This window comes from Pseudomonas sp. GL_091 (assembly GCF_057837725.1).
This window is the reverse complement of the sequence record NZ_CM174451.1, coordinates 5919021-6032220: the sequence shown is the minus strand read 5'-3', so window position 1 is coordinate 6032220 and position 113200 is coordinate 5919021. Positions and strand designations below refer to the sequence as shown.

Sequence of the window (113200 nt, the reverse complement as noted above, 5' to 3'; positions counted from 1 at the left end):
CCTGACAAGATCACCGGAATCATGTTGTTACTCCTTGAATATCGATTGGTTAGAGCTACTGCGTTCTGTCGTTTCACTCTTGTTTTTGTTTCGTGTCCGGGCTGGCCTTTGTAGGAGCGAGCTTGCTCGCGATGGAGGCTAACGATGATGTTGGGCACCAGAAGAAACGCGGTGCCCTTGAGTTCATCGCGAGCAAGCTCGCTCCTACAGGGGACATGGGTCAGTCCGGAAAATTGTTAGCGCGTCGATACCGGGCGTTTCACCCAGACCGGCGACAGGCTGCTGCCGCTGCCGGTGACGTACAGCACCGCGGCTTCACCGCGTTCCAGGGCGACCGGTTTCACGTCGCCGACTTTGGTGGTGCCGTCGTACAAGGCCAGGCTGACTTTCACCGGGTTGATTTCACGCTCGCCGCGACCCTTGGGCGCAACGTTCGGCACCACGTCGGTCTTGCCATCGGCGGTCTTCAGGGTCAGCGCCTTGTCGCTGAGGTTTTGCACGCGTACCAGGGACTTCTGCTTGTTCTTGAACGGCGGCTCCTCGATCAGTTGCGGTGCGCCGCTGGCGTTGTTGACCAGGGTGTAATAGTGGTCGCCGGCCAGTTTCACCGGCAGGCTCTGGCTACCGACCTTGGCGCTGTAGTCGCCGCCCGGCATGAAGCTGAAGTCACTGCTCGACAGTGGCGCGACATCGCTCAGGTTGGTGCTGCCGACGGTGGCGCTGACTTCGGAGTTGCTCGCGTTGTAGATACGCACGAAGGTCGAGCCTTTCGGTGCGGTCGGGCCGTACAGGGCGGCGTCGCCACCGGCGAATGCCTGTACCGACAGCACGCTGAGGCCGGCAACCAGGGCAAAGCTTTTAGCGAGACGACGAGGAGTTGTAGTGAAAGTCATGGTGTACCTCTCTTTCAGTTTTGCGCCCGGTCGGGCGTCTCGGATTTGTTGTTGATGGCTACGTTTTGTTGGCGCGCGCCGGCTTGTTTAAGCTCTGCGACCCACTGCGGGTCGGCGTCGCCGATTTCGTTGTTCACAGGCAGATATCGTTCAGGGAACTCCCAGATCAGCACCTGCGGCGGGCTGTTCTTGAAGGCATCGCTCTTGAGGTAGCTGAGCATCGGCAGAATCGGGCCGTGGCCGTCTTCGGCGTAATTGACCACGTCGCTGTTCAGCGCTTGCTTGAGCGCACCGACGAAGTTCCAGTTGGGGTTGGCGCTATAGCTGGTGCCGATCAGGGCCACCGGCACTTCGGCGTTGGCGAACAGCGCGTCGTCGCCGGCGGGCTGATCTTCAGCCGCGACCGTATTGCGCTTCTGCAAGGTTTCTTGCTTGGGCATCAGGTTTTCGAACAGCGGGTCCAGTGGCAGGAACAGACGCAGGTCGCCCTTGTGCGTAATGGTCTCCGCAGGTTCGGTGACGAAACGCTGCGGCTCGCCGCTCAGCGGGTACTTGTCGGCGATGGTTTTGGCCAGACGGTTGGCGGCGATCTCGGCGCCTTGTGGCGTCCAGTGGGTGTCGGTGCGCAGGAACACTTGTTGGCCATCCTGCTTGGCCTGTTGCAGCGGGCCGAGCAGGTCAGGGGCCGGAATCCGGTCGGCGGCCAGGCGCTGGTGGAAGTCCTTGTAGAGGTTGGCGTGGATGCTCGCCGGTTTCACTTCACCGAGGTGTTCCGGGTACAGGCGCACCTTGGCCGGCACCACCGCCATCACCAGTTGCACGCCTTTTTCCTTCAAGGTCTGGCGTACGCCTTCGACCAGCGCGTAGTTGCCTTGCAGGTTCAGCTCTTCGTTGACCACCGGGTGGAACTCTTCATCGCTGTACAACCATTGGTCGCGACCGAGCACCACGCCCGGACGACCTTCGTTGAACAGTTTGAAATCCAGCGCGGCCCAGAGGTTGGTGCCCAGGCGCTTGATCGGGAACTCGTCGTCGTAGTGCGTTTCCACGGCCTTGGTCCAGCGACCGTTGAGCACCGTCGCATCGGCGTTGGTGCTGAAGCCGAAGAAGCTGCGCACCGACCACAGACCGAGCACCAGCAGGGTCACCAGGAACAGCGCGATGTAGAAGATGCGTAATGAGCGGGTCATGGTCAGATCCCTCAGAACTGGAAGTAAAGGAACGGCGAGAAGCTTTGCGCCGAGAGTTTGAGAATCGAGGCGATGAACAGCAGCAGCACCAGCGCACGCATCACGTAGCGCGACCAGTTAGCGGTCCAGTAGGCCGGTTGCACCTGGGCTTCGACGCCGACGGTGTAGCCAGGCTGGTGGATGCTCGCCGGGTTATCCCCAGGCACCGCCTTGATCGTTCCCGGTGTCGCAGCAGCCGGACCATCAGAATCGACGTTCACTGCAGGCTTGGTCTTGACCGGAGGCTGATTGGTGTAGAAATCCCGCAGGCCGAAGAACGCCAGGGTCACGTAGGCCACGATCAGGGTCGCCACTTGCAGGCCGGTGAGGTTGGCCTGGTTGAGTTCCGACAGCGACCAGTCGCCGAAGCTGAACATCGCGCCGTACATGCGCCCGGCGACGTGCAGGTTTTCCGCACGGAAGATCACCCAGCCCATCACCACCAGCAGGAAGGTCAGTGCCCAGCGGATCGGGTTGAAGCTACGTGGAGAAGTGTTCAGGCCAATGGCTTTTTCAATCGCCAGCCACATGCCGTGCCACGCACCCCAGACGATGTAGGTGATGTTCGCGCCGTGCCACAGACCACCGAGCAGCATGGTCAGGAACAGGTTGCGATAGGTCATCAGCGTGCCCTTACGGTTACCGCCGAGGGTGATGTACAGATAGTCACGCAGCCAGGTCGACAGGCTGATGTGCCAGCGCCGCCAGAACTCGGTGATCGACTGGCTGACATACGGCTGCTTGAAGTTTTCCATAAAGCGGAAACCCATCATCAGGCCCAGGCCGATGGCCATGTCGCTGTAACCGGAGAAGTCGAAATACAGCTGCGCGGTGTACGCCAGCGCGCCAAGCCAGGCATCGCCCGTGGTCGGGTTTTGCAGGGCGAAGCAGTGGTCGGCCACCACCGCCAGGGTGTCGGCGATGAAGACTTTCTTGATGAAACCCTGCATGAACCGCGTGCAGCCCTCGGAGAACTTGTCGAGGGTGTGGGTGCGGTTGTTGAACTGGTCGGCCAGGTCGCGGAAACGCAACACGGGGCCGGCGATCAAGTGCGGGAAGATCGCCACGAACGCCGCGAAGTCGATCAGGTTGCGGGTCGCCGGCGTGTCGCCACGGTAGACGTCGATGATGTAGCTGATGGACTCGAAGACGTAGAACGAGATCCCGATCGGCAGCAGCACGTGAGTCAGGATGAATGGCGAAAGACCCACCGACGTCATCATCGCGTTGATGCTGTCGACACCGAAGTTGGCGTACTTGAAGTAGCCGAGGATGCACAGGTCGACGGCCACGCCGAGCAGCAGCCAGCGCTGCGCCGGTTTGGTCTTGACCCCGGCGGCACCGACTTTCAGGCCGATCCAGTAGTTCCACAGCGTGACGCCGGCGAACAGCGCGAGGAAGTCCACACGCCACCAGGCGTAGAACACGTAACTGGCAATCAGCAGCAGCAAATTGCGATAGCGTTGCCCGCTCAGGTAGTACAAGCCGAGGAAGATCGGCAAGAACAAAAACAGGAACACGTTGGACGAAAAAACCATCCCGATCTCTCCTTGTTTGAACCAACAGTCAAGGGCCAACGGCCCCCCCAAACCCCCCACAGAAAATCCGGAGGATGTATTGCATGCTGCGCACTTACCTGTGGCGAGGGAGCTTGCTCCCGCTGGGGTGCGAAGCGCCCCTAAAACCTGATGACGCGGTGTATCAGTCAATCCGCGTTCACTGGGTTACGACTGCTTCGCAGCCGAGCGGGAGCAAGCTCCCTCGCCACAAGGGAATACAGCCAGCCTCAAGAACCCTTGCTGCCCTTCTCGTTCGCCGGGTCGTAAACCTTGGTCAGGTCACCGCCAAGGCGGAAGGTCTTGAACGGTTGCATCTTGTGCTTCTTCGCCAGCACCTCGGGCGAGCAGGTGTAGAGCGAGCAGAACGGTTCGAGCCAGGCGAATTTCATGTCCTCTTTCAGGTCGGTCATGTCCTGTTCCTTGCCGTTCTTTTCCTCGAACTCATCCGGGTCTTTCACCCCGGACAGCACCCGGTCACCCAGGCGTTTGAGTGCGCCATTGTTTTCCTGACGCAGATCCACACCATTGACCTGGGCGAAACTGGCGATCATCGCCAGCGGCGGCAGGGCGTAGTTGTGGTAGGCCAGTGCCCGTTGCTGACGCTTGAGTTCGTTGGGCAGGTAGCCGTCGGCGTCGACCTGATTGGCGCCGACCTTGTATTCCTTCACTGCCCAGTCGAACAGGTCGCGGCGGTTGGTGGCGACGGAGGTGGCCATCACTGACCAGGCGGCCCAGTACGAGTGGTTGTTGGTCTGGTCGAGCGGCAGGTTGTCCCAATCGCTGACCACCTGGTCGGCCATCTTGCTGAACCAGGCTTCGATCACTTGCGCTTCCTGTTGATGGGTGGCCAGCGGGTGAGAGTCGGAAAATTTCAGGCGGATGTACGCCGAAGCCATACTGCCCAGCGCCCATTTGCGCATCGACTTGCCGGTGTGGTTGAAGTCCTTGGACATCAGCGCGTCAGCCTGGGCCCAGGCCGTCAGCCAGCTCAATGTGCATTCCAGCTGTTCCGGACGACCGTCACGCATGAATTGCATCACGCGCTTGCTGGTGCCGCGCTCGATCTTGGTGATGTCGGCGGTGCTTTCGCGGAAGGCTTTTTCCGACTGCACATTCAGGGTCGCGCGGGCCTTGTCCGAACCTTCGTACTTGCTGCGAAATTGCAACGAGCCGGTGTACGGCGTCGGCATCGCATCGCAGCCTTCGCTGTTGTCGCCCGTCTTGAATTTATCCACAGGCGCAAAATAGCCCTGGGGTGGACGCAGTGGCGCAGCCGCTTGCGTGGCTCCGGCGAACATCGCCAAGCTCATGAGCGTCGGTGCCAACAGTGTTGAAAATTTCGGATAGCGCATAGCAGACCTCATTGCCCGACCGAAGCAGTACGCTGTTCGGCGCCCGGGAATACGTTGCGTTTGCAGATTTTCGCTTCGACTTTCTGTGGCGCGGCACCGGCTTCAGGGCCCTGGACTTCAACGGCCAGCAGGTTCTGCGAGGCCCAGTCTTCGTCCGTGCGCAACTCGAAAGCGAAACGCCCGTCAGTCTCGGAGGTTTCCGGTTTGTCGATCTTGATGTCCTCGTGGCGACCGTTCATGTACCAGAGGGTGGCTTGCAGGGTTTTCACCGAGGTGTCGGCGAAACGGATGTCGACCTGGTGGCTACCATTGCGCAGGTCCATGTTCTTGCTGTTGACCATCAACTCGTTTTTGCCCGGCTTGAGTGTGGCGCTGCCGGACATCTGTGCATCCTTGCCTTCGCAACCGTTGTCCAGCAGCGCCATCATCTGGCGGTAGATGGTTTCCTGGTCGAGGCGGTACAGCGGCGAGAATTCCCAGATGAGAATCTTCGGCGGGTTCTTCTGGAACTCGTCGCTGCCCAGGTACTGCAGCATCGAACCTTCCAGGCCGCCGCCGGGGAACGCCACGTTGAGAATGTCGGCGCCGATGGCCTCTTCGAGGAAGCCGGCGAAGTTGTAGTTCTTGCCGCTGTGGGAGGTACCCACGAGGGTGATTTGCGGGTTGCCGGAGTCGCCGAACAGATCGCCGTCGCCCGCTTCGCCCTTCGGCTCGGTGGTGAACTGATCCATGTACTGGATTGCGTAGCTGGTGCCACAGAGTTGACCGGCCATGTTGTGCAAGGTTCCGGTCTTGCCCATGCGACCCGACTTTTTGGTCTCGAATTCGCGCTTGGGAATGTCGGCGAATTCAGGCAGCTGCTTGACCTTCTCGGCGACGATTTTCGCCGTGCGCTGGGCACCGTACGGGGTCCAGTGCTGGTCGCCACGGAAGTAGAAATCGTGGGCGGGCAGGGTGTCGGGCAACGACTCGTTGGTCAGTGGCGACAGGTCCGGAACGACGTAGCCCATCTGCGCGAAACGACCGAGCATGGATTTGTAGTTCTGCAGCGCCTTGTCGAAGTCGAAGCTGGCTTTCTCCGCCGGGTTGAGCTTGTTGCGGTTCACCAGGCCACGGGTCGGCTGGTACACGACAACCAGTTCCACGCCTTTGCTCTTGAACGCATCGTGCAGTTGTTTCATGCGTTTGTAGCCGGCGGGCGTGGTGTCGAATTCGGTGCGCAGGTCTTCCTGGGTCCGGAACAGCCAGTCGCCCTGGGCCTGCACCAGCGTGGTGAAGTTCTGCTGATAACGGGTGGTGTAGTTCTTCGGATCGTGAGCAGCCGGGCACAGGCTGCAGCACGGTTCTGCGGTGAAGTTCGGCGCTTTGATTTCGTCGGCGCGAACACCGCCGCTGGCCGCGAGAATGCCGGCGGTCAGGGCCGACAGGCTGAGTAATTTGATCAAGTGTGGGTGCATAAGATTATCCTCAGTCCCGCATTTCGGTCTGGCGTTCGACGGGGTCGATCAGCACGGCTTTCTGCTGGCGTACCAGCAGGTCGAGAATTTCATCCTGGCGCTCGCCGAGGATGCCGGTGAAGCTGATGCCGCTGGCCTTGGCTGGCGCGAGCATCGACACGCGATACAGCTCGACACTCAGCGGCGAGTCGATGGACAGCGGCCCGCTGCCGTTGGCCGCCAATTCACCGCCGACCACGATCAGCGATACCTGGGCGTCGAACGGGTCGAGCTTGATGTCACGGTCGGTGTTGCTCAGGTCCTTGATGTGCCCGTAGACACCGGTCAGGCCGTTGGCCATGGCGACGTTTTCGTACAGGCGAATGTTCACGCTGTTACGAATGCGGATGCCGTGGCGCTTGTTGCTCAACACGCGGTTGCCCCACAGCAGGTTGTCGGCACTCTCGTAGAGGGTGATGCCGTCGGTGTGGTTCTGGTAGATCTCGTTGTGGGCAATCAGGTTGTTGACGCTGTTACGGTCGATCACCAGCCCCGAGAGGTGGTTGTCGTAGCTGCGGTTGTTGAAGATGAAGCTGTCGTTGACCTCACGGGAAATAATGATCCCGTGCTTCTTCTTCGTACCAAACACCGTGTTGTCGGCAATGATCAGGCCGTGGGAGCGGTCGTGTGGGTCGATGCCGTAGACGATGTTGTCTTTGTAGGTGTTGCCCTTGACCACGAAGTCGCGGGTTTCATAGCAGTAGAAGCCGTACCACATGTCCGAGAATTCGGAGCCGACGATCCAGCCGGTCGGCTCAGGACGCTTGAGCACCTTGGCCATGTTCGGCGTGTATTGGGAAATACTCACGCCGTAGGACTTACTGTTGGCGTAGCCGAAACTGGCGATCTTGCTGTTGGCGATGTAGGTCTCGGTGCCGCCCCAGGACAGCAGGAACGGACGGAATTCCTTGGGCGAGGTGAACGTCGCCGGGCCATTGTCCTTCTCGCGCCAGCCGGTGATTTTGGTGTCGCGCACGAACAACTGGCCGTCGTTGACCAGGAACGCACCGGCCTCCTGGGACAGGCGCAGTTCCTGGGTCTGCTTGTCGATTTCCAGAATGCCGTGACGACCGACCACGATCGGCAACCGGGAGAGGAACACACCCGGCGAGGTTTCGCTGAAGTACTGCTTGGGCAGCTTCTTCGCCAGGTCCTTGAGGTTCATGTAGCCGTCGTCGACGAAGATCGCCTGGGGGATGCCGTGCTGACGCACCACCCACTCGGCCATCTTGTTATCGCCACCGATGAAGTCCTTCAGGGCGTCTTCCTGCATCATCCGGCGCAGGCTGATCTTGCCCGGTTTGCTGCGCACGATTTTTGCGGCGATGGCTTCGGCTGTGTAGCCGGAAACGTCCGGCAGCTTCGGCGTGGCCAGTTCCAGCGGCGCGGTCGGTGCGCTGCTGACGGTGTAGGTCTTGGCCTGTTGCAGTTCCTTGGCCGTGGTTGCCGGCTTCGCCGGCTCCACGTTGGCGAAGGCAGTCATGCTGGCCAGCAGCATCGCGCCGGCCAACAGGCTGATCGAGCCTTTTCGGGCTGGATGATTCATCTGGGAGACTCCCTTCGCAATGTGCATCAGAAGCGCCAGATCACGTCGATGAACGCGCGGTGCATGTACGAATCGACCTGACTGCCATAGGCATCGCCCGGCTTGAACACGCCGCCACGGAAGCGCACCAGGGCCGAAGGCTCATCGATCGACTGGCTCAACGCCGCCGGCAACAGGCCTTGCTTGAAGTACTTGGTGACCACCAGGTCCATCTCCTGACCGAGGTCTTTTTCGCCATCGTTCAGCGGCAGGGACGTGGTGGAAAGAATGGCGCCGGTGGCGTCATCGGTGTTGTTTTCGACCGCGTTGATGCCATTGCTGCCGATCGGCTTGTTGCCGTCGACGCGCCAGAATTTGTGGTAGATCAGGCTGGCGTCGTATTCGTCGTTGAGCATCCACGAGCCGAACAAAGTCGCGGTCTGCATGTTTTGCATTTCGCCACGGAAGGCTTCGCCGAAACGGTGAACCCGCGAGCGCGTACCGGTGTAGTTCGAGCGGTTGCTTTCCAGGCCGTTCTGTTCGTACTCAGCGCTGGCTCGGGCATAGGCGGCACCGACTTGCCATTGCGGGTCGAGGCGCAGACGCACGCCGATATCGGTGGCCCAGCCGTTGAGGTTTTCACCGCGCTTGGCTTCGGCCGGCGACGTACCATCGGCGTTCAGCGGGTTGACCTTGTCGATGTCACCGCTCATGCCGGTGATGCTGCCCCAGTAATTGACCGTGTTGGTATTGCGCCAGTTATAGGCGTCGCTGTCGGCGGTCAGGCCGATCCAGCTGATGTCACCGTTCTGTTTCTTGTCCAGCGAATCGGCCGGCACGCCCGGTTCCGGGTAGTCGAGCTTGCCGTTGTCGTGGGTATGATGACCGCGAATACCGACCCAGTTGCCCGGTGTCCACTGATACGAAGCATCGGCGTAGGCGTGCAGGCGATCCTTGTCTTTCGGGGCGAGTTCCGTGAGGTCGGTGCGGTACTCGCTGAAACGTTCGGCGACCCCGACGTTGGCGCGCAAGAGGGTTGTGTCGAACGTCCAGTTCAGGGCTTCGATGTTGGTGTCGCGCCATTGGCCGTCGGCGTTGTGCAGACGTTGGCGACCGAGCTTCAACTGCTCGCCCGGATACGGCGTGAGTCCGCTGTAGCCGACCCAGAATTCGCGCATGGCCAGGTAGTTTTTCTTGGTCTTGCGATCACCGTTGTCGGTGGGCGTGGTGCCATCACTGGCGGTCCCTTGCAAGGTGTCCGTCTCGATGATGTCGGTGGCCGTCACGGCTTGCCCCATGGCATAGGCGCTCCACGCGCCGCTTTCGCCATAGATCCATGGACGCAAGTCGAGGCCGACGCCGTTGACGTCGCCACCGCTCTGGGTACCGAGGTCACTGTCGTCTTCGGATTGGCCGGTAACCTTCACTTCCAGGCCAAAGTTCTTGGTTTCTTCAGTCATCGCAGCAAGCGTCGGGCAAGACCAGATCAGCGCGAATGTCAGGCCAATGCCGGCCTTCATGAATGGATTCAACTTCATTGGGATTCCTCGCTGACTTCTTCTTGCAGGGTGTGCAATTCCGGCGTGTTCGGGCTCAGGGCACCGCGCACGGCCTGTTCTTGTTTCAACAGGCGTTGGGCTTCGGCCAACCGGTCGGGCGGCAATTGCGTTTGGATTGTTTGCGCAAGCTCGGTGGCTTGCGGAGTGTTCTGGGCCAGGGCCAGTTGGCTGAAGACGTAGGCGTTCAGCGGATCAGGCTTGGTGCCCTTGCCTTGGGAAAACAGTTGGGCAATGGCGAAGTCGGCGCTGTTCTGGCCGTTGCGCGCAGCGGTCAACAGATGGTCGAGGGCCTTCTGCGGATAGACCTTGCCCAAGTAGCCACGGCGATAGATCTGGCCGAGGTAGTAATCGGCAGCGACTTCGCGGCCGACGGCTTTCTGGAAATGCGCCTCGGCTACCTTGGCATCAGCCGGCACCAGTTTGCCTTCGAAGTAGAGCTTGCCCAGCAACAGTTCGGCGCGGGGCTGGTCGGCGGCGCGACCGTTGTCCAGGTACTTCATCATCTGGTCGACGTCGCCCAGTTCGGGGAAGTCGTAGAGCAATTGCGCGAGGGTGACCCACGACGCCGGATAGCCCGGTGCGATCGGTTCGAGCAGCGACTGCGCGGTTTTCTCGTCAGTCTTGCCCAGGGAGGCATCGGCAAGCACACGGGCGACGCTGTCGACGCGCTGCGCCGAAACGCTGCCGCGGGCGTGCGCCGCTTGCATCTGCTTGATCAGCTCGGCCTGTTGCTCTGGCTTGGCCTGTTTCTGATAGACCGTGGCCAGTTCGACGTAGCAGATGTCGCTGGTGTTGAGCGCGGCCTTGCAGATTTTTTCCACATCATCCAGATGCTGGTCGTAGGTGCCCTGGGTGCGATAGAGCAGCACCTGTGCCAAACCCGCTTCCGGTTTGTTCTCGGCACGCCATTGGCTGATCTGCTGCTGCGCATTCACGTTGGGAAAGCTGTGCGGGTATTGCAGGTACAGCATCGCCAACGGGATCAGCGTGTTGCCTTCGCCTGCGGCGGCGGCTTTTTTCAACAGGGTTTCGGCTTCGTGTTGTTCCGCTTCGGTGGAACCGGGCTTGGCCACCAGCAGGCGACCGAGGCGCGCCTGGGCGCGCGGCGAAACGCTGGCTGCGGCGCGGTAAGTCGCCTCGGCCTGTTTCATCTGCGCCGGGTCACGGCTGTCGACCTGGATATCGGCCAGACCGACCTGCGCTTCGCTGTAGCCCAGGTCTGCCAGTTGCCGGTAGTTCTGCGCTGCGGTGGCGGTATCGCCACGTTTGAGCGCTTCGTTGGCCAGGCGCTGGTCGGGCAGGCCGGCGCAACCGGCCAGGCTCACCGCCAATGCAACGGCACACAGCGGACCCATGTAGGAGCGAGCCTGCTCGCGATGCAGGCGACTCGGTGCATCAGACAGACCGCGTCGATCCCATCGCGAGCAAGCTCGCTCCCACAGGGTCGGCGGCGTGTTGAGGGTTGGAGTAGTCACAGGCATGTCCTCGACTTAAAGACCGACAGCCATGGCTTTGTCGATCAGCCAGTTCAGGTTCGGGCCACGGTCGCTGTTCACTTCCACCGGGCGGCCGGCGAGGGAGCTGTCCAGGGTTTCGTCCGGCTGGATCAGCACGCGGATGTCCGAAGACAGATCGGCGCTTTTCAGGCTGGTACTGCTGACGATCTTGCCGGTGCGGCTCTTGTCCTCGCCGGCGATCTGGAAGCGCACCGAAGTACCCGGGCGCACGTCGCCGAACTGGCGATAGGAGAAGCGCGCTTCAACATTGGCTTCGCTGTTGCGCGGCACCAGTTGGAAGATCACGTCGCCCTTGCTGGCGTACTGACCGTTGGCGACCATTTGCTGGGCCACGGTGCAGTCGCAAGGCGAGGTCAGGGTGCCGGTCATCTGCTTGCCGAACAGTTCTTCAACCTTGGCCGGTTGCAGTTGGTCTTCGTCCAGATGGCCCTTGAGCACGTCGAGCATGCTGGTACTGAAGGTTGCCAGCGGTGCGCCCTTGGCGGCCACGCCGTCGGCTTTCACCAGGCTCTGCACGGTGCCGTCGCGGGGCATGGTGATGTTCACGCCCGGCACGCTGACCAGACCGGCCTGGGCGTGGCTGACGAAGTACATGCCGTACACCGATTTGAAGACAAAGCCGAATGCAGCCACGCCGACAACGAAGATCCCCAGGCTGAAGGTCACGGCTTTCATGCGGCCGAACGCGGTCATGCCGTGGCCGCCGTCCTTCAACTTGCGCGCTTTGGTGAAGTTGTCGCGCTGCAGGGTCGCCAGCATTTCACCCACGCTGACGATGTCGCCAGCCAGGTGCGAAGTGATCAGGTGGCGCAGGGTCGAGATGTCCCGTGGTTCCAGGTTCTGGAACTGGCAGCCGGCGCGTCCGGTCTCGCGATCGAAGGAGCGGACCTGCAACTCGACGTCTATGGCCAGGCCGAGGTTGTCGATGAGGAATTGCAGGCGGGCCTTGTACACGTCACCGATCTTCAGCGGCAACTGACCGGCGTTGAACGCCAGGCCACCGGCGGACAGGTCGATCACCCGGGCTTCGACCGGTGTCCGGTCAGGGCCGAAGAAACGCAACTTGGCCGGGATTTTCACTCGGGCGTGTTGGCGCTGGGCTTCGGATTCATGCACTACGTTGGCGTTGACGGCGGTATTCATAGGGGGCGTTTTCCTAGTTAATTCAGGCGAGTTCGGTCAGACCATCAACAGCAGCACGGCGACAAAAATGCTGCCGGCAGAGAAGGTCATGGTCCGAGACGACCAGGTGTTGAACCAACGTTGAAAGCTGGCGAGATCACGGGTCAGAGACGTGGGTTGGCGAGTCCAGGACTGTTGGTCGAGGCGGAAGAACACGTAGATCTTCACCAGCGCGCCGACGATCTGGTTGTAATAGAGAATCGCCGGGTAGGCCGGGCCGATCCGGTGTCCGGAGCACGACAGCAACAAGGTCAGGATGAACCGGGTGATGCCGATCCACAGCAGGTACACCAGGATGAACGCGGTGCCGTACTTGAAGCTGGCGATCAACGCCACGGTCAGGCCCAGCAGCGAGGTCCACATCGATACGCGCTGGTCGAACAGCACCACCGAAGTGAACACGCCGAGGCGTTTGATCCCCAGGCCCAGGGCACGGGAGTTCTGCCGCAGGTTGTTGCCGTACCAGCGGAACATCAGTTTGCGGCTGGCCTTGATGAAGCTCTTTTCCGGCGGGTGTTCAACGGTGTTGATCGCCGCGTCGGGCACGTAGAACGTGTCGTAGCCCAGGCGCATCAGGCTGAACCAGCTCGACTTGTCATCGCCGGTAAGGAACTTGAAGCGACCCAGGCGCCAGTGTTGCAGCGAGTCGCTTTCCACGTCGGCGATGAAGTCCGGGTTGGTGACCACGGTGGCGCGGAACACCGACATGCGGCCGGTCATGGTCAGCACGCGCTTGGACAAGGCCATCGAACACATGTTGATGTGGCGCTGGGCGAAACGCAGCTTGTGCCATTCGCTCATGATGTAGCCGCCGCGCACTTCGCAGAACTCGTTGGTGGTCAGGCCACCGACGTTGCCGAACAGCTGGAACCACGGCACGGTCTTGAGCACCACGCCTTCGGCCAGCACGGTATCGCCATCGATCACCGCGACCACGGCGCGATCATCCGGCAGGTGCCGGGAGATTGCGCGGAAGCCGTAGGCCAGGCCATCGCGCTTGCCGGTGCCGGGAATGCGCACGAAGTCGAGCTTGACCCGGGACGGCGGGTTCATCCGTTTCCACAGGCTTTTCACCAGCAGCTCATCGGACATTTCCACGATGGAGCAAACCACGGTGGTCGGCAGGCCGCAGTCGATGGCTTCGCGGATCACCGAGCTGTAGACCTGCGCGGTGGTCAGGGCGTCGATGCGGAAACTGGTGACCATCAGGAACACGTGGGACGGGTCAGCCGCTTTGCCCAGCTTGCGCACTTTGCGCCGCAGGTGCGGGTAGACGATGTACAGAAAAATCATGCCGCGCACAAAGTGCGTGGCACCCATCGAGTAGCGCCAGATACCCACGGCGCCAATCAGGAAAATGAAGTCCTTCGACTCGGAGTCGAACGTGGACACGGGCAACGCCATGGCGAGGCCCATCAATAAACTCAGGTAGAACAGCCACCCGGCGGCCTGGAGTAGGCCGTGTTTTAGCCTGTGCATAATCGGAATCCTAAAGTCAGTTGCAAGCCCCAAGCTTCAAGCCCCAAGCGAGGAGCTTTGAACTTGCGGCTTGGAGCTTGAAGCTTGCGGCTGCTTTACCAGCAGATACCTTCGGCCCGGCTATTCGTGCTGGTGGCCTTGGACATGAAACCAACCAGGTCGATCACCTGCTTGCCGTGTGGAACGTCATGCACCAGGGCGCGGAATTTCTCGTCACGGTTGCCGAGGATGATCACGTCGGAGTTGTTGATCACCGCGTCGAAGTCGGAGTTGAGCAAGGACGAGACGTGAGGGATCTTCGACTCGATGTAGTCCTTGTTCGCACCGTGAACGCGGGCGTACTCGACGTTGCTGTCGTAGATGCTCAGGTCATAGCCCTTGCCGATCAACATTTCCGCCAGGTCAACCAGCGGGCTTTCGCGCAGGTCGTCGGTGCCGGCCTTGAAGCTCAAGCCCAGCAGGGCGACTTTGCGTTTGTCGTGGCTGGAAACGATGTCGAAAGCGTTCTGCACCTGGGATTCGTTGCTGCGCATCAGCGAGTTGAGCAACGGCGCTTCCACGTCCAGGGAACCGGCGCGGTAGGTCAGGGCACGCACGTCTTTTGGCAGGCACGAGCCGCCGAAGGCGAAGCCTGGGCGCATGTAGTACTGGGACAGGTTGAGGGTCTTGTCCTGGCAGACCACGTCCATCACTTCGCGACCGTCGACGCCGACCGCCTTGGCGATGTTGCCGATTTCGTTGGCGAAGGTGACCTTGGTGGCGTGCCACACGTTGCAGGTGTACTTGATCATCTCGGCGACGGCGATGTCCTTGCGGATGATCGGTGCGTCGAGCTCTTCGTACAGCGATTGCAGAACGTCGCCGGACGCCTTGTCGAATTCGCCGATGACGGTCATTGGTGGCTGGTCGTAGTCGGCGATTGCGGTGCTTTCGCGCAGGAACTCAGGGTTCACGGCCACGCCGAAATCAACGCCGGCCTTCTTGCCGGAGCAGTCTTCGAGAATCGGGATGACCACGTTGGCCACGGTGCCCGGCAGCACGGTGCTGCGCACCACGATGGTGTGGCGGGTGGTCTTGTCACGCAGGACAAAACCGATTTCGCGGCATACTGCCTCGATGTAGTTCAGTTCCAGATCGCCGTTCTTCTTGCTCGGCGTGCCCACGCAGATCATCGACAGGTCGGTGTCGCGAATCGCCTCGGCGAAGTTGGTGGTGCCACGCAGGCGACCGGTCTGGATGCCCTGTGCCAGAAGTTCGCCCAGGCCTGGTTCAACGATCGGCGATTTGCCGGCATTGATCATATCGATCTTGTCTTTGGCCACATCGACGCCAACGACGTCATGGCCCCGTGCAGACAGGCAACCGGCACATACTGCGCCAACGTAACCCAAACCAAAAATGCTGATGCGCATCGCAATTACCTCTGTATTGATCAAGCCATTAGATGGCCGGAGTTAATGGTGTTCAGCGTGTTTTAGTGCACTCGCAAGTGTGCCTTACAGGCGCAACAATGCCGTGTGCTGGCATATAAGTTACGAGTGTCTAAATAAATGCACTCAAGGTGTGCGCAACTAGGCCTTGTTGTTATGATTTGCCCTGTTATGCAGCCGATCCTCCTGTCAGAAGGATGCAGGTGCAACGGCCTTGCACGCTTGATGTCAGGCCGAAAGCCCGTGGATCAAGCGGTTGGGTGCTCGGGGGAGCACGTTTATAGGGGCGCTGTCGTGGCCTTGTAGGGGATAGTCATATTGCGTTATCTCCTGTCAGTCTGGTGTTGTCCAAATCAGCGATCAGGTCAGTGTTACAACTTCGCTACATGATTCACTTATCTGCGTAAGTTATCTCGTACACGCTCGGCGAGAATCGTTACCGGTGGTATGAGCGGCGCGTTTGGACATAGTTCCAGTCCGCTCATCGTCAAATCTGAAATTTCTTGAAATATTGAGAAAGATGGCACTGCTCTCAAATTGATAGCACTTGCCGTTTCGCCCTTTATATATAGGCGGATCATTGGGCGGGATATTTTTTTGCCACTACTGTTAAAAAAAGTCAGTGCCACTACGCAAAAAAATGTTCGAAGTCGAGTGAAACTAAAGTTAGAAAATCAGGTGATGTATTTTTGGCGCCATAAATATGGCGAAAAGGCGGGGAAGGCTGAAGTGAATCAAGGGTCGGCGCACGAGAGTTGTGGAGGTCGTGCGCCGACTGGGTGCATCACTCTGGTGCGTGATCGCGCAGAAACACCAGATTGTCCGGTTTGGATTGTTCGGTGCTGTAGCGATAGCCCTGAACGTCGAACTGCTTGAGGGTGGCCGGGTCGTTGATGCGTTCATCGATGACGAAGCGACTCATCAAGCCGCGGGCCTTTTTCGCGTAGAAGCTGATGATCTTGTACTGGCCGTTCTTCAGGTCCTTGAATTCGGTATTGATGATGCGCGCGTTCAAGGCGTTGCGCTTGACCGCCGAGAAGTACTCGTTGGACGCCAGGTTGAGCAGCACGTCATCGCCTTGATCGACCAGGGCTTCGTTCAGCCATTCGCTGATGCGCGTGCCCCAGAAGGCATACAAATCCTTGCCCCGGGCGTTGACCAGCTTGGTGCCCATTTCCAGGCGATAAGGTTGCATCAGATCCAGCGGGCGCAGCAGTCCGTACAGGCCGGACAACATGCGCAAATGCTGCTGGGCATAGTCGAAATCGGCTTCGCTGAGGGTTTGCGCATTCATGCCGGTGTACACGTCGCCCTTGAAGGCCAGCAGTGCCTGCTTGGCGTTTTCCGGGGTGAACGCGGGCGTCCAGCTGCCGAAACGCGCAGCGTTGAGCCCGCCGATCTTGTCGGAGACGTGCATCAACTCGCTGATTTGCGCGGGCGTCAGCTCGCGCAATTGCAGGATCAACTCCTGGGAGTGGTCGAGGTACTGCGGCTGGGTGAAGCGCTGGGTCGCCGGCGGTGTTTCATAGTCGAGGGTCTTGGCGGGTGAAATCACCATCAGCATGAAGTCGTCTCCTTTAATCGTGGCGGCGATTCTAGGGGGTTGTCGGCGTTGACTCCAGCTATGGCGTCCATAGGTGATGGCCGGTGGAATACGGTTTTTGATGGATCGGGCTTTTGTGGCGAGGGAGCTTGCTCCCGCTCGACCGCGAAGCGGTCGAAATCCTGTGCACCCGTTTACCCTGAAAGAATGCGATTGCTCATTTTGGGTCTGCTTCGCAGCCCAGCGGGACGGTGCGGCGGTCCGACAAGCTCCCTCGCCACAGAAAGCATTCATGCCTCAGGAGGAGTGGGTGCCTTATCAGCTATAGTGCCGCGCGGGTTTTGTTATGGAGACATCCCATTGCGTATCGCTTTTATCATCTCGATCTGGCTACTGAGCTTCGGCGCCATCGCGGCCCCGGGCGATGTGGCGACGCTCGATCGCAGCACCTGGCCGGAAAAGCTCGGTAGCCCGACGTTGTTCGACGTGGCGTCCAGAGCTGAGATCCTCATGTTTTCCAGCGTCCTGTTGGCCAGCGAGGCACTGGATGAGCCCGCCCTGGCCCAGCGTCTGGGCCTGCGCACGATCAATCTGGAGTCGGTCAACCGGGTTCGCCAGCGTATGTGGCAACGGCTGCTGGCCAACTACAACTTCGCCCAACAGAGCTGCGACCAGGATGCCTCCTTCTGTTTCCTGGTCGAAGACATGCCCACCTTGCGCGAGCAGGCTGCCAAGTTCCAGGTCGGCGCAGACAGCTACTACATCAAGTGGGCCGAGCCGAGCCGCGTGTTCCACACCCAGTACCTGGACGAGCAGTTGCGCAAGGCCGCGCTGTTCCCGCAAACCAGCAGCGAAGTCGATCATTTTGGCGACTATGAGCGCAGTGGCGAGGGGATGCATGACCGGCTGTTTCTGCTGACCTTCGACAGCGCCGCCAACGCCGCGCCGGATAACACCGCCTGGGTCACCGAGTACCTGCGCAAGTCGAACCTGAGCGGGACGTTCTTCGTCCTCGGCAAGGACATCCAGGCGCGTTTGGCCGAGCATTCGGTGAGTCACCTGCAAGCGACCTACTCGAGCCAGTGCATTGGCGTACAAGGCTGGGAGTTCCGTTCCCACAGCCACTGGCAGGACTGGCAGGACTCGGTGCGCCGCAGCGCTGAACTGGTCAAAAGCAAGCTGCCGGAGAACTACGTGCCCCTGTTCCGTCCGCCCGATGGCCAGCGCCGTTCCGATGCCGAAGGTTTCTTCAATACTCAGGGTCTGCAGGTAGCGTTGTGGGACATCGATGCCCAGGACGGTGCCGGCAAACTCAAGGGCAACCCAAGTGCGCAACGGGTGCTGACCCTGATGCTGCTGTGGCGGCACGGAGTGATCAATTTCAATGTGAAACAGGATGCAGTGAAAACGGCGTTGCCGTGGCTGGTCACGCAAACGGCGCCTGTCGGGATCGGCTGGGAGGATTGCCAGGATGCGTTTCGCTGAAAATGACAAAACCCCGTAAACATTGGGTTTTTGGCAATTTTGGAAGGGGAATCGTTGCAGGTTGACTTCCGACTGTAAACGGGTGATGGCAGTCCGCCAAGTGCTATTGGTCAATCTGCAAAATAAACTTCAAAAAAGCGTCAAAGTACTTTTTTCTGTCACACGTTTTGGAGTATTACGAAGACAGACCGCCGAAACCTGCAACACAGGTGGCGTCTTCCAAGACCCCGCATGTATGCAGAACACTTGAGTCCCCGCAGGTGTATTCGGTAGTCACTTCGAGGCGCAGCACCGTCAAGGTATTGCGTCGACTGGCTCCCACAAAGGTGACCGAGTATGGATGATCACGGACGTAGCTCTTCTTCCAACCAGCCAATCCTTTATGTACTCGATACCAACGTATTGATTCACGATCCAAACGCGCTGCTTAACTTCGAAGAACACCACGTCGCGATCCCGATGACCGTGCTTGAAGAGCTCGACAAGCTCAAGAGCGGGCATCACAGCGTTGCTGCCGAATGCCGCCAGGCCATCCGCCTGATCGACAAGACCCTGGGCGATGCCTCACCCGAGGACGTCGAGCAGGGTGTGCCGATCCAGCGTGGCAAAAGCGGACCCAAGGGTTTGCTGTCAATTCTGATGAGCAGGCATGCCGAGCCGAACCTGATTCTGCCCGAGCACCTGAACGACAACAAAATCATCAATCAACTGATCGACCTGCACGCGCGCGACCCTAAGAAGCCCGTGGTGCTGGTCACCAAAGACATCAACATGCGCCTCAAGGCGCGCGCCTGCGGGATCGCGGCCGAGGACTACAGCACCGACCAACTGGTCGATGACGTGTCCTTGCTGCCCAACGGCTACCACAACATGACCGGCTCTTTCTGGGACCGCGTGAGCAAGGTCGAAACCCGTCAGGACCACGGCCGCACCTGGCATCAGGTGCAATTGATCGACAACCTGCCAGCAGTGCACATCAACGAATTCATCATTGATGAACAGGGCTTTGTCGGCTGGATCAAGGAGATTGAAGAAGACCGCTTGCTGATCCTCGACCTGCACCAGGAACCGCTGCTGCACCAGGAAGCCTGGGGCCTTAAACCGCGTGATATCTATCAGAGCCTGGCGTTGTACGCCTTGCTCGATCCGGACATCCACCTGGTCAACCTGTCGGGTGCCGCGGGTTCGGGTAAAACCATCCTGGCGCTGGCCGCTGCGATCGAGCAGACCATGGTCAGCAAACGTTATCGCCGCATCATCGCCACCCGTAGCGTGCAGGGCCTGGACCAGGAAATCGGCTTCCTGCCTGGCACCGAAGCGGAAAAAATGGAGCCGTGGCTGGGCGCCATCACCGACAACCTCGAAGCCTTGCACATGGATGACGAAAGCACCCATGGCAGCGTCGACTACATCCTCAGCAAAGTGCCGTTGCAGTTCAAATCCCTCAACTACATCCGGGGCCGCAGCTTCCAGCAGAGCCTGATTTTGATCGACGAATGCCAGAACCTCACACCGCACCAGATGAAAACCATCATCACCCGTGCCGGCGCCGGTTCCAAAGTGGTGTGCCTGGGCAACCTGGCACAGATCGACACCCCTTACCTGTCCGCGACCAGCTCCGGGCTGACCTACCTCACTGAACGCTTCAAGGACTTCCCGAACGGGGTGCACATCACCCTGCAAGGGGTACCACGCTCGATCCTGGCCGAATACGCCGAATCGCATTTGTAACTGTCCACCGGAACCGGGCGGCCGCAAGGTCGCCCGGTTTTTTGTGCTCGACGTAAAGGCCGTGCCTCAGGGCAACAATCAGGCGTAATGATGCAGACCCAATACCGATGTATGTGTTTCTGCAAAGCCACGGGCGAAAACAGCCTTGTTTACAGAGATTGCGAAAAATAGCCCTTGAGGGTTTCCGTAAGAATTGATTGAGCGTTCAACACCTCTTGGGTTGGCTCAGGCTGTGAGCTACTAAACTTTTTTCGCGTCCAGCTGAAAAAGAAGGGGCCATCAATAATGCGTTCATTGTGTTCCGCCAAATATAATTTGGTCACGGAGGCATACCTGGGGAAAATATGAAAATGCAGCTCATGATTGAGCTCGGAAATACGCATTATGTATATTTTCTCAGGAGAAAATAGAGTGTTTAAGGCTCGCTCCGTAAATGCCAATCCTTTCATCAGTTCAGCACTTTCCGCCGAACTTAGTTCTGCGAGTCTTGATATGTCCCGCTTAAGAGAAATAATCATGTAGCCAGGGATGTCACAGTCCCGGCAATGAGAGATTATGATGTGTTTTCCTGAGTAAATTGTCCGCGCTGACATGACTAGCCTCCCATGTGCCAACCATGGTTACGTGTAGGGTCTGCCCCGTTGACCTGCTGCCGGAGGTCAGCAGGAAAGTGAGCGTATTCACCGTTTCTTCAAGAGATCCTGGCTGGTGACTGCCGGAAACTGCGCCGGGAGCAATAGCGTAGACCGGGATGTTGGATTTACTGAATTCGCGTGCCAAAGACCTTGTGTGATCCTCTGTACTTAAATTTGTATAGTCGTTAGGTTTATCGATAAGTTTTTCTTGAATGAGCAACTCGGTCAATCATTCAGTTGTAGGAGATTTCACTGCAGGTCATGGGGGCGGGCTTACGGAAAATTCTTACGTCGAGATTTATTATAAAATAATCAGTAAATTATCATTTGTTGCACAAATTCAAGTTGTTCGGTGATGTCAAAAAAACGCATTTCCAGTAGGGTTTTGTTACATATGTGGGTGAGTCATACCGGGCCCCACAGCCGCCCGGTTTTTTGTGGAAGTATGAAAAACCTGTGGGAGCGGGCTTGCTCGCGAAAGCGGTGGATCAGTCGATATATGTGGTGACTGGAATACCGCTTTCGTCGGAACGCCGCCCGGAGCAAGCCCGCTCCCACATTGGTTTGTGGTGGGCCGACAATCGTGCGTGCGGAAATCTGACCCGCAGGTTTACAATCGACGCTCCTGATCAGGAGTAATCCCGTGCTGACTCATCTCGATTCCCAAGGTCGCGCCAACATGGTCGACGTCACTGAAAAAGCCGTGACGTTCCGTGAGGCGACCGCTCAAGCGCTGGTGCGCATGCTGCCCGAAACCCTGCAGATGATCGTCAGCGGCGGCCACCCCAAGGGGGATGTGTTTGCCGTGGCGCGCATTGCCGGCATCCAGGCGGCGAAGAAAACCAGCGATCTGATTCCCTTGTGCCATCCGCTGATGCTGACCGGCGTCAAGGTCGAGCTCAGTGCCGAAGGCGACGATTCGGTGCGCATCGTGGCGCGCTGCAAGCTGTCCGGGCAGACCGGCGTCGAGATGGAGGCGCTGACCGCTGCCAGCGTCGCCGCGCTGACCATCTACGACATGTGCAAGGCCGTGGACCGCGGCATGACCATCGAAAGCGTACGTCTGCTGGAGAAGATCGGCGGCAAGAGTGGTCATTTCCAGGCTGAGCAGTCATGAACGTTACCGTGAAATTTTTCGCCCGTTATCGCGAGGCATTGGGTCTGGACTCGGTGAAAGTAGAAGGCAACTTCGCCACCGTTGACGACGTGCGCGCGCTGTTGGCCCAGCGCGACGGTGCCGAGGTATTGAGCGAGCAAAACTTGATGTGCGCCCGCAACGAAGACCTGTGCCAGCTCGACGAGCCGGTCAGCGAGGGCGATGAAGTGGCGTTCTTTCCGACTGTGACCGGAGGCTGAACCATGGCGATTCGCGTGCAGTCCACCGCGTTCGACCCGGGTGCCGAAGTCAATGCCATGCACGATGCCAATGTCGGCGTGGGTGCGGTGGTGAGTTTTGTCGGCTACGTGCGCGACTTCAATGACGGCCTCGACGTCGCCGGGATGTTCCTCGAACACTATCCCGGCATGACCGAAAAGGCCCTCGGCAAGATCGCCATCGAAGCCGAGCAGCGCTGGCCGCTGCTCAAGCTGGAAGTGTTGCACCGCATCGGCGCCCTGGAACCGGGTGAGCCGATTGTCTTCGTCGGCGCAGCCAGCGCCCATCGTCAGGCGGCATTCGACGCCTGCGCCTTTGTCATGGACTACCTGAAAACCCGTGCGCCGTTCTGGAAGAAAGAAAACACCAGTGACGGGCCGCGTTGGGTTGAGGGGCGTGACAGTGATCATGCGGCGGCGGATCGCTGGAAGCAGTAATTCCTGCGGCGTCTCTGATTAAGCCATCGCGAGCAGGCTCGCTCCTACAGTAGATCTGTGTTCACAGTTCAAATGTAGGAGCGAGCCTGCTCGCGATGGCGTCATCTGCACCACTAAAAATCTTGATGATTCGCCACCCGACCATCGGCCGGCTCGGGCTGCATTTGCCTCATTGACGACTTATACATAAAAGTCCAGTATGGAATTATAAGTACAAAAAAGTTTCCACCCGTTTCAGCTTTTTCTTCTCTCTTGCCAAACCAACAACAACCGCGAGAAAACGAACATGAAGAAGTTTCCCCTCATCACCGGTCTGGCCCTGAGCCTGTTGGCGTGCAGCTCTGTGTTCGCCGCCGAGAAAACCCTGCGCATCGGCATCGAAGCGGCGTATCCACCGTTCGCCTCGAAAACCGACAAAGGCGAAATCGTCGGTTTCGACTATGACATCGGCAACGCCCTGTGCGCGCAGATGAAGGCCAAGTGTGTGTGGGTCGAAGGCGAGTTCGACGGTCTGATTCCTTCCCTGAAGGTGAAGAAAATCGACATGGCGCTGTCGTCCATGACCATCAATGAAGACCGCAAGAAGTCGGTGGACTTCACCCACAAGTACTATTTCACTTCGTCGCGTCTGGTGATGAAGGATGGCGCGGTGGTGGATGACCAGTACGCCAGCCTCAAGGGCAAGACTGTCGGTGTGCAGCGCGCCACCACCACCGACCGTTACGCCACCGAGGTGTTCGAGCTCAAGGGCATCAACGTCAAGCGCTACAGCAACAACGAAGAAATCTACATGGACCTGGCCGCCGGTCGCCTCGACGCGATTTTTGCCGACACCATTCCACTGAATGACTTCCTGTCGATGCCGCGTGGCAAGGGTTACGCCTTTGCCGGGCCGGAGCTGAAAGATCCGAAATATGTGGGCGAGGGTGCGGGGATTGCGGTGCGCAAGGGCAACACCGAACTGGTCAGCGAGCTGAACACGGCCATTGATGGCATTCGCGTCAGTGGTGAGTACCAGAAGATTTCGGACAAGTATTTCAAGTCCGACATCTACGGCGACTGACCCTCATCATTTCAGCGAGACTATTTGATCAGGTGCGTTTCAGACACAGGGTTGAGTGCGTTGGAATAAGACAGTACATTCGCAATGCTCATAAAGGGGGACTGATGTCCCCCTTTGCTTTGGTATTGGCTAATCACTCAACTTGCCCATCAGTTGATATTTAGGCACTTGCATCTGAAATGCGACCAAGCATATGCATCGCCTCAGTTTCTCGATGATTCAAGCTTCTGTTTTTTTCCTGAGTCGCGAAGATTCAGCTTCAGGCGCCATGACGCGGGATACGAGTAAAAGGAGAAAGACTTAGTCATGAAAATTCGAGCTATACACACTCTGGAAGCCGGGCCCTTAGGAACGCAGGCGTTCAGTTTGGTTGACTCTTGGTCAGGCGATACGTCGCCAAGGGTTCTGTTGAGCGGGCCGAACGGTTGCGGAAAAACATCATTACTGCGCGCTGTCGCTACTCTTTGGTCGGCTTTTGGATACTGGCTGCATGCACGTAAAACCCTTTTGAAAGCGAATCCGGATCGTGAGTGGTTACAACGTTGGGGGGGCGTAGCAGTCATTTTGGAAGAGGTGCCTTTTGAGGCACCTCCATTGCTTTTAGCCTTCGGGGATCGCGAATGGATCGACCAATTGGCTCTCCAGTATCCAGATGTCTGTGTAGTCGGGGAATCGGTAGACCGTAATGGTAAGAGGGGAGCGCCAGCCCGCAAGCTTATTTGGCCGTTGGAAAGTGCATGGCTGGATGAGTGGAGTCGTGTTCAGCAATTGATGATTGCATCTCCCGACCCGAGTAAATCGCCAAACATGATTTTCCTGGACGCTGAAGAGCGCCGCTGGGTTACTCCAAAACGGCGGATCGGAGAGATGCGCTCTGAAAATTTGCAACAGCGATGGTTGTCCCGTTATGCAGTAACGGACGATTGGGAGGGGCAGCTTGAAGCATCCCTACTGACCATGAAAGTAGCTTCGTTACAGCGCTTTCATAGCTTGATCCGGGATATGAATGCCTTTTTGGGTGGCAAGGAAATTCTGACTGACGTGAAGCTCGGTGAGAATCGTCTGAGAGTGAAACTCAAAGATGGATCTTCAAAAACTCATGGCCTGGACGAGCTCAGTGCGGGGGAGCACCAAGTATTGATTCTGCTTTATCAGATCAATCGCTGGTTGGAGAGTGGTGGTATTGCTCTGATCGATGAGCCCGATCTCTATATGCATCCCTCCCTAGTCGCTGGAATGTTATCTCGCCTTGAGCAGATGGTCGTTGATCGAGGCGGCCAATTGTTGATTACTTCGCATGTTCCCGAAGTGTGGGAGCGATATGAAGCTATTGGCCAGCGACTTATGCTCGGGCAGAACCCAGCAGGAGCTAATGAATGAGCACTGCGAGTGAAAGGAGGGCGCAGATTCGGGACCGGGCAATAGGTAGTCAAGACAAGCGCGTTTTACTTGTTGAGGGTATTGATGACAAGCAGATACTACAGATTTTACTGGATCGCTTTCACACCGGTTGGGAGCGTAAATGGGCGGTAGAGGTCGCCAGTAAAAAGTCGATGGTTCTGGAGATCCTGAGGCTTGAGCCTGATTGGATAGGTCTTGTCGACAAAGATGAGTGGGATGAGGCAGAGCAACAGCGACAGTGCGATGCGCTCCCCAATCTATTGATATTGCCCCGCTTTTGCATGGAAAGTTACTTGGTGATACCTGCTGAGCTTTGGAGAGCAATCCCTGTTGCGCGGCAGGCAGGAGTGGGGGGAGGTTTTGGTCAGTTTGAGGCCAGGCTGACCAGAGACATACGTCGTTATGTCAGGCATGGTGTTCTATGGCATGTCGTCACACCTCTTTGGTCCGGGCTGCGCGCAAGGGGTTTCTAGGAGGTTCTTGCATCGGATTCAGCGCAATGCGTAGCGGCGGTTCAGGACGACCAGGAGATTCTGAGAGTTCTTACTGAGTGGGATGAGTATCTGAATCCAAACGCATTGTTCGACACCTTTCAAAGATTACTTCAGCAAGTTACCGCTATGCCGGTTGAGTCGCAGTTGGCCGGTTGGGTACACGGTAAAACTTTCTGGCGAGAAGTTGTCAATCCAGGCATGAATGAGCTCTTCGGACAAATGCCGGATAAAAATCGACGTAAAAAAATATTTGAGCATTTGCCCGAGTGGCCTGCGGATTTACTGCCACTCAAAGCCTTGCTGAATTAATGCGCATCCAGCGTGGGCCGGGCGAACGGTGAACTTCGGAGGGAAACTTCAGCCCTTCAATTCCTTCAAATGCTTGTACACCGTCGCCCGGCCCATGTTCAGCACATTGGCCACGTAGTTCGAGGCGCTTTTGCCCTTGAACGCGCCTTCGGCGTGTAACGCCAGCACCAGTTCCCGCTTGTGGTCGCGAGTCAGCAGATTCAGGCTCAACTGCCGTTCGCGCAGCCAGGCGTGGAGGAAGGTGTTGATCCGCTCCTGCCAGTCATCGCGAAACAGTGAATCCGGTTGCGGGATCAGCTTGGTCGGCGACAGGAACAGGTCAAGGGCGGCCTTGGCATTTTCGAACAACGAAATATTCAGGTTGATGCACAGCACCGCCAGTGGATGACCCCCGCTATCCCGTAGCACGGTGCTGAGGCTGCGAATTTTCTGACCATCCCAGTTGAGCTTTTCGTACGGCCCGATGTTTCGTTCGCTGACATCGTCGCTGAGCATGTCTTCCAGCGCCGAGTCGTCGCCGATTTCCCGCTTGGACAGGTTGTTGGCGATGTAGTCGACCTTTTGCGTGCGCAGGTCGTGCAGCACCACTTCGGCGTGGGGGAAAAACAACGTGGCGATGGCGTCGGCAATCGCGTGGAAGTTATCCAGGGACGTGTCGTCCAGGGCCGAGTCTTTTTCGGGGGCGTTCATACAGTGGAACTCCAGGCAGCGTCAGCGCCCCATCAAAGGGGCGCTGAAAGTGTGCCGTAATCGTGTGGGTACGTCACCTGAGGATCAGGATCAGCCGAGGCGGGCAGGGGAGAGCATTTCGGCATTCAGGCCGAAACGGCCGAGCGATTCGGGCAACGCGGCGCCGCGCACCAGTGCCGCGCTGGCCTGGCCCATGGCTGGCGAGGTTTGGATGCCATAACCGCCTTGTGCCGCGACCCAGAACAGCCCCGGTACCTGTGGATCGAAGCCGGATAACAAGTCGCCGTCGCTGACGAAGCTGCGCAGGCCGGCCCAGGTGCGGGTCGGGCGGCGAATGGTCAGGGTCGTGGCTTCTTCGATCTGGTAGATGCCCATGGCAATGTCCAGCTCTTCGGGCTGCACGTCGTGGGGTTCCACCGGATCGGCGTTGGCCGGCGAGCCGAGGAACATCCCGGCGTCGGGTTTCATGTAGAAGGATTCGTCGAGGCTGACCAGCATCGGCCAATGGTGGATGTCCACGCCTTCGGGGCCGGCGAAGATGAATGCGGCACGGCGTTTGGGTTGCAGGCCCAGCGGCTTCGCGCCAGCCAGTTCGCCGATCTTGTCGGCCCAGGCGCCAGCGGCGTTGATGATGATCGGCGCGCTGAAGGTCTGGCTGCCGGTCTGGACCTGCCATGTACCCAGGTCGTCGCGGTTCAGGCTGACGACTTCGCTGTCGGTATGCACTTCGCCCTGGTTGCGGCGGATACCGCGCAAATAGCCCTGGTGCAGGGCATCGGTGTCGATGTCGCTGGCGGTCGGGTCGTAGATGGCGCCGTGGACCTTTTCCCGGCGCAAGATCGGCACCAGCGCGCAGGCCTCGTCGACGCCGAGCAATTGCATCTCCGGCACCGTGGTTTTTGCGCTCTGGTATTGCCTGTTCAGTTCGTCCGGGTCACCGGTCAGGTCCACGGTCATTTCGCCGCGCGGGGTCAGCAGCGGGTGTTCGCAGAAACCGCTGGGCGGGTTGTCGAAAAAGTCCCGGCTGGCCAGGGTCAGCGCCCGCACTTGTGGGGTGCCGTAGGCCGCGGTGTACAGTGCCGCCGAACGGCCGGTGGAGTGATAGGCCGGATGGGATTCGCGTTCGAGCACGATCACGCGGCCGTGCTGCGACAGCCAGAAACCCGTGGAAGCACCGGCAATCCCGCCGCCGATGATGATGAAATCTGCCTGGCTCATGAACGTCTCCTGTTGGGGCGTAATTCTCAAAATTGAAGAGATCACCCTGTAGGAGCGAGCTTGCTCGCGATGGTGTGTCAGTCGACATTAATGTGTCTGATACACCATCGCGAGCAAGCTCGCTCCTACAGTTGATCGCGGTGTCAGGGCTGCAGGCGATAGATCGCATTGGCCAGCGCAATGTCTTCCAGGCCCAGGCCGATGGAGCGGAAAAACACATGGCGATCGTAATCGGGGCGCAGGGCTTTTTCGCTGAGCAGGTCGGCCAGGTCGCCGACAATCGCGCCCTTGTCCCAGCCGTGCTGTTCGGCGGCGATCAGCATTTCACCGGCCGAGCCCGGGGTCGTCAGGCGATAGTCACAGAACACCTGCATGTCGTTGAGGCTTTGCGGCGGCACTTCATGGGCACGCGGTGCGTTGGTGCTGATGGAGGTGATCAGCGCCGGTTTGCGCAAGCTCGATGGATCGATCACCGGACCGGCGGACGAGGTGCAAAGCATGATCACGTCGGCGTCCTGAACGGCAGCTTCGCGACTGTCGACGATGTTCAGGCGTGGCTCGATGTTTTTCAGCAGGCTCACGGTTTCGGCGTCTTCGCTCAGGCTCGGCGAGTACAGGCTGATGCTCTGCCAGTCGCGCAGGCCTTTCACATAGTACAGGTGCGCCTGGGCCACTTTGCCGCTGCCGATAATGGCCAGGCGATTGGCTGTGAGTGGCGCGAGGGCATCGACCGCCACGGCGGTGGTGGCCGCAGTGCGCGCGGTGGTCAGTTCGCCTGCATCGCACAGCAACAGCGGCTGGCCGGTCTGCATCGACATCAGCAGCGTCCACGCCGTCACCAGTGGCCCTTGTTCGCGCACGATGTATGGCGACGTCTTGATCCCGTACACGCCATCCTCGGCCAGCACGCCCAGGTAGTTGATGAAATCGCCGGCGCCCTGTGGAAACTCCACCAGTTGCTGCGCCGGTTGTACGGCCTGCCCGGCGGCCAGGTCGCGGAACAGTTTGCGCAGGATCTGCGGCACATCGACCTGCGCCAGTAGCTCGCGAGCCTGGGCTTGGGGGATCACTTGGGGCGTGCTGGACATGGTCGGCTCCGGAGCTTGAGGTAAACTAATTTGTCCATTATGGACTTTTAGTTGTCGCGAGCAAGCTCCTGTTGAAAAAAAGCCGGGCGAAAAAAAAGCGCAGTCCGTTTCCGGCTGCGCTTGTCTTTTCAGCGTCGCTTAATGAGGACGCTTGCGTTCAACGGCCCGCAACAGATGCGTCGGTGGCGTTTCACAGCTGATCTTGCGCCCCAGCTTTTCCTCGATGGACGGTAGCTGGTAGGAGTCGTCTTCACCGGCAAAGCTGATGGACACACCGTCGGCACCAGCACGACCGGTACGACCGATGCGATGCACGTAGTCGTCCGGCACTTCCGGCAGGGTGAAGTTGATCACGTGGCTGATGCCGTCGATGTGGATGCCGCGACCGGCTACATCGGTGGCGACCAGTACGCGGATCTTGCCTTCGCGGAAGCCTTCCAGGGTCTTGATGCGCTTGTGCTGCGGCACGTCGCCGGACAGTTGCGCGGCGTTGATGCCGTCACGCACCAGGCGTTCTTCGATGCGCCGCACTTCATCCTTGCGGTTGGCGAACACGATCACACGCTCCCAACCGTTGTCGTTGACCAGGTTGTAGAGCAGTTTGTACTTGTCGGCACCGGCCACCGCGTAGATGTGCTGCTCGACGTTTTCGTTGGCCACGTTCTGCGACTCGATCTCGACGATCGACGGGTCGGTGGTCCATTGCTTGGCCAGGTTCATCACGTCTTCGGTGAAGGTCGCGGAGAACAGCAGCGTCTGGCGCTCGGACTTCGGAGGCGTCTGGCGAATGATCTGGCGCACTTGCGGGATGAAGCCCATGTCGAGCATGCGGTCGGCTTCGTCGAGCACCATCACTTCGACCATGTCCAGATGCACGTCGCCGCGCTGGTTGAAGTCCAGCAGGCGGCCCGGCGTGGCCACGAGGATGTCGCAATGGCGGGCTTCGAGGTGCTTGAGCTGCTTGTCGAAGTCCATGCCACCGACGAAAGTCATGACGTTGAGGCCGGTGTACTTGGTCAGGTCGGCGGCGTCCTTGGCGATCTGTACCACCAGTTCGCGGGTCGGCGCGATGATCAGTGCCCGTGGCTCACCCATGTAGCGCTCTTTCGGCGGCGGGGTTTGCAGCAACTGGGTGATGATCGAGACCAGGAATGCAGCGGTTTTGCCGGTACCGGTCTGGGCACGGCCGATGGCGTCTTTGCCCGCGAGGGTGAAGCCCAGCACCTGTGCCTGGATCGGCGTGCAATACGGGAAGCCCAGGTCCTGGATGGCGTGCATCAGTTCCGGGGCGAGTTTGAAATCGTGGAAGCGGGTCTTGCCTTCCTGGGGCTCGACGACGAAGTCTTCGAGTTTCCATGGGATGACCGGCGCCTTGGGCTTGGGTTCGCGACGCGGTTTGGCGGGTTTCGGCGTTTCGCTGAGCGGCTGCTCCGGGACTGTTATCGCCGCAGGCTGGGCAACTTTTGCGGTCTTTGGCTCATGCTTGGGTGCCGCGGCGGTGGCGGCTCGTTCAGACTGATTACCGTCGGTGCGGTGGCCGGGAGCGTGAGACGCAGGGCTGGGAACTGGCGCGAGTTGCTCAGTCTCGCTTTTACCGAACATTTTCTTGAGTGCTTTGAGCACGGTCATCTCATCAATTGATTAAGGAATGTACGCCGGCCAGTGTAATGCAAGAATCGGGCGCGGCGTAGGGGGATGGATCAAAGGGCGCTTTTAAACAGAAATGCTTAACGCAAGCGCTCGGCGAGCCAGACGCCGATGTCGCGAATTTCTTCGGGTAACACTTCGTGACCCATTGGGTATTCCTGCCATGTCACGGTGACACCACGCAGCTTCAAATGCTCGTAGGCGCTGCGCCCCATCGAGTTTTGCACCACATCGTCGTACTGGCCGTGCATCGATAGCACCGGGATCCGCTGCTGGCTGGCGGACAGTTGCAGTTCGTCGCTGAAGGTTGGTGCATAAGTAGAAAGGGCAACTACACCACCCAGTGGTCCCTGCCATTTCAGAAACGCGGTGTGGAAAACCACGGCGCCGCCCTGGGAAAAACCTGCCAGGAAAATCCGCGAGGCGTCTATTCCGCTGGCTCGCTGCTGTTCGATCAATTCAATGACGCGATCTGCCGACACTTCCAGTTGCTCGCGGTTGATCGCGCGCGCCGGGCTCATGGCCAGGATGTCGTACCAGCTCGGCATCTCGTAGCCGCCGTTGATAGTGACAGGGCGATGCGGTGCCTGCGGGAGAACGAAGCGGGTACTCAGCAAGGTTTCCTGCAGCGCTTCGGCCACCGGCAGGAAGTCGTAGCGATCGGCGCCCAGGCCGTGCAGCCATATAACGCAGGCGTCTGCGGTCTTTACGGGCTGAAGAATCAAGGGCTCGGTCATGTCTGCTCCAATGTTGTGCGTGCGCGCACATATAAGTGCGTGATCAAAGTGCGCGTCAGGTTGATCCGTTAAGAAAGTGTCGCAAGCGTACAAGTTTTGCTATTGACCTGCAGCTGAACCGCTTCGGCGAGCGGTGTGGTACGGGCTTTGCTATGGAGAAACGGTGCAACACATCTCGCGCCCGGCGGTAACACTATCAGTGTACTGCCGACTGTGGGATAGCAATGAATCCGGTGATGGATGTTCGCCAAGGGCCGCTACGGGGCTTCGCGAACGTGAAAGGGCTACAGCCCGTTCGGCCGACTGGTGAGAGTGAGTTTTCCATGATGTGGATTTTCTCCTACTAGACTCATAGCTAACGTCTTACGTCGGTTGACCCCAAAACAAGCCAACACGGGTCAACTACGCCTCAAAAGGGTGCGACAGGACTCACGCTCCGACACAACAAGAGCAAAACTGGAGGTTTGAATGAAGATGTTGAAATCCACCCTGGCTATCGTGACTGCAGCCGCGGTACTCGGTGTCAGCGGGTTTGCCCAGGCGGGCGCAACCCTGGATGCAGTGATGAAGAAAGGTTTCGTGCAGTGTGGCGTCAGCGATGGCTTGCCAGGCTTCTCGGTTCCGGATTCCACCGGCAAGATCGTGGGTATCGATGCTGACTACTGCCGTGCAGTAGCGGCTGCTGTCTTCGGCGACGCGACCAAGGTCAAGTTCAGCCAGTTGAACGCCAAGGAGCGCTTCACCGCGCTGCAATCCGGCGAAATCGACATTCTGTCGCGCAACACCACCATGACCAGCTCCCGTGACGCGGGCATGGGCCTGAAATTCCCAGGCTTCATCACCTACTACGACGGCATCGGCTTCCTGGTAAACAACAAGTTGGGCGTCAAGAGCGCCAAGGAACTGGACGGCGCAACCATTTGCATCCAGGCCGGTACCACCACCGAACTGAACGTTTCCGACTACTTCCGCGGCAACGGCCTGAAATACACCCCGATCACCTTCGACACCTCCGACGAAAGCGCCAAGTCGCTGGAATCCGGTCGTTGCGACGTATTGACCTCCGACAAATCCCAGCTGTTCGCCCAGCGCAGCAAGCTGGCTTCGCCAAAGGACTACGTGGTTCTGCCGGAAACCATTTCCAAGGAGCCTCTGGGCCCGGTCGTGCGTAATGGCGACGACGAGTGGCTGGCCATCGTGCGCTGGACTGGCTACGCCATGCTCAACGCTGAAGAAGCCGGCATCACTTCGAAGAACGTAGAAGCCGAAGCCAAGGGCACCAAGAACCCTGACGTTGCCCGTCTGCTGGGTACCGACGGTGAATATGGCAAAGACCTGAAAGTGAAGAAAGACTGGGTCGTGCAGATCATCAAGCAAGTGGGTAACTACGGCGAAGTGTTCGAGAAAAACCTCGGCAAGGGCACTCCGCTGGAAATCGACCGCGGGCTGAACGCCCTGTGGAACGCTGGCGGCATTCAATACGCACCACCAGTGCGCTGATGGTTCTATCACCCGGTGGGCCAACCACCGGGTGATGTTCTGTTCCATTATTTCCGGGGCACTTCATGCAAAATTCAATCGGCGCACCAAAGCAGAGGCTCAGCCTCAGCGATCCACGCGTGCGTGCTTGGCTATTCCAGATCATCACCATTGTCGCGGTGGTCTCGATGGGCTGGTATCTGTTCGATAACACGCAGACCAACCTTCAGCACCGGGGCATTACCTCGGGCTTCAGTTTTCTGGAGCGCAGTGCCGGTTTCGGCATCGCTCAACACCTGATCGACTACACCGAATCGGACACTTACGCCCGGGTGTTTGTCATCGGCCTGCTCAACACTTTGCTGGTGACTGTCATCGGCGTGATCCTGGCGACGATCCTGGGTTTCATCGTAGGTGTAGCGCGGCTGTCGAAGAACTGGATCATCGCCAAGCTGGCGACGGTGTACGTGGAGGTCTTTCGCAACATTCCGCCGCTGCTGCAAATCCTGTTCTGGTACTTCGCGGTGTTCCTGACCATGCCGGGGCCGCGCAACAGCCATAACTTCGGCGACACCTTCTTTGTCAGCGCCCGCGGCCTGAACATGCCGGCGGCGCTGATGGCGGACGGCTTCTGGCCGTTTGTGGCCAGCGTTGTAGTCGCCATCGTCGCCATCGTGCTGATGAGCCGCTGGGCCACCAAGCGCTTTGAAGCCACCGGTGTGCCGTTCCACAAGTTCTGGGTTGGCCTGGCGTTGTTCCTGGTGATCCCGACACTGGGCGCACTGATCTTCGGCGCGCCGCTGCACTGGGAAATGCCGAAGCTGCAAGGCTTCAACTTCGTCGGTGGCTGGGTGCTGATCCCGGAACTGCTGGCGCTGACGCTGGCCCTCACCGTGTACACCGCGGCGTTCATCGCCGAGATCGTACGTTCGGGCATCAAGTCGGTCAGCCACGGCCAGACCGAAGCGGCGCACTCACTCGGCCTGCGCAACGGTCCGACCCTGCGCAAGGTGATTATCCCGCAAGCCCTGCGCGTGATCATCCCGCCGCTGACCAGCCAATACCTGAACCTGGCGAAGAACTCCTCGCTGGCGGCCGGCATCGGTTATCCGGAAATGGTCTCGCTGTTTGCCGGTACGGTGCTGAACCAGACCGGTCAGGCGATCGAGGTGATTGCCATCACCATGAGCGTGTACCTGGCGATCAGTATCAGCATTTCCCTGCTGATGAACTGGTACAACAAGCGCATTGCGCTGATCGAGCGGTAAGGAATAGCGCATGAGTACTCATACTTTCAAACCTGACATGCCGCCACCGAGCAAAGTCTTTGGGCCGGTGGCGTGGATGCGCGCGAACATGTTCTCCAGTTGGCTCAACACCCTGCTGACCCTGTTTGCCTTCTACCTCATCTACCTGGTGGTGCCGCCGATCCTGCAGTGGGCCATCCTCGACGCTAACTGGGTCGGCACGACCCGCGCCGACTGCACCAAGGAAGGCGCCTGCTGGGTGTTCATCCAACAGCGTTTCGGCCAGTTCATGTATGGCTATTACCCGCCGGAACTGCGCTGGCGTGTGGACCTGACGGTGTGGCTGGCGATCGTCGGCGTGGCGCCGTTGTTCATCTCGCGCTTTCACCATAAAGCGGTGTACGGGCTGAGCTTCCTGGTGCTGTACCCGATCTTTGCCTACTTCCTGTTGCACGGTGGCATCTTCGGCCTGACCAACGTGGCGACCAGCCAGTGGGGCGGCCTGATGCTGACCCTGGTGATCGCCACCGTCGGCATCGCCGGTGCGCTGCCGCTGGGGATTGTCCTGGCTCTGGGCCGTCGTTCGAACATGCCGGCGATTCGCGTGGTCTGCGTGACCTTCATCGAGTTCTGGCGCGGCGTGCCGTTGATCACGGTGCTGTTCATGTCCTCGGTGATGCTGCCGTTGTTCCTGCCTGAAGGCATGAACTTCGACAAGCTGCTGCGGGCGCTGATCGGCGTGATCCTGTTCCAGTCGGCCTACGTGGCCGAGGTGGTGCGTGGCGGTCTGCAAGCGATTCCAAAAGGTCAGTACGAAGCAGCGGCGGCGATGGGCCTGGGTTACTGGCGCAGCATGGGTCTGGTGATTCTGCCGCAAGCCCTGAAGCTGGTGATCCCCGGCATCGTCAACACCTTCATTGCGCTGTTCAAGGACACGAGCCTGGTGATCATCATCGGCCTGTTCGACCTGCTCAACAGCGTCAAGCAAGCCGCCGCCGACCCGAAATGGCTGGGCATGGCCACCGAAGGCTATGTGTTCGCCGCCCTGGTGTTCTGGATTTTCTGTTTTGGTATGTCGCGCTATTCCATGCATCTGGAACGCAAGCTCGACACTGGCCACAAGCGCTAAGTCGCTACCTAATTTAGGAAGTTTTGTGATGAGCGAAGCAATCAAACAGCCTGTGAGCCCTGAAGGCATTATTCAGATGCAGGGCGTAAACAAGTGGTACGGTCAGTTTCACGTACTCAAGGACATCAACCTCAACGTCAAGCAGGGCGAGCGTATCGTGCTGTGCGGCCCATCGGGTTCCGGCAAATCCACCACCATCCGCTGCCTCAACCGTCTGGAAGAGCACCAGCAGGGCCGTATCGTGGTCGATGGCGTGGAACTGACCAACGACCTCAAGCAGATCGAAGCGATCCGCCGTGAAGTCGGCATGGTGTTCCAGCACTTCAACCTGTTCCCGCACCTGACCATCCTGCAGAACTGCACGCTGGCGCCGATGTGGGTGCGCAAGATGCCCAAGCGCAAGGCCGAGGAAATTGCCATGCACTACCTGGAACGCGTACGCATTCCGGAGCAGGCGCATAAATTCCCGGGGCAACTGTCCGGCGGTCAGCAACAGCGTGTGGCGATTGCCCGCGCACTGTGCATGAAACCGAAAATCATGCTGTTCGACGAACCGACCTCGGCACTCGACCCGGAGATGGTGAAAGAGGTGCTGGACACCATGATCGGCCTGGCCGAAGACGGCATGACCATGCTTTGCGTGACCCACGAAATGGGCTTCGCCCGCACCGTGGCCAACCGCGTGATCTTCATGGACAAGGGCGAAATCGTCGAGCAGGCGGCGCCGAACGACTTCTTCGACAAGCCTCAGAATGAACGCACCAAGCTGTTCCTGAGCCAGATCCTGCATTGATCGAACCCAGGCACTGAAATAAACCCGGACCGAGTGCCGGGTTTATTTTTGCCTGAAATTTTGGACCCTGTGGGAGCGAGCCTGCTCGCGATGGGCGTGAACGATGACGCGTTCAATTTGGACACTGCGTTGCCGTCACATTCATCGTCGGAACGCCGCCCGGAGCAGGCTCGCTCCTACAGGGATCGCCTTGCTCTCTCGGATGAAGCTGACTAACATGTCAGAAAATTCATCCTATGATTGGATGAGAGGGCGAATTCCATGTCAGAAATTTCTCCATTGGTGAAACGATCCCTGGTCGATCAGGCTCTGGATCAGTTGCGCCTGCGCATCAACCAAGGGACCTGGGTCGTGGGCCAGCGTTTGCCCACCGAGCCTGAGTTGTCCGCCGAACTGGGCATCAGCCGCAACACCGTGCGCGAAGCCATGCGGGTGTTGGCGTTTTCCGGGTTGATCGAAATCCGCCAGGGTGACGGCAGTTACTTGCGGGCAGTGGTCGATCCGCTCGATACCTTGAAGGCGCTGTCCCGTTGCTCCCTTGAGCAGGCCCGGGAAACCCGGCACATCCTCGAAGTCGAGGCCATCGGTCTGGCAGCCATGCGCCGTACCGACGAAGACCTGGTGGCATTGCGCGAGGCCCTGGGTGTCAGCGGCAGCCACTATCACGGCGATCTCGACACCTACATCGCCTGCGATCTGGTGTTCCACCGCCGTCTGGTGGACGCCGCGCACAACCCGACCCTTAGCGAGTTGTACCGCTATTTCTCCAGCATCGTCGGCGCGCAGTTGCGCCAGACCCTGAGTATGGTCCCGCGCCGCCAGGAAGTGTTCGACTTGCACATCGAACTGCTCGATGCCGTCGAGCAACGCGACCCGGAACGGGCCAAAGCCCTGTCGAGGCAGTTGATCAATGAACCTTGAAACCGAGAAGTCCATGCACCGCAGTGATTTATCCACAGCCCCCAAACGCTCGGCAGAGCTGGAAGAGCTGTTGATCGACGCCGAGGCCGATGACGAGCAGGTCCAGCAAACCCACCCGGTTCTGCGCCGGCCCTGGCTGTTGCTGCTGGGCCTGATTCTAGTGGCGCTGAACCTGCGCCCGGCGCTGTCGAGCATGGCGCCGATGCTCAGCGAGGTCTCGAAGTCCCTTGGCTTGTCGGCGTCCACGGCGGGATTGCTGACCACGTTGCCGGTGCTTTGTCTTGGCCTGTTTGCGCCGTTGGCACCCGTGCTGGCGCGGCGATTTGGTGCTGAGCGGGTGGTGCTGGGTATTCTTCTGACCCTGGCGGGCGGGATCATCCTGCGCAGTTCGTTCGGTGAAATCGGCCTGTTTGCCGGCAGCGTGCTAGCCGGTGCCAGCATCGGCGTGATCGGCGTGTTGCTGCCGGGCATCGTCAAGCGCGATTTCCCGAAACAGGCCGGGACCATGACCGGCGTCTACACCATGGCCCTGTGTCTGGGCGCGGCGATGGCGGCAGGTGCGACCGTGCCGCTCAGTGAGCATTTCGACAAAAGCTGGGCACTGGGTCTCGGCTTCTGGGTCATTCCGGCGTTGGCGGCCGCACTGTTCTGGTTGCCGCAAATCGGCCAGAAACACGGCGCGCACAACGTCGCCTATCGCGTTCGGGGATTGCTGCGCGATCCGCTGGCCTGGCAAGTGACCTTGTACATGGGTCTGCAATCGTCCCTGGCCTACATCGTGTTCGGCTGGTTGCCGTCGATCCTGATCGGGCGCGGCCTGACCCCGACCCAGGCCGGACTGGTGCTGTCGGGTTCGGTGATCGTGCAACTGGTCAGCTCCCTCGCCGCGCCATGGCTGGCGACACGCGGCAAGGATCAGCGCCTGGCGATTGTGATCGTGATGGCCCTGACCCTCGGCGGTCTGTTCGGCTGTCTTTACGCCCCGATTGAAGGTCTGTGGGGCTGGGCGATTGTGCTGGGGTTGGGGCAGGGCGCCACGTTCAGCCTGGCATTGACCCTGATCGTGCTGCGCTCGCGTGACTCCCACGTCGCGGCGAATCTGTCGAGCATGGCCCAGGGCTTCGGTTACACCCTGGCGTCCATGGGGCCATTCGCCGTCGGTATCGTGCATGACTGGACCGGCGGCTGGATGGCCGTGGGCTGGATTTTTGGCGTCATTGGCCTCGGTGCGATCATCGCCGGGCTCGGTGCCGGGCGGGCGCTGTATGTGCAGGTCAGCAGTGAGAAACTTTAATCGCGGCGCACGCCTATAAGTAGAGAACCTCCAGGGTCGCCGAGCCATCGAGTGTTGCATCGTCACTCAAGTCCAGGGTTGAGGTGGGGGCAATGACCGTGACGATCGTAACCCGACTGCTCAGGTTCTGAATCGCGACAGGGCCTGCAGTGCTGCCGGCCACATCGGTGAAACCCAGGTAGCTTTGGGCGGCAATCGGTATGGGGCTGGACCTGGATGAACTCCACGCCCGCCCATTGGTGGTGGAATCGGTTCGATACACTTGAGGCAGAGCGTCCACTACGGTGTTGGCGGGATCGAAGTGCAGCGAATACAGGCCGATCCTGTTGCCGCTACGGTCGAACTGCAGGCCATAGTAGATCTCACTGTTGACGATGGCCGAGCCTTCCCGGTTGTCCCGCATGATCAAGGCGAAACGGGCAGGTGCCGTGCAGCTGATGTTGAGGTCGAGGGATTCGTCACGCAGTTGCGTCCTTTTGTCGATGCTCAGGTCTTGCCGGGAGATTATTCCGTAGTCGACAAGGCCATTATTGGAAAAAGTCGGAGTGCAGGCGACCGGGGTAATGGTGCCGTTGACCGTCAGGGGGGCGGGCGCCGCAAGGACGTCCGGCGCGGTACTCATCAACAGCGCTGCCGAGAGAGCGATGGGGAAAGACTTCAACGATAAAATCCTTTTTCGCGGGAAAGGAAACGGCGCTGAACCGCCCGCGTATTCAATTGACGGGCGGTTCAGTGCTTTGGTCTTACAAGTACTTCACATCAAAGGTCATATGACCATTGATAGGGGTGTCATCGCTCAGGTCAAGCGAGTCGGCCCGGGCAATGTACGTATCAACCTCAAAATTAAAAGTTACATCCTTACCGGCAATTGGTATATCAGCGCCCGATGCAGCAATGGACAAGAGGGTGTCAGGCTCTGCGCTAGTTGCTTTAGTCCAGTTTGCTCCGTTGTTGGTTGACTGGATCGCGTCGTACGAAGTGCTGTTTTCCTCGATTGTCTTGATTTTTGGGGTAAAGTAACCCAATTCGGTTCTAGCTTTATCCAAGCCAAGACCGAACCCCCCCGGACCATTCCACGTGCCTGCTTGATGGTCGATGTGATTCACTGCGAATTTGATTGCCGCGTCGCAATTCACAGTCAGTGCCAGGTCGCTAGTGTCAATTAGAGTATTGCTAGTTGGCTTAAGGTCTTTGGATGAAATCTTTCCGAGATCAATGTTGCTGCTGGACAGAGTGGGTGTGCAAGCGGCTGGAGTGATCAGGCCTTTGACCCTCAGGTCAGTGCTCGACGCTGCGAGAGCAAAAGGAGCGGCGCTGATCAGTGCCGTTGTGGTGAGTGCTACGAAGTACTTTTTCATGAGTGAAGCTTCCTTTCTTTCGTTGTTGACCTTGAATAGCCCGAAGCGCTTGATTGCACCTCGGGTTCAACAAGGCAGGGTGGGTGTTATGGGTAAAGCATTTCGATAGTCGCTGAGCCGTCGAGGTGAACGGCGCTGCTAAGGTCCAGGCTCGCGGTGGGGGCGATGACGGCATCGACCGTAACTGTGGTTGTGAGGTTTTGGACCGAGGCCGGCCCTGCGTTGCTGGCGGCGCTGTCGGTAAAACCCAGGTAGCTTTTCTGGGCGATCGGTATGGGGTTTGAACTGGAGGTGCTCCAGGCCATGCCTTGGGTGGTGGAGTCGGTTCGATACACGCGGGCAAAGCTGTCCGCGCTGGCGTTGGCGGGATCGACATTCAATGAGTACAGGCCAATCCTGTTGCTGCGCTTATCCAGACCCAGTCCGTAGTAAATCCCGCTGTTGACCGTCGCCGTACCTGGGCGGTTGTCATGCATGACAAGGGCAAATTGCGTCGGTGCGTCGCAGCCAACCCGCAGGGTCAATTCCTTGGGTGGCAGTTGGGTGCTTTTGTCGGAGTTCAGGTCGTTTATCGATAACCGACCGAAATCCACCAGGCCGCCATTGGACAGATCCACGTTGCACGCGGCAGGTGCGAAACTGGCGCGCAGGGTTAGCTCCCTGGAGCGGCCCGTAGCGACCGCGTCGAACAGGCCGGTGGTTTCCCAGACAAGGGTGTCACGTACCTGCAACGCTTTTTCTGGCGCCCAGGCTGTCAGTTCCAGTTGCGCCGACAGGCTTTGCCCTTGTACCGCCACCCCACCCCGAACCGGAACGATCGCCTGTTGCGGTCGCCAAAGCAGACTTGAAGCGGCTTCTTCGGGTACCTGGCCGACGGCGGAAATCTGGCCCAGGTCCACCGGTTGCCCATCGAGTACGGCGTCCCCCATGCGCACGGCATAGCTGCCGTGCTCGGTAAAGCGAAAGCGCTCGGCGGTCGCTGCCATTGCGCGGTAGAACAGGGTCATGTTAGTGGGTTGTGGGCAGTTCAGGTTAAGGCCCAGGCGGCGCTCGCCCAGTGGCTGTTCTGCGGGGGCATTGGCGCGTATTGCCCGATTCATCAAGCCGTAATCGAGTACCGGCTGACTCAAGGTGAGCTGGCATTCATCGGCGAGCGCCCAGGCCTGTGGCGTGAGTCCGCTCAACATCAGCGTGCCGAGTGTTAGCAGCAAAGGGCGGGACAGCTTCATAGGGTCATCCTTAAAGAGCCCGGCACTGGGCAGTGGCGGTCTCGTAATACACTTGGGTATTGGCCTTGGCGGGCAGCTCGAATCGCAGTTCGCAGCGCTCCAGCCCCGGTGCGGTTATCCACAGGTCACGGGTGTCCAGGACGTTGGACAGAAACACCAATCCCCCTTCTTGAACGAGCGTGACGAACTCACCGTTTGCGCTGCTTACCGTCGCGCCACGGGGCAGGGGGGCACCGTTGTCGGTGGTGACTTTGAGCAAGGCACGACGGGTCAACGTGACACCGAACTCGACTTTGTCGACGGCTCCGCGCCCGGCGGAAACCACGGCCAGTCCGTTGTTGATATCGAGGTTGCGTGGCAGTGAGCGGGTGTCGACTTCTATCGGGCTACGACCATAGGCGCGCACTTGAGGAGCCACGGCGTGACCTTGCCAATCGGTCCAGACCGGACCGCTGGGGGTCGAGACTTTGATGGCGCTCGTATCGCCTACCGAAAGCAGCGCGAAGGTGTCCCGTACGGGGTATGGCGATAACGTCAAGCCGTCGCCGTGCAGCACCGCGCCGCCACGCGCGCCAATTTGATAGCTGGAGCGTTCGGCATCGGAGCGGGTGTAGCTCAAGTCCAATTGGCTGTAGCGCGGCAGCAGGGAAACCCCTGCCGAGGACTGCACTTGTTTGTCTCGGGAGTCGTGTTCAACGCCGACCCGGTAACTCAACTGGTCGTTGATCTGTTCGTTCAAGCCGACGCCGCTGCGGTATTCGCCAGCGGAACTGCGTATCCAGGTGCGGGCTCGACGGCTTTCACCCAGTGGAATACTCAGGCTCAGGTAAACACTGTCGTCGCTACGTTGGGTGCCGCTGACTTGCCATTGCGCCGTGGTCGACAGCGACACGCCGCCGATCTGGGTGCCCCAGGACGCCAGGGCGCGGCTGCTGTTTTGTCCGTCGAAAGTCGTTGAACGATTGAAGCCGCTGCTGAACGCGCCAAGCCCGGGGTGAAACCAGGCCAGCGACAGGCTCTGCTGATCGCGGTAACGCGTCTGGCTGCGCGCCGAGTGAGTATCGAATACTGCCTCCGACAGTTCGCGAAAGCCGAAGGTGCGGTGCGAAGTTCCGGCATTGATCGACCACTGCTCCCCCATGCGTTGCGAAACATTCAGGTCGGCCTGAAGCCCACTGTCGGCCTGGCGGGTGCTGGTGTCGGTCGCTTGCAGGGTGGCCTGGATCTGTGTGTCGGGCCCTGGCAGCAGGCCCAGGCCTGCGCCCGCAGCGCGGTAGTCGGTGGTCCCCGTGGCACCGGTGGTAAGCAGGACATTCGGGTTGAGTGCTCCGCTCCAGCCACCGCTGATCACCCAGGGCTCGCCGCTCTGTGCAGCGCCGAGACTGCGTACCTGGCCGGCGGCCAGCGAAAAGCCGGGAGCCGGCAGGCCAACGCCGAGCATGGCGACGGGGACCGTGAAGCGTTGCTCGCTACCATCCGCTTCCTTGACAGTGACTTCGACATCGGAGCGACTGTCGAGCCGACGCACGTTACTAAGGGAAAACGGCCCAGCCGGCACCACTGTCGAGTGGATCAGCGAACCGTTCTGCCGGATTTCGACCTGAGCCTGGCTGTGAGCAATCCCTTCGATGGGATTGCTTTGGCCTTCGACCTGGAGCGCCTGCTCGGTCATGACCTGGACGCCGGTGATCTGCGCGCCGGCCAGTACCGGGTTGTAGAGATTGACCTGACCTGCTTGAAGCACCGTCTCATGGCTGGCAAAGGTGCGCTGGGCGTAAGCCGTCAGGTGAGTGGTGCTGGACACATCGTTCTGCCAGGTCTGCACCTGACGACTGCGCACAATCCAGTCGCCGGCATTGAAACCGACTTCGGTATTGGCCGAGAGGTAGCGGTTCGATTGACTGCCGTATTGGCTGTGAAGGCAGTTGACGTCGTAGTTGAGTAACCCGGCGATACCGCCGGTTTGAAAAGCAGAGATATCGCGGACAGCCGGACGTATCGCCTGGGTGGGCACTATCAATGAAAGGCCGAGGTTGGCCGGGTCCTGTTCGATTCGGGCTTGCGGCCAGGTGGCGAGCGTATCGAAACAGCCTTTGTCGTTGGCTGGAGTTGGGGGTACGGTCAGGTTTGCCGCATCGAGCAGGGCACGGTCAAAGCACAAGTCGCCTTCGCGGTTGAATGTGACGTCCACCCGGCCACTACGCATACCATTGACCGTGAGGGTGATCGGATGTCGGCCAGGGGTGAAGTTCGGAGCGGCCAGCAGCAGGGTTGCGAGACTGGGATCGATACCGCGTTGACTCAGCATTTTCTGGTCGAACGAAGTCAGCAACGAAGCATCATTGAGATCTTCGGCATAGGCGTTGGTCCCCATCACTACATTGCTTAGCAGCAACACCATGCCGGTACGAAGTCGCGACAGATGAGGGAGTTTGCGGATCACCCGAATCGCAGGCATGGCTTCGCCATCACGGTATTTCAATACGGTGTTCATAAGGTTCACTTGGGTTATGTCTGGGTGCCGGCTTGATCCGCTACGGCTTCCGTCACACATGCTGCGAAGGCAAAACGGGCCGTCACGTTGAAATGTCGACGCCTGCCTTTCCCTGTACAGCGCTATCGGTGGCGTCAGTTCCAGGGGGCGAGCGGCGCGTCATAGGGCGGCACAGAAAAGCCATAGACGGTCGCTGGGAAAATTCGAATCTGGGTGGCAGCCTTTGCAGGGACCGAAACGCTGATGTGGTCACCAGGCAACACGTAGGTTCGCGGTAGCAGTGCAGCGCTCCCGGAAGGCAGCAGTTGTACTTCCTGAGCCAGTCGAACGACATAAGGTGTTTCGTTGCGTACGGTCAGTTGACCATCCTGCAGCGACCATTTCAGATCGGTCCATGGTGTGCGGTTGCGCGCCAAGCCAGCGGGGTGAAGGATGATCGGCAGGTTCTGGCGCACCGACACACCCACACGGGCACGCCCGGCTTCGGGAGCGGATTTGTCTTGGGGGATGCCTTCAAAAATCACTCGTTTCAAACGCTGGGTGAGCAGGGGTTTTTCTGATTGCAGGATGAAGCGCACCAATTGTGACTTGGAGGCTTCAACGCGTGCCAGTGGAGGGGTCACGAACACCAATGGCTCGGTGTCTTCGGGAATGTCTTCGATGGTGATATGTAGCAGTGCCAGGTTGGCGTCGGTATTGGTCACCGATACAGCGGTTTCCCCGTTGGCTTCATTGACGATGACCACTGAGGTATTGGGCACCATGCCGTCGGCGTGAGCCTGCGCGGTCAACAGCAGAGCGCATGCACCGATGCCCGTATGGGTCAAGCGGCGCACCTGCTTCAAAAATATTGTGTTGATGTCTCTCATTGAAATTCCCGGATAAAAGACCGTTGGCATGGCTCGCAGTACAGGTACCAAAGGGATTCTGTGAGTAAGCGTGCAGTGCGCAGGGTCATTGGCGTCTCGTTCATGTATTCGATAGTCAGGCGAGAGTGAGCGCAGTTCTGTGCAGGTACGGCCGGACTGCTTGGTAGACCGCAATTTAGCGAGCAGGCGGAGCGGGAGGAATGCAACTAGTACGAAAAGAGAGGGGGGGATGTATGAAAGAGTTTTGCGGACTACGTAACGTTTTCTAACGAGGAATCCTTTGGTAATAGCCCTCCTGCGTAGTCTTCAGCGCGCTGCAATGTAGGAACCATCTATTTGTTAGATGGGCAAAGAGTTAGCCCATTGAATACATTGAGGATGTGACGTTAGAGGTTTTTTCGGGGCGTTGTGGAGGGGGGAAGAACGGCGCTATTTTCCGCGCCATTGCGCCACAAGCAGGAGGTATCCCACAATGCGAGTCGTAATTGCTGACGATCATTCAGTCGTTCGAGTCGGGCTGCGCATACTCATCAACGCCAGCCGACGATGCGTGATCGTCGGCGAGGCCGACAGTGCCGACAGCCTGATGAATCTGCTTTCAAGCACGTCCTGCGACCTGCTGATCACTGACTTCTCCATGCCGGGCGGGCAACAGGCCGATGGTTTGAAAATGTTGAGTACGATTCAACGCCTTTACCCAGCCTTGCCGATCATTCTGGTAACGATGTTTACCAGTGTGGCGACGGCAAGGGCGGCGTTGGCTCAAGGCGTGATGGCCGTCGTCACCAAAACCGCCTCGGCGACTGAACTGCCTCTTGCAATCAATGCGGTGCAGGAAGGGCGCAGTTACCTCAGCGAGTCCCTGCGAACGCTGCTGGTCAACACCCGCAATCAGCTGCACGAATCGCCACTGTCAGCCAAGGAGCACGAAGTGGTCCGAATGCTCGCCAGTGGCATGACCGTCAGCGAAATCGCCATTCACTTCAAACGCAGCGTATCGACCATCAGTAAACAAAAGAACATGGCCATGCGACGGCTGGGTATTTCCACGGACGTTGATCTTTTTTCCTACGCCCGGGACAACGGAATGTCGTACTGAAATGAAGTGAATAATCATCGCGTTATTTTCGTCATGAATGCCGATAGTGTTCGATGCATTTGCAGATTATCGTGCAGGCAATCTTTCGAAGCCATTATGCAAATCCAGGGGAACCCACAAATGAGTGAAGCCCATAGCGCCTTGATCACCCGTTTCTACCAGGCTTTCCAGCGCCTGGATGCCGAAGCCATGGCGGCCTGCTACACCGATGATGTGGTGTTCAGTGACCCTGCGTTCGGCGAGCTTCGCGGTCGCGATGCCGGTGACATGTGGCGCATGCTGACCACGCGGGCCAAGGATTTTTCCCTGACCTTCGATCATGTGCGCGCCGACGAGCGCAGCGGTGGTGTTCATTGGGTCGCGACCTATCTGTTCAGCCAGACCGGCAACACCGTGGTCAACGATATCCAGGCGCGTTTCATCTTCCGTGACGGCAAGATTTGCGAACATCACGACAGTTTCGATCTATGGACCTGGTCGCGTCAGGCGTTGGGTTTCAAAGGCCTGTTGCTGGGCTGGACGCCACTTGTTCGCAAGGCCGTTCGCGCGCAGGCTTTGAAGGGGCTGAAGGCATTCCAGGCCAGTCGCTGATAAGATCGCGGCTTGTTTTCCTTCAAGCCCTGATCGTTACGTGACCACCCTCAGCGAAAGCCCTGTCGACGCCGACACACCCGCGAGCAAAACCTGGTTCGTCTACCTCGTTCGCGCGGCCAACGGTTCGCTCTATTGTGGGATCAGCGATGATCCCGTGCGTCGCTTCGCCAAGCATCAAAGCGGCAAGGGCGCACGATTCTTTCTTTCCAGCCCTGCCATGGCCCTGGTCTACACCGAACGCTGTCGCGACAAAAGCGATGCATTGCGTCAGGAACGGCTAATTAAAAAACTCAAAAAGAGTGCCAAGGAATGCCTGGTGGCGAACGCCGTCTCTGGCTTATCACTCTGACTGATCAGTTCCCATCAGGCAGATCTGTAGGCTGCCAGGTGATTGCGCGCTAAGCTGCGGACTCCTGATCCTTGCGGCGGAGCCGAGCATGTCCGAGTTGATTCTGCATCATTACCCGACGTCCCCCTTTGCCGAGAAGGCCCGCCTGCTGCTGGGCTTCAAGGGTTTGTCCTGGCGCTCGGTAAAGATCTCGCCAGTGATGCCAAAACCGGATCTCACGGCGTTGACCGGTGGCTACCGCAAGACACCGGTGTTGCAGGTCGGTGCAGATATTTATTGCGACACGGCATTGATTGCCCGGCGACTGGAGCAGGAAAAAGCCTTGCCGGCGTTCTTCCCGGAGGGTCAGGAAATGATCACCGCGTCGTTTGCAGCCTGGGCTGATTCGGTGGTGTTCCAGCATGCGGTGAGCCTGGTGTTCCAGCCGGAATCGATAGCGGTGCGCTTTGGCAATTTGTCGCCGGAAGCGATCAAGGCGTTTCTGGCCGACCGTGCCGGTTTGTTCAGTGGAGGTAGCGCGACAAAACTGTCCACCGAACAGGCCAAACATCAGTGGCCAACGATCATGTCGCGCCTGGAGTTGCAGTTGCAGCGCGAAGAGGGTGATTTCCTGTTTGGTGAACCGTCGATTGCCGACTTTGCCCTGGCCCATTGCCTCTGGTTCCTCAAAGCCACACCCGTCACGGCGCCACTGGTGGAGGCTTACCCGGCGGTGGCCGCGTGGCATGCTCGGGTATTGGGCTTCGGTCATGGTGCGTCCAGCGAGATGAGTTCCGAGGAGGCGCTGGCAGTGGCGCGCGCGTCCACGCCAGCGGCATTGCCGGATGAGCAGTTCGTCGATCCCAATGGATTCAAGGCGGGGCAACAGGTAGTGATCGCGGCCACGGACTACGGCGTTGATCCGGTGGCGGGGGAGTTGTTGTTTGCCGGCCGCGAAGAGCTGATTGTACGGCGAGAGGACGAGCGTGGCGGTGTGGTGCACGTGCACTTCCCGCGGTTTGGTTTCCGGATCGAAGCCTGCTGACGCAGACGCACACCTGTGGCGAGGGGGCTTGCTCCCGTTGGGCAGCGAAGCGGCCCCAGTATTTCAAAGGGCCAAATCGCATTCATAGGATTACGACTGCTGCGCAGCTGAATGGGACGGTGCGGCGATCCGACAAGCCCCCTCGCCACACGGATTGTTTGAACCCGATTAGTTAATTCAACGCCGCCAGAATCGCATCCGGGTCATACCCGCGAATCAGCGTCCCGTTCACATCGATAATTGGAATGCCGCCACCGCCCAATGCCTGATAATCCTCGCGCGCGACGGCATCCTTCTCGATATCGAACTCCTTGTACGCAATGCCTTTCTGATCGAGGAAGCGCCGGGTCAGTTTGCAGTAGCCACACCATTCGGTGGCGTAGAGCACGACGTTGGCCTTGGCCTGGGTCTGCGCAGGCACCACTTGCGATGGGTTGAACACCCGCTCGATCTTGCCCCAGTTCTGATAGGCCACGACCACCAGCAGGATCAGCAGGAATTTCTTCAGTACGCCGCCGAGCATCAGTTGCGGCGCTTCAGCTGATCGGTGAGCGAAGTGGGCAGGCCCTTGATGATCAACGTGCCGGCTTCTTCGTCGTACTCGATTTTCGAGCCCAGCAGGTGTGCTTCGAAACTGATCGACAGGCCTTCGGCGCGGCCAGTGAATCGGCGGAACTGGTTCAGGGTGCGTTTATCGGCCGGGATTTCCGGCGAGAGGCCGTAATCCTTGTTGCGGATGTGATCGTAGAAGGCCTTCGGGCGTTCTTCGTCGATCAGCCCCGACAATTCTTCCAGGCCCATCGGCTCACCGAGCTTGGCCTGGCTGCTGGCGTAATCCACCAGGGTCTTGGTCTTCTCGCGGGCGTCGTCTTCCGGCAGGTCTTCGCTTTCAACGAAATCACTGAAGGCTTTGAGCAGGGTGCGGGTTTCACCCGGACCATCGACGCCTTCCTGGCAGCCAATGAAGTCGCGGAAATACTCCGAAACCTTTTTGCCGTTCTTGCCTTTGATAAACGAAATGTACTGCTTGGATTGTTTGTTGTTCTGCCACTCGGAAACGTTGATCCGCGCCGCCAGGTGCAATTGACCCAGGTCCAGGTGACGAGACGGGGTCACGTCCAGTTCGTCGGTCACGGCCACGCCTTCACTGTGGTGCAGCAGGGCGATGGCCAGGTAGTCGGTCATGCCTTGCTGATAGTGTGCGAATAGCACGTGGCCGCCAACCGACAGGTTCGACTCTTCCATCAGCTTTTGCAGATGCTCGACCGCCACGCGGCTGAACGCGGTGAAATCCTGGCCGCCATCGAGGTACTCCTTCAGCCAGCCGCTGAACGGGAACGCGCCGGATTCCGGATGGAACAGGCCCCAGGCTTTACCCTGTTTGGCGTTATAGCTTTCGTTGAGGTCGGCGAGCATGTTCTCGATGGCTGCGGACTCAGCCAGTTCAGAGTCACGAGCGTGGAGAACTGCGGGTGTGCCGTCGGGTTTTTTGTCGATCAGGTGGACGATGCAATGACGGATCGGCATGGGCTTCTCGGCTGAATGAAGAGAGGAGGGCGTGCTCCCCCGAAAAAGCGCTCAGTGTACCGCAACCACTGGTTTTGGCGCGGTGCGAAGGGCAATTGACGGGCGACCGACGGCGCTTATGCGTTTTTTTCCTGTTTTAGCGCAATAAAGCTGACCAAATGGGTAGCTAGAGGCGGATATTTCCACGTCTGTGTGCTAGCTTTGCCCGGTCTTGCGCGAAGTCACTGCGTTAAGCGTGCAGTCAGCATTTGTCAGGTCGAACCAAACCCTGATTTCGGTATCTATAACCCCGATCCCGAGGTTATTTGGCCGAGGGTGCCGGATCCAAAAGATCGGGCTCGATAGCTGACATTGCACTCTGCAATCCATATGAATTTGATAGGGAAGGAACACTAAATGGCTCTTACTAAAGACCAACTGATCGCCGACATCGCTGAAGCTATCGACGCGCCGAAAACCACCGCGCGTAACGCTCTGGACCAACTGGGCCAAATCGTTGCCGATCAGCTGGAAAACGGCGGCGAAATCACTCTGCCAGGTATCGGCAAACTGAAAGTGACTGAGCGCCCTGCCCGTACTGGCCGTAACCCTTCGACTGGCGCTGCCATCGAAATCGCTGCCAAGAAAGTGATCAAGCTGGTTGTGGCCAAAGGCCTGACCGACGCTGTTAACAAGTAAGACTTGTTAAGAAAAAACCGTGCACCGGAGCGATCCGGGCACGGTTTTTTTGTGGGCGTCGTAACGATTTACGCAATGTAAATTGTTGAAATAATCCCTTTGTTTGAAAGCAGTTGTTACCCGCGCATCTGACAGGAATAGCCGTTTGCGCTGAGTTGCATTTTTCTCTCTGTATAAAACGAACGTTCCTACAGAACTGATAGTTGAGTGTGCGCCTTGGGTCGGTAGTATCAATAAGGTGTAGCGCTTGGTTTTGCGTAAAAAGCCAAAACCAAATTTCAGTTGTTGGTTACAGGGACGTTTTTATGAAAGTTAAACAGTTGTTGATGTGTGTATCGTTTCTAGTGTCCGGCCAGGCTTTGGCAAATGTTACCGAGTACTGCCCAAGCCCCTCTGACATCAAGGAGTTTGCAACAGGTTCCTATAGAGCCTCGACAGCAAGTGGAAAGGGGGAGTGGTACGGTGTTTCGCAAACCGGGCGTGGGCCGGTAGGTGAATTCGAAGTGGCGATATTCGCACCTCGCAAAGAGGCCGAAGCTGGCACTATCGTTGGTGAAATCCTGCGTTGTGGTTACATACTGAAAAATGGCGGAGATCTGGATATGAGGTACAAGCGAGAGGGAACTATGGTAAGTATTGATACCGAGGGGCCATGGTCAGAGTGGCTGACTCGGTATTACTGCGATAGTAAAGAGGCGCGTGCCTGTGAGTTCAAAGAGATTGTTCGTTCAGCAAAACGCTGAAACGAAGAAGCATGAACTTTCCTGTTGTCGACATTATATTGAAAGTTGTCAATCAGTTTGTGTTACAGATCTGAGCGTCACTGCTAACCGCTGAGGCTGATTAAAAAGCCGTGTCCAGGAGTCATCCGGGCACGGCTTTTTTGTGCGTTTGACTTTTTACTCAGCTGTAGGCTTAGACCATCGTGCCTGACGCCAGGCCTGTTGCTGCGCTTTGGTCTGGAAGGTCCAGGCGACGAAGCGGCTCTGCTTCTGCCCTTGGGACATTTCCACTACCTGACTTTCCAGGGCACCGGCCTTTTTCAGGGCGGTTTGGATCGCTGGCAGGTTGGACGCCTTTGACACCAATGTACTGAACCACAGCACCTGCTGAGCGACCTGCACGCTTTCGCTGACCAATTGGGTCACGAACCGTACTTCACCGCCTTCGCACCACAACTCGGCCGACTGGCCGCCAAAGTTCAACACCGGCAGCTTGCGTTTCGGATCGGCTTTGCCCAGGGCGCGCCATTTGCGCGTGCTGCCCCGCGTGGCCTCGTCCAGTGAGGCGTGGAATGGCGGGTTGCACATGGTCAGGTCGAACCGCTCTGCGCTCTCCAGCAGGCCTGCGAGGATCTGCTTGGGGTTGCTCTGCTGGCGTACCTGGATCGCTTTGTTCAGGCCATTGGATTGAACAATGGCCTTCGCTGCGGCGATGGCGGTTGCATCGATATCGGAACCGAGAAACTGCCAGCGATAGTCGCTGTAACCGATCAGCGGATACACGCAGTTGGCGCCCATGCCGATGTCCAGCACCTTCACGGCGGCGCCACGGGGAATCACGCCGTCATTGCCATTGGCCAGCAGGTCGGCGAGGAAGTGTACGTAATCGGCACGGCCTGGCACCGGTGGGCACAGGTAGTCGGCCGGAATGTCCCAGTGAGCGATGCCATAGAACGACTTGAGCAGCGCCCGATTGAACACCCGCACGGCTTCCGGGCTGGCGAAGTCGATGCTTTCCTTGCCGTACGGATTGATGATCACGAATTTCTTCAGTTCCGGGGCGCTTTTGATCAGCGCCGGAAAGTCGTAGCGACCCTGATGGCGATTGCGCGGGTGCAGGCTGGCCTTCTCCTTCGGAGCGACGGCCGTGGCCGGGGTCTTCGGGGCAGGCTTTTTGCGCGCAGGCTTGGGGGAACGGGGGGCGGTCATGGCGGTGGTCGATTCGGGTATGGCTAAAAGTGGCGGGCATTGTCCCACATCTGTGGGGCAACACCGATCAAATGTGGGAGCGAGCCTGCTCGCGAATGCGGTGGGTCAGTCGCCATCATCGGTGATTGATACACCGCCATCGCGAGCAGGCTCGCTCCCACAGGGGGATCCTCATTGGATGTAAAAAAGTGACAGGCACAAAAAAGGGAGGCCGCATGGGCCTCCCTCGTTTATTGCGATTTACCGTTACAGGCTGGCAATCCGCGAATGCTGCTCGGCCAGCTTGCCCAGGGCCTGTTCGGCCTCGGCCAGTTTGGCGCGCTCTTTCTCGATGACTTCGGCTGGCGCCTTGTCTACGAAGCCAGCGTTGGACAGCTTGCCGCCGACTCGTTGCACTTCACCTTGCAGACGCTGGATTTCCTTGTCCAGACGCGCCAGTTCCGCACCTTTGTCGATCAAGCCGGCCATTGGCACCAGCACTTCCATCTCGCCGACCAGCGCGGTGGCGGACAGCGGTGCTTCTTCGCCTGCAGCCAATACGGTGATCGATTCGAGGCGTGCCAGCTTCTTCAGCAGGGCTTCGTTCTCGGTCAGGCGACGCTGATCCTCGGCGCTGACGTTCTTCAGGAACAGCGGCAGCGGTTTGCCCGGGCCGATGTTCATTTCGCCACGGATGTTACGAGTGCCGAGCATCAGGCCCTTGAGCCATTCGATGTCATCTTCGGCCGCCTGATCGATGCGTGTTTCGTTGGCCACTGGCCAAGGTTGCAGCATGATCGTCTTGCCTTCGATGCCAGCCAGCGGCGCGATGCGCTGCCAGATTTCTTCGGTGATGAACGGCATGAACGGGTGCGCCAGGCGCAGGGCGACTTCCAGTACGCGCACCAGGGTGCGACGGGTGCCGCGCTGGCGTTCGACCGGCGCGTTTTCGTCCCACAGCACAGGCTTGGACAGTTCCAGGTACCAGTCGCAATACTGGTTCCAGATGAACTCGTACAAGGCTTGTGCGGCCAGGTCGAAACGGAACTGGTCGAGCTGGCGGGTCACTTCGGCTTCGGTGCGTTGCAGCTGCGAAATGATCCAGCGGTCAGCCAGGGACAGCTCAAAGGCTTCGCCGTTCTGGCCGCAGTCTTCGCCCTTGTCCAGCACGTAGCGCGCCGCGTTCCAGATCTTGTTGCAGAAGTTGCGATAGCCTTCGACGCGGCCCATGTCGAACTTGATGTCGCGACCGGTCGACGCCAGCGAGCAGAAGGTGAAGCGCAGGGCGTCGGTGCCGTAGCTGGCGATGCCTTCGGCGAACTCGTCGCGGGTCTGCTTCTCGATCTTCTTTGCCAGTTTCGGCTGCATCATGCCGGAGGTGCGTTTCTGTACCAGCGCTTCGAGCTCGATGCCGTCGATGATGTCCAGTGGGTCCAGGACGTTGCCCTTGGACTTGGACATCTTCTGGCCCTGGCCGTCACGCACCAGGCCGTGAACGTACACGGTCTTGAACGGAACCTGCGGCGTGCCGTCTTCGTTTTTCACCAAATGCATGGTGAGCATGATCATCCGGGCAACCCAGAAGAAAATGATGTCGAAGCCAGTCACCAGGACGTCGGTGGAGTGGAACTTCTTCAGGAATTCGGTTTTTTCCGGCCAGCCGAGGGTGGAGAACGTCCACAGGCCCGAGCTGAACCAGGTGTCGAGAACGTCATTGTCCTGTTGCAGCGCTACGTCCGGGCCGAGGTTGTGCTTGGCCCGCACGTCGGCTTCGTCGCGACCGACGTAGACCTTGCCCGACTCGTCGTACCAGGCCGGAATCCGGTGGCCCCACCACAGCTGACGGCTGATGCACCAGTCCTGGATGTCGCGCATCCACGAGAAGTACATGTTTTCGTACTGTTTCGGCACGAACTGGATACGGCCGTCTTCAACGGCGGCAATCGCAGGTTCGGCCAAAGGCTTGGTGGACACGTACCACTGGTCGGTCAGCCAAGGCTCGATGACGGTGCCGGAGCGGTCGCCTTTCGGCACTTTCAGGGCGTGATCGTCAACACTGACCAGCAGGCCGGCAGCGTCGAACGCGGCCACGATCTGCTTGCGCGCTTCGAAGCGGTCGAGACCGGCGTATTCGGCCGGGATCTTGCCGTCGATGGTTTCGTTCAGCGTGCCGTCGAGGTTGAACACTTGGCAGGCCGGCAGGACCGCGGCGTTCTTGTCGAAGATGTTCAGCAGCGGCAGGTTGTGACGTTTGCCGACTTCATAGTCGTTGAAGTCGTGGGCCGGGGTGATTTTCACGCAGCCGGTGCCGAATTCAGGGTCGCAGTAATCGTCGGCGATGATCGGGATGCGGCGGCCAACCAGTGGCAGCTCGACAAATTTGCCGATCAGGGCTTTGTAGCGATCATCGTTCGGGTTAACGGCCACGGCGGAGTCGCCGAGCATGGTTTCCGGGCGAGTGGTCGCGACGATCAGGAAATCGTTACCTTCAGCGGTCTTGGCGCCGTCGGCCAGCGGGTATTTCAGGTTCCACAGGAAACCTTTCTCGTCGTGGTTCTCCACTTCGAGGTCTGAAATCGCCGTGTGCAGCTTGGTGTCCCAGTTGACCAGGCGCTTGCCGCGGTAGATCAGGCCATCTTCGTGCAGGCGTACAAAAGCCTCTTTAACGGCTTCCGAGAGGCCGTCGTCCATGGTGAAGCGCTCGCGGCTCCAATCTACGGACGAACCGAGGCGACGGATCTGACGGCTGATGTTGCCACCGGACTCATCTTTCCACTCCCAGACTTTCTCGAGGAATTTCTCGCGGCCCAGGTCATGGCGGCTCTGGCCCTTGGCTTCGAGCTGGCGCTCTACCAGCATCTGCGTGGCGATACCGGCGTGGTCGGTACCCGGCTGCCACAGGGTGTTGCGACCCTGCATGCGGCGGAAACGGATCAGGGCGTCCATGATCGCGTTGTTAAAGCCGTGACCCATGTGCAGGCTGCCGGTGACATTCGGCGGCGGGATCATGATGGTGTAGGACTCGCCCGCGCCTTGCGGGGCGAAGTAATTCTCTGACTCCCAGGTGTTGTACCAGGAAGTTTCAATGGCGTGCGGCTGGTAGGTCTTATCCATGCGCGGCGGGACCCTATTGGCATTTATTCAGGAAAAGCCGGGAAGTATAGCGGGGATGAGCCGAAGCGCGTAGAGCGAGGTGACGGTGGGCGGGGGAAAGTTGTGGTTTTTCAGGGGGGCGTTTTGTCTGCAATGACGCCATCGCGGGCAAGCCACGCTCCCACAGTGTCGGTGTCGATCACAAAAAGGTAGTACGACACTAACCCTGTGGGAGCGTGGCTTGCCCGCGATGGCGGTCTATCAGTCGATGCGATTCAAATCGTTATGCCGCGTTTCCTTCAGGCAAAGCACCGCAATCAAACTCAGCACCGCCGCCCCGGACACATAACCGCCGACGTAGCTCAAGCCGCCCATCGCCACCAGTTTCTGGGCGAAGAACGGCGCCGCGGACGCGCCGACGATACCGCCCAGGTTGTAGGCCGCCGAGGCGCCGGTGTAGCGCACGTGGGTGGGGAACAGCTCCGGCAGCAGCGCACCCATCGGCGCAAACGTCACGCCCATCAGAAACAGTTCGATGCACAGGAACAGCGCCACACCCCAGGTCGAGCCTTGGGTCAGCAGCGGCTCCATGAGGAAGCCGGACAGGATCGCCAGCACGCCGCCGATGATCAGCACCGGTTTGCGCCCGTAACGGTCGCTGGCCCAGGCCGACAGCGGGGTGGCGGCAGCCATGAACAGCACTGCGAAGCACAACAGGCCGAGGAATGTTTCGCGGCTGTAGCCGAGCGTTGCCACGCCGTAACTCAGGGAAAACACCGTGGAGATGTAAAACAGCGCGTAGCACACGACCATCGCGCCGGCGCCCAGCAATACGGGCGCCCAGTATTGGCCGAACAGCTCGAACAGCGGGATTTTCACCCGTTCCTGGCGCGCCATGGCGTTGGCGAATACCGGGGTCTCATGCAGCTTGAGGCGAACGTACAGGCCGACCATCACCAGTGCGGCGCTGAGCAGGAACGGAATACGCCAGCCCCATGAGCGGAACTGTTCATCATCCAGCACCACGGCCAGGGTCAGGAACAGGCCGTTGGCCGCGAGAAAGCCGATGGATGGACCCAGTTGCGGGAACATGCCGAACCATGCGCGCTTGCCTTTGGGCGCATTCTCCGTGGCCAGCAATGCCGCACCACCCCATTCACCGCCCAACCCAAGGCCTTGGCCGAAGCGCAGGACGCAAAGCAGGATCGGTGCCCAGGCGCCAATGCTGTCGTATCCCGGCAGCACGCCGATCAGCGTGGTGCACACGCCCATCAGCAGCAGCGAGGCGACCAGGGTCGACTTGCGGCCGATACGGTCGCCGAAGTGACCGAAAAGGGCTGAACCCAAGGGGCGTGCAAGGAAGGCGATGCCGAACGTGAGAAACGCCGATAGCATCTGGGCGGTGCCGGATGTCTGCGGAAAGAACACCGGGCCGATCACCAATGCGGCAGCGGTGGCATAGACGTAGAAGTCGTAGAACTCGATGGCGGTACCGATGAAGCTTGCGGTGGCCACGCGGGTGGCGGAGTTCGTCGGTTGCGCAGGTGTGGATTTGCTGTAGGTCGTGCTGGTCGTCATGCGGTTATCCCTGACAGTCATGTGCTCCAGTGGAGCGAATTATTATGGTCGAGAACCCAGGGATGTGGGGGGAAGCACGGTCGCTGTTCAAGGTAGGAACAATCGTCGGTTTGTAGCGGGCTTTTTGCGGGTGGACAGGCCGGAAGCTGCGAAGTGCGGGGTAAGCACGGGCCGGCGAGGCTTGGGTAAGCGCTTCGATTATAGGAAGGTGGCTAACGATCGAACAAGTGGCTTGAGTGACTGCGGACCTTTGTGGCGAGGGAGCTTGCTCCCGTTCGGGCGCGCAGCGGCCGCAATAGGGGTGAATGCATTCGGGCCTGCTTCGCAGTCCAGCGGGAGCAAGCTCCCTCGCCACAGAAAACTGCGCTGACCTTTAGATAACGACAGGCATCGAACTGGTCTGCCAGATCAGCACCCGCGTGACGCGGTTGTCCTCGGTCTCGAGAATTTCCAGGCGATACCGGCCGATCTTCAGGCACACCGCGCTTTCGGGAATGGTTTCCAGGGCCTCGGTGACCAGGCCGTTCAGGGTTTTCGGGCCATCGCTGGGCAGGTGCCAGCCGAGGCTCTTATTCAGCTCGCGAATGGACGCGGCACCGTCGATCACCAGGCGTCCGTCGGCTTGCGGATGAATGTGCGGATTGTCCAGGCTCTGCTGGCTTTCGAACTCGCCGACGATTTCTTCGAGAATGTCTTCCAGGGTGACGATGCCCAGCACTTCGCCGTACTCGTCGACCACCATGCCCAGGCGCCGCTGCTGCTTATGGAAATTGAGCAGTTGCAGTTGCAGCGGGGTACTTTCCGGCACGAAGTACGGCTCGTGGCTGGCCGCCAGCAACGCTTCCCTGGTCAGGCTCGCATCGGGCAGCAAGTGAAGGATGTGTCGGGTGTTGAGGACGGCTTCGACCTGGTTGATATCACTGTGGAACACCGGCAGGCGCGTGTGCTTGTTGTGGCGCAATTGTTCGATGATTTCTTCGATGGAGTCATCGAGATTGATGCCGTCCACGTCGCTGCGCGGTACCAGGATGTCATTGACGGTAATGTTGTCCAGCGCGTGGATGCCTGGCAGCGGGTGAGGGCGGCTTACGGTTTCGGAGGGCGCATGCCGCTCCGTCAGCGCTTCGTCCTCACTTTGTTGCACTACTTTGGCTTTACGGGCGAATGGCCGCGTCAGCAACTGACTGATGCTATTGAGCAGCCATGCCGCGGGATAGATGATTTTCAGCGGCACCCGCAGCAGGTTGTTGCCTTGGGCCAGGATCGCATCTGGATAGCGAGCGGCGAGGGCGCGTGGCAAGTAGTCGGAAAATACCAGCAACGTGGCGCCCGCCCCGAGGCAGGCGACCCACGGGCCGTTCTCGGCCCAGGTGAAAATGGCCAGCAAGGTGCTGATGACCACCACGAGTGCACGGCAGAGGGTGTTGCAAAAAATCAGGCTGGCCAGGGGGAAGCTGAGTTTCGCCACCGGTTTGTCGCTGGAACGCGTTGCGGTGCGCTGGGCCAGCAAATGCTGGTGCGCCGCTTCGATGGCGGTAAACAGCCCCGACCATAAAACCAGCAGGGTCACTACCGCGAGCATCGGCCCTATGGGCAAGTCGTCCATTAATGCCGCCCGTCAGATATGCAGGATGTATTCACGAACCAGTTTGCTGCCGAAATACGCCAGCATCAGCAGGCAAAAACCGGCCAGGGTCCAGCGAATGGCTTTGTGCCCGCGCCAGCCGAGGCGATTGCGTCCCCACAGCAGCACGCTGAAGACGACCCAGGCCAGGCAGGCCAGCAGGGTTTTGTGCACCAGGTGCTGGGCGAACAGGTTCTCGACGAACAGCCAGCCGGAAATCAGCGACAGCGATAGCAGCGTCCAGCCGGCCCAGAGGAAACCGAACAGCAGGCTTTCCATGGTTTGCAGCGGCGGGAAATTCTTGATCAGCCCGGAGGGGTGCTTGTGTTTGAGCTGGTGGTCTTGAACCAGCAGCAGCAAGGACTGGAACACCGCGATGGTGAACATGCCGTAGGCCAGAATCGAAAGCAGGATGTGGGCGAGGATGCCTGGCTCCTCATCGATGACCTGTACCGTGCCGGCGGGGGCAAAATGCGCCAGCAACACGGTCAAGGCCCCAAGCGGGAGCAGCAGGACCAGCAGGTTCTCTACCGGAATCCGCGAGCAGGCCAGTAGGGTCAGTGCGATGACCGCCACGGCAATCAGGCTGGCGGCGCTGAAGAAGTCCAGGGCCAGGCCGCCCGGGGTCAGCAGGTGGGTAAGCAGGCTGGCGCTGTGGGCCAATACGGCGAGCACGCCGAGCATGACCAGCAGGCGTTTGTTGACCTTGGCGCCGGACGCCAGGCGAGTGCCCTGATAAATGGTCGCAGCGGCATATAAGCAGGCGGCGGCGAGGGTAGTTAGCAAGCTGGGTGACAAGGGGAGCATAAATCCTGTTAGGCAAGCCCGAAAGTCGCTGAGTTTGGCATAGAACCCCTGCCACACGAAAGACCGCGCAACCCGACAGCGAGGTGTCCGCCGGCCACAGTCTTCGCTATAATCCGCGACCTGCCCACGCCGCAGGCTCGCCGAGCACACGTTTAGTCCGGTCCGGGCCGCCATTATCCCGGTCTACACAGGGCCTGAAAGGATCGCGCAATGTTTGAAAACTTAACCGACCGTCTCTCGCAGACGCTGCGCCATGTCACCGGCAAGGCCAAGCTGACTGAAGACAACATCAAAGACACCCTGCGTGAAGTGCGCATGGCGTTGCTCGAAGCCGACGTCGCCCTGTCGGTGGTCAAGGACTTCGTCAATTCGGTCAAGGAACGCGCCGTAGGCACCGAGGTGTCGCGCAGCCTGACGCCGGGCCAGGCCTTCGTGAAGATCGTCCAGGCCGAACTCGAAAGCCTGATGGGCGCGGCCAACGAAGATTTGAACCTTAGCGCCGTGCCGCCAGCGGTCATCCTGATGGCCGGTTTGCAGGGCGCTGGTAAAACCACCACCGCCGGCAAACTCGCGCGCTTCCTTAAAGAGCGCAAGAAGAAGTCGGTCATGGTCGTGTCCGCCGACGTTTATCGTCCAGCGGCGATCAAACAGTTGGAAATGCTCGCCGGTGAAGTCGGCGTTACCTTCTTCCCGTCCGACCTGAGCCAGAAGCCGGTCGAGATTGCGCAAGCGGCTATTAAGGAAGCGAAACTCAAATTTATCGACGTGGTCATCGTCGATACCGCCGGTCGCCTGCACATCGATGAAGAGATGATGGGCGAGATCAAGGCCCTGCACGCCGCGATCAACCCGGTCGAAACCCTGTTCGTGGTCGACGCCATGACCGGCCAGGACGCCGCCAACACGGCCAAGGCCTTCGGCGATGCATTGCCGCTGACTGGTGTGATCCTGACCAAGGTCGACGGCGATGCCCGTGGCGGTGCCGCGCTGTCGGTGCGCGCCATCACCGGCAAACCGATCAAGTTCATCGGTATGGGCGAGAAGAGCGAAGCGCTCGATCCGTTCCACCCTGAGCGTATCGCCTCGCGCATCCTCGGCATGGGCGACGTGCTCAGCCTGATCGAGCAGGCGGAAGCGACGCTCGACAAGGACAAAGCCGACAAGCTTGCTAAAAAGTTGAAGAAGGGCAAGGGCTTCGACCTCGAAGACTTCCGCGATCAGCTGCAACAGATGAAGAACATGGGCGGCCTCGGCGGGCTCATGGACAAGCTGCCGAACATGGGGGGCGTGAACCTGGCGCAAATGGGCAACGCCCAGGGCGCGGCAGAAAAGCAATTCAAGCAGATGGAAGCCATCATCAACTCCATGACCCCGGCCGAGCGCCGCGACCCTGAGATGATCAGCGGTTCGCGCAAACGCCGGATCGCCATGGGTTCCGGCACCCAGGTGCAGGACATCGGCCGCTTGATCAAGCAGCACAAGCAGATGCAGAAGATGATGAAGAAATTCTCCGCGAAAGGCGGAATGGCCAAGATGATGCGCGGCATGGGCGGTATGTTGCCCGGCGGCGGCATGCCGAAGATATAGTGTCCTTTCACGCCAATACTGCTCAATTTTGGCGGCGTCTGGTGCCCTCATGCGGCGTTGCCGCTCCTCGCCATAGCGGGCTATGACTCGTCGCGGCGCCTTGCCTGAGGGCACCAGTCACTCGCCAAAATGTGAGCGTATTGGCGAGAAAGGACACACGAATCCGCGCCGGCCATCAGGTCGGCGCAGCCCCACACGGAAGTGGGATATACAGCAAACCCGCACTTGGCGGGAGCTGACCGGCCGTTTTCAACGACGGCTCTATAGCAAATCTGCATGGCGGCCGATAGACCGCCGGAAAAAGTCATTTGCAAAAGTCCGGATATTCCTTAGAATATGCGGCCTTTCGGGCACCCATGCCCGCTGTGCCTTTAGATTTGCAGCACCGACTACAGGAACGATGTTCACATGCTAACAATCCGTCTTGCCCTTGGCGGCTCCAAAAAGCGCCCGTTTTACCACTTGACCGTAACCGACAGCCGCAACCCGCGCGACGGTTCGCACAAGGAACAGGTTGGCTACTTCAACCCTGTTGCCCGTGGTCAGGAAGTTCGTCTGTCCGTGAACCAAGAGCGCGTAGCCTACTGGCTGAGCGTTGGTGCACAACCTTCTGAGCGCGTTGCTCAGTTGTTGAAGGAATCTGCTAAGGCTGCGGCCTGAGCAATATGAACGCGACGCCTGCCATTGCTGATGATTTGATCGTTATCGGCAAGATTTATTCTGTTCACGGCGTTCGCGGCGAAGTGAAGGTGTACTCCTTTACTGATCCGATTAAAAACCTGCTGGACTACAAAACCTGGACGCTCAAGCGTGACGGTAATGTAAAGCAGGTAGAGCTGGTCAGCGGACGCGGGAACGACAAGTTCCTGGTCGCAAAGCTCAAGGATCTCGATGATCGCGAAGAAGCTCGTCTTCTGGCCGGTTATGAGATCTGCGTGCCGCGCAACCTGTTCCCTGAACTCACCGACGGCGAGTACTACTGGTACCAGCTGGAAGGTCTCAAGGTCATCGACACCCTCGGACAACTGTTCGGGAAAATCGATCACCTGCTGGAGACCGGCTCGAACGATGTCATGGTGGTCAAGCCTTGCGCTGGCAGCCTGGATGATCGCGAACGCCTGTTGCCCTATACGGAGCAATGCGTGTTGGCCGTCGACCTGGCAGCGGGCGAGATGAAGGTGGATTGGGACGCGGATTTCTAAGCGTGGCTAACTTGCGCGTAGAAGTGATCAGTCTGTTTCCCGAGATGTTTTCCGCCGTCAGCGAGTACGGCATCACCAGTCGGGCGGTGAAACAGGGGCTCTTGCAGCTCACCTGTTGGAATCCGCGAGACTACACGACGGATCGACATCACACTGTGGACGATCGCCCGTTTGGCGGTGGTCCGGGCATGGTGATGAAGATCAAGCCCCTGGAAGATGCTCTGGTTCAGGCCAAGGCAGCAGCCGGGGAGGCGGCGAAGGTGATTTACCTGTCCCCCCAAGGCCGTCAACTGACTCAGTCGGCGGTACGCGAGTTGGCGAATCTGGATGCATTGATCCTGATTGCCGGCCGCTATGAAGGCATTGACGAGCGTTTTATTGATGCTCATGTCGATGAAGAGTGGTCGATTGGCGACTATGTACTGTCTGGCGGCGAGCTGCCGGCGATGGTCCTGATCGATGCGGTTACACGACTGCTGCCTGGAGCTTTAGGGCATGCGGACTCCGCCGAGGAAGATTCCTTTACGGATGGTTTGCTGGATTGCCCGCACTACACCCGACCGGAGGTGTATGCGGATCAGCGTGTTCCCGACGTATTGCTAAGTGGCAATCACGCGCACATCCGGCGTTGGCGTTTACAGCAGTCCCTTGGTCGGACCTTTGAACGACGCGCCGATCTTCTGGAAAGCCGCTCGCTTTCTGGAGAAGAGAAGAAGCTGCTCGAGGAATACATCCGCGAGCGGGACGATAGTTAACAACGTATCGATGGTAGATCCGACGATTTACCTTAGGAGCACAGCATGACTAACAAAATCATCCTTGCACTCGAAGCAGAGCAGATGACCAAAGAGATCCCTACCTTTGCCCCGGGCGACACCATTGTCGTTCAGGTGAAAGTGAAGGAAGGCGACCGTTCGCGTCTGCAAGCGTTCGAAGGTGTTGTTATCGCCAAGCGTAACCGCGGCGTAAACAGTGCATTCACCGTTCGTAAAATCTCCAACGGTGTTGGCGTAGAGCGTACTTTCCAGACCTACTCCCCGCAAATCGACAGCATGGCTGTCAAGCGTCGCGGTGACGTACGTAAAGCCAAGCTGTACTACCTGCGTGACCTGTCGGGTAAAGCAGCTCGCATCAAGGAAAAACTGGCTTAAGTCCAGCTTCCGATGCAAAAAAAAGCAGCCTGCGGGCTGCTTTTTTGTTGCCTGCGATTTATCCCGCGACACAAGACCTGGTTATGCCCATCGCGAGCAAGCTTGCTCCCACACATGCTCTCTGGCGAGCCGAAAATCTGTGGTCAAAGGAGATTTCCTGTGGGAGCGAGCCTGCTCGCGATGGGATTTAGCCGGCGCCAACAGTCTCCGGCTGAATCAACGCCAACAACGTCCATCCCGCCGAAGGCTTCAGCGTGCTTTCCGGTGTCACCACGTACACCCAACCGCTGTCGTCGCGCACGAACAGCAGGGTCGCACGCTCGCCATGCAGCGCGCGGTAATCGTCCCAACTGAAACCGTCCGTCAATGTCGTGCTGTAAAGCTCTGAGCCCTGACTCAGCTGGCTGGCGAGCTTGGCGTAGGTCAGCGCTTCGCTGCCCAATTGGTTGCCGCGATGTTCCAGACTGGTGCGATGCTTGTCGGTGCGACGGCTTTCCTGGCCGCTGGCCAGGCCGAACATGCGTTGATGGCCCAGTTCATGACGAAAGCGCATCAGCGCCAGGGTGTTCATCTCGCCAGAGGGAGACAGCGCCAGCAAATGCCCGAGGCCGACCAGGTCCAGGTGCGCATCGGCATGTTGCGACGCCGGGTTGCCAAAATAGGTCGACAAGCCTTCCATCCGCGCTGCACTAATGTTTTCCCAGCTCGAATCCGTCAGCAGCACCCGGCTGCCCAGTTGTTGCAGGGCCTTGCCCAGCGTGCGTGCGGGTCCGTTGGCGCCGATGATCAGGAAACCGCTCGGTGCCGGTTCCGCCACCTTCAGCAGGCGTGCCAACGGTCGTGCCGTCGCGCTTTGCAACACCACCGTGCCGATGATCACCGCAAAGGTGAGCGGCACCAGCAGCAACGCTCCCTGGTGACCGGCCGCGTGCAGGCGAATGGCGAAGATTGCCGACACCGCCGCTGCCACGATGCCCCTTGGGGCAATCCATGCCAGCAGCGCCCGTTCGCGCCAATTCAGGCTGGAGCCCGCCGTGCACAGCAGCACATTCAAAGGGCGGGCGATGAATTGAATGACCAGCAGCAAAATCAGCACCAGAGGCCCGAGCCCGATCATGGCGTTCAGGTCCAGCCGAGCCGCCAAAAGAATGAACAGGCCGGAGATCAGCAGCACGCTGAGGTTCTCCTTGAAGTGCAGGATGTGCCGCACGTCCACGCCTTTCATGTTGGCCAGCCACATGCCCATCAAGGTCACGGCCAGCAACCCGGATTCGTTGGTGACTTCGTTGGAGGCAATGAAAATACCCAGGACTGCCGCGAGCGCTGCCAGGTTGTGCAGGTATTCCGGCAGCCACTGGCGGCGAATCAGCGTACCGAGCAACCAACCACCAAAAACACCGAACAAGCTGCCGCACAAAATCACGCCACCGAAGGTCAGCAGGCTTTCCTCGAGGCCGTTACCTTCGGAGCTGGCGATGATGAAGCTATAGACGACCACCGCCAGCAGGGCACCGATGGGGTCGATGGCAATGCCTTCCCAACGCAGGATGTTGGCAATCGACGCTTTCGGGCGCACGACGCGCAGCATCGGTACGATCACGGTCGGCCCGGTCACCAGGGTCAGGCTGCCAAACAGGATGGCCAGCATCCAGTCGAAATCCAGCAGCCAGTGAGTGGCGACAGCAATGACCACCCAAGTGGAGAGGGCGCCAATCGTGACCAGGCGATGGACGACGCTGCCGATTTCGCGCCACTCGGACAGATGCAGGGTCAGGCTGCCTTCGAACAGGATCAGCGCCACCGCCAGGGACACCAGCGGCATCAGCAGTGGCCCGAACATTTCCTGCGGGTCGAGCAAGTGCAGTACAGGGCCGGCCAGGATGCCGGTCAACAGCAGGAAAAGGATTGCCGGCAGTTTCAAGCGCCAGGCCAGCCATTGACAGAGCAGTGCCGCCGCACCGATTCCGCCAAATGCCAGTAATATCTGCTGCTCGCTCATTGCTGCTCCCTGTTCCTTGAAATCGCGGCCTATGAAAGACTAGCGGCCGTTTCCATGTCCATTTTTAATTTTGTGCGCAGTCCCAAGGCTGCGTGATTCGAGTGCCCATGCCTGCCATCGATCACCCGCTGATAGACCAATTCCTCGATGCCTTGTGGCTGGAGAAAGGCCTTTCCGATAACACCCGCGATGCCTATCGCAGTGACCTGGCGCTGTTCAACGGCTGGTTACAGGACAAAGGACTGGAGCTGGTCAATGCCGGGCGCGAGTTGATTCTCGACCACCTGGCCTGGCGCCTGGAGCAAAACTACAAGCCTCGTTCCACTGCGCGATTTCTTTCGGGTGTGCGTGGCTTCTATCGGTATCTGTTGCGGGAAAAGATGATCTCGGTCGATCCAACGTTGCGGGTTGATATGCCGCAACTCGGCAGGCCGCTGCCGAAGTCCTTGTCCGAGGCGGATGTGGAAGCCTTGCTGACGGCGCCTGATTTGAGCGAGGCCATCGGTCAGCGCGACCGGGCCATGTTCGAAGTGCTGTATGCCTGTGGCTTGCGGGTAACCGAGCTGATCAGCCTCACCCTGGAGCAAGTCAATTTGCGTCAAGGCGTGTTGCGGGTGATGGGCAAGGGCAGCAAGGAGCGGCTGGTGCCGATGGGCGAGGAGGCGATTGTCTGGGTCGAGCGCTACATGCGTGATGCCCGCAGCGAACTGCTTGGCGGGCGTCCCAGCGATGTGTTGTTTCCGAGCCTGCGTGGCGAGCAGATGACCCGCCAGACCTTCTGGCACCGGATCAAGCACCAGGCCAAGGTGGCCGGGATCGGTAAGTCGCTTTCGCCGCACACCTTGCGCCATGCCTTCGCCACGCACCTGCTCAACCATGGTGCAGACCTGCGGGTGGTGCAGATGCTGCTGGGGCACAGCGATTTGTCGACGACGCAGATCTACACCCATGTTGCCCGGGCGCGCTTGCAGGATCTGCACGCAAAACACCATCCCAGAGGCTAATGCAAAACTTGTGGGAGCGAGCCTGCTCGCGAAGAGGCCGGCCTATCCAGAATTAATGACGACTGGCACACCGCATTCGCGAGCAGGCTCGCTCCCACAGGGGATTGTGTCGCCACAAATGTCTTGCATCAGGTGCATTCGGCCCTACGGACCTTATGTGATAGGCTGAGCCGGTTTGTACGATGGGCGGTTATGACCCGGTGTTTCGGCACGGGCGTTCTGATCGTCCCATTTGTCCGCCTTCAGGAGTTCTCATGCGTCTGACCCAGATTTTCGCCGCCGCAGCCATTGCGTTGGTCAGCACTTTTGCCGTCGCCGATGATGCGGCCGACAAAGCCATTCGTAAAAGCCTGGAAAACCTCCAGCTCGAAGTCCCGGTGGAAAGCATCACCGCCAGCCCGTTGCCAGGCCTGTACGAAGTCAAACTCAAAGGCAGCCGTGTGCTGTACGCCAGTGCCGACGGCCAGTACGTGGTTCAGGGCTACCTGTTCGATCTCAAGGACGGCAAGCCGGTCAACCTGACCGAGAAGACCGAGCGCCTGGGCATCTCCAAGCTGATCAACGACATCCCGGTTGCCGAAACTGTGGTCTACCCGGCCATTGGCGAAACCAAGTCGCACATCACCGTATTCACCGACACCACTTGCCCGTACTGCCACAAACTCCACGCCGAAGTGCCTGAGCTGAACAAGCGCGGCATCGAAGTGCGTTACGTCGCGTTCCCGCGCCAGGGCCTGGGTTCGCCGGGTGACGAACAGCTGCAAGCGGTGTGGTGCTCGAAAGACAAGAAAGCGGCCATGGACAAAATGGTCGACGGCAAGGAAATCAAGGCCGCCAAGTGCGATAACCCGGTTTCCAAACAGTTCGCACTCGGCCAGTCGATTGGCGTGAACGGCACACCGGCCATCGTTTTGGCCGACGGTCAGGTCATTCCGGGCTACCAGCCTGCGCCACAAGTCGCCAAACTGGCGCTGGGCGCGAAGTAAATTCGCATCGTCACGGCAAGCCTTGACGATCATGGTCCGGCAGCGACATTCGCCGGGCCATCAATAGAGAGCCGCGAGTATGCGGTTGTTTTCACGGCCGGCCTCGAGTCGGCCGTTTTATGGGGAGTTCACAGTGAAACCGGTCAAAGTAGGCATCTGTGGGTTAGGAACCGTCGGTGGCGGTACCTTCAACGTACTTCAGCGCAACGCCGAGGAAATTGCTCGTCGTGCCGGGCGTGGGATCGAAGTGGCACAAATTGCCATGCGCACGCCAAAGCCTCAGTTCCAAACGACCGGTATTGCGATTACCAACGATGTCTTCGAAGTGGCCACGAACCCTGAGATCGACATCGTTATAGAGCTGATGGGCGGCTACACCGTTGCCCGCGAGCTGGTACTCAAGGCCATCGAGAATGGCAAGCATGTGGTCACCGCGAACAAGGCGCTTATCGCCGTTCACGGTAATGAAATTTTCGCCAAGGCCCGCGAGAAGGGCGTGATCGTTGCGTTCGAAGCGGCGGTGGCCGGTGGCATCCCGGTGATCAAGGCGATCCGCGAAGGCCTGTCCGCCAACCGCATCAACTGGGTAGCCGGCATCATCAATGGCACCGGCAACTTCATCCTGACGGAAATGCGCGAGAAGGGTCGCACCTTCGAAGACGTATTGGCCGAAGCCCAGGCCCTGGGTTACGCCGAAGCCGATCCGACCTTCGACGTTGAGGGTATCGACGCCGCTCACAAGCTGACGATCCTGGCGTCCATCGCGTTCGGTATTCCGTTGCAGTTCGACAAGGCTTACACCGAAGGCATCACCAAGTTGACCACCGCCGACGTGAACTACGCCGAAGCGCTGGGTTACCGCATCAAGCACCTGGGCGTGGCGCGCAGCACCGCGGCCGGTATCGAACTGCGCGTGCACCCGACGCTGATTCCGGCCGATCGCCTGATCGCCAACGTCAACGGCGTGATGAACGCGGTGATGGTCAACGGCGATGCTGCCGGTTCGACCCTGTTCTACGGCGCTGGCGCCGGCATGGAGCCGACCGCTTCGTCGGTGATTGCTGACCTGGTGGACGTGGTCCGTGCCATGACTTCCGACCCGGAAAACCGCGTACCACACCTGGCGTTCCAGCCGGACTCGCTGTCGGCTCACCCGATCCTGCCGATCGAAGCCTGCGAAAGCGCCTACTACCTGCGTATTCAGGCCAAGGACCATCCGGGCGTGTTGGCTCAGGTCGCGAGCATCCTCTCGGAGCGCGGCATCAACATCGAGTCGATCATGCAGAAGGAAGCCGAGGAGCACGACGGCCTGGTGCCGATGATCCTGCTGACCCACCGCGTGCTGGAGCAGCACATCAACGATGCCATTGCTGCTTTGGAAGCCTTGGCGGGTGTGGTCGGGCCGGTTGTACGAATCCGTGTCGAGCACTTGAACTAATTTAGAAGCAGCTGCAAGCCGTCAGCTGCAAGCTGCAAGCTAAAAGCCTCGGTGCTTTGAACTTGCAGCTTGAAGCTTGAAGCTTGAAGCCCAAACCGAAGGTTTGCCCCTATGCGCTACATCAGTACCCGCGGCCAGGCACCGGCCCTGAATTTCGAAGACGTCCTGCTGGCAGGCCTTGCCACCGACGGCGGTCTGTACGTCCCGGAAAACCTGCCACGTTTCACCCAGGAAGAAATCGCTTCCTGGGCCGGTCTGCCGTATCACGAGCTGGCTTTTCGCGTCATGCGCCCGTTCGTCACCGGCAGCATTCCTGACGCCGATTTCAAAAAAATTCTTGAAGACACCTACGGCGTGTTCGCCCACAGCGCCGTTGCGCCGCTGCGTCAGCTGAACGGCAACGAATGGGTGCTGGAGTTGTTCCACGGGCCGACCCTGGCGTTCAAGGACTTCGCCCTGCAATTGCTGGGTCGTTTGCTCGACTACGTGCTGGAAAAGCGCGGCGAGCGCGTGGTGATCGTCGGTGCCACCTCCGGTGACACCGGCTCGGCCGCCATCGAAGGCTGCAAACACTGCGAAAACGTCGACATCTTCATTCTGCATCCGCACAACCGTGTGTCCGAAGTGCAGCGTCGGCAGATGACCACCATTTTCGGTGAGAACATCCACAACATCGCCATCGAAGGCAACTTCGATGACTGCCAGGAAATGGTCAAGGCAAGCTTCGCCGACCAGGGTTTCCTCAAGGGCACTCGCCTGGTGGCGGTGAACTCGATCAACTGGGCGCGGATCATGGCTCAGATCGTCTACTACTTCCACGCGGCCCTGCAGTTGGGTGGCCCGGCGCGTTCGGTGTCGTTCTCGGTACCGACCGGCAACTTCGGCGACATCTTCGCCGGTTACCTGGCGCGCAACATGGGCCTGCCGATCAACCAGTTGATCGTCGCCACCAACCGCAACGACATCCTGCATCGCTTCATGAGCGGCAACCAGTACGTCAAGGAAACCCTGCACGCCACGCTGTCGCCGTCCATGGACATCATGGTGTCGTCGAACTTCGAACGCCTGCTGTTCGACCTGCATGGTCGCAACGGCGCGGCAATCGCCGGGCTGATGGATTCGTTCAAGCAGGGCGGCGGTTTCAGCGTCGAGCAAGAGCGCTGGACCGAAGCCCGCAAGTTGTTCGACTCGCTGGCCGTGGATGACGCGCAAACCTGCGAAACCATCGCCGAAGTCTACGAGCAGACCGGTGAAGTGCTGGATCCGCACACCGCTATCGGTGTCAAAGCCGCGCGGGAATGCCGCCGTAGCCTGGACATTCCAATGGTGATCCTGGGCACCGCCCACCCGGTAAAATTCCCGGACGCCGTGGAAAAAGCCGGTGTAGGAAAAGCTCTCGAACTGCCTGTGCATCTTTCTGATTTGTTTGAACGAGACGAACGTTGCACCGTTTTGCCAAATGACCTGAAGGCCGTGCAGGCCTTTGTCAGTCAGCATGGTAACCGCGGCAAGCCGCTGTAACCGGTCAGCGCTGTTACATTTTGAAGCCCGTCTCCTGACGGGCTTTTTCATTTCTGCATGCACACTTGTCGTGTTATCGCCGCGAAAGGACAGGCGAGTGAATCACCAAGGACGTGGGAATGCTGTTTACAAGTGTGTTCAAGTCAGTTGTGCGCTGGCTGTTTTTGCTCGGCATCCTGGGTGTTGCCCAATGGGGAGGGGCGAGCCCTGCATCGACTCAGGAGCGTGGGAAGTCTGTCGCACGTTCAATGGTCGTGCTGGATGACCAGGAGTTGCAATGGATGGCCAGCCATCCACGGGTCGTGGTCACGGCACTGGAATACCCGTTGTACCTGTTCAAGGATGAACATGGCCAATGGACGGGCTTGAACAGTGACCTGCTCAAGCGCATCAGCGACATGACAGGGTTGCAGTTCGTTTACGAACAGTCTTTTTCCACCGATCAGATGCTGGCCCATCTGGAAAGCGGCGCGGCGGATTTGAGTACGACCCTGTCGATGAATGACGAACGCAAGGCGTTTCTCGATTTCAGCCATGCGTTCGGCGGTGCCGGATGGGTCTTTGTCGGGCAGGCCGGGGCGCCGCCGGTGCAGTCGCTGGAGGATCTGGCGAAGCGGGTACTGGTGCTGCCGACCCGGCATGCGCTGGAAGCAGTGATCCGTCGCGATTATCCATCCATCGAATTGCGTTCGGTTAAAACCTACGCCGAAGCCCGTGCCTGGGTGGAAAGCGACGAAGCCTACGTCACCATCGAAAACGAAATCGGCGCCCGGCTTTTTCCGTCGGGCCGGTTGCAGGTCGGGGCTGTGGTGCCGGGCAAATGGGATGCGGATTATCTGGTGGTGCGCAAAGGTCAGCCGCAGTTGCTGAGTATCCTCAACAAGGCGCTTGAGGCGTTTCCTGCGCAGGAGCTGCGCGACCTTCGCCTGAAATGGTTCGGTGGCGATACCGTGCCACAGGCGCCTGGCTTCTGGCCGCAGCTTGACCAGTGGGTCTGCTGGGGCATGTTTGTGCTCAGCCTGTTCGGCCTGTTGTCCCTGCTCTGGAATCGGCGGTTGGCGGTGGTGGTCAGGCAGCGGGTCGAGGCCCAAAGCAGTCTGCGCGATCAGCTCGCATTCCAGCATGCCCTGATGGATGCCATGCCTGACCCGATGTTTGTCCGTGATCTGCAAGGGCGTTTGATCATGTGCAACAAAAGTTATGAGGACGCCTTGTCGACGCGTTTTGACCGGATGCAGGGGCGGCAGTTGATCGAGGTCGATGTCATGCCCAGACAAACCGCGGAATTGCTGCATGCCGAGTTCCTGGCGCAATTGAGTACACGCAGGACGCGCTTCTTCGAGCGTCAATTGATGTTCAAGGACGGTGTCAGGGATATCTACCAGTGGACAGTGCCGTTTTACACGGCCGATGGCCAGCTACGAGGATTGTTGGGGGGCTGGGCCGACATCGCCCGGCGTACCCGACAGACGTGATGGTTGGGTTTTTTCTCTGTCATGTTCGCCGTGCATGCTCTGTTGACTGGGTTGCAGGTTCGCCTGCTGTCAGTATCCAGAACTTTCTTCTCGGGCCAGCGGTCATCTGTTGTAGGCATGCCCCAGGCACGTTGTTTTCGGACTATTGAGTGGTGATCGGGATGGAAAGTATCAGTTTGTTGCTCGGTGAGGCGCTGAGCCCGTATCAGGTCACACTGACCCCGTCAGGCATTCGTGGCGAATGCCGGGTGACCCTGAAGAATGCTATCGGCGCGACCGTGGTCGAGCACGAGTTCAATCAGGCCCAGTTGAATGACAAACGCCTGCTGACGGATGTGGTCGACGGTTTGCATCGCGACGTGCTGATCGCTGAAGGACGCCTTGAGCCTTGTGTCATCGCGGCATTGCGTAATGCGGCAAAGGACAAGCTTCTGGCCAGACGCAATTGAACGGATATTTGTGGGAACCTTCCCGCGCCCAGGTCAGTCAGACCTTGTAACAGCAGGATCGAGCATTGTGCTCCGGTGCTTGTAGCTTGCTGCTACTGGTCTCCAGGCAGGCCATGTTTAACCCCGAGTCGTCTCCCCACTTCTCGGGGTTTCTTTTTGCCCGGGATTTGTCATGGCTGCGCCAGATTGTCGAAAAACGCCTTGGTGTCTTTCAGGTAATCGCTGCGACTCTCCGGATCCAGCCAGGCGGCGTAGGCCTCGTCAAGGCGTTCGCGGGGAAGGGTGCGCAGCACCTGGTTGATCTCGACAATGGCCTGCCGGCCCTTTGGCGTGTCGGTGCAACCGATGTAACCGGACAGGTACTTGCCCGTGCCACGGATCGGATAGAACTGCAATTCATCCTCAGCAATGCCTTGCAGAGAGGCCTGGTAGCGAATTTCCGGGCGATAACCCAACAGCAGGCGCAAGCGTCCCAGGCGCTGCATCTGCAGCAGGCTGCCCAAGGCGTCGTTGCCGTAATGTGCGGTCAGCGCGTCGGCTGGCGCTTGCTTGAGCAGCCCGTCGAGGTATTCGCCGTAATTGCGCTCGGCAATGATCCCCAGCTTTTCGCTGCCGCTGGCGAGCAGCTCTGCCAGGTCCACTTCGCCGTCCTTGATAAAGGGTGCCAGCACTTTCTGGTCAACGCGCCGCACGGCCAGGCCATTGCTCATGGCGCGGAAGACCGGGATGGAAAAGGCAATCCACTGTTCCCGTTCCTTGCTCCAGTTCAGCGCCGCGTCGCAGACGAGGGACGGTTCGTGGAGCATTTGCAATCCACGCGCGCGATTGACCCTCATCACGCTGTGCTGGTATTGCGGCATGCCGGCAATCAACAACAGAAGCAGTTGATCGATAACGCCCTGGCCCTTTTTCGGCCCGTCGAAGATCGTCAGCGGCGGCAGGTCGCGCTTGAGCCAGATCAGGGTTTCCTTGGTTTGCGCCAGGGCTGACGGGACCGGTTCAAGGAGCAGGAACAATGTCGCCAACAAGCACAGTAACCACCCGCCGCGCGACGGGCAGTGTCCAATGGCCCATGCAGGCAGGTGCCTCCGTTCAGATGGCTCCGTCTTTGCGCAACTGTGCGATCTGTATCGCGTCATAGCCAAGTTCCTGGAGTACCTGCGCGTTGTGCTCACCCAGTTGCGGTCCGACCCATTCACATTCACCGGGTGTCTCTGAGAGTTTCGGCACAATGCCCGGCATCTTGAAGTCTTTGCCGTCCGGCAGCTTGGCTTGCAGGAACATTTCCCGCGCCAGGTACTGAGGGTCATTGAACATGTCTTCGGCGCTGAAGATCCGGCTGGCCGGCACCTCGGCCTGATTGAGCTGTGCCAGCACCCTGTCCAGTGGCAACGAGTTGACCCAGCGATCGATGACGCCATAAATCTCGTCGCGTCGGGCATCGCGGCCATCGTTGCTGGCAAGCAGAGGGTCGTTAGCCAGGTCTTCCCGGCCAATGATCAGCATGAAGCGTTTGAAAATCGCGTCGCCATTGGCGCCGATCTGCACGTGCTTGCCATCGGCGCTGGTGTGGATCGAGGACGGGGTGATGCCCGGCATGATATTACCCGTGCGTTCGCGGATGAAACCGAACACGTCGAACTCCGGGACCATGCTTTCCATCATCGCGAAGATGGCTTCGTACAGCGCCACGTCCACCACTTGCCCCTGGCCGCCGTTGACTTCACGATGACGCAGGGCCATCAACGCGCCGATCACGCCCCAGAGCGCGGCAATCGAGTCGCCGATGGAAATGCCGGTGCGCACCGGTGGCCGGTCTTCGAAGCCGGTGATGTAGCGCAGGCCGCCCATGGATTCACCGACCGCGCCAAAGCCGGGCTGATCTTTCATCGGGCCGGTCTGGCCGAAACCCGACAGCCGCACCATCACCAGTTTCGGGTTCAAGGCGTGCAGGACGTCCCAGCCCAGGCCGAGTTTTTCCAGGACGCCGGGACGAAAGTTTTCGATCAGGATGTCGGCTTCACCCAGCAGCTGTTTCAGGATCGCCTGACCGTCGGGGTGCTTGAGATTGAGGGTCAGGGACTTTTTGTTGCGGGCCTGGACGAACCACCACAACGAAGTGCCTTCATACAATTTGCGCCATTTGCGCAATGGATCACCGCCGTCCGGGGATTCGATCTTGATCACGTCGGCACCGAATTCAGCGCAAATGCGCGAGGCAAACGGGCCGGCAATCAAGGTGCCCAATTCAATGACTTTCAGACCGGAAAGCGGTTTGGCGGTGAACGGCATGCTGGATCCTGTGGGGCAAAGGTTGGGCGAATAGAGCGTTTTAGCATAGCCGACTGTCCGACGCTCCAGCTTGATTGTGTTCAATTCGTGGATTGCCCGTCGCATCGGTTAGACTTGCCGCCTTTCCTCGTATCAAGAAGCCCGTTCATGGCCCAGCCGTCCACGACCTACAAGTTTGAACTGAACCTCACCGACCTCGACCGCAGCGTCTATGAGAGCGTGAAGCAGACCATCGCCCGTCACCCTTCGGAAACCGAAGAGCGTATGACCGTGCGCTTGCTGGCCTACGCCCTCTGGTACAACGAGCAGCTGTCTTTTGGCCGTGGTCTGTCAGAAGTGGATGAACCGGCCTTGTGGGAAAAAAGCCTGGATGACCGCGTCCTGCACTGGATCGAAGTCGGCCAGCCGGATGCCGAGCGCCTGACCTGGTGCTCGCGTCGCACTGAACGCACCAGCCTGCTGGCCTATGGCAGCCTGCGCGTGTGGGAAGGCAAAGTGGTGCCGGCGGTGAAAAACCTGAAGAACGTCAATATCGCTGCCGTGCCTCAGGAAGTCCTGGAAACCCTGGCCAAGGACATGCCTCGCGTCATCAAGTGGGACGTGATGATCAGCGAAGGGACGATCTTCGTCACCGACGACCGTGGTCAGCACGAAGTCCAGTTGCAGTGGCTGGCCGGTGAGCGCGGCTGATTTTTCGCCGATGCCCCGCGTCACCCGGTTTTATCCTACGTATTGAAGAGAAGCATCTTTCACCCCATGCGCATCGAACCTCGCCAGCTGCCCGACACCCTGCCATTCCTCGGTGATATTCCGCCGCTGTTGACCCGCCTGTACGCAGCGCGGGGCGTGCAGTCCGAGGCGGAACTGGACAAGAGCCTGGCGCGGTTGATTCCGTTCCAGCAACTCAAGGGCATCGATGCCGCCGTGGATCTGCTGGTGGCCGCGCTCGAACAGCGCCAGCGCATTCTGATCGTCGGCGACTTTGATGCCGACGGCGCGACAGCCAGCACCGTGGGCACGCTGGGTCTGCGTCTGTTGGGGGCGGCACATGTCGATTACCTGGTGCCCAACCGATTCGACTACGGCTACGGCCTGACACCGGAAATCGTCGCGGTGGCGCTTGAGCGTCAGCCGCATTTGCTGATCACCGTCGACAACGGCATCTCCAGCGTCGAAGGCGTGGCAGCGGCGAAAAAGGCCGGGCTCAAGGTACTCGTCACCGACCACCACTTGCCCGGTGACGAGCTGCCGCTGGCCGATGCCATCGTCAATCCGAACCAGCCCGGTTGCGAGTTTCCGAGCAAGGCGCTGGCCGGTGTCGGGGTGATTTTCTATGTGCTGATGGCCCTGCGTGCGCGGTTGCGCGAGCAGGGCTGGTACACAAGCAAACCGCAGCCGAATATCGGCGAACTGCTCGATCTGGTGGCTCTGGGCAGCGTGGCCGACGTGGTGCCGCTGGATGCCAACAACCGAATTCTGGTGCACCAGGGCCTGGAACGGATTCGCGCCGGACGTGCCCGGCCGGGGATCAAGGCGATCCTCGAAGTGGCCAAGCGCGATCATGCGCGCATTACCTCCACCGATCTGGGTTTCATTGTCGGCCCGCGCCTGAACGCGGCGGGGCGCCTGGATGACATGAGCCTGGGCATCGAATGCCTGCTGACCGAAGACGCAGGTCTGGCCCGTGAGATGGCTGCTCAATTGGACGGCATGAACCAGGACCGCAAGTCCATCGAGCAAGGCATGCAGCGTGAAGCGCTGGCGCAGCTCAAGGATCTGCCGGTGGAGTCGATGCCGTTCGGCTTGTGCCTGTTCGATCCCGAGTGGCATCAGGGCGTCATCGGTATCCTCGCGTCACGGATGAAAGAGCGCTATTTCCGCCCGACCATCGCCTTTGCCGATGCCGGGGATGGTCTGCTCAAGGGCTCGGGGCGTTCGGTCCAGGGTTTTCACATTCGCGACGCCTTGAGCGTGGTGGCGGCGCAGCATCCGAATCTGATCACCAAGTACGGTGGCCACGCGATGGCAGCCGGCCTGACGCTGCCGGAAGCGAGTTTTCCCTTGTTTGCCGAAGCCTTTGACGCTGAAGTGCGCCGGCAACTGCGCGAAGAAGACCTGACAGGCCGCCTGTTGTCGGACGGCACCCTGGCAGTGGAAGAGTTCCACCTGGAACTGGCTCGTGCCCTGCGCCATGCCGGCCCTTGGGGGCAGCACTTCCCGGAACCGTTGTTTCATGGGGTGTTCCAGTTGGTCGAGCAGCGCGTCGTTGGCGAACGGCACCTTAAAGTCGTGCTCAAAAGTGAGTGTGGTTCGGTGAAGCTCGACGGCATTGCCTTCGGGATCGACCGCGACATCTGGCCGAATCCGACCATCAAGTGGGTGGAACTGGCCTACAAGCTCGACCTCAACGAGTTTCGTGGCAACGAGACGGTTCAACTGATGATTGCCCACATCGAACCGCGTTGAGCCCACACCTGTAGGAGCGAGCTCGCTCGCGATGGACGTGAACGATGGCGCTGGGAACCTGATACCCCGCGGTGTCCTGTCGTCCATCGTCGGAACGCCGCCCGGAGCGAGCTCGCTCCTACAAGGGGGCGACATCCTTCGATGTCGACTAGGCTCTAAACACTGCTTGATTTTGGCCTTGTGACGTCTTGTCGAATTTTTTGCCCGCGGGGGCGGGTGTTGTACCTTTTTCCTGTCACTCGTCGACTATTCAAACAGAACCTGGAGCCTGCCCACTGATTCGAGAGGTGCCCCATGAGTCTGCTGCTTGAACCCGTTACCCTTCGTCAATTGACCCTGCCCAACCGCATCGCGGTATCGCCGATGTGCCAGTACTCCAGCGCCGATGGCCTGGCCAATGACTGGCACCTGGTCCACCTCGGCAGCCGCGCTGTCGGCGGGGCCGGGCTGGTGTTTACCGAAGCCACGGCGGTCACCGCCGACGGGCGTATCACGGCCGAGGACCTCGGTCTGTGGAATGACGAACAGATTGAACCCCTGCAACGCATCACCCGCTTCATCACCGCCCAGGGCGCCGTTGCCGGCATTCAGCTGGCCCATGCCGGGCGCAAGGCCAGCACCTACCGGCCGTGGCTCGGCAAGCATGGCAGCGTCAAGCCCGATGAGGGCGGCTGGGTGCCGGTCGGCCCTTCACCGATTGCATTCGATCCACAGCACACCCAACCCAGGCAACTCGATGACGGCGAGATCGCCAAGGTGATCCAGGCCTTTGTCGATGCGGCAAAGCGCTCACTGACGGCCGGTTTCAAGGTGGTCGAAGTGCACGCGGCCCATGGTTACCTGCTGCATCAGTTCCTGTCGCCGTTGAGCAATCAGCGTCGCGATCAATATGGCGGTTCGTTCGAAAATCGCATTCGGCTGGTGCTGCAGGTCACCGAAGCGGTGCGTGCGGTGTGGCCTGAAGAGTTGCCGGTGTTTGTCCGGGTCTCGGCCACCGACTGGGTGGAAGACGGCTGGAACCCCGATGAAACCGTGGAGTTGGCGCGCCGCCTGAAAGACCTGGGGGTGGACCTGATCGACGTCTCGTCAGGCGGGACGGCGGTGAATGCGGAGATTCCCACAGGGCCCGGTTACCAGACCCGCTTCGCCGAACGTGTGCGCAAGGAGTCGGGCATGGCCACCGGCACCGTTGGCATGATCACCGAGCCGGCCCAGGCCGAGCACATCCTGCGCACCTGTCAGGCGGACATCATCTTCCTGGCCCGTGAGTTGTTGCGTGATCCGTATTGGGCGCTGCATGCAGATGACGATCTGGGTGGGCACAAGGCCGTATGGCCGGCGCAATATCAGCGGGCGACTCACCGTGAGCAGCCGATTCATGAATCGGATTTGCGCGACTGAAATCCATCGATAAACAAAAGCCCCTGAATCGTGAGATTCAGGGGCTTTTGTTTATGCGGCGGACCGATCAGGCGGCTTCGATCTTGCTGCGGTTCTGCTCGACTTGGTTCAGGTAGCCCTTGAGCTTTTCCTGCTCGGCTACCGTCGTGAACAAGCCGAGCTTGCTGCGACGCCAGAGGATGTCGTGGGCGCTGGTGGCCCATTCTTCACTGCACAGATAGTCGACTTCACGGGTGTAGAGACCGCCGCCGATGTGCTCGCCCATATCGCTGAGGTCCTGTACGCCTTCGAGCATGCGCCAGGTACGGCTGCCATAGGTGGTGGCCCAGCGGCGAGCGATCTCGCTCGGTACCCAGTCGAATTTGTCGCGGATACGCGAGCTCAAGGCTTGCGGGGTGGTCATGTCTTCACCGCCCGGCAGCGTGGCGCTGGCGGTCCAGCTTGGCTTGATGTGCTTGAAGTACGGTGCCAGTTGCGCCAGCGCCGACTCGGCCAGTTTGCGATAGGTCGTGAGCTTGCCGCCAAACACCGACAGCAACGGAGCCTCTTCGCCAGTGCCAGACAGCGCCAGGGTGTAATCGCGGGTCACGGCCGACGGGTTGTCGGATTCGTCGTTGCACAACGGGCGCACACCGGAGTAGCTGTGCAGGATGTCGTCGCGGCTGATTTGCTTTTTGAAATGGGCGTTGACTACGTTCAACAGGTAATCGGTTTCGCCGTCGGTAATTGCCACTTTCGCCGGATCGCCGGTGTACTCGCGGTCGGTGGTGCCGATCAGGGTGAAGTGATTCAGGTACGGAATGGTGAACACGATGCGCTGATCTTCGTTTTGCAGGATGTGCGCGTGTTCGCCTTCGTACAGTTTCGGCACGATCAGGTGGCTGCCCTGGATCAGGCGGATGCCGTATGGAGATTCCATCTTCAAGTCATCGCGAATGAACTTGGCGACCCATGGCCCGGCCGCGTTCACCAATGCCTTGGCGCGGATCGAAAACAGGCTGCCATCGGCGCGTTCCAGGTGCAGGTGCCACAGGCCCTTGGTGCGACGCGCGCTGACACAGCGGGTCTGGGTGTGAACGTGGGCGCCGTTTTCCCGGGCGGCCATGGCGTTCAACACCACCAGGCGCGCGTCGTCGACCCAGCAATCGGAGTATTCGAAGCCCTTGGTGATCTCGTTTTTCAACGCGCTGTCGGGGCCGAACTTCAGGCTTTTCGAACCTTGCAGTTGCTCGCGCTTGCCCAGGTTGTCATAGAGGAACAGGCCGGCGCGGATCATCCACGCCGGGCGCAGGTGCGGGCGATGTGGCAACACGAAGCGCATTTGCTTGACGATGTGCGGTGCCTTGGTCAACAGCACTTCACGTTCGGCCAGGGCTTCACGCACCAGGCGGAATTCGTAATGTTCGAGGTAGCGCAGGCCGCCGTGAATCAGCTTGCTGCTGGCCGACGAGGTATGGCTGGCCAGGTCATCCTTTTCACAAAGGAACACCGAGAGACCGCGACCGGCGGCATCCGCTGCGATCCCCACGCCATTGATCCCGCCACCGATGACGGCGATATCGTAGATCTCGGCGAGAGGGGGCGTAGGCAAGGTGGAAGTGGGCATCGGCGCGGCCTCGGAATTCTTTGATGTTCTGTATTTGAATTCGAACATTAATGTTCATTTGCGAAAATACTAGCCCATAAAGACGCGCACAGCCAGTCAGCTTCGATTGAAAAAACTCATCGAAGGGCCGTTAAAGGAAAATTTACGAACATTGAAAGGTTGCAGGCTGCTTTTGTGGCGAGGGGGCTTGCCCCCGTTCGACGGCGAAGCCGTCGCAATTGCAGTTGACCGAGTGAATCTGAATGATCTCGGTTGAATGGTTTGGGGGGCCGCTTCGCGACCCAACGGGGGCAAGCCCCCTCGCCACAGGGGAGCGGTGTGCTTAAACGACTTCCAGCCGAACCTTGTGCTGGGTCAACAGCTGCGCCAGCGCCGGGGAAGGCTGCTGATCGGTGACCAGGCAATCGACCAGGCTGATCGGCCCCAGGCGAATCATGGCGTTGCGCCCGAACTTGCTGGAGTCGGCCGCGAGGATCACTTGCCGGGCATTGGCGATGATCGCCTGGGATACCCGCACTTCCTGATAGTCGAAGTCCAGCAGGCTGCCGTCTTCATCGATGCCGCTGATGCCGACCAGGGCGAAGTCGACCTTGAACTGATTGATGAAGTCGACACTGGCCTGACCCACCACACCGCCGTCACGCCGCACGTTGCCGCCGGTCAGCAGCACATCGAAGTCGTCCTTGGCGCTGAGCATGGAGGCGACGTGCAGGTTGTTGGTGATGATCTTCAGATGATTGTGATTGAGCAGTGCCCGGGCAATGGATTCGGTGGTCGTGCCGATGTTGATGAACAACGAGGCATGGTCGGGAATCTGCGCGGCAATGGCTTCGCCGATACGCTGTTTTTCATCGCGCATCTGATCGGCGCGCATGGCGTAGGCGGTGTTTTCAACGCTGGAGTCGTAAGCCGCGCCGCCGTGGTAGCGACGCAACAAATTGGCTTCCGCGAGCTGGTTGATGTCGCGGCGGATGGTCTGCGGGGTAACAACGAACAACGTGGCCATTTCCTCGATGCTGACATAGCCGCGTTCGCGAACCAGTTCGAGGATTTGCTGCTGACGGGGAGGCAGATTCATGGGGCGTCCTTTGGGCTGCCGTGCAAAATTTGCCCATGATGCCGCAGGAATCCGCTCCCGACCAGTTACATACAGATACGAGCCTGCGTCTTGGCTTATTCGGCCTCGTCTTCAGCCGCCCAATCGCGGGTGCGGCTGACCGCTTTTTTCCAGCCTGCGTAGAGTTTTTCCTTCGCCGTTTCATCCAGCGTCGGATCGAACTTGCGCTCAATCACTGCCTTGCCGCGCAACTCTTCCAGGCTGCCCCAGAAGCCACAGGCCAGGCCTGCCAGGTAAGCCGCACCCAGTGCCGTGGTTTCGCGCATTTGCGGGCGCTCGACCTGCGTGCCGAGGATGTCGGCCTGGAACTGCATGAGGAAATTGTTCGCCACTGCACCGCCGTCCACGCGCAGGGCCTTGAGGCGTTCGCCGGAGTCCTGCTGCATGGCGTCGAGCACGTCGCGGGTCTGGTAGGCAATCGACTCCAGCGCAGCACGAATGATGTGATCCACGCGGACGCCGCGGGTCAGGCCAAACAGTGCGCCACGGGCGTACGGGTCCCAGTAGGGAGCGCCAAGACCGGTGAAGGCCGGCACCAGGTACACGCCGTTGCTGTCCTTGACCTTGTTGGCGAAGTATTCGGTGTCGTGGGCGTCGTTGATGATCTTCAGTTCGTCACGCAGCCACTGCACGGTAGAGCCGCCGTTGAACACCGCGCCTTCCAGCGCATAAGCGACTTCGCCACGTGGGCCGCAGGCGATGGTAGTGAGCATGCCGTGTTGGGATTTCACGGCTTTGTCTCCGGTGTTCATCAACAGGAAGCAGCCAGTGCCGTAGGTGTTTTTCGCCTGGCCTGGCTCTACGCACATCTGGCCGAACAGGGCGGCTTGCTGGTCGCCAGCGATGCCGCCGATGGCGATGCCGCTTTTGGTACGGCCATAAATTTCCGAGGACGATTTAACTTGCGGCAGCATTTCGCGCGGAATATCCAGCACCTCCAGCATCTTCGCGTCCCACTCCAGGGTGTGGATGTTGAAGAGCATGGTGCGCGAAGCGTTGGTGTAGTCGGTGACATGCACCTTGCCGCCGGTAAATTTCCAGATCAGCCAGCTGTCGACGGTGCCGAACAACAGTTCACCGTTGCGCGCGCGTTCGCGGCTGCCTTCGACGTTGTCGAGGATCCACTTGAGCTTGGTGCCGGAGAAATACGGGTCGGTGACCAGGCCGGTGGTGTCGCTGATGTATTGCTCGTGGCCATCGCGCTTGAGTTGCTGGCAGATCTCGGTGCTGCGTCGGCACTGCCAGACGATGGCGTTGTAGATCGGGCGGCCGGTGTTCTTGTCCCAGACGACGGTGGTTTCGCGCTGGTTGGTGATGCCGATGGCTGCTACCTGGTCGTGGTGCAGGCCGGCTTGTGCCAGGGCCTCGACCATTACGGCGCTTTGGGTGGCGAAGATTTCCATCGGGTCATGCTCAACCCAGCCGGCTTGCGGGTAATGCTGAGCGAACTCCCGTTGGGCGGTGCAGACCACGTTCGCGTCGCGGTCGAAAATGATCGCGCGGGAGCTGGTCGTACCCTGATCGAGGGCAATGATGTAGTTCTTATTCTGTGTGTCGGTCATGTCGATTGCCTTGGACGAAATAAGGGAGTGAGGTCTGGCGCGCGATCAAAGGGCTGGGGCACGCGCCAACGGTATCAAGAAGTTCTGGGTTTGCCGTCAATGGCAGCTGTTGCATCCTTTGTAGCAGGTACGGCGCTGGGCAGATGGCGGGCAATCAACCCACGATAGGCTGCAGCACCGAGGCAGGCACCGACAATCGGTGCAAAAACAGGAATCAGGAAATACGGAATATCGCGTCCGCCGGTGAAGGAAATTTCACCCCAGCCAGCGAAGAAAGTCATCAGTTTAGGGCCGAAGTCCCGCGCAGGGTTCATGGCAAAACCGGTCAGCGGTCCCATCGAACTGCCGATCACAGCAATCAGCAGGCCGATCAGCAGCGGTGCCAGCGGGCCTTTGGGCAGGCCATTGTTGTCATCGGTCAGGGACATGATCACGCCCATCAGGATGGCTGTAATGATCACCTCGACCAGAAATGCCTGGGCGGTGGACAGCACAGGATTCGGGAAGGTGGAGAACACGGAGGCCAATTCAAGGCTGGCTTGAGTGCCACGAACCATGTGGTGCGTTTGTTCGAATTCGAAGAATAGATTGCTGTAGAGCGTGTAAACCAACAGCGCTCCACAGAAGGCACCCGCCACTTGAGCGAGTACGTAGTAAGGCAATTTACGTTTTTCGAAGTCCGCGAAAATGCTCAGGGCAATACTGACGGCAGGGTTCAGATGAGCCCCGGAAACCCCGGCGGTAAGGTAGATCGCCATGCTGACACCGACGCCCCAGATAATGCTGATTTCCCACAAGCCAAAACTGGCACCCGCGACCTTGAGCGCGGCAACGCAACCTGTACCAAAAAAGATCAGCAGCGCTGTACCCAGAAACTCGGCCATGCATTGGCTCGAGAGCGACGGTTGTTGTAAAGCAGTTGTCATTGAAACCTCATTTTTTTTGTTGTCTGGCGCTTTTTCCATCATGGTCGGAGCGCGGTTTTCACCGAGGCAGGATCCCCATCCTGGTCGCGGTTTACTGCTGGGTGCAGCGGTAGGACGTTTCGTACAGTTTCAGAAACGAAAAAATATAGACAAGAAACGCTGCTGTCAAAGGTCGAAAGTGAACCGTCGGTCACAAAAAAACTATTCGCTGCATGAATGAGCGAGCCATTGGGGAATGGGGTGGCCAGGCAATGGCGTTATGGACAGCGCCGCTGTAGAGCCTTTTAACGATCAATGTCCTAGAATCAGGCGCAGTATTTTTCTTCTGCCGCCCAGTCTGGAGCTGTCATGACCCCCGCATTGGATTTGTTGAAAAAGGTTCGGGCCGAACATCGCGTACACAGTTACGAACATGACCCCAAGGCCGCCTCCTACGGGTTGGAAGCGGCGGAAAAACTCGGGCTCGATCCGGCTCAGGTGTTCAAGACCTTGCTGGCGGCCAGCGAAAAGGGCGAGTTGCTGGTGGCCGTGGTGCCGGTTGTCGGCAGCCTGGACTTGAAAGGGCTGGCCCACGCCGCGGGCGTGAAAAAGGTCGAAATGGCCGACCCGGCGGCAGCGCAGCGCTCTACTGGCTATTTGTTGGGCGGGATCAGTCCGCTGGGGCAGAAAAAGCGATTGCGTACCTTCATTGATAATTCGGCCCAGCCCTTCGCCAGCATTTTTGTCAGTGCGGGTCGGCGTGGACTGGAAGTCGAACTGGCACCGGCGGTGCTGGCCGAACACACCCAAGCGAAGTTTGCCGATATCGGCCGTGCGTGAGCATCGAAGCAGGTGCAGCGCTGTATGGTGAAAATCAGCCTGCTCTGTCACTGGTGCCGGCTGGGCCAGCGCGGCATGCTCGACGGTCTGACAAAGGGAGAAGGTTATGCAGCTTGAGTTTCATCAGGTCGACGCGTTCAGCAATCAGCCATTTAGCGGTAATCCGGCGATGGTCTATCGGCTCGATACCTGGCTCGCCGATGAGTTGATGCAAAAGATTGCCGCCGAGCACAACCTCGCCGAAACGGCGTTTGTCGTGCGTGAAGGGCAGGGCTGGCACATCCGCTGGTTTACGCCGACCACCGAGGTGCCATTGTGCGGTCACGCGACGCTGGCCAGCGCCTATGTGCTGTTCGAGATCTATAAAGAGCCTGTCGAGCGACTGGACTTCACCTGCAAGTCCGGCCCGTTGAGCGTTACCCGTGAAGGGGGGCGCCTGTGGCTGGATTTCCCGTCGATCATCCCCTCGGAAATCGGCGTGACCCTGGATGTCGAGCGTGCCCTCGGTGTTGAGGCTGTCGATGTGCTGGGCTCGAATGAGCTGTTTGTGGTGCTGGAGTCCGAGCAAGCGGTACTCAACTGCAAGCCGGACATGGTGGCCCTGGCGAAATTGCCGTGGCTGGGCGCTATCGTGACGGCACGAGGCAATCAGCACGATTTCGTGTCCCGTTATTTCGCGCCGGCGATCGGCATCAACGAGGATCCAGTCACCGGATCGACCCATTGCAGCCTGATTCCGTACTGGTCGAAGCGATTGGGTAAGTCGAGCCTGACGGCTTGTCAGCGTTCGGCACGGGGCGGGGAATTGTTCTGCCGGCTGGAAGGCGATCGGGTGAAGATCGGCGGGAATGCGACGCTCGTGGCGCGTGGAACGCTGATGTTGGGCTAACGCAAATCCAGTGTGGGAGCGGGCTTGCTCGCGAAGGCGGTGAATCAGTTGCCATTAGCGTTGACTGGCACACCGCCTTCGCGAGCAAGCCCGCTCCCACAATTGTTTCGTGTGTATCAGTTAGCGGGGCTGTAACGCCGGACACCTGATTCAACAGCAGGAATCTGCGCCGCCGTGCTGCCGGACGCCTGGAACAGCACCAGGTGTTCAGCCGCGACACGAATACCCACATCCGCCCCAACCTGACGATCGACATGGCTCGGGAAGATCGATTCCAGCTGTGCGCCGGTCGGCAACTGCAAGCGATACAGGGTCGATGCACCCAGGAACGTCTTGCCGGCAATTCGCGCCTTCAGTGGGCTGTCCGGCGCATAGACGATATCGTCCGGGCGCAGCAGCACATCCACTGCGCCGCCCACCGGCCAGGTGTAGGCCCGATTGCCGCGCAACTCACCCAGCTCGGTTTGTACCGATTCCGGGCTGCTCAACTGACCGCGAATGAAATAACCCTGGCCGATGAAGCTGGCCACAAAGGGCGTCAGCGGTTCGTGGTAGAGGTTGTAGGGCGTATCCCACTGTTCCAGGCGACCTTCCTTGAACACCCCAACGTGGTCGCTGACCGCGAAGGCTTCTTCCTGGTCGTGAGTCACCAGAATCGCGCTGGTGCCACGGGCCTTGAGGATGTCGCGTACTTCATGGCTGAGCTTGCGGCGCAATTCGCCATCGAGGTTGGAGAACGGCTCGTCGAGCAACAGCAATTGCGGTTCCGGCGCCAGTGCGCGAGCCAGTGCGACACGTTGCTGCTGACCACCGGAAAGCTCGTGGGGGAAACGCTTGCCGAGGTTCTTCAGGTTGACCAGTTCCAGCAGCTCTTCGGTGACGCGATCCTTTTGCGGATGCTTGCGAATGCCGAAGGCAATGTTGTCGGCCACGCTCAAATGCGGAAACAGCGCGTAGTCCTGGAACACCATGCCGATGCGACGTTTCTCCGGAGCGAGGGTGAAACCGGCGCTGGAGATGGTTTCGCCAGCCAGTTGGATTTCGCCTTCGTGAACCGGTTCGAAACCGGCAATCGCCCGCAGGGTAGTGGTCTTGCCGCAGCCCGACGAGCCCAGCAGGCAACCGATGTCGCCTGCGTTCAGGTGCAGGTTGAGGTTCTGTACCACACGCTGGTCTTGATAGCCGCAGGCGAGGTTGCGCAGGTTAAGCAGTAATGGCTGGCTCATGCGTGGTGGTACGCTGGTTCGACGAGGAACTCGAGCAGGGCTTTTTGCGCGTGCAGACGGTTTTCGGCTTGATCCCAGGCCACCGAGCGTTTGTCGTCGAGCAGGTCGACGCTGATTTCCTCGCCACGGTGCGCCGGCAGGCAGTGCATGAACAGCACGTCTTCAGCGGCCAGGTCGAGCAGGGCGCGGTTGACCTGGTACGGTGCGAACAGTTGCAGGCGTTTGGCGGTTTCCTCTTCCTGGCCCATGGAGGTCCAGACGTCGGTGCTCACCAGGTGTGCACCACGCACGGCTTCCTTCGGATCGCGAACGATGGTGACCCGATCACCGGCCTTGGCCAGGAACACCGGGTTGGGTTCGTAGCCTTCCGGGCAGGCAACGCGCAACTGGAAGTCGAACTGGATCGCCGCTTCTATATAGCTGTTGCACATGTTATTGCCGTCGCCGATCCAGGCCACGGTCTTGCCCTGGATGGAGCCGCGGTGTTCGAGGAAGGTCTGCATGTCGGCCAGCAGCTGGCACGGGTGCAGGTCATCGGACAGGCCGTTGATCACCGGTACGCGGGAGTTGGCGGCGAATTCGGTCAGGTTGCTGTGGGCAAAGGTACGGATCATCACCGCATCGAGCATGCTCGACATGACGATGGCGCAGTCGCCGATCGGCTCGCCACGGCCTAGTTGGGTGTCACGGGGCGACAGGAAGATCGCCTGGCCACCGAGCTGGATCATGCCGGCCTCGAAGGAGATCCGGGTACGGGTCGAGGATTTCTCGAAAATCATTCCCAGGACGCGGTTTTTCAGAGGCTCGAACAGTACGCCGCGGTTACGCAGGTCCTTGAGCTCAACGCCTCGACGGATCACGCTGACCAGCTCTTCGGGCGTGCAATCCATCAGGGAGAGAAAGTGCCTTGCGCTCATCATTGACTACCTTTTTGCTACAAACCGCAGATGCTCAAAGCCTTGTTAACGGAACAACGGGCGAGACCTGCGGCGTAAGCCGCACGGGGCGACGAAATAGGGGAAGGCGCGATCTTATAATTAAATGTCGCGTCTTACCAATAGGGCTACAGTTTTTAGGGAGTTTCAGAGGTGCTACGGGTTCACCGAGGTAGCGCTTTTGAAGTCTGTTTCCTGATAGCAGTGGTTCATTTGTACACCGGCCTCTCGGGGCTTGGCAATCAGGCGGGGCGGCAATGGTGCGCTGACAGTCGGTTTCTGACCTGTCATTCATCAGCACCGGGCTCGACGAACGCTGGCGCCTGATCGACGAACTGAGCGGCGTGCAGGGCCCCCACGGGCCGATTGAAACCCTTCAGGAAATCCAGTTGCAGGCGCTGCCCAGGCTGCCTTCGAACTGAACTCTGATGGCTATCGGCTGGCCTGATAACCCTCGATTCACAAGACGAACGTCGCTGGCGCAGTGTCGGGTCTGGCGCCATAGTTTTGTTTCCGCGGCCAACGCTGCCCGCCCATAACAAGACAGAAACTGGCCATGACCAAGACTCTCCATCACCGTGCGTGCCATTTGTGCGAAGCCATCTGTGGCCTGACCATCGAAACCACCAAGGGCGAAGGCGGTAACGTCCAGATCACTTCGATCAAGGGCGACCCTCAGGATATGTTCAGCCGTGGGCACATCTGCCCCAAGGCCGTGGCCCTGCAAGACATTCAGAACGATCCGGATCGCCTGCATCAGCCGATGCAGCGGGTGGGCAATGAGTGGCAGCCCATCGAGTGGGAATCGGCATTCAATCTGGTCGCCGAACGCCTCGCCGCCATTCAGGAGCGTCACGGGCAAAACGCCGTGGCGGTCTATCAGGGCAATCCGAGCGTGCACAATTACGGGCTGATGACCCACAGCAATTACTTCCTCGGCCTGTTGAAAACCCGCAACCGGTTTTCCGCGACGTCGGTCGATCAATTGCCCCATCACCTGACCAGTCATTTGATGTACGGCCACGGTCTGTTGCTGCCGATCCCGGACATCGACCACACTGATTTCATGCTGATCCTGGGCGGCAATCCACTGGCTTCGAACGGCAGCATCATGACCGTGCCGGATGTGGAAAAACGCTTGAAGGCGATACAGGCCCGGGGCGGCAAAGTGGTGGTGGTCGATCCTCGCCTTAGTGAAACGGCGGCGATTGCCGATCAGCATCTATTCGTGCGCCCGGGTGGTGATGCCGCGCTGTTGTTCGGCATGCTCAATACCTTGTTCGCAGAAGGTCTGACCCGCGACAGCCATCTGCCGGTAGACGGCCTGGAGGACGTGCGGGAGGCCGTGGCGTCGTTCACTGCCGAGGCCATGAGTCCGTTGTGCGCTGTACCGGCCGAACAGATCCGCCAATTGGCGCGAGACTTCGCCGCGGCACCGAGTGCGGTCTGCTATGGCCGCATGGGTGTTTCGACCCAGGCCTTCGGTACGCTGTGCCACTGGGTGGTGCAGTTGATCAATCTGGTTACCGGCAATCTCGATCGTGTGGGTGGTGCCTTGTGCACTGAGCCGGCGGTGGATCTGGTGGCGACGACCTCGGGTGGGCATTTCAATATGTGGCAGAGCCGGGTCTCCGGTCGCCCGGAATACGCCGGAGAATTACCTGTCTCGGCACTGGCCGAAGAGATGCTCACCGAAGGGGAAGGGCAAGTCCGGGCGTTGATCACTGTGGCAGGCAATCCGGTGCTGTCCACGCCCAATGGCCGAAAGCTCGAGCAGGCGCTGGACGGACTGGAGTTCATGGTCAGTATCGACCTGTACATCAATGAAACCACGCGTTACGCCGACCTGATCCTGCCGTCCACATCGGCGCTGGAAAACGACCATTACGACACCACGTTCAACCTGTTTGCGGTGCGCAACGTCAGCCGCTTCAACCGCGCCATCCTCGTCAAGCCCGAAGGTGCATTGCACGACTGGGAGATCTTCGTCGGGCTGGCCAAGGCATTTGCCGCCAGGACCGGCAAAGAACTGAAGCCCACCATCGCCCCTGCGCAAATGATCGATCGCGGTCTGCGCATGGGGATGTACGGCGACATGTCAGAGCACAAGCTGTCGTTGGCGACTTTGTTCGATCATCCCCATGGCGTCGATCTGGGGGCGCTCAAGCCTAACCTGACGCCACGCCTGAAGACTGCCAATCAACGCATCCAGGCCGCGCCGGCCGCGATTCTCGCTGACCTGGCGCGCTTCGCAGCCTTGCAGGCGCCGGCCGCCGACGAGTTGTTGATGATTGGCCGCCGGCATGTACGCAGCAACAACTCATGGATGCATAACTATCATCGGCTGGTGAAGGGCAAGCCACGTCACCAGTTGCTGATGCATCCGGACGATTTGGCCAGTCGCGGGCTCAGCGATGGGCAACGTGTGCGGGTCAGTTCGCGGGTGGGGGTGATTGAGGTCGAAGTGCTTGGCACTCTGGACATGATGAAAGGCGTGGTCAGCCTGCCTCACGGCTGGGGCCATGCGCGGCCGGGCGTGCAAATGACGATTGCCAGCAGCCAGCCGGGCTCCAGCGCCAACGACCTGACCGACGACTGCCAGCTTGACGAATTGTCGGGGAATGCCGCGCTCAATGGCGTGCCGGTGACCGTAGCGGCGGCTTGAATCAGTCTGACGGAGAGACCGAGCAGGGCGCTCGGCTTTCCGTTACAATGCGCCACCGTGCCGACCCATGAGTCGGAAAGTTCAGCCGAGGTGCTCCATGGATATCATCGAAACGATTAAAGAGCAGATTGCCAACAACACCATTCTGCTTTACATGAAAGGCTCGCCGAATGCCCCGCAGTGCGGCTTCTCCGCGAAAGCCGCGCAGGCCGTGATGGCGTGTGGCGAAAAGTTTGCGTACGTGGACATCCTGCAGAACCCGGAAATCCGCGCCAACCTGCCAAAATACGCCAACTGGCCAACCTTCCCACAGCTGTGGGTTGCCGGTGAGCTGGTCGGCGGTAGCGACATCATGACTGAAATGGCTGCTGACGGTTCGCTGCAGAGCCTGATCAAGGACGCCGCCGCCAAGGCAGCCGCTCCAAAGACCGAAGCCTGATTCGCTTCTGCCCGGATTTCGGTCAAACCTGAAGCCCGGGCAACAAAAAGCCCCGCCACTCGAAAGAGGGCGGGGCTTTTTATTGCATCGAGATTAATGACGTAGAACTTACTCGTCTTCGCCCATCTGCGATTGCAGGTAGTTCTCGATACCGATTTTATCGATCAGGCCCAACTGGGTTTCCAGCCAGTCGATATGTTCTTCTTCGGACTCGAGGATATCTTCAAGCAGCTCACGGCTACCGAAGTCGCCAACTGTTTCGCAATGCGCGATGGCTACTTTCAGATCGGCATGGCCAGTTTTCTCGATACGCAGATCGCACTCCAGCATTTCCTTGGTGTGTTCGCCGATGTGCAGCTTGCCAAGGTCCTGGACGTTCGGCAGGCCTTCAAGGAACAGGATGCGCTTGATCAGCTTGTCCGCGTGCTTCATCTCGTCGATGGATTCGTGGTACTCGTGCTTGCCGAGCTTGTTCAGGCCCCAATCTTCATACATGCGCGCATGCAGGAAATATTGATTGATCGCGACCAGTTCATTGGCGAGGATCTTGTTGAGATGCTGGATGACTGTAACGTCGCCTTTCATGATGGGGTCCTGCCCTGTATTAGCTGTCAATAGAGCAGAGTTTGAGCCGCGTATTTAAGAGTGTCAAACCTAAGTTATTGAAACTTAAATGAAAATTAATCGGAATAAGAATGTTTGTGTTCCGCGTCTAGAACATAACTAGTTGATTTTGAGGCATAAAAAAACCGGACATATGTCCGGTTCTTTGAAATTCGATATTTAAGCTGCTGTAAATTCTGCTGGAAAAGGAATTGCAGCCTGGGCCGTTTGCAGTTTGGTCAGAGTCTCGCGGACCACTTCCTTGGCAAGGCAGGCACATTTGCCGCATTGACTGGCAACGCCGGTAGCCACACGGACTTCCTTGTAGCTGCAGCATCCTTCATAGATCGCATCGCGGATTTGACCGTCGGTGACGCCAGTGCAGAGGCAAACATACATAAGGAAGGTCCGTCGCTGATTGTGACTCAATTGCGATGGATCTTAATGTTAACGAGAATGATTGTCAAAGTGGTTTCAGGGCACTTTTCGCCATAAGCGGGTATGGCTGACGAACGGTCGGCCTGGCAAATCGGTGATACAAAACCGTCGGGGATTTCATCGTACGGGGAAAAAACAGCTAAGCCAGCTCAAACACGCGGTGTATGATGGCCGGTCTTTTGCGACCGGGGATCGTGTCACAGGGCTGTCGCCTCAGGGTGGCAGGCTGATGCGAACCCTGTTTCTCACGCTATTACACCAGGAGATATCCAATGAGCGTACTCGTAGGCAAGCAAGCCCCTGACTTCACCGTACCGGCCGTACTCGGCAATGGCGAGATCGTTGACAGCTTCACCCTGTCCTCGGCGATCAAAGGCAAATACGGCCTGGTGTTCTTCTACCCACTGGACTTCACCTTCGTTTGCCCGTCCGAGCTGATCGCTCTGGACAACCGCATGTCTGAGTTCAAGGCACGCAACGTTGAAGTGATCGCTGTTTCGATCGACTCGCACTTCACCCACAACGCATGGCGCAACACTCCAGTGAACAATGGCGGTATCGGCCAGGTTCGCTACACCATGGCTGCCGACATCAAGCAGGACATCATGAAGGCCTACGACGTTCAGTCCGCTGACGGCGTTGCTTTCCGTGGCGCGTTCCTGATCGACGACAAAGGCGTTGTCCGCTCGCAGATCATCAACGACCTGCCGCTGGGCCGTAACATGGAAGAGCTGATCCGTCTGGTCGACGCTCTGCAATTCCACGAAGCGCACGGCGAAGTCTGCCCTGCCAACTGGAAGAAAGGCGACAAAGGCATGAACGCTTCGCCAGAAGGCGTTGCGGCTTACCTGACCGAGCACGCTGCCGCTCTGTAAGGCGCACGCTCCAGCTATAAAAAGCAGGTACAAAAAAACCGGCCATCGAGGCCGGTTTTTTTATGGGCGTTTTTTGCTCTCTGTAGGAGCGAGCTTGCTCCGGGCGGCGTTCCGACGATGGACTTGAGTGCGCTGCGGAGAGTCAAGCTCCCCGCGTTATCGTTCACGACCATCGCGAGCAAGCTCGCTCCTACAACACATCAATCGTCGAAGTCTTCCCAGCCGCCCATCTGCTTCCAGCGATTGACGATGCCGCAGAACAGCTCTGCCGTCTTCTCGGTGTCATAGCGAGCCGAGTGAGCCTCGCGACCATCGAAGTCGATGTCCGCTGCCTGGCAAGCCTTGGCCAGTACGGTTTGACCGTAAGCGAGGCCAGCGAGCGTTGCGGTATCGAAACTGGAGAACGGGTGGAACGGATTGCGCTTCATGTCCAGCCGCGCAACCGCAGCATTGAGAAAGCCCAGGTCGAAGCTGCTGTTATGCCCGACCAGGATCGCCCGTTTGCAGCCATTGGCCTTGAGGGCCTTGCGCACGCCGCGGAAGATATCGTTCAGGGCAGACTCTTCACTCACGGCCATGCGCAGGGGGTGATCGAGCTTGATCCCGGTGAATTCCAGGGCAGCCGCTTCGATGTTCGCGCCTTCGAACGGCTCGACACGGAAGAAGTAGGTGTGATCCGGATAAACGAAACCCTTTTCATCCATGGCGATGGTGGTCGCGGCGATTTCCAGCAGGGCGTCGGTGGCCGAATTGAAGCCACCGGTTTCTACGTCGACGACAACTGGCAGGTAACCACGGAACCTGGCAGCCATTGGATGACGAGGGCCGCCTCCGCCGCCGTTGCCTTCCAGTTCGTCGTCGAAATGGTCTTCACTCACGCGTGTTCCTCCAGCAGGCGCCAGCGCAGTTTTTCACCGGCGCGCAGCGGGATAACGGTCAGCTCGCCAAATGGCAGGCTGGTCGGGGCGGTCCACTCTTCACGGACCAGGGTGATGCGATCGGTGTTCGCCGGCAGGCCATAGAACCTGGGGCCGTTGAGGCTGGCGAAGGCTTCGAGTTTGTCCAGCGCGTTGCGCTGTTCGAAGGCTTCGGCATACATCTCGATCGCTGCATAAGCGGTGTAGCAACCGGCGCAACCGCAGGCTGCTTCCTTGGCGTGCTGGGCGTGGGGCGCCGAGTCGGTGCCGAGGAAGAACTTCTCGCTGCCGCTGGTGGCCGCGTCGAGCAGGGCTTCCTGGTGGGTATTGCGCTTGAGGATCGGCAGGCAATAGAAGTGCGGCCGAATCCCGCCCACCAGCATGTGGTTGCGGTTGTACAGCAGGTGGTGCGCGGTGATGGTCGCGCCGACGTTGGCTGAAGCCGAGTTGACGAACTGCACGGCGTCCGTGGTGGTGATGTGTTCGAAGACCACTTTGAGGGTCGGGAAACGCTCGACCACACGGCGCATGTGCTCGTCGATGAAGATTTTTTCGCGGTCGAACACGTCGACATCACCACGGGTGACTTCACCGTGAACCAGCAACGGCATCCCGACTTCGGCCATGGCCTCAAGTGCAGGGAAAATCTTGTCGATGCTGGTGACGCCAGAGTCCGAGTTGGTGGTCGCGCCGGCCGGGTACAGCTTGGCGGCGTGAATGAATCCGCAGGCTTTGGCCTCGCGAATTTCTTCAGGCTGGGTGCGGTCGGTCAGGTACAGGACCATCAGTGGCTCGAACAGGCTGCCGGCCGGGCGGGCAGCGAGAATCCGCTGGCGATAGCCGTCGGCTTCGGTCGCGTTGCGCACCGGTGGAACCAGGTTGGGCATGATGATGGCGCGGCCAAAGGTGCGCGCGACATCCGCGACGGTATTGGTCAATACGGCACCATCGCGAAGATGAATATGCCAGTCGTCGGGACGCAGCAGGGTCAGGCGGTCGGACATGAGGGGATTCCAGGCGGGTCAAACTCAAGGGAATGCTACCGGAAAAGACTCTTGCAGGCACTCGCTATCAAGTTTTGCAGGAAGCTTCCGATATCCAACAGGTATGCCGTAAACATGTGTGTGTCGGTCTTTTTGTTGTAGAAGCCAGTGGAGCCTCCCGTGCGCCAGCGTTTTTTAGCCTTGCTCAGTGTGTTTGCCAGTCTTCCCGTGATGGCGCTCACTTTCCAGACCCGTCTGGAGAGCATTGAGTGGACGGTCGAGGGTGACAAGTTCGAATGCCGCCTGACTCAGCCGATCACCGACTTCGGTTCGGGCGAGTTCGTGCGTCGTGCCGGCGAGCAGGCGACTTTTCGTCTGAAAACCTACAATCCGATGATCGGCGGCGGTTCGGCGACCTTGCTGGCGGCTGCGGCACCGTGGCAACCGGGGCGTGACGATATCAACCTGGGCACGGTGAGAATCGGCAACGGCAACGTATTGTTCAACAGTTCACAGGTTCAGGCCGGACGCCTGATCAGCGGACTGATGGACGGTCGCAGTCCGGTGGTTCGCCATTCCTCGGGGGATGGGCGGGTGTCGGAAGTGCGCTTGCTACCGGTCAGGTTCACCAAGGCGTTTGCCGACTACCAGGGTTGTGTGGCGAAACTGTTGCCACAGAATTTCGAACAGGTGAAGCAATCCGAAATCGGCTTCCCCGGCGGCGGAATAGAACTCGACAGCGCCGCAAAAGCCAAACTGCAGGTGATGCTGGAGTACATGAAGGCCGATCCGACGGTCAATCACATCGAGCTCGACGGTCACTCCGACAACAGCGGCAACCGCCTGACCAACCGCGACCTGTCGCGGCGCCGAGCCCTGGCAGTGCTGGAGTTCTTCAAGGCCAACGGCATCCAGGAGTCGCAAATCACCATGCGTTTCCATGGCGAGCGTTATCCGTTGGCGCCTAATACCAGCAACACCAACCGCGCGAAGAACCGTCGGGTAGCGGTACGCCTGGAGCGCGGAGCATCTGTGGAACAAGTCGCTCCGCAGGCGACGAAAGCGGCCACTTCGGCCACTTCCTGACCCGGCTGTAATCGTCGCGCCTTCGACAGAATCTGTCGCTTCGTCGTCATAAGCTGTCGCGCCCCTGTAAATTATCCTGCATGAGCGGTAGACTTGACGGCTTTCCGTAGAACCCCGTGGAGTGATGGCATGGCGGACGTAAACAAGGTCGTTCTGGCGTATTCCGGCGGCCTGGACACTTCGGTGATCCTCAAGTGGCTGCAGGATACTTATAACTGTGAAGTGGTGACCTTCACCGCTGACCTGGGTCAGGGCGAAGAGGTCGAACCTGCACGTGCCAAGGCTCAGGCCATGGGCGTCAAAGAGATCTACATCGACGACTTGCGCGAAGAGTTCGTGCGCGATTTCGTTTTCCCGATGTTCCGCGCCAACACCGTTTACGAGGGCGAGTACCTGCTGGGTACTTCCATCGCTCGTCCGCTGATCGCCAAGCGCCTGATCGAAATCGCCAACGAAACCGGTGCAGACGCCATTTCCCATGGCGCCACCGGCAAGGGCAACGACCAGGTTCGTTTCGAACTGGGCGCGTACGCCTTGAAACCTGGTGTGAAAGTGATTGCCCCTTGGCGCGAATGGGACCTGCTGTCCCGTGAAAAGCTGATGGATTACGCCGATAAGCACGCGATCCCGATCGAGCGCCACGGCAAGAAGAAGTCCCCGTACTCCATGGATGCCAACTTGCTGCACATCTCCTATGAAGGTGGCGTGCTGGAAGACACCTGGACCGAGCACGAAGAAGACATGTGGCGCTGGACCGTTTCCCCGGAAAACGCTCCAGACAAGGCGCAGTACCTGGAACTGACCTACCGCAACGGCGACATCGTCGCGTTGGACGGCGTCGAAATGACTCCGGCCACTGTGCTGGCGACCCTGAACCGTATCGGTGGCGAACACGGTATCGGCCGTCTCGACATCGTCGAGAACCGCTACGTGGGCATGAAGTCCCGTGGCTGCTACGAAACCCCTGGCGGCACCATCATGCTGCGTGCCCACCGTGCGATCGAATCGATCACCCTGGACCGCGAAGTGGCTCACCTCAAAGACGAGCTGATGCCTAAGTACGCCAGCCTGATCTACACCGGCTACTGGTGGAGCCCTGAGCGTCTGATGCTGCAACAGATGATCGATGCGTCTCAGGTCAACGTGAACGGCGTTGTGCGCCTGAAGCTGTACAAGGGCAATGTGATCGTCACTGGCCGCAAGTCCGACGACTCGCTGTTCGACGCCAACATCGCTACCTTCGAAGAAGATGGCGGCGCGTACAACCAGGCGGATGCTGCGGGCTTCATCAAGCTCAACGCCCTGCGCATGCGCATTGCGGCGAACAAAGGCCGGAAGCTGTTCTGAGCCCTTTGAAATCGTGATGTATACCTGACCTCGTCCTCGACGAGGTCAGGTACCTGAAAACGGGGTGTGACGCCAGTTACTACGTTGTTGGGTGTTTTCGTTTCCGCTGATGATTTCCTGTTTTTCTCCTTCTCGATGGTCTGACCTGTACTACACGTTGTTGTTCGCCGGTTGCCCGGCCTGATCAATGACCGACAACCTGTGCGAGTCCAGATTGTAGGCAACATAAAAGGCGGCACAGCGCTTCCTGGTCTGCTTTGAATATTTAAGCGCACTGGCTTTCAGTAAAGTCTCCGAAACGGCACAAGTGACAAACAGAGTCACGTACGCCGTCTTTTCCCGTGGCCTCTGGAGGTTTTCCAGCAGCGCTCCAAACTCGACCTCCTTGCTCATCCAGCGTGCATCAACGATGTACAGGTCTTTTATAAGCTCCGGTAACTGAAGCTGGTGCTGAACAGAGACAGTGGTTTGCAGACCAATCTCGGTTGGCGGGTCCTGTGCGCCGCAGGGCGTTCGAGTTGACTGCGGGTCATTCATTGACGTTTCCAGAGCGGGATTTCCAGATGACTTCCCGGACGCTTTTTTTTCCGGCCGCCCAGCATCATCCATGACCTTCATGAAGTGTTTTCCCTTTTCAAAGTCGGAGGGCGCATAAAGGGATTTGTAGTTGAAGTTGAGTGTCGCGAAAAAAAGCAAAAGTAAATAAAACGGAAAGCTGATCAGAAACCAGACGTAGAGTTCTCTTTCCTCTTGGTCGAGGAAAGGTAGAGAAACGGCTGCCGAAGTTTCAGAGAGTGCTGCGAATATCGCGATAATTGTCATCGGGTTGGTGATTCGTTTTTTTATCATGTTCTGTACTCATGCCGGGTTGTCTTTTCTCGAATGGTTTATGAGGTTGGTTTTATGTGGTGATTATTGTAGTGAATTTTATTGCTTGTTGGTTTTGATACGCATTTTTGTTTGTTGTGTTGCTCTTCGATTTTTTGAATGGTGGTGGTGTTTTAATGATTGCTCAAAAAATATTATTTGCTGTAAGAATAATTGGATGCTTGGTGTGTGATATGTCTGGTGTGAATGTTTAGTGCGTAAATATCAGTTGGGTTTTAACAGAGTGGTAGAGGCTTATGTTTTTCAGGGTGCTACCGCTCAAGCTGGCTCTCGGAAAATTTTGGTCGTAAATCGATAGAAGTGACGGCTGGAAAGTGCGACACACTGACGCTGATACAGTTTTCAATTGATTCTGCTCGAGGGATTTTTGTAGGAGAAATCCGTGTTGTTTGTAGGGGATGTCTCTTGGTGTGGGTGGCTGGGAAGGGCGACATGCCATGGGTGAAACGACTAGGCTATTGTGCGGGCTCTAAAAATTCGAACAGCGAAAATTGGACTTGCCCATGAATAAAGTGCTGATCGTGGATGATCACCCCGTCATTCGTCTTGCGGTACGTATGCTAATGGAGCGTCATGGCTACGAAGTTATTGCAGAAACCGATAATGGTGTGGACGCACTGCAACTAGCCCGTGAACTTATGCCGGATATTGTCATTCTGGATATCGGGATTCCGAAGCTGGACGGGTTGGAAGTCATCGCGCGTTTGTCTTCGACCTCAATGCCTATGAAAGTGCTGATTTTGACTTCCCAGGCACCGGGGCATTTTTCCATGCGTTGCATGCAATCCGGTGCAGCCGGTTATGTCTGCAAACAACAAGACCTGACGGAGTTGCTCAGTGCAATAAAGGCGGTGTTGTCAGGCTACAGTTACTTTCCTAACCAAGCCTTGCATACCGTGCGTTGCAGTTTGGGAAATGCCAGTGAGGCTGATATGGTTGATCGCTTGTCAGGACGGGAAATGATGGTCTTGCAACAGTTGGCCCGAGGAAAGACCAATAAAGAGATTGCCGATGGAATGTTTCTCAGTAATAAAACAGTCAGTACTTACAAGACCCGCCTGTTGCTCAAGCTGAATGCGCGTTCTCTGGTCGATCTGATCGAGCTGGCACAACGCAATGGTCTGGTGTGATGACGTAACTGCGCGACAAGGGGCGTCTACCGGAGTATGGCACTTAGAAAAAAGCCTCCGTTTCGGGAGGCTTTGAGGTGTCATAAGTCAAAATCGTAATCGGCCAATTGCTTTTGCAGTCGGCGCTCCTCCAGCAGGTTGTCGATGGTGCGGCGTTTGCTCAGATTAGTTTTCGCTACTTCAACCACCGGCTCAGCGTCATCGGTTTCGGCGGTGGTGAAGTCGTCTTCTACGTCCAGTTGCTCTTTGCCAGTACTCATTTAGTTGCTCCAGGCTAAGAAGGCCTTTGGCGCTCCTTATATCGACAATCTCCCGGCGGGTAAAAAAGATTTTTTCAATCGATAATTCAATAAACCTAATAGCGCCTCAATCGTCGGAGGTTTTGTGCTTGTATTCGCACAAGTCCTCGATCCGGCAGCTCCCGCATCGGGGCTTGCGGGCCAGGCAAACATAGCGGCCGTGAAGGATCAGCCAGTGATGGGAGTCGAGCAGGTATTCCTTGGGCACGAATTTCATCAGTTTTTTCTCGACTTCCACCACATTCTTTCCGGGAGCAATGCCAGTCCGGTTGCTGACCCTGAAAATATGCGTGTCGACGGCCATGGTTAGCTGACGGAATGCAGTGTTGAGTACCACATTGGCGGTTTTGCGGCCGACACCGGGCAGTGCTTCCAGCTCTTCGCGGGTTTGTGGCACTTCACCGGCGTGACGCTCGACCAGCAAGCGGCAGGTTTCGATCACGTTTTTCGCTTTGCTGTTGTACAGGCCGATGGTCTTGATGTACTCCGACAGTCCCTCGACTCCCAGGGCATGGATCGCTGCCGGGGTATTGGCGACCGGGAACAGCTTGGCAGTGGCCTTGTTGACGCCGACATCAGTCGACTGCGCCGAGAGAATCACGGCAATCAGCAATTCGAACGCTGAGGAATAGGCCAGCTCGGTCTTTGGTTCCGGGTTGTCCTCGTGCAGTCTGCGGAAAATTTCCAGACGTTTTGCGGCATTCATGGGCAGTGCATTTCCTCGAAGGCAATCAATGTGTGGGCGTGGGGCGCCAGGCCTGCCAGGCGGCGATCAGCAGTCCGAGCAGAATGAACCCGCCAGGGACCAATGTGGCCAGGTGCAGGCCGCCATCAGCCACCAGCACCCAGCCTTGCCAGTCAGTTTTTGTCGCGCCGAACAGCCACGATAAATGGTTTCCAAGTGTTCCGTTGCCGATGAGTTCGCGCAGCAGGCCCAGAGCAATCATCAGCGTGGCAAACAGGCCATTGAGTCGCAGGCGTTGGCGCCAACCGTTCTGAAAGAACCCGGTGTGTTCCAGTACGACGCATAGCAAGGCGATCAGGGCGCCATAAAACCCCAGATGCTGCTGCCATTGCAGCGACCAGGCTTGTGCCATGAGTTCCGCGCAACTGGTGAGTGTGGCCGCCAACAGGATGCTGGCCAGCAAACGGGTCGCCGGGACCAGTCGGGTTCGCAGGGCGCCCATGGCCAGACCGAACAACTGGGTCACCACCATGAACATCAGGCACAGGCCAAGTGCAGCCATCAGCGAGTGGGTGGCGCCGATCAGCGGCGTCAGCATCAAGGCGTTGCGCAGAGTCGATGAGTTATCCATGGGCAGGGATTCCGAGCAGTTGTTGCCGGTGTTCATCAAAGTAGCGCAAGGCATCGTGGACGGCATTGATCACCGCTCTTGAGGTGATGGTTGCGCCTGCGATCTGATCGAACTGCCCCTGATCCTTTTTCAGCGCCCAGCCGCCGTCAACGGGTTCTGTTCGAGACTTGCCGGAAAAAACCTGGAGCCAGGTATTGGGCCAGTCGGCGATCGGAGCCCCCAGTCCAGGTGTTTCCGACTGTTTGAGGGTTTTGACGCCCAGTAACCTGCCATTGGCGTCGACAGCGATCAACAGGTCGATGGTACCGGCGTAGCCAAGGGTTTGACTGCGCAGCAACACCGCGACGGGTTGATCGGCCCGGGTCACCAGATAACCACCCAGCAAGGTGCTGTTGGCCAGTGCGGTTGCTTCAATCTTTATGGGGTGTTCGAGTGGTTGATTGTCGTAGCTGTCCGGCGCGATCAGGTCCAGCAGATTACGGCTGTCGATCAGGCGCTGTTCGGCTGCAATGCGTGGCGAGCTGCCGAGCTGCACGAAGTACGTTATGCCAAGGCCGATCACGGCCAAAAGCACCAGAAGCGCGATGCTTGATGTCCGGCTCATGGCGCCTCCGGCTGTTGCCTGGCCGCCACGAACCGCTCCAGCGCTGGTACGCACAGGTTCATCAACAGCACGGCGAAGGCGATGCCGTCCGGATAGCCACCCCAGGTACGAATCAGATAAGTCAGGAGCCCGACGCCAGCGCCGAACAGCAGCCGCGCGCCAGGGCTTCTGGCGCCGGACACCGGTTCGGTGATGATGAAGAATGCCCCCAGCATGGTCGCGCCGGTCAGCAGATGAAACAGCGGTGAGCCATGGGAGTCGGAGCCCGAACCGTTCCAGCACAGCAGGCTGATGATGAACAGACTGGCCAGCATGCCGACCGGTGCATGCCAGCTGATCACCCTTCGTTGCAGGAGAAACATTCCACCCGCCACAAAGGCCAGGTTCAGCCATTCCACCCCTCGGCCGCCAAAGTGGCCGAATGCGGGGTTGCCGGCAAACAGTTCATCCATGGTCAGGCTTTTGTTGATCCGCAGACTGTCCAGTGCCGTGGCCTGTACCCATGCATCCGGCGCATGGCCGACACCGAACACTTGCTGCAAGCCACCCAGTAGATCCATGCCATGGGAGGATGGCCAATGGGTCATTGGTTGGGGAAAGGTCACCAGCACCAGAGCAAAACCGAGCATCGCCGGATTGAAGGGGTTCGAGCCGACACCGCCATACAAGTGCTTGCCAAACACCATCGCAAAAGCGGCAGCACTGAGGGTCAGCCACCATGGGCAGTAAGGCGGGAGCGCCAGAGCGAGCAACGCGGCACTGACCAACGCGCTGCAGTCACTCAAGGTTGGCCCCGGCGGTCGCTTGCGCAAATGCACGACGGCGGCCTCGACGGCCAACGCGGCAGCGGCCGCCAGAACCAGATTGATCAACACGCCCCAGCCATACAGCCAGAACGCCGCCAGCATTCCCGGCAGCGTGGCCAACAGCACCAGTTTCATCGCCTGTTGCAGGCGATCATCAACTGCGTCAGGGGTTGGCATGGGCGTCCACCAGGCGTTCGGCTTCACCGAGTGCGCGCTCCAGGGCTTCGATTTGCTCCGCCGGTGCTTCGTTGGCCTGAGCCTTCTTGAGTTCGGCGCGGCGCATGGCCACTTGGATCTTGGCCCGTTTCAGATCGGCATCATTTGACGGCGCAGCAATTGCGACTTTCTGCGCTGGAGCGGGTGGGGTGGCGCTTTCCAGTTGCGCCAGGCTTTGTTCGGCGGCTTCGAACTGTTGTTGCAGGACGATCAACTGCGATTGCTGCTCGAAGGTCGGCGGATGCCCAAAGGCCTTCAGCGATTTGTGCAACTGCGCCCGACTCATCGCCACATCGATCTTGGCCTTTTTCAGCGCGGCATCGGCATTGGCGGTTTTCTGTGCGCGGACGCGCTCGAGGGCCGCCTGCACAGGGTCGGCTGTCGTCTCGGCAGGTTTCGCGGCTCGCTGCCTTGCCTGTCGCTCGGCAATTTTCTGTTGCTCCTCACGCTGCAAGCGGGCATTGCGCTGTTCGAAGCGGCGCCGTGCGTGATCGCGCTTGAGGGTGCGGGCTTGCCGCGCCTGTGGTGTGAGGGCCAGGCCCCCGACAACGGGCAGTACCGTGTTCGGCGGCAGTGGGCGCATTTCGATGCAGTCCACCGGGCATGGTGCCACGCAGAGGTCGCAACCGGTGCACTCATCGATGATCACTGTATGCATCAGTTTGGCCGCGCCAACGATGGCATCGACCGGGCAGGCCTGAATGCACTTGGTGCAACCAATGCACTCGGCCTCGCGGATATAGGCGATCTGCGCAGGTGCCGAGCCGCGAGTGATGTCCAGCTCCAGCACCGGCAACTTCAGCAGTTCGGCCAGGGCATTAATGGTTTCGTTGCCGCCTGGCGGACACTTGTTGATCGGCTCGCCATTGGCGATGCCTTCGGCGTACGGCTTGCACCCGGGGTGGCCGCACTTGCCGCATTGGGTTTGCGGTAAGAGTGCGTCGATGAGTTGAATCAGACTCATGTTTTGATCAGTCCGCTGAATCCGAGAAAGGCCACTGCGATCAGGCCGGCACCAATCAGGTCGATCGGCAAGCCGCGAAAGGGCAGGGGAACATCGTTGTCGGCCGTGCGTTCACGTAAATCAGTGAACAGGCTCAACACCAGCCAGAAGCCCAGCCCTGCACCGAGGCTCAAGGCTGTAGAGTGAAAGAAGCCCTTGTCTTCCTGAGCATTGAGCAAGGCCACGCCGAGCACGCCGGCATTACCCAGCAGCAACGGCCACAGGCCTTCGAACGGCAGTGTCGAAAACACCCGAGCCAACAACTTCAGCAATGGGCTGATCAGCAGCACGCTCAATGGCAGAAACACAAACAGACGCAGCGCTGTCAATTGCAGTGGCACCAGCAGCCATTGGTAGAGCGCGTAGCCAAGCATGCCCACGACCAGCATCAGGCAGGTCGTCGCAATGCCCAAGGCATGGACCTGACGGCGCTGACCGGCCAACAGCGGATCGACGGCCAACGGCCAGTGCAACACGAGGTTGTTGATCAGGGCGGTGCTGATAAGCGTAAGCAGGATCTCGGTCATTGTTCGTGCCGGCAGGAACAGGGCTTTTTTAGCGCAGTTGTCTAAAAAGAGTAGGCATTATCCGGCAAGGCGGGAGGGTGGGCCAGACATGAAAATCCCACAGCCGCGCCAGGCACGACTGTGGGATCGATTTGCCGCAGACCTTACTTGATGCGCTGGCCCGGCTTGGCGCCGCTGTCAGGGCTGAGCAGGTAGATTTCTTCACCGCCAGGGCCGGCCGCCATCACCATGCCTTCGGAGATGCCGAACTTCATTTTCCGTGGCTTGAGGTTGGCAATCATCATGGTCAGTCGACCATCGAGCTTCGACGGGTCCGGGTAAGCGCTCTTGATCCCGGAGAACACGTTGCGTTGCTCGTCACCGATGTCGAGGGTCAGGCGCAGCAGCTTGTCGGCGCCTTCCACGTGTTCGGCTTTTACGATCAGGGCGACACGCAGGTCGACTGCCGCGAAGGTGTCGAACTCGATTTCCGGCGACAGCGGATCCTTGGCCAGTTCGCCATTGCCGGCAGGTGCAGCTGCGCCGGTGTCGGTCTGGCTGGCGGTCAGGTCTTCCTTCGATGCGTCGGTCATGGCTTGTACCTTGACCGGGTCAATGCGGGTCATCAGCGGCTTGAACTCGTTCAACTGATGATTGCTGAGCAAAGTTGCGTGGTCGTTCCAGGTCAGCGGCGCGACGTTCAGGAACGCCTCAGCGTCGGCGGCCAGCAGCGGCAGCACCGGTTTGAGGAAGATCACCAGTTGGCGGAACAGGTTGACGCCAGTGGCGCAGATAGCCTGGACTTCATCCTGCTTGCCTTCCTGTTTGTTCAGCGACCACGGTGCCTTGTCGGCGATCCAGGCGTTGGCGCGGTCGGCCAGGCCCATGATCTCGCGCATGGCGCGGGCGAAGTCGCGGGCTTCATAGGCGTCGGCGATACTTGGCGCGGCGGCCAGGAAGGCTTCGGTCAGTTCAGGCGCGGCGTTGGTGTCGACCATCACGCCGGCATTGCCCTTGTTGATGAAGCCGGCACAACGGCTGGCGATGTTGACGACCTTGCCCACCAGGTCGGAGTTGACCTTTTGCACGAAGTCTTCGAGGTTCAGGTCGAGGTCGTCGACGCCACGGCCCAGCTTGGCCGCGTAGTAATAGCGCAGGTATTCCGGCGACAGGTGGTCCAGGTAGGTCCGGGCCTTGATGAAGGTGCCACGGGACTTGGACATTTTCTGGCCGTTGACGGTCAGGTAGCCGTGCACGTTGATCCCGGTCGGCTTGCGGTAACCCGCGCCTTCGAGCATGGCTGGCCAGAACAGGGCGTGGAAGTTGACGATGTCCTTGCCGATGAAATGGTACAGCTCGGCGGTGGAGTCCTTGCCCCAGAACGCATCGAAGTCCAGCTCCGGCGTACGGTTGCACAGGTTCTTGAAGCTCGCCATGTAGCCGATCGGTGCATCCAGCCACACGTAGAAGTATTTGCCCGGCTCGTCGGGGATTTCAAAACCGAAATACGGCGCATCGCGGGAGATGTCCCACTGTTGCAGGCCGGCGTCCAGCCATTCGGCGATCTTGTTGGCTACGGCGTCCTGCAGGGTGCCGCTGCGGGTCCAGGTCTGCAGCATGGCCTGGAAGTCTGGCAGCTTGAAGAAGAAGTGCTGGGAATCCTTGAGCACCGGGGTGGCGCCGGAGATCGCCGACTTCGGATCCTTCAGGTCGGTTGGCGCGTAAGTCGCGCCGCATTTTTCGCAGTTGTCGCCGTACTGGTCTTCGGTGCCGCATTTCGGGCAGGTGCCCTTGATGAAGCGGTCGGCCAGGAACATTTTCTTTTTCGGGTCGAAATACTGGGTGATCGAGCGCGTGGCGATGTGCCCGGCGTCACGCAGCTTCAGGTAGATCTGGCTCGACAGCTCACGGTTTTCTTCGGCGTGAGTGGAGTGGAAGTTGTCGAAGTCCACCAGGAACTCGGCAAAGTCGGCGCTGTGTTCAGCCTGGACATTGGCGATCAGTTGTTCCGGGGTGATGCCTTCCTTTTCCGCGCGCAGCATGATCGCCGAACCGTGGGCGTCGTCGGCGCAGACATAAATGCATTGATTGCCGCGGTGCTTCTGGAAGCGCACCCACATATCGGTCTGGATGTATTCCAGCATATGGCCAAGGTGGATCGAACCATTGGCATAGGGCAGGGCGCTGGTGACGAGGATCTTGCGTGGCTCGGACATGGGGCTCGGCTACTTGATGAAACGGAGGTCGGCCACTATAAAGCGCCGGCGCATATTTTTCACCCTGTGAGCCTGTTTCCTATTGCTGCAACCGCAAAAACTGTGGCGAGGGAGCTTGCTCCCGCTGGGGGGCGAAGCCGCCCCAAACCCTGCGATGCCGATCTGCCAGACAAACCGGGTCGGTCAAATAGCGACTGCTACGCAGCCGAGCGGGAGCAAGCTCCCTCGCCACAATTGGATGGCCGGCGTACGATACCCACCATCTTTTCCAGTCCTGTTTTCGGAGTTACCCATGAACGCCGTCAATCGCGCAGCGGTGGAAGCCGTCCTTCGCCAATACACCGACCCTTACCTGAACCAGGACCCGGTCAGCGCCGGGTGCGTGCGCAGCATCGACATCCAGGGAGACCGCGTCAGCGTTCAGCTTGAACTGGGTTACGCCGCCGGTCTGTTCAAGAGTGGCTGGGCGCAGATGCTGGAAATGGCCATTCAGGGGCTGGATGGTGTAGCAAGTGCCAAGGTCGAAATCACCAGTGTGATCGCTGCGCATAAGGCTCAGGCGCAGATTCCGGGCCTGGCGAACGTGAAAAACGTGGTGGCCGTGGCATCCGGCAAGGGCGGCGTGGGCAAATCCACCACGGCGGCCAACCTGGCCCTGGCCCTGGCCCGCGAAGGCGCCAAGGTCGGGATTCTTGATGCGGACATCTACGGTCCGAGCCAGGGCATCATGTTCGGCATCCCCGAGCGTACCCGCCCCGAGGTCAAGGATCAGAAATGGTTCGTTCCACTCAAGTCCCATGGCGTCGAAGTGATGTCCATGGCGTTCCTCACCGACGACAACACACCGATGGTCTGGCGCGGGCCGATGGTCTCCGGTGCCTTGCTGCAACTGGTGACGCAAACCGCCTGGGGCGATCTGGACTACCTGGTCATCGACATGCCGCCAGGCACCGGTGACATCCAGCTGACCCTGGCGCAGAAAGTCCCGGTGGCCGGTGCGGTCATCGTGACCACCCCGCAAGACCTGGCATTGCTGGACGCACGCAAGGGCGTGGAAATGTTCCGCAAGGTCAACATTCCGGTGCTGGGCGTGGTGGAGAACATGGCCGTGCACATCTGCTCCAACTGCGGACATGCCGAGCATCTGTTCGGTGAAGGCGGGGGTGTGAAACTGGCCAACCAATATGGCGTCGAGCTGCTGGCTTCGCTTCCGCTGTCGATGGTCATCCGCGAACAGGCTGATGGCGGCAAGCCAACGGTGATCGCCGAACCTGACAGCCAGATTGCGATGGTTTACCAGGAATTGGCCCGCCATGTCGGTGCGCGGATCGTGTTGCAGGAAGCTTTGACGCCGGCGATGCCGAATATCAGCATCAGCGACGACTAATAAGCTGAAATGCTGCCCCCTGTAGGAGTGAGCCTGCTCGCGATAGCGTTACTTCAGTCAACTAATTTGTTGAATGTTAATCCGTCATCGCGAGCAGGCTCGCTCCTACAGTTGTTCTTTGTCGCGTCTTAGATACGCAACCCGCCATCCATCTCCAGAATCCGACCGGTGTAGTAGTCGTTCTCAAAGATGTAGGCCGCCGAATGGGCGATTTCCTCAGGTTTGCCCATGCGCTTGAGCGGGATCCCTGCGGTCATTTTTTCCAGTGCTTCAGGCTTCATGCCCAGGGTCATTTCGGTTTCGATGAAGCCCGGTGCAATGCCGGCAACGCGAATGCCGTAGCGCGCCAGTTCCTTGGCCCAGGTCACAGTCGCCGCAGCGACACCGGCCTTGGCGGCCGAGTAGTTGGTCTGACCGACGTTGCCGGCGCGGGAAATCGACGAGATATTGATGATCGCGCCGCTGTTGTTCAGCTCGACCATTTTCGCCGCGACTTCACGGGTGCACAGGAACACGCCGGTCAGGTTGACGTCGATGACCGCCTGCCATTGGGCCAGGCTCATCTTGGTCATTTCGCCATCCTTGACCTTGAGCAACAGACCGTCGCGCAGGATCCCGGCATTGTTGATCAAGCCATGGATCGCGCCGAAGTCTTCAGCGACCTGGGCAACCATGTGGGTCACTTGCTCTTCGTTGGCCACGTTGCACAGGTAGGCGCGGGCCTCGACACCTTGGGCCTTGCAGGCCGCGACGGCGGCGTCGAGTTTTTCCTGGTTCAGGTCCACCAGCGCGAGTTTCGCGCCCAGGCCTGCGAAATACTCGGCCATGGAGCGGCCTAAACCCTGGCAACCGCCAGTGATAATGATTACTTTGTCAGTGAGTTGCATTCGCATGCCCCCGGTAGCAGGTCTGAGTGGTTTCCTTGTAGAGAGCCTCTCGATCTGCGCCTGACGTGGCCGGCTGCACATGAGAACTGCCCCGATGGCTTGCTGGGACTTTCACCAGCAGCTCGTCCGTTTTTCTGACGAATTCTATTTAAGGAGTCATAAATTGAGCGTTGAAGCGGCTAAGCATGCACGAGAATTGCTCCTCAAGGAATACCGTGGGGTGCTCTCGACGCACTCCAAATCAATGCCCGGTTATCCGTTCGGCTCCGTGGTTCCGTACTGCCTGGACGAGCTGGGCCGGCCGCTGATCCTGATCAGCCGCATCGCCCAGCACACTCATAATTTGCAGAAAGATCCGAAGTGCTCGCTCTTTGTCGGCGAACGTGGCGCCGAAGATGTCCAGGCCGTTGGTCGACTGACTTACCTGGCTGAGGCGCAGCAGCTCGAAGACGAAGCCGCCATCGAAGCCGCCTCCGAGCGTTACTACCGCTACTTCCCGGAGTCGCAGGGTTATCACCAGGCCCACGATTTCGATTTCTGGGTGCTCAAGCCTGTACGCCACCGTTACATCGGCGGTTTTGGCGCCATTCATTGGGTCAACGATCTGACCCTGGCCAATCCGTTCGCCGGCAAGGCTGAACTGAGCATGGTTGAGCACATGAACGCTGATCACGCCAAGGCCATCGCCCATTACGTCGATCTGGCCGGGCTGCCGAAAAACGTGCCGGCGCAAATGGCCGGTATCGATTCCGAAGGCATGCATCTGCGTATCGGTCAAAGCCTGTACTGGTTGCCGTTTAAAGTGCCTTGTAATACGCCGACACAAGTTCGCGAAGCCTTGGTTTCTCTGGCCCACGCCGAGCATTGGCCGAAAAATGAAGTGGCCGACGCTTGAATTCACGAAACGGCGACGTCATCTAAGGTGAACTGGCAAGGCATTCTTGCGTTGAGGAACCATTTGATGCGCCCTTTTTTGTTGCTCTTTCTGCTGTTCCCGGTGTTGGAGCTGTTCGTATTCGTCAAGGTGGCAGGGTCCATCGGGTTTTTCCCGGCCCTGCTGCTGATCATTCTCGGCTCGATGTTCGGCGTGTTTGTGCTGCGCATCGCCGGCCTGGCCACGGCCCTGCGTGCCCGTGAAAGCCTGAGCCGCGGCGAACTGCCGGCCCAGACCATGCTCGAAGGCCTGATGCTGGCATTGGCAGGTGGCCTGCTGATTCTTCCGGGTTTCATCAGCGATGTGATCGGCCTGTTCATGCTGCTGCCGTTCAGTCGTCGCCTGCTGGCCAATAAAATGCGCCAGCGCGCCGAAGAGCAGGCCATGCGTCAGCGAGCGTTCGCCGACGACCTCCAGGCCCGTGGCGGCCCGGCGCCTCGCGAGCCGCTGGGCCGCGAGCCCAACGTGATCGAAGGCGAGTTCGAACACCGCGATACCAAATAATACGCACATCGACACGGCACCTTTGGGTGCCGTGTTCGTTTGCGGGGCAGCGACTTGAAAAAAATTCGATCCCCGCCCTTGTAATAAGCTTATGCGCCCTTATGTAACGGTCACCGCAAGGTTTCTGGCGATTACGCCAGACAGACTTCCGCGGTTCGCTTGACGAGCCGCAACCGGCACCGCCGGCCTTTGTTAAACCCGCCGGGACTACACCGGCCGATGAAAACCACAATTAGGAGAGATCGACAATGAAGCTTCGTCCTCTGCATGACCGCGTCGTCATCCGTCGCAGCGAAGAAGAAAAGAAAACCGCTGGCGGTATTGTCCTGCCAGGTTCGGCTGCTGAAAAAGCCAACAGCGGCGAAATCCTCGCTGTCGGCACCGGCCGCGTACTGGAAAACGGTGAAGTGCGCGCACTGGCCGTGAAGGTGGGCGACAAGGTTGTGTTCGGTCCTTACTCCGGCAGCAACACTGTGAAAGTCGACGGCGAAGACCTGCTGGTAATGAGCGAGAACGAAATCCTCGCTGTTATCGAAGGCTGATTACCCGTTCATTTTCCGCTACTACAAAGTATTTAAGGAATATCGATCATGGCTGCTAAAGAAGTTCTGTTTGGCGATTCCGCCCGCAAGAAAATGCTCAAAGGCGTCAACGTCCTGGCTGACGCGGTAAAAGCGACCCTGGGCCCGAAAGGCCGTAACGTGATCATCGAGAAGAGCTTCGGCGCTCCGACCATCACCAAGGACGGCGTTTCCGTCGCCAAAGAAATCGAACTCGAAGACCGTTTCGAAAACATGGGCGCGCAGCTGGTCAAAGACGTTGCCTCCCGTGCCAACGATGACGCTGGTGACGGTACTACCACCGCTACCGTTCTGGCTCAGTCGATCGTCAACGAAGGCCTGAAAGCCGTCGCTGCCGGCATGAACCCGATGGATCTCAAGCGCGGCATCGACAAGGCGACCATCGCCATTGTCAAAGAGCTGAAAAACCTGTCCAAGCCATGCGCTGACACCAAGGCCATCGCTCAGGTTGGTACCATCTCCGCCAACTCCGACAACTCCATCGGCGACATCATTGCCGAAGCCATGGAAAAAGTCGGTAAAGAAGGCGTGATCACCGTTGAAGAAGGCACTGGCCTGGAAAACGAACTGTCGGTTGTAGAAGGCATGCAGTTCGACCGTGGCTACCTGTCCCCGTACTTCGTCAACAAGCCGGAAACCATGGTTGCCGAGCTGGACAACCCGCTGGTTCTGCTGGTCGACAAAAAGATCTCGAACATCCGCGAAATGCTGCCAGTGCTGGAAGCCGTTGCCAAAGCCGGCCGTCCACTGCTGATCGTTTCCGAAGACGTTGAAGGCGAAGCCCTGGCGACTCTGGTCGTGAACAACATGCGTGGCATCGTTAAAGTCGCAGCCGTCAAGGCTCCAGGCTTCGGCGACCGCCGCAAGGCCATGCTGCAGGACATCGCCGTTCTGACCGGCGGTACCGTTATCTCCGAAGAGATCGGCCTGAGCCTGGAAGCAGCCACCCTGGAAAACCTGGGCAGCGCCAAGCGCGTGACCATCTCCAAGGAAAACACCATCATCGTTGACGGTGCTGGCGTAGCAGGCGACATCGAGTCCCGCATTGCTCAGATCCGTGCTCAGGTTGCCGAAACTTCCTCGGACTACGACCGTGAAAAACTGCAAGAGCGTCTGGCGAAGCTGTCCGGCGGCGTTGCAGTGATCAAGGTTGGCGCTGGTTCCGAAGTAGAAATGAAAGAGAAGAAAGCCCGCGTTGAAGACGCCCTGCACGCAACCCGTGCAGCCGTTGAAGAAGGCGTGGTACCTGGCGGTGGCGTTGCGCTGATCCGCGCTCTGGAAGCCATCCTCGACCTGAAAGGCGACAACGCCGACCAGGACGTGGGTATCGCTGTTCTGCGTCGTGCCATCGAAGCACCGCTGCGTCAGATCGCTGCCAACAGCGGTGACGAGCCAAGCGTTGTGGTCAACGAAGTCAAGAACGGCAAAGGTAACTTCGGTTACAACGCTGCGACTGGCGAATACGGCGACATGATCGAAATGGGCATCCTGGACCCAACCAAGGTCACCCGTTCCGCGCTGCAAGCTGCATCGTCGATCGGCGGTCTGATCCTGACCACCGAAGCCGCTGTTGCTGATGCACCGAAGAAAGACGGTGGCGCTGGCGGCGGTATGCCAGACATGGGCGGTATGGGCGGCATGGGCGGCATGATGTAAGCCAGCCTTACCCCTGTATGAAAAAACCCCGCCTGCGAAAGCAGGCGGGGTTTTTTATTGGTGCGCCAGGCATGGCGCGTTGCGCGTAAGCGCAACCAGCTTGGCTGTGGTGGCCACGCTGGTGACTTGGAGGTGAAAGTCCTCTACACACCCGGCAAGGGGAAGTGTTAGCCAGAGGCAAGGGTGTCGCGGGTGACTGCGAATCTGAAGGAAGCCCGAGGCAAAATGCTGGCCTGACGAACAGGAAGCGGATAGAGGCGGCGCAGCGGGGTAAGAAGGCCAATATCTTCAAAGCCCGATACTTGCACGGAACGCTGCGACGTAGATCCGACAGGCATAAGCAGGAAGGTCGCGCGAATTACCCTGGGAGATCTGTTTAGCCTGCCATGTGCTACCGGCGTCGCGAGATGACGGGATGGGCGACAGAAGTCAGCAGAGGCCGTAGTAGTTGCTCGAAACCGGAGTGATGAAGGGCTGAACCTGCCATGAGTGGATAGTCGGGTGTGATCTCTGTTGGAGCGTAAAGCAGAAACTCCGCGTAGCGGAGGTCAAGACCATTAGGAGGTAGGAGCCGGAAGCTCCGAGGGCCGGTCTGGGCGCTTAGATACCGCAGGCGACACATCAACGGAACCAAGCTCGCTGACGTTGTTTGTCAGTAGGCAGGAACCGCCGTATACGGAACCGTACGTACGGTGGTGTGAGAGGACGGCGGGGGCAACCCCGCCTCCTACTCGATCCTTCAATTTGGGGGGGCTGGAGATCACGTCGCGCCCATCGCGGGCAAGCCACGCTCCCACAGGATCTGCATCGTCTCTGTGGGAGCGTGGCTTGGTCCGGGCGGCGCTCCGACGAAGGCGTCAGATCAGGCGCCGACAGGTTCTGCAGTCGTCCCGCGTTCAGCCCTCAAAGCCGGTCGATACAGAACGTAGTAATACGACCCCAAACAAATCAGCCAGCAGAACACCGCCGTCCACACGTTGTGCGAGAAGAAGTGCGCGCCCTGCATCATCCGCCCGATGGAGAACACCGAGCCGAGGGCGAAGGCGAAGACAAACGCTGCACGAGCCATGCGCGGGCGACGGTCACGCAATACGAAAAACAGGGCAAACAGGGTGAAGCCGGTGGCCGCATGGCCGCCGGGCCAGCAACGACCTGGTTTTTCGGTAGCCGGGCGATGGTTCAACAACTCGCTGTAGGTCTCGTGTCCGCCAAATTGCTCAAGGCTCCAAGGACATTGCACCGCGGTCACCGCTTTCATCGGGGTGACAAAGGAAGTCGCCAGACCCAGGGACAGCACCAGGCAACCCAGTTCCCGCTTGAACGGTTTGAGCTTGACCATGAAAAACGAGGCAACGTAGGCAATGATCGCGAACACCGAGAAGGCAATGACCACTTGCTTGGCGCGGGTATGCAGGATGTTTTCCAGGAAGTAACTGTGCCGTCCGATGAAGTCACCCGCGACCGGGTCGTAGAACAGCTTGGCAAGGTCCATGTCCAGTGAAGTCAGTTCGAGCAACACCAGAATGATCGCCGCAACGGCGGGAACCCCCAGGCACACCCAGAAGTTGAGCGGGCGAGGGGCAGGGCGGACAGCGGTTGATGACATGGTGGATCCTGAACAAAGGAAAAAGCCCCGGGGCATCAGCCCGGGGCGATTCGGTTAACGTTCGCCGACTTGACCGGCACCCTCCTTGGGCGCCTTCCAGCCAAGCAGCTGTTGCTTGAAGCCATAACTGGCGGTTTGGTAATAGGTGATGGCGCGGGTAATCAGCGGGTCATCGGCGGTCGACCGGGACTCGCGGCTTTCGGTCAGTGCTTCATCGTGACGACGCAATCCCTGGCGTGGGCTCAGAATCGCCAGGTCCTTGCCGTCGAACAACCCCAGGTGCTGGTAGTTGCCGACCACCACCCGTGGCGGCAGCGGGTTACCCTGCAACAGGTTACGGCCAAAGAACGTCGACTCATAATCCAGATTGAGCAAGCCCAGCAATGTCGGCGCCAGATCGATCTGGCTGGCCAGCTGTGCCGTTTCTCGAGCTTCGATCAACTTGGGCGCATAGATGAACAGCGGGATCTGATAGTTGGCGATAGGCAAGTCTTCCTTACCGGCGCTGCCTGCGGTGTGGTCGGCGACAAAGATGAAGATTGTATTGTCAAACCAGGGTTTTTGACGCGCCTGATCGAGAAACTGACCGATGGCGTAGTCGGTGTATTTCACCGCGCCGTCACGACCGTTGCCGGACTTGATGTCGATCCGGTTGTCCGGATAGGTGTAAGGGCGGTGGTTGGACGTCGTCATCAGCTGCAGCAGGAATGGCTGCTGCTTGGCATAGTCGGCATCGGCCAGTTTCAGTGTCTGGTTGTAGAGATCCTCGTCTGCCATGCCCCAGGCATTCTTGAAGTGAATCTCCGACTCCTCGACGCTGCTTTGGTCCACGACGCGGTAACCATTGCCGCTGAAGAACGCATTCATGTTGTCGAAGTAACCGCGGCCGCCGTAGACAAACACACTGTCGTAGCCCACGGCATTGAGTTGCTGACCAAGGCTGGCAAAGCCGCTTTCACGACCCACACGCTTGACGATCGAGCGACCGGGGGTCGGCGGGATCGCCAGGGTAATGGCTTCCAGGCCGCGGTCGGTGCGGGTGCCGGTGGCGTAGAAATTATTGAAATACAGGCTCTGCTTGCGCAAG

105 protein-coding genes (2 of these 105 only partly in view) are annotated in these 113200 nt (G+C 59.1%); 48 read left to right on the top strand and 57 right to left on the bottom strand.

The window, feature by feature from the left end:
- From AC3ITY_RS27405 to yaaA, 13 genes are all read right to left on the bottom strand, one after another.
- Window positions 1-23, bottom strand: the beginning of a protein-coding gene (locus tag AC3ITY_RS27405) for a mannose-1-phosphate guanylyltransferase/mannose-6-phosphate isomerase (RefSeq protein ID WP_489306109.1). Its footprint begins 1429 nt before the window's first position; 23 of the gene's 1452 nt are visible here — the first part of the coding sequence; it begins with the start codon at window positions 21-23; its stop codon lies beyond the left edge, outside the window.
- Between the two features lie 213 nt (window positions 24-236).
- Window positions 237-893: an alginate O-acetyltransferase AlgF gene (locus tag AC3ITY_RS27400; protein WP_223459775.1), complete on the bottom strand. Its 657-nt coding sequence runs from the start codon at window positions 891-893 to the stop codon at window positions 237-239.
- Window positions 894-907: 14 nt separating this feature from the next.
- Complete coding sequence (locus AC3ITY_RS27395; RefSeq protein ID WP_489306108.1) at window positions 908-2083, bottom strand: alginate O-acetyltransferase; 1176 nt, start codon at window positions 2081-2083, stop codon at window positions 908-910.
- 11 nt (window positions 2084-2094) lie between these two features.
- Window positions 2095-3660, bottom strand: a complete 1566-nt coding sequence (locus AC3ITY_RS27390) for an MBOAT family O-acyltransferase (protein ID WP_489306107.1) — start codon at window positions 3658-3660, stop codon at window positions 2095-2097.
- Window positions 3661-3908: 248 nt separating this feature from the next.
- Entirely contained in the window at window positions 3909-5033 is a 1125-nt protein-coding gene (locus AC3ITY_RS27385) for a mannuronate-specific alginate lyase (RefSeq protein WP_489306106.1), read from the bottom strand.
- An 8-nt stretch (window positions 5034-5041) separates the two neighbouring features.
- Window positions 5042-6490 carry an alginate O-acetyltransferase gene (locus AC3ITY_RS27380; protein WP_489306105.1) on the bottom strand — a complete coding sequence of 483 codons (1449 nt, stop codon included), beginning with the start codon at window positions 6488-6490 and terminating at the stop codon, window positions 5042-5044.
- A 10-nt stretch (window positions 6491-6500) separates the two neighbouring features.
- Entirely contained in the window at window positions 6501-8075 is a 1575-nt protein-coding gene (algG, locus tag AC3ITY_RS27375; protein ID WP_489306104.1) for a mannuronan 5-epimerase AlgG, read from the bottom strand.
- Between the two features lie 26 nt (window positions 8076-8101).
- Window positions 8102-9592 (bottom strand): alginate export family protein, encoded by a 1491-nt coding sequence (locus AC3ITY_RS27370; protein ID WP_489306103.1) that lies wholly within the window; start codon window positions 9590-9592, stop codon window positions 8102-8104.
- The gene (algK, locus tag AC3ITY_RS27365) at window positions 9589-11088 is read right to left on the bottom strand and encodes an alginate biosynthesis TPR repeat lipoprotein AlgK (RefSeq protein ID WP_489306102.1); all 1500 of its coding nucleotides are present in this window, start codon (window positions 11086-11088) and stop codon (window positions 9589-9591) included. The genes AC3ITY_RS27370 and algK overlap by 4 nt, the downstream gene beginning before the upstream one ends.
- 15 nt (window positions 11089-11103) lie before the next feature.
- On the bottom strand, window positions 11104-12273 hold the full coding sequence (locus tag AC3ITY_RS27360) for a PilZ domain-containing protein (protein ID WP_489306101.1): 1170 nt from the start codon (window positions 12271-12273) through the stop codon (window positions 11104-11106).
- Between the two features lie 36 nt (window positions 12274-12309).
- Complete coding sequence (gene alg8 / locus AC3ITY_RS27355; RefSeq protein ID WP_489306100.1) at window positions 12310-13791, bottom strand: mannuronan synthase; 1482 nt, start codon at window positions 13789-13791, stop codon at window positions 12310-12312.
- A gap of 95 nt (window positions 13792-13886) precedes the next feature.
- A complete protein-coding gene (locus AC3ITY_RS27350) occupies window positions 13887-15203 on the bottom strand; it encodes a nucleotide sugar dehydrogenase (RefSeq protein WP_489306099.1) in 1317 nt (438 codons plus the stop codon).
- Between the two features lie 802 nt (window positions 15204-16005).
- Window positions 16006-16785: a peroxide stress protein YaaA gene (gene yaaA / locus AC3ITY_RS27345; protein ID WP_489306098.1), complete on the bottom strand. Its 780-nt coding sequence runs from the start codon at window positions 16783-16785 to the stop codon at window positions 16006-16008.
- A 339-nt stretch (window positions 16786-17124) separates the two neighbouring features.
- On the opposite strand from yaaA, the gene AC3ITY_RS27340 reads away from it, so the two are divergent.
- Together AC3ITY_RS27340 and AC3ITY_RS27335 are read left to right on the top strand one after the other, a co-directional pair.
- Window positions 17125-18249 carry a polysaccharide deacetylase family protein gene (locus tag AC3ITY_RS27340; RefSeq protein WP_489306097.1) on the top strand — a complete coding sequence of 375 codons (1125 nt, stop codon included), beginning with the start codon at window positions 17125-17127 and terminating at the stop codon, window positions 18247-18249.
- Between the two features lie 336 nt (window positions 18250-18585).
- Window positions 18586-19980, top strand: a complete 1395-nt coding sequence (locus AC3ITY_RS27335) for a PhoH family protein (protein WP_477776982.1) — start codon at window positions 18586-18588, stop codon at window positions 19978-19980.
- 149 nt (window positions 19981-20129) lie between these two features.
- Here AC3ITY_RS27335 and AC3ITY_RS27330 read toward each other — a convergent pair whose 3' ends face one another.
- Window positions 20130-20573, bottom strand: coding sequence for an HIT family protein (locus AC3ITY_RS27330; RefSeq protein WP_489306096.1), 444 nt, complete (start codon window positions 20571-20573; stop codon window positions 20130-20132).
- Window positions 20512-20835, bottom strand: a complete 324-nt coding sequence (locus AC3ITY_RS27325) for a hypothetical protein (protein WP_489311063.1) — start codon at window positions 20833-20835, stop codon at window positions 20512-20514. Before AC3ITY_RS27325 ends, AC3ITY_RS27330 begins: the two co-directional genes overlap by 62 nt.
- A gap of 423 nt (window positions 20836-21258) precedes the next feature.
- On the opposite strand from AC3ITY_RS27325, the gene moaC reads away from it, so the two are divergent.
- The 7 genes from moaC to AC3ITY_RS27290 all read left to right on the top strand — a co-directional run bounded on the left by moaC (window position 21259) and on the right by AC3ITY_RS27290 (window position 25694).
- Entirely contained in the window at window positions 21259-21732 is a 474-nt protein-coding gene (gene moaC / locus AC3ITY_RS27320) for a cyclic pyranopterin monophosphate synthase MoaC (protein ID WP_477799925.1), read from the top strand.
- Window positions 21729-21971: a molybdopterin converting factor subunit 1 gene (gene moaD, locus AC3ITY_RS27315; RefSeq protein ID WP_075945584.1), complete on the top strand. Its 243-nt coding sequence runs from the start codon at window positions 21729-21731 to the stop codon at window positions 21969-21971. The genes moaC and moaD overlap by 4 nt, the downstream gene beginning before the upstream one ends.
- Window positions 21972-21974: 3 nt before the next feature.
- Complete coding sequence (gene moaE, locus AC3ITY_RS27310) at window positions 21975-22427, top strand: molybdopterin synthase catalytic subunit MoaE (RefSeq protein WP_007989960.1); 453 nt, start codon at window positions 21975-21977, stop codon at window positions 22425-22427.
- A 286-nt stretch (window positions 22428-22713) separates the two neighbouring features.
- On the top strand, window positions 22714-23490 hold the full coding sequence (locus AC3ITY_RS27305) for an ABC transporter substrate-binding protein (RefSeq protein WP_489306094.1): 777 nt from the start codon (window positions 22714-22716) through the stop codon (window positions 23488-23490).
- Window positions 23491-23796: 306 nt separating this feature from the next.
- Window positions 23797-24870: an ATP-binding protein gene (locus tag AC3ITY_RS27300; protein ID WP_489306093.1), complete on the top strand. Its 1074-nt coding sequence runs from the start codon at window positions 23797-23799 to the stop codon at window positions 24868-24870.
- Window positions 24867-25364, top strand: a complete 498-nt coding sequence (locus AC3ITY_RS27295) for a hypothetical protein (protein ID WP_489306091.1) — start codon at window positions 24867-24869, stop codon at window positions 25362-25364. Before AC3ITY_RS27300 ends, AC3ITY_RS27295 begins: the two co-directional genes overlap by 4 nt.
- Window positions 25365-25469: 105 nt before the next feature.
- Complete coding sequence (locus tag AC3ITY_RS27290) at window positions 25470-25694, top strand: hypothetical protein (RefSeq protein WP_489306089.1); 225 nt, start codon at window positions 25470-25472, stop codon at window positions 25692-25694.
- A gap of 48 nt (window positions 25695-25742) precedes the next feature.
- Here AC3ITY_RS27290 and AC3ITY_RS27285 read toward each other — a convergent pair whose 3' ends face one another.
- The 5 genes from AC3ITY_RS27285 to AC3ITY_RS27265 form a co-directional block, all read right to left on the bottom strand.
- A complete protein-coding gene (locus tag AC3ITY_RS27285) occupies window positions 25743-26384 on the bottom strand; it encodes a helix-turn-helix transcriptional regulator (protein WP_223459754.1) in 642 nt (213 codons plus the stop codon).
- 90 nt (window positions 26385-26474) lie between these two features.
- Complete coding sequence (locus AC3ITY_RS27280) at window positions 26475-27602, bottom strand: NAD(P)/FAD-dependent oxidoreductase (RefSeq protein ID WP_489306087.1); 1128 nt, start codon at window positions 27600-27602, stop codon at window positions 26475-26477.
- Window positions 27603-27745: 143 nt separating this feature from the next.
- Window positions 27746-28690: an ornithine cyclodeaminase family protein gene (locus AC3ITY_RS27275; protein WP_489306086.1), complete on the bottom strand. Its 945-nt coding sequence runs from the start codon at window positions 28688-28690 to the stop codon at window positions 27746-27748.
- 138 nt (window positions 28691-28828) lie between these two features.
- Complete coding sequence (gene rhlB / locus AC3ITY_RS27270) at window positions 28829-30319, bottom strand: ATP-dependent RNA helicase RhlB (RefSeq protein ID WP_489306085.1); 1491 nt, start codon at window positions 30317-30319, stop codon at window positions 28829-28831.
- A 98-nt stretch (window positions 30320-30417) separates the two neighbouring features.
- Window positions 30418-31074: an alpha/beta hydrolase gene (locus tag AC3ITY_RS27265; RefSeq protein WP_489306084.1), complete on the bottom strand. Its 657-nt coding sequence runs from the start codon at window positions 31072-31074 to the stop codon at window positions 30418-30420.
- Between the two features lie 468 nt (window positions 31075-31542).
- Here AC3ITY_RS27265 and AC3ITY_RS27260 point away from each other — a divergent pair, with 468 nt between their 5' ends.
- The 6 genes from AC3ITY_RS27260 (at window position 31543) to AC3ITY_RS27235 (ending at window position 37937) form a co-directional block, all read left to right on the top strand.
- Window positions 31543-32574, top strand: coding sequence for an amino acid ABC transporter substrate-binding protein (locus AC3ITY_RS27260; RefSeq protein WP_046041975.1), 1032 nt, complete (start codon window positions 31543-31545; stop codon window positions 32572-32574).
- A 65-nt stretch (window positions 32575-32639) separates the two neighbouring features.
- Window positions 32640-33821 (top strand): amino acid ABC transporter permease, encoded by a 1182-nt coding sequence (locus tag AC3ITY_RS27255; protein WP_489306083.1) that lies wholly within the window; start codon window positions 32640-32642, stop codon window positions 33819-33821.
- A gap of 10 nt (window positions 33822-33831) precedes the next feature.
- On the top strand, window positions 33832-34929 hold the full coding sequence (locus AC3ITY_RS27250; protein ID WP_477784047.1) for an amino acid ABC transporter permease: 1098 nt from the start codon (window positions 33832-33834) through the stop codon (window positions 34927-34929).
- A 28-nt stretch (window positions 34930-34957) separates the two neighbouring features.
- The gene (locus AC3ITY_RS27245; protein WP_223459741.1) at window positions 34958-35722 is read left to right on the top strand and encodes an amino acid ABC transporter ATP-binding protein; all 765 of its coding nucleotides are present in this window, start codon (window positions 34958-34960) and stop codon (window positions 35720-35722) included.
- 261 nt (window positions 35723-35983) lie between these two features.
- Window positions 35984-36643, top strand: a complete 660-nt coding sequence (locus AC3ITY_RS27240) for a FadR/GntR family transcriptional regulator (RefSeq protein WP_489306080.1) — start codon at window positions 35984-35986, stop codon at window positions 36641-36643.
- Window positions 36633-37937, top strand: coding sequence for a CynX/NimT family MFS transporter (locus AC3ITY_RS27235; RefSeq protein ID WP_489306079.1), 1305 nt, complete (start codon window positions 36633-36635; stop codon window positions 37935-37937). Before AC3ITY_RS27240 ends, AC3ITY_RS27235 begins: the two co-directional genes overlap by 11 nt.
- A gap of 13 nt (window positions 37938-37950) precedes the next feature.
- Here the strand turns inward: AC3ITY_RS27235 and AC3ITY_RS27230 are convergent, their stop codons facing one another.
- The 5 genes from AC3ITY_RS27230 to AC3ITY_RS27210 form a co-directional block, all read right to left on the bottom strand.
- Window positions 37951-38559: a DUF1120 domain-containing protein gene (locus AC3ITY_RS27230; protein ID WP_489311023.1), complete on the bottom strand. Its 609-nt coding sequence runs from the start codon at window positions 38557-38559 to the stop codon at window positions 37951-37953.
- 121 nt (window positions 38560-38680) lie between these two features.
- A complete protein-coding gene (locus AC3ITY_RS27225; RefSeq protein ID WP_489306078.1) occupies window positions 38681-39295 on the bottom strand; it encodes a DUF1120 domain-containing protein in 615 nt (204 codons plus the stop codon).
- A gap of 86 nt (window positions 39296-39381) precedes the next feature.
- Entirely contained in the window at window positions 39382-40524 is a 1143-nt protein-coding gene (locus tag AC3ITY_RS27220) for a DUF1120 domain-containing protein (protein ID WP_489306077.1), read from the bottom strand.
- A 10-nt stretch (window positions 40525-40534) separates the two neighbouring features.
- Window positions 40535-43018: a fimbria/pilus outer membrane usher protein gene (locus AC3ITY_RS27215; RefSeq protein ID WP_489306076.1), complete on the bottom strand. Its 2484-nt coding sequence runs from the start codon at window positions 43016-43018 to the stop codon at window positions 40535-40537.
- 134 nt (window positions 43019-43152) lie between these two features.
- A complete protein-coding gene (locus AC3ITY_RS27210; RefSeq protein WP_489311021.1) occupies window positions 43153-43887 on the bottom strand; it encodes a fimbria/pilus chaperone family protein in 735 nt (244 codons plus the stop codon).
- Between the two features lie 472 nt (window positions 43888-44359).
- Here AC3ITY_RS27210 and AC3ITY_RS27205 point away from each other — a divergent pair, with 472 nt between their 5' ends.
- From AC3ITY_RS27205 to AC3ITY_RS27190, 4 genes are all read left to right on the top strand, one after another.
- Window positions 44360-44986: a response regulator gene (locus AC3ITY_RS27205; RefSeq protein ID WP_489306074.1), complete on the top strand. Its 627-nt coding sequence runs from the start codon at window positions 44360-44362 to the stop codon at window positions 44984-44986.
- 120 nt (window positions 44987-45106) lie between these two features.
- Complete coding sequence (locus tag AC3ITY_RS27200; RefSeq protein ID WP_489306073.1) at window positions 45107-45577, top strand: nuclear transport factor 2 family protein; 471 nt, start codon at window positions 45107-45109, stop codon at window positions 45575-45577.
- 40 nt (window positions 45578-45617) lie between these two features.
- Window positions 45618-45929, top strand: a complete 312-nt coding sequence (locus AC3ITY_RS27195; protein WP_489306072.1) for a GIY-YIG nuclease family protein — start codon at window positions 45618-45620, stop codon at window positions 45927-45929.
- 88 nt (window positions 45930-46017) lie between these two features.
- On the top strand, window positions 46018-46953 hold the full coding sequence (locus AC3ITY_RS27190) for a glutathione S-transferase family protein (protein ID WP_489306070.1): 936 nt from the start codon (window positions 46018-46020) through the stop codon (window positions 46951-46953).
- 172 nt (window positions 46954-47125) lie between these two features.
- On the opposite strand, the gene AC3ITY_RS27185 is transcribed toward AC3ITY_RS27190, so the two are convergent.
- Window positions 47126-47476, bottom strand: a complete 351-nt coding sequence (locus AC3ITY_RS27185; protein ID WP_489306068.1) for a glutaredoxin family protein — start codon at window positions 47474-47476, stop codon at window positions 47126-47128.
- Window positions 47476-48480: a nucleoid-associated protein YejK gene (yejK, locus tag AC3ITY_RS27180; protein ID WP_057396732.1), complete on the bottom strand. Its 1005-nt coding sequence runs from the start codon at window positions 48478-48480 to the stop codon at window positions 47476-47478. Before yejK ends, AC3ITY_RS27185 begins: the two co-directional genes overlap by 1 nt.
- Before the next feature lie 396 nt (window positions 48481-48876).
- Here yejK and AC3ITY_RS27175 point away from each other — a divergent pair, with 396 nt between their 5' ends.
- Together AC3ITY_RS27175 and AC3ITY_RS27170 are read left to right on the top strand one after the other, a co-directional pair.
- The gene (locus AC3ITY_RS27175; RefSeq protein ID WP_007905514.1) at window positions 48877-49158 is read left to right on the top strand and encodes an HU family DNA-binding protein; all 282 of its coding nucleotides are present in this window, start codon (window positions 48877-48879) and stop codon (window positions 49156-49158) included.
- 305 nt (window positions 49159-49463) lie between these two features.
- The gene (locus AC3ITY_RS27170) at window positions 49464-49901 is read left to right on the top strand and encodes a DUF3757 domain-containing protein (protein WP_489306066.1); all 438 of its coding nucleotides are present in this window, start codon (window positions 49464-49466) and stop codon (window positions 49899-49901) included.
- 156 nt (window positions 49902-50057) lie between these two features.
- Here the strand turns inward: AC3ITY_RS27170 and rlmF are convergent, their stop codons facing one another.
- The 5 genes from rlmF to AC3ITY_RS27145 form a co-directional block, all read right to left on the bottom strand.
- Entirely contained in the window at window positions 50058-51089 is a 1032-nt protein-coding gene (gene rlmF, locus AC3ITY_RS27165; protein WP_489306064.1) for a 23S rRNA (adenine(1618)-N(6))-methyltransferase RlmF, read from the bottom strand.
- 246 nt (window positions 51090-51335) lie between these two features.
- A complete protein-coding gene (locus AC3ITY_RS27160) occupies window positions 51336-54182 on the bottom strand; it encodes a valine--tRNA ligase (protein WP_489306063.1) in 2847 nt (948 codons plus the stop codon).
- A 240-nt stretch (window positions 54183-54422) separates the two neighbouring features.
- Window positions 54423-55739, bottom strand: a complete 1317-nt coding sequence (locus tag AC3ITY_RS27155) for an MFS transporter (protein WP_489306061.1) — start codon at window positions 55737-55739, stop codon at window positions 54423-54425.
- A 373-nt stretch (window positions 55740-56112) separates the two neighbouring features.
- Window positions 56113-57345: a transporter associated domain-containing protein gene (locus tag AC3ITY_RS27150; RefSeq protein WP_489306060.1), complete on the bottom strand. Its 1233-nt coding sequence runs from the start codon at window positions 57343-57345 to the stop codon at window positions 56113-56115.
- Window positions 57346-57357: 12 nt separating this feature from the next.
- Window positions 57358-58170, bottom strand: a complete 813-nt coding sequence (locus AC3ITY_RS27145) for a cytochrome C assembly family protein (RefSeq protein ID WP_489306058.1) — start codon at window positions 58168-58170, stop codon at window positions 57358-57360.
- Between the two features lie 210 nt (window positions 58171-58380).
- Between AC3ITY_RS27145 and ffh the strand changes: the two genes are divergently transcribed.
- The 5 genes from ffh to rplS all read left to right on the top strand — a co-directional run bounded on the left by ffh (window position 58381) and on the right by rplS (window position 62110).
- Window positions 58381-59757, top strand: a complete 1377-nt coding sequence (ffh, locus tag AC3ITY_RS27140; RefSeq protein WP_489306057.1) for a signal recognition particle protein — start codon at window positions 58381-58383, stop codon at window positions 59755-59757.
- A gap of 408 nt (window positions 59758-60165) precedes the next feature.
- Window positions 60166-60417, top strand: coding sequence for a 30S ribosomal protein S16 (rpsP, locus tag AC3ITY_RS27135; RefSeq protein WP_007972721.1), 252 nt, complete (start codon window positions 60166-60168; stop codon window positions 60415-60417).
- Window positions 60418-60422: 5 nt separating this feature from the next.
- Entirely contained in the window at window positions 60423-60959 is a 537-nt protein-coding gene (rimM, locus tag AC3ITY_RS27130) for a ribosome maturation factor RimM (RefSeq protein ID WP_223459710.1), read from the top strand.
- 2 nt (window positions 60960-60961) lie between these two features.
- A complete protein-coding gene (gene trmD / locus AC3ITY_RS27125) occupies window positions 60962-61714 on the top strand; it encodes a tRNA (guanosine(37)-N1)-methyltransferase TrmD (RefSeq protein ID WP_489306055.1) in 753 nt (250 codons plus the stop codon).
- 45 nt (window positions 61715-61759) lie between these two features.
- On the top strand, window positions 61760-62110 hold the full coding sequence (rplS, locus tag AC3ITY_RS27120) for a 50S ribosomal protein L19 (protein WP_003175895.1): 351 nt from the start codon (window positions 61760-61762) through the stop codon (window positions 62108-62110).
- A gap of 187 nt (window positions 62111-62297) precedes the next feature.
- Here rplS and AC3ITY_RS27115 read toward each other — a convergent pair whose 3' ends face one another.
- The gene (locus AC3ITY_RS27115; RefSeq protein ID WP_489306054.1) at window positions 62298-64109 is read right to left on the bottom strand and encodes a cation:proton antiporter; all 1812 of its coding nucleotides are present in this window, start codon (window positions 64107-64109) and stop codon (window positions 62298-62300) included.
- A gap of 107 nt (window positions 64110-64216) precedes the next feature.
- Here AC3ITY_RS27115 and xerD point away from each other — a divergent pair, with 107 nt between their 5' ends.
- From xerD to AC3ITY_RS27085, 6 genes are all read left to right on the top strand, one after another.
- Window positions 64217-65113, top strand: a complete 897-nt coding sequence (xerD, locus tag AC3ITY_RS27110; protein WP_489306053.1) for a site-specific tyrosine recombinase XerD — start codon at window positions 64217-64219, stop codon at window positions 65111-65113.
- 254 nt (window positions 65114-65367) lie between these two features.
- A complete protein-coding gene (dsbC, locus tag AC3ITY_RS27105; RefSeq protein ID WP_007990033.1) occupies window positions 65368-66099 on the top strand; it encodes a bifunctional protein-disulfide isomerase/oxidoreductase DsbC in 732 nt (243 codons plus the stop codon).
- A 133-nt stretch (window positions 66100-66232) separates the two neighbouring features.
- A complete protein-coding gene (locus tag AC3ITY_RS27100) occupies window positions 66233-67537 on the top strand; it encodes a homoserine dehydrogenase (RefSeq protein WP_007998527.1) in 1305 nt (434 codons plus the stop codon).
- Window positions 67538-67648: 111 nt separating this feature from the next.
- Window positions 67649-69058, top strand: a complete 1410-nt coding sequence (gene thrC, locus AC3ITY_RS27095) for a threonine synthase (RefSeq protein WP_489306051.1) — start codon at window positions 67649-67651, stop codon at window positions 69056-69058.
- 119 nt (window positions 69059-69177) lie between these two features.
- Entirely contained in the window at window positions 69178-70533 is a 1356-nt protein-coding gene (locus AC3ITY_RS27090) for a transporter substrate-binding domain-containing protein (RefSeq protein WP_489306050.1), read from the top strand.
- Between the two features lie 161 nt (window positions 70534-70694).
- The gene (locus AC3ITY_RS27085; RefSeq protein ID WP_489306049.1) at window positions 70695-70982 is read left to right on the top strand and encodes a DUF3509 domain-containing protein; all 288 of its coding nucleotides are present in this window, start codon (window positions 70695-70697) and stop codon (window positions 70980-70982) included.
- A 170-nt stretch (window positions 70983-71152) separates the two neighbouring features.
- Here the strand turns inward: AC3ITY_RS27085 and AC3ITY_RS27080 are convergent, their stop codons facing one another.
- Both AC3ITY_RS27080 and AC3ITY_RS27075 read right to left on the bottom strand, forming a co-directional pair.
- On the bottom strand, window positions 71153-72121 hold the full coding sequence (locus tag AC3ITY_RS27080) for a TIGR02285 family protein (RefSeq protein WP_489306048.1): 969 nt from the start codon (window positions 72119-72121) through the stop codon (window positions 71153-71155).
- The gene (locus AC3ITY_RS27075) at window positions 72075-73274 is read right to left on the bottom strand and encodes a CaiB/BaiF CoA transferase family protein (protein WP_489306047.1); all 1200 of its coding nucleotides are present in this window, start codon (window positions 73272-73274) and stop codon (window positions 72075-72077) included. Before AC3ITY_RS27075 ends, AC3ITY_RS27080 begins: the two co-directional genes overlap by 47 nt.
- 147 nt (window positions 73275-73421) lie before the next feature.
- Here AC3ITY_RS27075 and AC3ITY_RS27070 point away from each other — a divergent pair, with 147 nt between their 5' ends.
- From AC3ITY_RS27070 to AC3ITY_RS27060, 3 genes are all read left to right on the top strand, one after another.
- Window positions 73422-73964, top strand: a complete 543-nt coding sequence (locus AC3ITY_RS27070; protein ID WP_007971297.1) for a YaeQ family protein — start codon at window positions 73422-73424, stop codon at window positions 73962-73964.
- 66 nt (window positions 73965-74030) lie between these two features.
- On the top strand, window positions 74031-75740 hold the full coding sequence (recJ, locus tag AC3ITY_RS27065) for a single-stranded-DNA-specific exonuclease RecJ (RefSeq protein ID WP_489306046.1): 1710 nt from the start codon (window positions 74031-74033) through the stop codon (window positions 75738-75740).
- Between the two features lie 294 nt (window positions 75741-76034).
- Window positions 76035-77141 carry an NADH:flavin oxidoreductase/NADH oxidase gene (locus AC3ITY_RS27060; protein WP_489306045.1) on the top strand — a complete coding sequence of 369 codons (1107 nt, stop codon included), beginning with the start codon at window positions 76035-76037 and terminating at the stop codon, window positions 77139-77141.
- A gap of 67 nt (window positions 77142-77208) precedes the next feature.
- On the opposite strand, the gene glpD is transcribed toward AC3ITY_RS27060, so the two are convergent.
- From glpD to AC3ITY_RS27040, 4 genes are all read right to left on the bottom strand, one after another.
- Window positions 77209-78747, bottom strand: coding sequence for a glycerol-3-phosphate dehydrogenase (gene glpD, locus AC3ITY_RS27055; RefSeq protein WP_489306044.1), 1539 nt, complete (start codon window positions 78745-78747; stop codon window positions 77209-77211).
- Between the two features lie 322 nt (window positions 78748-79069).
- Complete coding sequence (locus AC3ITY_RS27050; RefSeq protein ID WP_489306043.1) at window positions 79070-79825, bottom strand: DeoR/GlpR family transcriptional regulator; 756 nt, start codon at window positions 79823-79825, stop codon at window positions 79070-79072.
- A 95-nt stretch (window positions 79826-79920) separates the two neighbouring features.
- Window positions 79921-81426, bottom strand: coding sequence for a glycerol kinase GlpK (gene glpK / locus AC3ITY_RS27045; RefSeq protein ID WP_489306042.1), 1506 nt, complete (start codon window positions 81424-81426; stop codon window positions 79921-79923).
- Between the two features lie 74 nt (window positions 81427-81500).
- The gene (locus AC3ITY_RS27040; RefSeq protein WP_489311019.1) at window positions 81501-82352 is read right to left on the bottom strand and encodes an MIP/aquaporin family protein; all 852 of its coding nucleotides are present in this window, start codon (window positions 82350-82352) and stop codon (window positions 81501-81503) included.
- Between the two features lie 348 nt (window positions 82353-82700).
- Here AC3ITY_RS27040 and ybaK point away from each other — a divergent pair, with 348 nt between their 5' ends.
- Complete coding sequence (gene ybaK, locus AC3ITY_RS27035) at window positions 82701-83171, top strand: Cys-tRNA(Pro) deacylase (RefSeq protein ID WP_007971306.1); 471 nt, start codon at window positions 82701-82703, stop codon at window positions 83169-83171.
- A 106-nt stretch (window positions 83172-83277) separates the two neighbouring features.
- Complete coding sequence (locus tag AC3ITY_RS27030) at window positions 83278-84060, top strand: PhzF family phenazine biosynthesis protein (protein ID WP_489306041.1); 783 nt, start codon at window positions 83278-83280, stop codon at window positions 84058-84060.
- Between the two features lie 116 nt (window positions 84061-84176).
- Here the strand turns inward: AC3ITY_RS27030 and AC3ITY_RS27025 are convergent, their stop codons facing one another.
- Together AC3ITY_RS27025 and argF are read right to left on the bottom strand one after the other, a co-directional pair.
- The gene (locus AC3ITY_RS27025; RefSeq protein ID WP_489306039.1) at window positions 84177-85286 is read right to left on the bottom strand and encodes an ABC transporter ATP-binding protein; all 1110 of its coding nucleotides are present in this window, start codon (window positions 85284-85286) and stop codon (window positions 84177-84179) included.
- Window positions 85283-86203 carry an ornithine carbamoyltransferase gene (gene argF / locus AC3ITY_RS27020; protein WP_223532204.1) on the bottom strand — a complete coding sequence of 307 codons (921 nt, stop codon included), beginning with the start codon at window positions 86201-86203 and terminating at the stop codon, window positions 85283-85285. Before argF ends, AC3ITY_RS27025 begins: the two co-directional genes overlap by 4 nt.
- A 574-nt stretch (window positions 86204-86777) precedes the next feature.
- On the opposite strand from argF, the gene AC3ITY_RS27015 reads away from it, so the two are divergent.
- Together AC3ITY_RS27015 and grxD are read left to right on the top strand one after the other, a co-directional pair.
- Window positions 86778-88886 carry a molybdopterin oxidoreductase family protein gene (locus AC3ITY_RS27015; RefSeq protein ID WP_489306038.1) on the top strand — a complete coding sequence of 703 codons (2109 nt, stop codon included), beginning with the start codon at window positions 86778-86780 and terminating at the stop codon, window positions 88884-88886.
- Window positions 88887-88983: 97 nt separating this feature from the next.
- Window positions 88984-89325, top strand: a complete 342-nt coding sequence (gene grxD, locus AC3ITY_RS27010) for a Grx4 family monothiol glutaredoxin (protein WP_007971318.1) — start codon at window positions 88984-88986, stop codon at window positions 89323-89325.
- Window positions 89326-89433: 108 nt separating this feature from the next.
- Here grxD and bfr read toward each other — a convergent pair whose 3' ends face one another.
- Complete coding sequence (bfr, locus tag AC3ITY_RS27005; protein WP_007985870.1) at window positions 89434-89910, bottom strand: bacterioferritin; 477 nt, start codon at window positions 89908-89910, stop codon at window positions 89434-89436.
- Between the two features lie 198 nt (window positions 89911-90108).
- Window positions 90109-90327: a bacterioferritin-associated ferredoxin gene (locus AC3ITY_RS27000; RefSeq protein WP_008053520.1), complete on the bottom strand. Its 219-nt coding sequence runs from the start codon at window positions 90325-90327 to the stop codon at window positions 90109-90111.
- Window positions 90328-90638: 311 nt separating this feature from the next.
- Here AC3ITY_RS27000 and AC3ITY_RS26995 point away from each other — a divergent pair, with 311 nt between their 5' ends.
- Window positions 90639-91241 (top strand): peroxiredoxin, encoded by a 603-nt coding sequence (locus AC3ITY_RS26995; protein WP_007985868.1) that lies wholly within the window; start codon window positions 90639-90641, stop codon window positions 91239-91241.
- Between the two features lie 200 nt (window positions 91242-91441).
- Here the strand turns inward: AC3ITY_RS26995 and rnt are convergent, their stop codons facing one another.
- Entirely contained in the window at window positions 91442-92119 is a 678-nt protein-coding gene (gene rnt, locus AC3ITY_RS26990; RefSeq protein WP_046043606.1) for a ribonuclease T, read from the bottom strand.
- On the bottom strand, window positions 92116-93162 hold the full coding sequence (gene pyrC, locus AC3ITY_RS26985; protein ID WP_489306036.1) for a dihydroorotase: 1047 nt from the start codon (window positions 93160-93162) through the stop codon (window positions 92116-92118). The genes rnt and pyrC overlap by 4 nt, the downstream gene beginning before the upstream one ends.
- 159 nt (window positions 93163-93321) lie before the next feature.
- Between pyrC and AC3ITY_RS26980 the strand changes: the two genes are divergently transcribed.
- Together AC3ITY_RS26980 and AC3ITY_RS26975 are read left to right on the top strand one after the other, a co-directional pair.
- Window positions 93322-94227 carry a flagellar protein MotY gene (locus AC3ITY_RS26980; protein ID WP_489306034.1) on the top strand — a complete coding sequence of 302 codons (906 nt, stop codon included), beginning with the start codon at window positions 93322-93324 and terminating at the stop codon, window positions 94225-94227.
- A gap of 129 nt (window positions 94228-94356) precedes the next feature.
- Window positions 94357-95574 carry an argininosuccinate synthase gene (locus AC3ITY_RS26975; protein ID WP_046043604.1) on the top strand — a complete coding sequence of 406 codons (1218 nt, stop codon included), beginning with the start codon at window positions 94357-94359 and terminating at the stop codon, window positions 95572-95574.
- A 150-nt stretch (window positions 95575-95724) separates the two neighbouring features.
- Here AC3ITY_RS26975 and AC3ITY_RS26970 read toward each other — a convergent pair whose 3' ends face one another.
- Window positions 95725-96423 (bottom strand): hypothetical protein, encoded by a 699-nt coding sequence (locus AC3ITY_RS26970; protein WP_489306033.1) that lies wholly within the window; start codon window positions 96421-96423, stop codon window positions 95725-95727.
- Window positions 96424-96965: 542 nt separating this feature from the next.
- Between AC3ITY_RS26970 and AC3ITY_RS26965 the strand changes: the two genes are divergently transcribed.
- Window positions 96966-97592 carry a response regulator transcription factor gene (locus AC3ITY_RS26965; RefSeq protein WP_008053528.1) on the top strand — a complete coding sequence of 209 codons (627 nt, stop codon included), beginning with the start codon at window positions 96966-96968 and terminating at the stop codon, window positions 97590-97592.
- A gap of 80 nt (window positions 97593-97672) precedes the next feature.
- On the opposite strand, the gene AC3ITY_RS26960 is transcribed toward AC3ITY_RS26965, so the two are convergent.
- The 8 genes from AC3ITY_RS26960 to metG all read right to left on the bottom strand — a co-directional run bounded on the left by AC3ITY_RS26960 (window position 97673) and on the right by metG (window position 104558).
- Window positions 97673-97852, bottom strand: a complete 180-nt coding sequence (locus tag AC3ITY_RS26960) for a PA3496 family putative envelope integrity protein (RefSeq protein ID WP_007972325.1) — start codon at window positions 97850-97852, stop codon at window positions 97673-97675.
- Window positions 97853-97958: 106 nt separating this feature from the next.
- Window positions 97959-98597: an endonuclease III gene (gene nth, locus AC3ITY_RS26955; protein WP_007997495.1), complete on the bottom strand. Its 639-nt coding sequence runs from the start codon at window positions 98595-98597 to the stop codon at window positions 97959-97961.
- Window positions 98598-98622: 25 nt separating this feature from the next.
- Window positions 98623-99207, bottom strand: a complete 585-nt coding sequence (locus AC3ITY_RS26950; protein ID WP_489306031.1) for an Rnf-Nqr domain containing protein — start codon at window positions 99205-99207, stop codon at window positions 98623-98625.
- Window positions 99200-99811, bottom strand: a complete 612-nt coding sequence (locus AC3ITY_RS26945; RefSeq protein WP_489306029.1) for an RnfABCDGE type electron transport complex subunit G — start codon at window positions 99809-99811, stop codon at window positions 99200-99202. Before AC3ITY_RS26945 ends, AC3ITY_RS26950 begins: the two co-directional genes overlap by 8 nt.
- Entirely contained in the window at window positions 99808-100794 is a 987-nt protein-coding gene (locus AC3ITY_RS26940; protein ID WP_489306028.1) for an RnfABCDGE type electron transport complex subunit D, read from the bottom strand. The genes AC3ITY_RS26945 and AC3ITY_RS26940 overlap by 4 nt, the downstream gene beginning before the upstream one ends.
- Entirely contained in the window at window positions 100781-101797 is a 1017-nt protein-coding gene (gene rsxB / locus AC3ITY_RS26935) for an electron transport complex subunit RsxB (RefSeq protein WP_489306027.1), read from the bottom strand. Before rsxB ends, AC3ITY_RS26940 begins: the two co-directional genes overlap by 14 nt.
- Entirely contained in the window at window positions 101794-102363 is a 570-nt protein-coding gene (locus AC3ITY_RS26930; protein ID WP_489306026.1) for an electron transport complex protein RnfA, read from the bottom strand. The genes rsxB and AC3ITY_RS26930 overlap by 4 nt, the downstream gene beginning before the upstream one ends.
- Before the next feature lie 143 nt (window positions 102364-102506).
- Window positions 102507-104558 (bottom strand): methionine--tRNA ligase, encoded by a 2052-nt coding sequence (gene metG / locus AC3ITY_RS26925; RefSeq protein ID WP_489306024.1) that lies wholly within the window; start codon window positions 104556-104558, stop codon window positions 102507-102509.
- A 292-nt stretch (window positions 104559-104850) separates the two neighbouring features.
- Between metG and apbC the strand changes: the two genes are divergently transcribed.
- Window positions 104851-105945, top strand: a complete 1095-nt coding sequence (gene apbC, locus AC3ITY_RS26920; protein WP_489306022.1) for an iron-sulfur cluster carrier protein ApbC — start codon at window positions 104851-104853, stop codon at window positions 105943-105945.
- 128 nt (window positions 105946-106073) lie between these two features.
- Here apbC and AC3ITY_RS26915 read toward each other — a convergent pair whose 3' ends face one another.
- Window positions 106074-106832, bottom strand: coding sequence for an SDR family oxidoreductase (locus AC3ITY_RS26915; RefSeq protein WP_489306021.1), 759 nt, complete (start codon window positions 106830-106832; stop codon window positions 106074-106076).
- Between the two features lie 163 nt (window positions 106833-106995).
- Here AC3ITY_RS26915 and AC3ITY_RS26910 point away from each other — a divergent pair, with 163 nt between their 5' ends.
- The 4 genes from AC3ITY_RS26910 (at window position 106996) to groL (ending at window position 110507) form a co-directional block, all read left to right on the top strand.
- Window positions 106996-107727 carry a HugZ family pyridoxamine 5'-phosphate oxidase gene (locus AC3ITY_RS26910; RefSeq protein WP_489306020.1) on the top strand — a complete coding sequence of 244 codons (732 nt, stop codon included), beginning with the start codon at window positions 106996-106998 and terminating at the stop codon, window positions 107725-107727.
- A 66-nt stretch (window positions 107728-107793) separates the two neighbouring features.
- Complete coding sequence (locus tag AC3ITY_RS26905) at window positions 107794-108270, top strand: FxsA family protein (RefSeq protein WP_008053539.1); 477 nt, start codon at window positions 107794-107796, stop codon at window positions 108268-108270.
- 248 nt (window positions 108271-108518) lie between these two features.
- Window positions 108519-108812 carry a co-chaperone GroES gene (locus tag AC3ITY_RS26900; RefSeq protein WP_489306019.1) on the top strand — a complete coding sequence of 98 codons (294 nt, stop codon included), beginning with the start codon at window positions 108519-108521 and terminating at the stop codon, window positions 108810-108812.
- 48 nt (window positions 108813-108860) lie between these two features.
- Window positions 108861-110507 (top strand): chaperonin GroEL, encoded by a 1647-nt coding sequence (groL, locus tag AC3ITY_RS26895; protein ID WP_150728305.1) that lies wholly within the window; start codon window positions 108861-108863, stop codon window positions 110505-110507.
- 862 nt (window positions 110508-111369) lie between these two features.
- Here the strand turns inward: groL and AC3ITY_RS26890 are convergent.
- Together AC3ITY_RS26890 and AC3ITY_RS26885 are read right to left on the bottom strand one after the other, a co-directional pair.
- Window positions 111370-112113 carry a phosphatase PAP2 family protein gene (locus tag AC3ITY_RS26890; RefSeq protein ID WP_489306018.1) on the bottom strand — a complete coding sequence of 248 codons (744 nt, stop codon included), beginning with the start codon at window positions 112111-112113 and terminating at the stop codon, window positions 111370-111372.
- A gap of 54 nt (window positions 112114-112167) precedes the next feature.
- Window positions 112168-113200 carry the 3' portion of an LTA synthase family protein gene (locus tag AC3ITY_RS26885; RefSeq protein ID WP_489306017.1) on the bottom strand. 917 nt of this gene lie beyond the right edge of the window, so 1033 of the gene's 1950 nt are visible here — the last part of the coding sequence; its start codon lies beyond the right edge, outside the window — the gene reads right to left on this strand; it ends in the stop codon at window positions 112168-112170.

What these genes read in the sequence shown, in the direction of transcription:
- AC3ITY_RS27400 (WP_223459775.1), bottom strand. Translation starts at nt 893, where the DNA reads ATGACTTTCACTACAACTCCTCGTCGTCTCGCTAAAAGCTTTGCCCTG.
- AC3ITY_RS27395 (WP_489306108.1), bottom strand. Translation starts at nt 2,083, where the DNA reads ATGACCCGCTCATTACGCATCTTCTACATCGCGCTGTTCCTGGTGACC.
- AC3ITY_RS27390 (WP_489306107.1), bottom strand. Translation starts at nt 3,660, where the DNA reads ATGGTTTTTTCGTCCAACGTGTTCCTGTTTTTGTTCTTGCCGATCTTC.
- AC3ITY_RS27385 (WP_489306106.1), bottom strand. Translation starts at nt 5,033, where the DNA reads ATGCGCTATCCGAAATTTTCAACACTGTTGGCACCGACGCTCATGAGC.
- AC3ITY_RS27380 (WP_489306105.1), bottom strand. Translation starts at nt 6,490, where the DNA reads ATGCACCCACACTTGATCAAATTACTCAGCCTGTCGGCCCTGACCGCC.
- algG (WP_489306104.1), bottom strand. Translation starts at nt 8,075, where the DNA reads ATGAATCATCCAGCCCGAAAAGGCTCGATCAGCCTGTTGGCCGGCGCG.
- AC3ITY_RS27370 (WP_489306103.1), bottom strand. Translation starts at nt 9,592, where the DNA reads ATGAAGTTGAATCCATTCATGAAGGCCGGCATTGGCCTGACATTCGCG.
- AC3ITY_RS27360 (WP_489306101.1), bottom strand. Translation starts at nt 12,273, where the DNA reads ATGAATACCGCCGTCAACGCCAACGTAGTGCATGAATCCGAAGCCCAG.
- alg8 (WP_489306100.1), bottom strand. Translation starts at nt 13,791, where the DNA reads ATGCACAGGCTAAAACACGGCCTACTCCAGGCCGCCGGGTGGCTGTTC.
- AC3ITY_RS27350 (WP_489306099.1), bottom strand. Translation starts at nt 15,203, where the DNA reads ATGCGCATCAGCATTTTTGGTTTGGGTTACGTTGGCGCAGTATGTGCC.
- yaaA (WP_489306098.1), bottom strand. Translation starts at nt 16,785, where the DNA reads ATGCTGATGGTGATTTCACCCGCCAAGACCCTCGACTATGAAACACCG.
- AC3ITY_RS27335 (WP_477776982.1), top strand. Translation starts at nt 18,586, where the DNA reads ATGGATGATCACGGACGTAGCTCTTCTTCCAACCAGCCAATCCTTTAT.
- AC3ITY_RS27330 (WP_489306096.1), bottom strand. Translation starts at nt 20,573, where the DNA reads ATGTCAGCGCGGACAATTTACTCAGGAAAACACATCATAATCTCTCAT.
- moaD (WP_075945584.1), top strand. Translation starts at nt 21,729, where the DNA reads ATGAACGTTACCGTGAAATTTTTCGCCCGTTATCGCGAGGCATTGGGT.
- moaE (WP_007989960.1), top strand. Translation starts at nt 21,975, where the DNA reads ATGGCGATTCGCGTGCAGTCCACCGCGTTCGACCCGGGTGCCGAAGTC.
- AC3ITY_RS27305 (WP_489306094.1), top strand. Translation starts at nt 22,714, where the DNA reads ATGAAGAAGTTTCCCCTCATCACCGGTCTGGCCCTGAGCCTGTTGGCG.
- AC3ITY_RS27300 (WP_489306093.1), top strand. Translation starts at nt 23,797, where the DNA reads ATGAAAATTCGAGCTATACACACTCTGGAAGCCGGGCCCTTAGGAACG.
- AC3ITY_RS27295 (WP_489306091.1), top strand. Translation starts at nt 24,867, where the DNA reads ATGAGCACTGCGAGTGAAAGGAGGGCGCAGATTCGGGACCGGGCAATA.
- AC3ITY_RS27285 (WP_223459754.1), bottom strand. Translation starts at nt 26,384, where the DNA reads ATGAACGCCCCCGAAAAAGACTCGGCCCTGGACGACACGTCCCTGGAT.
- AC3ITY_RS27280 (WP_489306087.1), bottom strand. Translation starts at nt 27,602, where the DNA reads ATGAGCCAGGCAGATTTCATCATCATCGGCGGCGGGATTGCCGGTGCT.
- AC3ITY_RS27275 (WP_489306086.1), bottom strand. Translation starts at nt 28,690, where the DNA reads ATGTCCAGCACGCCCCAAGTGATCCCCCAAGCCCAGGCTCGCGAGCTA.
- rhlB (WP_489306085.1), bottom strand. Translation starts at nt 30,319, where the DNA reads ATGACCGTGCTCAAAGCACTCAAGAAAATGTTCGGTAAAAGCGAGACT.
- AC3ITY_RS27265 (WP_489306084.1), bottom strand. Translation starts at nt 31,074, where the DNA reads ATGACCGAGCCCTTGATTCTTCAGCCCGTAAAGACCGCAGACGCCTGC.
- AC3ITY_RS27260 (WP_046041975.1), top strand. Translation starts at nt 31,543, where the DNA reads ATGAAGATGTTGAAATCCACCCTGGCTATCGTGACTGCAGCCGCGGTA.
- AC3ITY_RS27255 (WP_489306083.1), top strand. Translation starts at nt 32,640, where the DNA reads ATGCAAAATTCAATCGGCGCACCAAAGCAGAGGCTCAGCCTCAGCGAT.
- AC3ITY_RS27250 (WP_477784047.1), top strand. Translation starts at nt 33,832, where the DNA reads ATGAGTACTCATACTTTCAAACCTGACATGCCGCCACCGAGCAAAGTC.
- AC3ITY_RS27245 (WP_223459741.1), top strand. Translation starts at nt 34,958, where the DNA reads ATGAGCGAAGCAATCAAACAGCCTGTGAGCCCTGAAGGCATTATTCAG.
- AC3ITY_RS27240 (WP_489306080.1), top strand. Translation starts at nt 35,984, where the DNA reads ATGTCAGAAATTTCTCCATTGGTGAAACGATCCCTGGTCGATCAGGCT.
- AC3ITY_RS27235 (WP_489306079.1), top strand. Translation starts at nt 36,633, where the DNA reads ATGAACCTTGAAACCGAGAAGTCCATGCACCGCAGTGATTTATCCACA.
- AC3ITY_RS27230 (WP_489311023.1), bottom strand. Translation starts at nt 38,559, where the DNA reads ATGAGTACCGCGCCGGACGTCCTTGCGGCGCCCGCCCCCCTGACGGTC.
- AC3ITY_RS27225 (WP_489306078.1), bottom strand. Translation starts at nt 39,295, where the DNA reads ATGAAAAAGTACTTCGTAGCACTCACCACAACGGCACTGATCAGCGCC.
- AC3ITY_RS27220 (WP_489306077.1), bottom strand. Translation starts at nt 40,524, where the DNA reads ATGAAGCTGTCCCGCCCTTTGCTGCTAACACTCGGCACGCTGATGTTG.
- AC3ITY_RS27215 (WP_489306076.1), bottom strand. Translation starts at nt 43,018, where the DNA reads ATGAACACCGTATTGAAATACCGTGATGGCGAAGCCATGCCTGCGATT.
- AC3ITY_RS27210 (WP_489311021.1), bottom strand. Translation starts at nt 43,887, where the DNA reads ATGAGAGACATCAACACAATATTTTTGAAGCAGGTGCGCCGCTTGACC.
- AC3ITY_RS27205 (WP_489306074.1), top strand. Translation starts at nt 44,360, where the DNA reads ATGCGAGTCGTAATTGCTGACGATCATTCAGTCGTTCGAGTCGGGCTG.
- AC3ITY_RS27200 (WP_489306073.1), top strand. Translation starts at nt 45,107, where the DNA reads ATGAGTGAAGCCCATAGCGCCTTGATCACCCGTTTCTACCAGGCTTTC.
- AC3ITY_RS27190 (WP_489306070.1), top strand. Translation starts at nt 46,018, where the DNA reads ATGTCCGAGTTGATTCTGCATCATTACCCGACGTCCCCCTTTGCCGAG.
- AC3ITY_RS27185 (WP_489306068.1), bottom strand. Translation starts at nt 47,476, where the DNA reads ATGCTCGGCGGCGTACTGAAGAAATTCCTGCTGATCCTGCTGGTGGTC.
- yejK (WP_057396732.1), bottom strand. Translation starts at nt 48,480, where the DNA reads ATGCCGATCCGTCATTGCATCGTCCACCTGATCGACAAAAAACCCGAC.
- AC3ITY_RS27175 (WP_007905514.1), top strand. Translation starts at nt 48,877, where the DNA reads ATGGCTCTTACTAAAGACCAACTGATCGCCGACATCGCTGAAGCTATC.
- AC3ITY_RS27170 (WP_489306066.1), top strand. Translation starts at nt 49,464, where the DNA reads ATGAAAGTTAAACAGTTGTTGATGTGTGTATCGTTTCTAGTGTCCGGC.
- rlmF (WP_489306064.1), bottom strand. Translation starts at nt 51,089, where the DNA reads ATGACCGCCCCCCGTTCCCCCAAGCCTGCGCGCAAAAAGCCTGCCCCG.
- AC3ITY_RS27160 (WP_489306063.1), bottom strand. Translation starts at nt 54,182, where the DNA reads ATGGATAAGACCTACCAGCCGCACGCCATTGAAACTTCCTGGTACAAC.
- AC3ITY_RS27155 (WP_489306061.1), bottom strand. Translation starts at nt 55,739, where the DNA reads ATGACGACCAGCACGACCTACAGCAAATCCACACCTGCGCAACCGACG.
- AC3ITY_RS27150 (WP_489306060.1), bottom strand. Translation starts at nt 57,345, where the DNA reads ATGGACGACTTGCCCATAGGGCCGATGCTCGCGGTAGTGACCCTGCTG.
- AC3ITY_RS27145 (WP_489306058.1), bottom strand. Translation starts at nt 58,170, where the DNA reads ATGCTCCCCTTGTCACCCAGCTTGCTAACTACCCTCGCCGCCGCCTGC.
- ffh (WP_489306057.1), top strand. Translation starts at nt 58,381, where the DNA reads ATGTTTGAAAACTTAACCGACCGTCTCTCGCAGACGCTGCGCCATGTC.
- rpsP (WP_007972721.1), top strand. Translation starts at nt 60,166, where the DNA reads ATGCTAACAATCCGTCTTGCCCTTGGCGGCTCCAAAAAGCGCCCGTTT.
- rimM (WP_223459710.1), top strand. Translation starts at nt 60,423, where the DNA reads ATGAACGCGACGCCTGCCATTGCTGATGATTTGATCGTTATCGGCAAG.
- rplS (WP_003175895.1), top strand. Translation starts at nt 61,760, where the DNA reads ATGACTAACAAAATCATCCTTGCACTCGAAGCAGAGCAGATGACCAAA.
- AC3ITY_RS27115 (WP_489306054.1), bottom strand. Translation starts at nt 64,109, where the DNA reads ATGAGCGAGCAGCAGATATTACTGGCATTTGGCGGAATCGGTGCGGCG.
- xerD (WP_489306053.1), top strand. Translation starts at nt 64,217, where the DNA reads ATGCCTGCCATCGATCACCCGCTGATAGACCAATTCCTCGATGCCTTG.
- dsbC (WP_007990033.1), top strand. Translation starts at nt 65,368, where the DNA reads ATGCGTCTGACCCAGATTTTCGCCGCCGCAGCCATTGCGTTGGTCAGC.
- thrC (WP_489306051.1), top strand. Translation starts at nt 67,649, where the DNA reads ATGCGCTACATCAGTACCCGCGGCCAGGCACCGGCCCTGAATTTCGAA.
- AC3ITY_RS27090 (WP_489306050.1), top strand. Translation starts at nt 69,178, where the DNA reads ATGCTGTTTACAAGTGTGTTCAAGTCAGTTGTGCGCTGGCTGTTTTTG.
- AC3ITY_RS27085 (WP_489306049.1), top strand. Translation starts at nt 70,695, where the DNA reads ATGGAAAGTATCAGTTTGTTGCTCGGTGAGGCGCTGAGCCCGTATCAG.
- AC3ITY_RS27080 (WP_489306048.1), bottom strand. Translation starts at nt 72,121, where the DNA reads ATGACGCGATACAGATCGCACAGTTGCGCAAAGACGGAGCCATCTGAA.
- AC3ITY_RS27075 (WP_489306047.1), bottom strand. Translation starts at nt 73,274, where the DNA reads ATGCCGTTCACCGCCAAACCGCTTTCCGGTCTGAAAGTCATTGAATTG.
- AC3ITY_RS27070 (WP_007971297.1), top strand. Translation starts at nt 73,422, where the DNA reads ATGGCCCAGCCGTCCACGACCTACAAGTTTGAACTGAACCTCACCGAC.
- recJ (WP_489306046.1), top strand. Translation starts at nt 74,031, where the DNA reads ATGCGCATCGAACCTCGCCAGCTGCCCGACACCCTGCCATTCCTCGGT.
- AC3ITY_RS27060 (WP_489306045.1), top strand. Translation starts at nt 76,035, where the DNA reads ATGAGTCTGCTGCTTGAACCCGTTACCCTTCGTCAATTGACCCTGCCC.
- glpD (WP_489306044.1), bottom strand. Translation starts at nt 78,747, where the DNA reads ATGCCCACTTCCACCTTGCCTACGCCCCCTCTCGCCGAGATCTACGAT.
- AC3ITY_RS27050 (WP_489306043.1), bottom strand. Translation starts at nt 79,825, where the DNA reads ATGAATCTGCCTCCCCGTCAGCAGCAAATCCTCGAACTGGTTCGCGAA.
- glpK (WP_489306042.1), bottom strand. Translation starts at nt 81,426, where the DNA reads ATGACCGACACACAGAATAAGAACTACATCATTGCCCTCGATCAGGGT.
- AC3ITY_RS27040 (WP_489311019.1), bottom strand. Translation starts at nt 82,352, where the DNA reads ATGACAACTGCTTTACAACAACCGTCGCTCTCGAGCCAATGCATGGCC.
- ybaK (WP_007971306.1), top strand. Translation starts at nt 82,701, where the DNA reads ATGACCCCCGCATTGGATTTGTTGAAAAAGGTTCGGGCCGAACATCGC.
- AC3ITY_RS27030 (WP_489306041.1), top strand. Translation starts at nt 83,278, where the DNA reads ATGCAGCTTGAGTTTCATCAGGTCGACGCGTTCAGCAATCAGCCATTT.
- AC3ITY_RS27025 (WP_489306039.1), bottom strand. Translation starts at nt 85,286, where the DNA reads ATGAGCCAGCCATTACTGCTTAACCTGCGCAACCTCGCCTGCGGCTAT.
- argF (WP_223532204.1), bottom strand. Translation starts at nt 86,203, where the DNA reads ATGAGCGCAAGGCACTTTCTCTCCCTGATGGATTGCACGCCCGAAGAG.
- AC3ITY_RS27015 (WP_489306038.1), top strand. Translation starts at nt 86,778, where the DNA reads ATGACCAAGACTCTCCATCACCGTGCGTGCCATTTGTGCGAAGCCATC.
- grxD (WP_007971318.1), top strand. Translation starts at nt 88,984, where the DNA reads ATGGATATCATCGAAACGATTAAAGAGCAGATTGCCAACAACACCATT.
- bfr (WP_007985870.1), bottom strand. Translation starts at nt 89,910, where the DNA reads ATGAAAGGCGACGTTACAGTCATCCAGCATCTCAACAAGATCCTCGCC.
- AC3ITY_RS27000 (WP_008053520.1), bottom strand. Translation starts at nt 90,327, where the DNA reads ATGTATGTTTGCCTCTGCACTGGCGTCACCGACGGTCAAATCCGCGAT.
- AC3ITY_RS26995 (WP_007985868.1), top strand. Translation starts at nt 90,639, where the DNA reads ATGAGCGTACTCGTAGGCAAGCAAGCCCCTGACTTCACCGTACCGGCC.
- pyrC (WP_489306036.1), bottom strand. Translation starts at nt 93,162, where the DNA reads ATGTCCGACCGCCTGACCCTGCTGCGTCCCGACGACTGGCATATTCAT.
- AC3ITY_RS26975 (WP_046043604.1), top strand. Translation starts at nt 94,357, where the DNA reads ATGGCGGACGTAAACAAGGTCGTTCTGGCGTATTCCGGCGGCCTGGAC.
- AC3ITY_RS26970 (WP_489306033.1), bottom strand. Translation starts at nt 96,423, where the DNA reads ATGATAAAAAAACGAATCACCAACCCGATGACAATTATCGCGATATTC.
- AC3ITY_RS26965 (WP_008053528.1), top strand. Translation starts at nt 96,966, where the DNA reads ATGAATAAAGTGCTGATCGTGGATGATCACCCCGTCATTCGTCTTGCG.
- AC3ITY_RS26960 (WP_007972325.1), bottom strand. Translation starts at nt 97,852, where the DNA reads ATGAGTACTGGCAAAGAGCAACTGGACGTAGAAGACGACTTCACCACC.
- nth (WP_007997495.1), bottom strand. Translation starts at nt 98,597, where the DNA reads ATGAATGCCGCAAAACGTCTGGAAATTTTCCGCAGACTGCACGAGGAC.
- AC3ITY_RS26950 (WP_489306031.1), bottom strand. Translation starts at nt 99,207, where the DNA reads ATGGATAACTCATCGACTCTGCGCAACGCCTTGATGCTGACGCCGCTG.
- AC3ITY_RS26945 (WP_489306029.1), bottom strand. Translation starts at nt 99,811, where the DNA reads ATGAGCCGGACATCAAGCATCGCGCTTCTGGTGCTTTTGGCCGTGATC.
- AC3ITY_RS26940 (WP_489306028.1), bottom strand. Translation starts at nt 100,794, where the DNA reads ATGCCAACCCCTGACGCAGTTGATGATCGCCTGCAACAGGCGATGAAA.
- rsxB (WP_489306027.1), bottom strand. Translation starts at nt 101,797, where the DNA reads ATGAGTCTGATTCAACTCATCGACGCACTCTTACCGCAAACCCAATGC.
- AC3ITY_RS26930 (WP_489306026.1), bottom strand. Translation starts at nt 102,363, where the DNA reads ATGACCGAGATCCTGCTTACGCTTATCAGCACCGCCCTGATCAACAAC.
- metG (WP_489306024.1), bottom strand. Translation starts at nt 104,558, where the DNA reads ATGTCCGAGCCACGCAAGATCCTCGTCACCAGCGCCCTGCCCTATGCC.
- apbC (WP_489306022.1), top strand. Translation starts at nt 104,851, where the DNA reads ATGAACGCCGTCAATCGCGCAGCGGTGGAAGCCGTCCTTCGCCAATAC.
- AC3ITY_RS26915 (WP_489306021.1), bottom strand. Translation starts at nt 106,832, where the DNA reads ATGCAACTCACTGACAAAGTAATCATTATCACTGGCGGTTGCCAGGGT.
- AC3ITY_RS26905 (WP_008053539.1), top strand. Translation starts at nt 107,794, where the DNA reads ATGCGCCCTTTTTTGTTGCTCTTTCTGCTGTTCCCGGTGTTGGAGCTG.
- AC3ITY_RS26900 (WP_489306019.1), top strand. Translation starts at nt 108,519, where the DNA reads ATGAAGCTTCGTCCTCTGCATGACCGCGTCGTCATCCGTCGCAGCGAA.
- groL (WP_150728305.1), top strand. Translation starts at nt 108,861, where the DNA reads ATGGCTGCTAAAGAAGTTCTGTTTGGCGATTCCGCCCGCAAGAAAATG.
- AC3ITY_RS26890 (WP_489306018.1), bottom strand. Translation starts at nt 112,113, where the DNA reads ATGTCATCAACCGCTGTCCGCCCTGCCCCTCGCCCGCTCAACTTCTGG.